Annotated in this window: 98 protein-coding genes (2 of these 98 cut by a window edge); 42 read left to right on the forward strand and 56 right to left on the reverse strand. The window is 59.7% G+C overall.

What is annotated here, in order from left to right; translation table 11 throughout:
• Positions 1 to 468, reverse strand: the 5' portion of a protein-coding gene (locus ACA060_RS28495; protein WP_497314512.1) for an SDR family oxidoreductase. It extends 390 nt beyond the left edge of the window; 468 of the gene's 858 nt are visible here — the first part of the coding sequence; it begins with the start codon at positions 466 to 468; its stop codon lies beyond the left edge, outside the window.
• A gap of 189 nt (positions 469 to 657) precedes the next feature.
• Between ACA060_RS28495 and exbB the strand changes: the two genes are divergently transcribed.
• From exbB to ACA060_RS28525, 6 genes are all read left to right on the forward strand, one after another.
• A complete protein-coding gene (exbB, locus tag ACA060_RS28500; protein WP_497314514.1) occupies positions 658 to 1635 on the forward strand; it encodes a tonB-system energizer ExbB in 978 nt (325 codons plus the stop codon).
• 6 nt (positions 1636 to 1641) lie between these two features.
• On the forward strand, positions 1642 to 2070 hold the full coding sequence (gene exbD / locus ACA060_RS28505; protein ID WP_497314516.1) for a TonB system transport protein ExbD: 429 nt from the start codon (positions 1642 to 1644) through the stop codon (positions 2068 to 2070).
• Entirely contained in the window at positions 2067 to 2822 is a 756-nt protein-coding gene (locus tag ACA060_RS28510; protein ID WP_497314518.1) for an energy transducer TonB family protein, read from the forward strand. Before exbD ends, ACA060_RS28510 begins: the two co-directional genes overlap by 4 nt.
• A gap of 269 nt (positions 2823 to 3091) precedes the next feature.
• A complete protein-coding gene (locus ACA060_RS28515) occupies positions 3092 to 4021 on the forward strand; it encodes a hydrogen peroxide-inducible genes activator (RefSeq protein WP_109626744.1) in 930 nt (309 codons plus the stop codon).
• A gap of 9 nt (positions 4022 to 4030) precedes the next feature.
• Positions 4031 to 6106, forward strand: coding sequence for an ATP-dependent DNA helicase RecG (gene recG / locus ACA060_RS28520; protein ID WP_403099836.1), 2076 nt, complete (start codon positions 4031 to 4033; stop codon positions 6104 to 6106).
• 78 nt (positions 6107 to 6184) lie between these two features.
• The gene (locus ACA060_RS28525) at positions 6185 to 7585 is read left to right on the forward strand and encodes an aminoacyl-tRNA deacylase and HDOD domain-containing protein (RefSeq protein WP_497314520.1); all 1401 of its coding nucleotides are present in this window, start codon (positions 6185 to 6187) and stop codon (positions 7583 to 7585) included.
• 142 nt (positions 7586 to 7727) lie between these two features.
• Here ACA060_RS28525 and ACA060_RS28530 read toward each other — a convergent pair whose 3' ends face one another.
• Positions 7728 to 8111 (reverse strand): hypothetical protein, encoded by a 384-nt coding sequence (locus tag ACA060_RS28530; RefSeq protein WP_038980709.1) that lies wholly within the window; start codon positions 8109 to 8111, stop codon positions 7728 to 7730.
• Between the two features lie 502 nt (positions 8112 to 8613).
• Between ACA060_RS28530 and ACA060_RS28535 the strand changes: the two genes are divergently transcribed.
• The gene (locus ACA060_RS28535; protein ID WP_497314522.1) at positions 8614 to 8997 is read left to right on the forward strand and encodes a DUF6124 family protein; all 384 of its coding nucleotides are present in this window, start codon (positions 8614 to 8616) and stop codon (positions 8995 to 8997) included.
• 68 nt (positions 8998 to 9065) lie between these two features.
• On the opposite strand, the gene ACA060_RS28540 is transcribed toward ACA060_RS28535, so the two are convergent.
• From ACA060_RS28540 to ACA060_RS28670, 27 genes are all read right to left on the reverse strand, one after another.
• The gene (locus ACA060_RS28540; RefSeq protein WP_497314524.1) at positions 9066 to 10175 is read right to left on the reverse strand and encodes a hypothetical protein; all 1110 of its coding nucleotides are present in this window, start codon (positions 10173 to 10175) and stop codon (positions 9066 to 9068) included.
• A gap of 151 nt (positions 10176 to 10326) precedes the next feature.
• On the reverse strand, positions 10327 to 10917 hold the full coding sequence (locus ACA060_RS28545) for a lysozyme inhibitor LprI family protein (RefSeq protein WP_497314525.1): 591 nt from the start codon (positions 10915 to 10917) through the stop codon (positions 10327 to 10329).
• Positions 10899 to 13550, reverse strand: a complete 2652-nt coding sequence (locus ACA060_RS28550) for a pesticin C-terminus-like muramidase (RefSeq protein WP_497314526.1) — start codon at positions 13548 to 13550, stop codon at positions 10899 to 10901. The genes ACA060_RS28545 and ACA060_RS28550 overlap by 19 nt, the downstream gene beginning before the upstream one ends.
• Before the next feature lie 53 nt (positions 13551 to 13603).
• Positions 13604 to 15646, reverse strand: a complete 2043-nt coding sequence (locus ACA060_RS28555; protein ID WP_497314528.1) for a type VI secretion system Vgr family protein — start codon at positions 15644 to 15646, stop codon at positions 13604 to 13606.
• A gap of 28 nt (positions 15647 to 15674) precedes the next feature.
• Positions 15675 to 16676, reverse strand: coding sequence for a serine/threonine-protein kinase (locus ACA060_RS28560; RefSeq protein ID WP_497314530.1), 1002 nt, complete (start codon positions 16674 to 16676; stop codon positions 15675 to 15677).
• Positions 16673 to 17401: a PP2C family protein-serine/threonine phosphatase gene (locus ACA060_RS28565; protein WP_497314532.1), complete on the reverse strand. Its 729-nt coding sequence runs from the start codon at positions 17399 to 17401 to the stop codon at positions 16673 to 16675. The genes ACA060_RS28560 and ACA060_RS28565 overlap by 4 nt, the downstream gene beginning before the upstream one ends.
• Positions 17401 to 20940 (reverse strand): type VI secretion system membrane subunit TssM, encoded by a 3540-nt coding sequence (tssM, locus tag ACA060_RS28570; protein ID WP_497314534.1) that lies wholly within the window; start codon positions 20938 to 20940, stop codon positions 17401 to 17403. Before tssM ends, ACA060_RS28565 begins: the two co-directional genes overlap by 1 nt.
• A 13-nt stretch (positions 20941 to 20953) precedes the next feature.
• Positions 20954 to 21829: a type IVB secretion system protein IcmH/DotU gene (icmH, locus tag ACA060_RS28575; RefSeq protein WP_010465262.1), complete on the reverse strand. Its 876-nt coding sequence runs from the start codon at positions 21827 to 21829 to the stop codon at positions 20954 to 20956.
• Between the two features lie 5 nt (positions 21830 to 21834).
• On the reverse strand, positions 21835 to 23166 hold the full coding sequence (tssK, locus tag ACA060_RS28580) for a type VI secretion system baseplate subunit TssK (protein WP_462029267.1): 1332 nt from the start codon (positions 23164 to 23166) through the stop codon (positions 21835 to 21837).
• A gap of 2 nt (positions 23167 to 23168) precedes the next feature.
• Complete coding sequence (tssJ, locus tag ACA060_RS28585) at positions 23169 to 23669, reverse strand: type VI secretion system lipoprotein TssJ (RefSeq protein ID WP_094469961.1); 501 nt, start codon at positions 23667 to 23669, stop codon at positions 23169 to 23171.
• A gap of 5 nt (positions 23670 to 23674) precedes the next feature.
• A complete protein-coding gene (gene tagH, locus ACA060_RS28590; protein WP_109626765.1) occupies positions 23675 to 24871 on the reverse strand; it encodes a type VI secretion system-associated FHA domain protein TagH in 1197 nt (398 codons plus the stop codon).
• A gap of 17 nt (positions 24872 to 24888) precedes the next feature.
• A complete protein-coding gene (locus tag ACA060_RS28595) occupies positions 24889 to 25029 on the reverse strand; it encodes a type VI secretion protein (RefSeq protein ID WP_092276060.1) in 141 nt (46 codons plus the stop codon).
• 324 nt (positions 25030 to 25353) lie between these two features.
• On the reverse strand, positions 25354 to 26871 hold the full coding sequence (locus tag ACA060_RS28600; RefSeq protein ID WP_109626768.1) for a sigma-54 interaction domain-containing protein: 1518 nt from the start codon (positions 26869 to 26871) through the stop codon (positions 25354 to 25356).
• 10 nt (positions 26872 to 26881) lie between these two features.
• Positions 26882 to 29530, reverse strand: coding sequence for a type VI secretion system ATPase TssH (gene tssH / locus ACA060_RS28605; RefSeq protein ID WP_497314538.1), 2649 nt, complete (start codon positions 29528 to 29530; stop codon positions 26882 to 26884).
• Between the two features lie 13 nt (positions 29531 to 29543).
• Positions 29544 to 30551, reverse strand: a complete 1008-nt coding sequence (gene tssG / locus ACA060_RS28610) for a type VI secretion system baseplate subunit TssG (protein WP_222589047.1) — start codon at positions 30549 to 30551, stop codon at positions 29544 to 29546.
• Positions 30515 to 32302, reverse strand: a complete 1788-nt coding sequence (gene tssF, locus ACA060_RS28615; protein WP_497314541.1) for a type VI secretion system baseplate subunit TssF — start codon at positions 32300 to 32302, stop codon at positions 30515 to 30517. Before tssF ends, tssG begins: the two co-directional genes overlap by 37 nt.
• Positions 32303 to 32326: 24 nt before the next feature.
• Complete coding sequence (locus ACA060_RS28620) at positions 32327 to 32785, reverse strand: hypothetical protein (RefSeq protein WP_497314543.1); 459 nt, start codon at positions 32783 to 32785, stop codon at positions 32327 to 32329.
• Positions 32782 to 33159 carry a hypothetical protein gene (locus ACA060_RS28625; protein ID WP_497318373.1) on the reverse strand — a complete coding sequence of 126 codons (378 nt, stop codon included), beginning with the start codon at positions 33157 to 33159 and terminating at the stop codon, positions 32782 to 32784. The genes ACA060_RS28620 and ACA060_RS28625 overlap by 4 nt, the downstream gene beginning before the upstream one ends.
• Positions 33156 to 34007 (reverse strand): hypothetical protein, encoded by an 852-nt coding sequence (locus ACA060_RS28630; protein WP_497314545.1) that lies wholly within the window; start codon positions 34005 to 34007, stop codon positions 33156 to 33158. The genes ACA060_RS28625 and ACA060_RS28630 overlap by 4 nt, the downstream gene beginning before the upstream one ends.
• A 4-nt stretch (positions 34008 to 34011) precedes the next feature.
• Positions 34012 to 34518 (reverse strand): PAAR domain-containing protein, encoded by a 507-nt coding sequence (locus tag ACA060_RS28635; RefSeq protein ID WP_497314547.1) that lies wholly within the window; start codon positions 34516 to 34518, stop codon positions 34012 to 34014.
• Between the two features lie 10 nt (positions 34519 to 34528).
• On the reverse strand, positions 34529 to 34936 hold the full coding sequence (gene tssE / locus ACA060_RS28640; protein ID WP_008150080.1) for a type VI secretion system baseplate subunit TssE: 408 nt from the start codon (positions 34934 to 34936) through the stop codon (positions 34529 to 34531).
• 13 nt (positions 34937 to 34949) lie between these two features.
• Positions 34950 to 36425, reverse strand: a complete 1476-nt coding sequence (gene tssC / locus ACA060_RS28645) for a type VI secretion system contractile sheath large subunit (RefSeq protein ID WP_109626782.1) — start codon at positions 36423 to 36425, stop codon at positions 34950 to 34952.
• Positions 36426 to 36453: 28 nt separating this feature from the next.
• Positions 36454 to 36957, reverse strand: coding sequence for a type VI secretion system contractile sheath small subunit (gene tssB / locus ACA060_RS28650; protein WP_010465292.1), 504 nt, complete (start codon positions 36955 to 36957; stop codon positions 36454 to 36456).
• A gap of 32 nt (positions 36958 to 36989) precedes the next feature.
• Positions 36990 to 38546: a type VI secretion system protein TssA gene (gene tssA / locus ACA060_RS28655; protein WP_497314549.1), complete on the reverse strand. Its 1557-nt coding sequence runs from the start codon at positions 38544 to 38546 to the stop codon at positions 36990 to 36992.
• Between the two features lie 650 nt (positions 38547 to 39196).
• Positions 39197 to 39472, reverse strand: a complete 276-nt coding sequence (locus ACA060_RS28660; protein ID WP_003213368.1) for an HU family DNA-binding protein — start codon at positions 39470 to 39472, stop codon at positions 39197 to 39199.
• Between the two features lie 194 nt (positions 39473 to 39666).
• Positions 39667 to 40815 carry an NAD(P)/FAD-dependent oxidoreductase gene (locus ACA060_RS28665; protein ID WP_497314551.1) on the reverse strand — a complete coding sequence of 383 codons (1149 nt, stop codon included), beginning with the start codon at positions 40813 to 40815 and terminating at the stop codon, positions 39667 to 39669.
• Positions 40816 to 40837: 22 nt separating this feature from the next.
• The gene (locus ACA060_RS28670; RefSeq protein ID WP_007954349.1) at positions 40838 to 41005 is read right to left on the reverse strand and encodes a rubredoxin; all 168 of its coding nucleotides are present in this window, start codon (positions 41003 to 41005) and stop codon (positions 40838 to 40840) included.
• 202 nt (positions 41006 to 41207) lie between these two features.
• On the opposite strand from ACA060_RS28670, the gene ACA060_RS28675 reads away from it, so the two are divergent.
• Complete coding sequence (locus tag ACA060_RS28675; RefSeq protein ID WP_497314553.1) at positions 41208 to 41771, forward strand: chorismate--pyruvate lyase family protein; 564 nt, start codon at positions 41208 to 41210, stop codon at positions 41769 to 41771.
• Positions 41771 to 42661 carry a 4-hydroxybenzoate octaprenyltransferase gene (gene ubiA, locus ACA060_RS28680; RefSeq protein WP_497314555.1) on the forward strand — a complete coding sequence of 297 codons (891 nt, stop codon included), beginning with the start codon at positions 41771 to 41773 and terminating at the stop codon, positions 42659 to 42661. Before ACA060_RS28675 ends, ubiA begins: the two co-directional genes overlap by 1 nt.
• 56 nt (positions 42662 to 42717) lie before the next feature.
• On the opposite strand, the gene ACA060_RS28685 is transcribed toward ubiA, so the two are convergent.
• Positions 42718 to 43104, reverse strand: coding sequence for a COG4315 family predicted lipoprotein (locus ACA060_RS28685; protein WP_109626791.1), 387 nt, complete (start codon positions 43102 to 43104; stop codon positions 42718 to 42720).
• Positions 43105 to 43256: 152 nt separating this feature from the next.
• On the opposite strand from ACA060_RS28685, the gene phoB reads away from it, so the two are divergent.
• The 3 genes from phoB (at position 43257) to ACA060_RS28700 (ending at position 46778) form a co-directional block, all read left to right on the forward strand.
• Positions 43257 to 43946, forward strand: a complete 690-nt coding sequence (phoB, locus tag ACA060_RS28690; protein WP_007896474.1) for a phosphate regulon transcriptional regulator PhoB — start codon at positions 43257 to 43259, stop codon at positions 43944 to 43946.
• Positions 43947 to 44027: 81 nt separating this feature from the next.
• Positions 44028 to 45314 (forward strand): phosphate regulon sensor histidine kinase PhoR, encoded by a 1287-nt coding sequence (gene phoR / locus ACA060_RS28695; RefSeq protein WP_256597535.1) that lies wholly within the window; start codon positions 44028 to 44030, stop codon positions 45312 to 45314.
• Positions 45315 to 45437: 123 nt separating this feature from the next.
• Positions 45438 to 46778: a hemolysin family protein gene (locus ACA060_RS28700; protein ID WP_109626795.1), complete on the forward strand. Its 1341-nt coding sequence runs from the start codon at positions 45438 to 45440 to the stop codon at positions 46776 to 46778.
• Between the two features lie 105 nt (positions 46779 to 46883).
• Here ACA060_RS28700 and ACA060_RS28705 read toward each other — a convergent pair whose 3' ends face one another.
• From ACA060_RS28705 to ACA060_RS28740, 8 genes are all read right to left on the reverse strand, one after another.
• The gene (locus ACA060_RS28705; RefSeq protein WP_109626799.1) at positions 46884 to 47780 is read right to left on the reverse strand and encodes a peptidoglycan DD-metalloendopeptidase family protein; all 897 of its coding nucleotides are present in this window, start codon (positions 47778 to 47780) and stop codon (positions 46884 to 46886) included.
• Between the two features lie 207 nt (positions 47781 to 47987).
• Positions 47988 to 48893, reverse strand: a complete 906-nt coding sequence (locus ACA060_RS28710) for a response regulator (RefSeq protein WP_109626801.1) — start codon at positions 48891 to 48893, stop codon at positions 47988 to 47990.
• Positions 48894 to 49060: 167 nt separating this feature from the next.
• Positions 49061 to 49822: a phosphate signaling complex protein PhoU gene (gene phoU / locus ACA060_RS28715; protein WP_008150055.1), complete on the reverse strand. Its 762-nt coding sequence runs from the start codon at positions 49820 to 49822 to the stop codon at positions 49061 to 49063.
• A gap of 71 nt (positions 49823 to 49893) precedes the next feature.
• Complete coding sequence (gene pstB / locus ACA060_RS28720) at positions 49894 to 50727, reverse strand: phosphate ABC transporter ATP-binding protein PstB (protein WP_010465315.1); 834 nt, start codon at positions 50725 to 50727, stop codon at positions 49894 to 49896.
• Positions 50728 to 50857: 130 nt separating this feature from the next.
• Positions 50858 to 52528, reverse strand: a complete 1671-nt coding sequence (gene pstA, locus ACA060_RS28725) for a phosphate ABC transporter permease PstA (protein ID WP_497314558.1) — start codon at positions 52526 to 52528, stop codon at positions 50858 to 50860.
• Positions 52529 to 52543: 15 nt separating this feature from the next.
• Positions 52544 to 54577, reverse strand: a complete 2034-nt coding sequence (locus ACA060_RS28730; protein WP_178082331.1) for an ABC transporter permease subunit — start codon at positions 54575 to 54577, stop codon at positions 52544 to 52546.
• 486 nt (positions 54578 to 55063) lie between these two features.
• Positions 55064 to 56062, reverse strand: coding sequence for a phosphate ABC transporter substrate-binding protein PstS family protein (locus ACA060_RS28735; RefSeq protein ID WP_497314560.1), 999 nt, complete (start codon positions 56060 to 56062; stop codon positions 55064 to 55066).
• A 232-nt stretch (positions 56063 to 56294) separates the two neighbouring features.
• Complete coding sequence (locus ACA060_RS28740) at positions 56295 to 57593, reverse strand: MFS transporter (RefSeq protein WP_497314562.1); 1299 nt, start codon at positions 57591 to 57593, stop codon at positions 56295 to 56297.
• Between the two features lie 382 nt (positions 57594 to 57975).
• Here ACA060_RS28740 and ACA060_RS28745 point away from each other — a divergent pair, with 382 nt between their 5' ends.
• Complete coding sequence (locus ACA060_RS28745) at positions 57976 to 58380, forward strand: acyl-CoA thioesterase (protein ID WP_007896491.1); 405 nt, start codon at positions 57976 to 57978, stop codon at positions 58378 to 58380.
• Between the two features lie 57 nt (positions 58381 to 58437).
• A complete protein-coding gene (locus tag ACA060_RS28750; RefSeq protein WP_497314564.1) occupies positions 58438 to 59337 on the forward strand; it encodes a D-hexose-6-phosphate mutarotase in 900 nt (299 codons plus the stop codon).
• Between the two features lie 125 nt (positions 59338 to 59462).
• Here ACA060_RS28750 and ACA060_RS28755 read toward each other — a convergent pair whose 3' ends face one another.
• The 5 genes from ACA060_RS28755 to ACA060_RS28775 all read right to left on the reverse strand — a co-directional run bounded on the left by ACA060_RS28755 (position 59463) and on the right by ACA060_RS28775 (position 63277).
• Complete coding sequence (locus ACA060_RS28755; protein ID WP_497314566.1) at positions 59463 to 59999, reverse strand: DUF3299 domain-containing protein; 537 nt, start codon at positions 59997 to 59999, stop codon at positions 59463 to 59465.
• A gap of 87 nt (positions 60000 to 60086) precedes the next feature.
• Entirely contained in the window at positions 60087 to 60332 is a 246-nt protein-coding gene (locus tag ACA060_RS28760) for a GlsB/YeaQ/YmgE family stress response membrane protein (RefSeq protein ID WP_010465333.1), read from the reverse strand.
• A 110-nt stretch (positions 60333 to 60442) separates the two neighbouring features.
• The gene (locus tag ACA060_RS28765; RefSeq protein WP_497314568.1) at positions 60443 to 61525 is read right to left on the reverse strand and encodes a 5-(carboxyamino)imidazole ribonucleotide synthase; all 1083 of its coding nucleotides are present in this window, start codon (positions 61523 to 61525) and stop codon (positions 60443 to 60445) included.
• Between the two features lie 11 nt (positions 61526 to 61536).
• Complete coding sequence (gene purE, locus ACA060_RS28770) at positions 61537 to 62028, reverse strand: 5-(carboxyamino)imidazole ribonucleotide mutase (protein ID WP_497314570.1); 492 nt, start codon at positions 62026 to 62028, stop codon at positions 61537 to 61539.
• A gap of 331 nt (positions 62029 to 62359) precedes the next feature.
• Entirely contained in the window at positions 62360 to 63277 is a 918-nt protein-coding gene (locus ACA060_RS28775; protein WP_109626815.1) for a LysR substrate-binding domain-containing protein, read from the reverse strand.
• Positions 63278 to 63457: 180 nt separating this feature from the next.
• Between ACA060_RS28775 and aspA the strand changes: the two genes are divergently transcribed.
• From aspA to ACA060_RS28810, 7 genes are all read left to right on the forward strand, one after another.
• Positions 63458 to 64882, forward strand: a complete 1425-nt coding sequence (aspA, locus tag ACA060_RS28780; protein WP_109626817.1) for an aspartate ammonia-lyase — start codon at positions 63458 to 63460, stop codon at positions 64880 to 64882.
• Positions 64883 to 65407: 525 nt separating this feature from the next.
• Positions 65408 to 66859 carry an alanine/glycine:cation symporter family protein gene (locus tag ACA060_RS28785; RefSeq protein ID WP_497314573.1) on the forward strand — a complete coding sequence of 484 codons (1452 nt, stop codon included), beginning with the start codon at positions 65408 to 65410 and terminating at the stop codon, positions 66857 to 66859.
• A 139-nt stretch (positions 66860 to 66998) separates the two neighbouring features.
• On the forward strand, positions 66999 to 68003 hold the full coding sequence (locus tag ACA060_RS28790) for an asparaginase (protein ID WP_497314574.1): 1005 nt from the start codon (positions 66999 to 67001) through the stop codon (positions 68001 to 68003).
• 222 nt (positions 68004 to 68225) lie between these two features.
• Complete coding sequence (locus ACA060_RS28795) at positions 68226 to 69224, forward strand: AraC family transcriptional regulator (protein ID WP_497314576.1); 999 nt, start codon at positions 68226 to 68228, stop codon at positions 69222 to 69224.
• Positions 69225 to 69522: 298 nt separating this feature from the next.
• On the forward strand, positions 69523 to 70554 hold the full coding sequence (locus ACA060_RS28800) for a histone deacetylase family protein (RefSeq protein WP_497314578.1): 1032 nt from the start codon (positions 69523 to 69525) through the stop codon (positions 70552 to 70554).
• A gap of 12 nt (positions 70555 to 70566) precedes the next feature.
• A complete protein-coding gene (locus ACA060_RS28805) occupies positions 70567 to 71667 on the forward strand; it encodes a polyamine ABC transporter substrate-binding protein (protein ID WP_109626828.1) in 1101 nt (366 codons plus the stop codon).
• Between the two features lie 145 nt (positions 71668 to 71812).
• Complete coding sequence (locus ACA060_RS28810) at positions 71813 to 76393, forward strand: hypothetical protein (RefSeq protein WP_497314580.1); 4581 nt, start codon at positions 71813 to 71815, stop codon at positions 76391 to 76393.
• A gap of 75 nt (positions 76394 to 76468) precedes the next feature.
• Here the strand turns inward: ACA060_RS28810 and pdxR are convergent, their stop codons facing one another.
• Complete coding sequence (gene pdxR, locus ACA060_RS28815; RefSeq protein ID WP_497314582.1) at positions 76469 to 78016, reverse strand: MocR-like pyridoxine biosynthesis transcription factor PdxR; 1548 nt, start codon at positions 78014 to 78016, stop codon at positions 76469 to 76471.
• A 90-nt stretch (positions 78017 to 78106) separates the two neighbouring features.
• Here pdxR and ACA060_RS28820 point away from each other — a divergent pair, with 90 nt between their 5' ends.
• From ACA060_RS28820 to ACA060_RS28830, 3 genes are read left to right on the forward strand one after another with little or no spacing between them, the layout of a single operon-like run.
• The gene (locus tag ACA060_RS28820) at positions 78107 to 78730 is read left to right on the forward strand and encodes an FMN-binding negative transcriptional regulator (protein WP_497314584.1); all 624 of its coding nucleotides are present in this window, start codon (positions 78107 to 78109) and stop codon (positions 78728 to 78730) included.
• Positions 78731 to 78739: 9 nt separating this feature from the next.
• Positions 78740 to 79186: a GNAT family N-acetyltransferase gene (locus tag ACA060_RS28825; RefSeq protein WP_497314586.1), complete on the forward strand. Its 447-nt coding sequence runs from the start codon at positions 78740 to 78742 to the stop codon at positions 79184 to 79186.
• Between the two features lie 17 nt (positions 79187 to 79203).
• Positions 79204 to 79875 (forward strand): GNAT family N-acetyltransferase, encoded by a 672-nt coding sequence (locus tag ACA060_RS28830; RefSeq protein WP_497314588.1) that lies wholly within the window; start codon positions 79204 to 79206, stop codon positions 79873 to 79875.
• A gap of 120 nt (positions 79876 to 79995) precedes the next feature.
• Here the strand turns inward: ACA060_RS28830 and ACA060_RS28835 are convergent, their stop codons facing one another.
• Positions 79996 to 80895 carry a homocysteine S-methyltransferase family protein gene (locus ACA060_RS28835; protein WP_497314590.1) on the reverse strand — a complete coding sequence of 300 codons (900 nt, stop codon included), beginning with the start codon at positions 80893 to 80895 and terminating at the stop codon, positions 79996 to 79998.
• A gap of 112 nt (positions 80896 to 81007) precedes the next feature.
• On the opposite strand from ACA060_RS28835, the gene ACA060_RS28840 reads away from it, so the two are divergent.
• The 4 genes from ACA060_RS28840 (at position 81008) to ACA060_RS28855 (ending at position 88212) form a co-directional block, all read left to right on the forward strand.
• Positions 81008 to 81829 carry an ABC transporter substrate-binding protein gene (locus ACA060_RS28840; protein WP_497314592.1) on the forward strand — a complete coding sequence of 274 codons (822 nt, stop codon included), beginning with the start codon at positions 81008 to 81010 and terminating at the stop codon, positions 81827 to 81829.
• Positions 81826 to 82662: an amino acid ABC transporter permease gene (locus tag ACA060_RS28845; RefSeq protein ID WP_438659665.1), complete on the forward strand. Its 837-nt coding sequence runs from the start codon at positions 81826 to 81828 to the stop codon at positions 82660 to 82662. Before ACA060_RS28840 ends, ACA060_RS28845 begins: the two co-directional genes overlap by 4 nt.
• Before the next feature lie 84 nt (positions 82663 to 82746).
• The gene (locus tag ACA060_RS28850; protein ID WP_497314594.1) at positions 82747 to 85710 is read left to right on the forward strand and encodes an autotransporter outer membrane beta-barrel domain-containing protein; all 2964 of its coding nucleotides are present in this window, start codon (positions 82747 to 82749) and stop codon (positions 85708 to 85710) included.
• A gap of 198 nt (positions 85711 to 85908) precedes the next feature.
• Positions 85909 to 88212: an autotransporter outer membrane beta-barrel domain-containing protein gene (locus ACA060_RS28855; RefSeq protein WP_497314596.1), complete on the forward strand. Its 2304-nt coding sequence runs from the start codon at positions 85909 to 85911 to the stop codon at positions 88210 to 88212.
• Positions 88213 to 88348: 136 nt separating this feature from the next.
• Here the strand turns inward: ACA060_RS28855 and oadA are convergent, their stop codons facing one another.
• Positions 88349 to 90157: a sodium-extruding oxaloacetate decarboxylase subunit alpha gene (gene oadA, locus ACA060_RS28860; protein WP_497314598.1), complete on the reverse strand. Its 1809-nt coding sequence runs from the start codon at positions 90155 to 90157 to the stop codon at positions 88349 to 88351.
• 11 nt (positions 90158 to 90168) lie between these two features.
• Positions 90169 to 91584, reverse strand: a complete 1416-nt coding sequence (locus ACA060_RS28865; protein WP_046030798.1) for an acetyl-CoA carboxylase biotin carboxylase subunit — start codon at positions 91582 to 91584, stop codon at positions 90169 to 90171.
• A gap of 190 nt (positions 91585 to 91774) precedes the next feature.
• Between ACA060_RS28865 and ACA060_RS28870 the strand changes: the two genes are divergently transcribed.
• Positions 91775 to 92737 (forward strand): LysR family transcriptional regulator, encoded by a 963-nt coding sequence (locus tag ACA060_RS28870; protein ID WP_109626852.1) that lies wholly within the window; start codon positions 91775 to 91777, stop codon positions 92735 to 92737.
• Here ACA060_RS28870 and ACA060_RS28875 read toward each other — a convergent pair.
• The 3 genes from ACA060_RS28875 to ACA060_RS28885 form a co-directional block, all read right to left on the reverse strand.
• Positions 92679 to 92888: a PA3496 family putative envelope integrity protein gene (locus ACA060_RS28875; RefSeq protein WP_401361616.1), complete on the reverse strand. Its 210-nt coding sequence runs from the start codon at positions 92886 to 92888 to the stop codon at positions 92679 to 92681. The two genes, ACA060_RS28870 and ACA060_RS28875, sit on opposite strands and share 59 nt — an antisense overlap.
• A 252-nt stretch (positions 92889 to 93140) precedes the next feature.
• Positions 93141 to 94007, reverse strand: coding sequence for a transcriptional regulator HexR (gene hexR, locus ACA060_RS28880; RefSeq protein ID WP_008027445.1), 867 nt, complete (start codon positions 94005 to 94007; stop codon positions 93141 to 93143).
• Between the two features lie 135 nt (positions 94008 to 94142).
• Positions 94143 to 97016 carry a putative bifunctional diguanylate cyclase/phosphodiesterase gene (locus tag ACA060_RS28885; protein ID WP_497314601.1) on the reverse strand — a complete coding sequence of 958 codons (2874 nt, stop codon included), beginning with the start codon at positions 97014 to 97016 and terminating at the stop codon, positions 94143 to 94145.
• 258 nt (positions 97017 to 97274) lie between these two features.
• Between ACA060_RS28885 and uvrD the strand changes: the two genes are divergently transcribed.
• From uvrD to ACA060_RS28900, 3 genes are all read left to right on the forward strand, one after another.
• On the forward strand, positions 97275 to 99458 hold the full coding sequence (gene uvrD / locus ACA060_RS28890; RefSeq protein ID WP_056738578.1) for a DNA helicase II: 2184 nt from the start codon (positions 97275 to 97277) through the stop codon (positions 99456 to 99458).
• 301 nt (positions 99459 to 99759) lie between these two features.
• Positions 99760 to 100632, forward strand: a complete 873-nt coding sequence (locus tag ACA060_RS28895; RefSeq protein WP_109626857.1) for a Tim44 domain-containing protein — start codon at positions 99760 to 99762, stop codon at positions 100630 to 100632.
• 134 nt (positions 100633 to 100766) lie between these two features.
• Positions 100767 to 101174 (forward strand): SMI1/KNR4 family protein, encoded by a 408-nt coding sequence (locus ACA060_RS28900; RefSeq protein WP_007943369.1) that lies wholly within the window; start codon positions 100767 to 100769, stop codon positions 101172 to 101174.
• 21 nt (positions 101175 to 101195) lie between these two features.
• Here the strand turns inward: ACA060_RS28900 and ACA060_RS28905 are convergent, their stop codons facing one another.
• Complete coding sequence (locus ACA060_RS28905; protein ID WP_497314603.1) at positions 101196 to 102959, reverse strand: cation:proton antiporter; 1764 nt, start codon at positions 102957 to 102959, stop codon at positions 101196 to 101198.
• Positions 102960 to 103163: 204 nt separating this feature from the next.
• Here ACA060_RS28905 and ACA060_RS28910 point away from each other — a divergent pair, with 204 nt between their 5' ends.
• Entirely contained in the window at positions 103164 to 103646 is a 483-nt protein-coding gene (locus tag ACA060_RS28910) for an acyl-CoA thioesterase (protein WP_219094686.1), read from the forward strand.
• A 117-nt stretch (positions 103647 to 103763) separates the two neighbouring features.
• Here the strand turns inward: ACA060_RS28910 and pdxY are convergent, their stop codons facing one another.
• Complete coding sequence (gene pdxY / locus ACA060_RS28915; protein ID WP_497314605.1) at positions 103764 to 104636, reverse strand: pyridoxal kinase PdxY; 873 nt, start codon at positions 104634 to 104636, stop codon at positions 103764 to 103766.
• 118 nt (positions 104637 to 104754) lie between these two features.
• On the opposite strand from pdxY, the gene ACA060_RS28920 reads away from it, so the two are divergent.
• Positions 104755 to 105168 carry a DUF3301 domain-containing protein gene (locus tag ACA060_RS28920; RefSeq protein WP_109626861.1) on the forward strand — a complete coding sequence of 138 codons (414 nt, stop codon included), beginning with the start codon at positions 104755 to 104757 and terminating at the stop codon, positions 105166 to 105168.
• On the opposite strand, the gene ACA060_RS28925 is transcribed toward ACA060_RS28920, so the two are convergent.
• Positions 105165 to 106130, reverse strand: a complete 966-nt coding sequence (locus tag ACA060_RS28925; protein ID WP_497314607.1) for a CobW family GTP-binding protein — start codon at positions 106128 to 106130, stop codon at positions 105165 to 105167. The two genes, ACA060_RS28920 and ACA060_RS28925, sit on opposite strands and share 4 nt — an antisense overlap.
• A 27-nt stretch (positions 106131 to 106157) precedes the next feature.
• Here ACA060_RS28925 and ACA060_RS28930 point away from each other — a divergent pair, with 27 nt between their 5' ends.
• Positions 106158 to 106514, forward strand: a complete 357-nt coding sequence (locus tag ACA060_RS28930) for an NADH:ubiquinone oxidoreductase (RefSeq protein ID WP_109626865.1) — start codon at positions 106158 to 106160, stop codon at positions 106512 to 106514.
• Here ACA060_RS28930 and ACA060_RS28935 read toward each other — a convergent pair.
• Together ACA060_RS28935 and zigA are read right to left on the reverse strand one after the other, a co-directional pair.
• Positions 106511 to 107161, reverse strand: a complete 651-nt coding sequence (locus tag ACA060_RS28935) for a DUF1826 domain-containing protein (RefSeq protein ID WP_497314609.1) — start codon at positions 107159 to 107161, stop codon at positions 106511 to 106513. The genes ACA060_RS28930 and ACA060_RS28935 overlap by 4 nt on opposite strands.
• The gene (gene zigA, locus ACA060_RS28940; RefSeq protein WP_497314611.1) at positions 107161 to 108369 is read right to left on the reverse strand and encodes a zinc metallochaperone GTPase ZigA; all 1209 of its coding nucleotides are present in this window, start codon (positions 108367 to 108369) and stop codon (positions 107161 to 107163) included. Before zigA ends, ACA060_RS28935 begins: the two co-directional genes overlap by 1 nt.
• Positions 108370 to 108512: 143 nt before the next feature.
• Here zigA and ACA060_RS28945 point away from each other — a divergent pair, with 143 nt between their 5' ends.
• The gene (locus ACA060_RS28945) at positions 108513 to 108890 is read left to right on the forward strand and encodes a glutamine synthetase (RefSeq protein WP_497314613.1); all 378 of its coding nucleotides are present in this window, start codon (positions 108513 to 108515) and stop codon (positions 108888 to 108890) included.
• Here the strand turns inward: ACA060_RS28945 and ACA060_RS28950 are convergent.
• Positions 108887 to 110083, reverse strand: coding sequence for an N-acetylmuramoyl-L-alanine amidase (locus tag ACA060_RS28950; RefSeq protein ID WP_497314615.1), 1197 nt, complete (start codon positions 110081 to 110083; stop codon positions 108887 to 108889). The genes ACA060_RS28945 and ACA060_RS28950 overlap by 4 nt on opposite strands.
• 85 nt (positions 110084 to 110168) lie before the next feature.
• Between ACA060_RS28950 and folE2 the strand changes: the two genes are divergently transcribed.
• The 6 genes in view from folE2 to ACA060_RS28980 are tightly spaced (at most 11 nt apart) and all read left to right on the forward strand, a layout consistent with a single transcriptional unit that may run on beyond the window.
• The gene (gene folE2 / locus ACA060_RS28955) at positions 110169 to 111065 is read left to right on the forward strand and encodes a GTP cyclohydrolase FolE2 (RefSeq protein WP_497314617.1); all 897 of its coding nucleotides are present in this window, start codon (positions 110169 to 110171) and stop codon (positions 111063 to 111065) included.
• The gene (locus ACA060_RS28960; protein WP_497314619.1) at positions 111062 to 111730 is read left to right on the forward strand and encodes a metal ABC transporter ATP-binding protein; all 669 of its coding nucleotides are present in this window, start codon (positions 111062 to 111064) and stop codon (positions 111728 to 111730) included. The genes folE2 and ACA060_RS28960 overlap by 4 nt, the downstream gene beginning before the upstream one ends.
• The gene (locus ACA060_RS28965; RefSeq protein ID WP_109626878.1) at positions 111730 to 112596 is read left to right on the forward strand and encodes a metal ABC transporter permease; all 867 of its coding nucleotides are present in this window, start codon (positions 111730 to 111732) and stop codon (positions 112594 to 112596) included. Before ACA060_RS28960 ends, ACA060_RS28965 begins: the two co-directional genes overlap by 1 nt.
• An 11-nt stretch (positions 112597 to 112607) precedes the next feature.
• Positions 112608 to 113483 (forward strand): metal ABC transporter substrate-binding protein, encoded by an 876-nt coding sequence (locus ACA060_RS28970; protein ID WP_497314621.1) that lies wholly within the window; start codon positions 112608 to 112610, stop codon positions 113481 to 113483.
• Complete coding sequence (locus ACA060_RS28975; protein WP_497314623.1) at positions 113480 to 114040, forward strand: gamma carbonic anhydrase family protein; 561 nt, start codon at positions 113480 to 113482, stop codon at positions 114038 to 114040. The genes ACA060_RS28970 and ACA060_RS28975 overlap by 4 nt, the downstream gene beginning before the upstream one ends.
• Positions 114041 to 114042: 2 nt before the next feature.
• On the forward strand, positions 114043 to 115343 hold the 5' portion of the coding sequence (locus ACA060_RS28980; protein WP_497314624.1) for a dihydroorotase. Its footprint extends 37 nt past the window's final position; the window shows 1301 of its 1338 coding nt (coding positions 1–1301); the start codon lies at positions 114043 to 114045; the stop codon falls past the right edge of the window.

Consider the following 115343-nt stretch of genomic DNA (forward strand, 5'->3'; position numbering starts at 1 on the left):
CACGATGCTTGCAGGGATGCCGCTCTGGAGTGCCACTTGCTCGGCCTCCAGCATCAATCGACCCGAGTAGCCTGATGCAATGGTCGGCGAAGTCTCATCGACCCACTCGCCATTCTGCTGGCCATACACACTGCTACTGGAAACGAACAGCAGGCGGTTGGGCACCTGGCCGTAGTCGTTCAGCCATTCCAGTACATGCTGCAAGCCTTCGACATAGGCAGCACGGTAACCGGCTTCATCGTGATCGGTAGCGGCCGCGCAATACACGAGGTAATCCACCGCACCGATGGGCCACGTCTCAGGACAGTCCTTATTGAACAAGTCGCCGGCAACGCCAATGACCCCGTCGGGCAGACGTGAAACGTCACGTCTCAGGCCATGAACTTCCCACCCGGCGGCCAGCAATTGCGTGGCCAGGCGACAGCCGACATCACCGCAGCCGGCGATCAAAACAGAAGGCGCGGACATCAAAAAACTCCTATTGGAAAGCCACAGACTAGCGCCGGCAATGGACGAGCGGCTAGCAATGCAGGAAAAAAAGATACTCTATTACTTTTGTTAACAAGAATTACTTGCAATAATGCACGCCACTTTTGTTCTCGGCCTTACGAGGCCTGGAAGAACATTCACCCTATTTTTCTCTCAGGTCCGGCCAGCATGACACGCAATCAATTCCCCGCTTCGCCAACCAAACGACCTCGCGCCTGGAGCGCAGTGGCTGCCCTGCTGCTCAGCCTGATGCTGGCACCGACCGCCGCTTTCGCTGACGCACAGGCGCCAGCCACTCCGGCGACTCCGGCCGCCGCCGCTGCTCCAGCCCCGGCTGATCATGCCGCCCCCGCCGTAGCGCCAGCCGCAACCGACCCGGCCCAGGCAGTAGACGCCGAAGACGCTCCTGAAGTCCTTGAAGCAGACAACACCCTGGGCATGGCTCACGACCTGTCGCCGTGGGGCATGTACCAGAACGCCGACATTATCGTGAAAATCGTGATGATCGGCCTGGCCATCGCCTCGATCATCACCTGGACCATCTGGATCGCCAAGGGCTTTGAGCTGATGGGCGCCAAGCGTCGTCTGCGCAGCGAAATCGTCCATCTGAAAAAAGCCACCACCCTTAAAGAAGCCAGCGCGTCAGCGACCAAGCAAGGCACCCTCGCCAATTTGCTGGTGCATGACGCCCTGGAAGAGATGCGCTTGTCGGTCAACAGCCGCGAGAAAGAAGGCATCAAGGAACGTGTTGCCTTCCGTCTCGAGCGCTTGGTTGCAGCTTGCGGTCGCAACATGAGCAGCGGCACCGGCGTCCTCGCCACCATCGGCTCCACCGCGCCGTTCGTAGGTTTGTTCGGCACCGTGTGGGGCATCATGAACAGCTTCATCGGCATCGCCAAAACCCAGACCACCAACCTCGCCGTCGTAGCGCCGGGCATCGCAGAAGCCCTGCTGGCCACCGCGCTGGGTCTGGTTGCGGCGATTCCGGCCGTGGTGATCTACAACGTCTTCGCTCGCTCCATCGCTGGCTACAAGGCGCAAGTGTCCGATGCCTCGGCTGAAGTCCTGCTGCTGGTCAGCCGTGACCTCGATCACCTGCCGACCACCGAGCGCTCCACGCAACCCCACGTGGTCAAAGTAGGGTAATCAGCCATGGGCTTGCATTTGAAAGAAGGCGCAGACGACGATCTGGCCGAGAACCACGAAATCAACGTCACGCCGTTCATCGACGTGATGCTGGTGCTGCTGATCATCTTCATGGTGGCGGCTCCGTTGGCCACCGTGGACATCAAGGTCGACCTGCCCGCCTCCAGCGCCAAGCCGGCCCCGCGGCCGGAGAAACCGGTGTTCCTCAGCGTCAAGACTGACCAGCGCCTGTACCTCGGCGAAGAAGAAGTGAAGGCCGAAGCACTCGGCGCCACCCTCGACGCCAGGACTCAAGGCAAGAAAGACACGACGATCTTCTTCCAGGCCGATAAAGGCGTGGATTACGGCGATCTGATGAGCGTGATGGACAACCTGCGCTCCGCCGGTTACCTGAAGGTAGGTCTGGTCGGGCTCGAGACGGCAGTCAAGAAATGATCACGACGCGCCATAAGCTGACGCGTTACAGCGCGAGCCTGGCCGTGGTGCTGGGTGTCCATGCGCTGGCCATTGCGCTGGCGATGAACTGGACTGCGCGCCCACCCATCGAGCTGCCACCGCAGGCGATGATGGTCGAGTTGGCGCCGGTTCCGGCCCCGCCACCGCCAGCACCGCCGAAGGTCATAACGCCGCCACAGCCACCGGCCCCGGTGGAAGAACTGCCGATCCCGAAACTGGCCGAAGTGCCGAAGGCCGAGATCGTTGCGCCGAAGCCGGTTAAACCCAAGCCCAAGCCGAAGCCGCAACCGCCCAAGCCTGTGGAGAAAAAGCCGGAGCCGCCGAAGGAGAAGCCGTCCGAGGAGAAGCCTAGCGACGCGCAACCGACCCAGGCGCCGACGGAGAAGTCCGCGCAACCGGCACCGGGACCATCGCCGGCGCAACAGGCTGCCAAGGCCAGCTGGGAAGGCACTTTGCTTGCGCACTTGGGCAAGTACAAAAAGTACCCGGCGAGCGCACAGAATCGGGGCAAGCAAGGCACCAACCGTCTGCGCTTCATCGTTGATGGCGAAGGTAATGTGTTGTCGTACGAACTGGTGGGCCGTTCAGGCGTTGCCGATCTGGACCGGGCCACCCTGGAAATGATCCGCCTCGCCCAACCGCTGCCCAAGCCGCCGGCCGACATGCTGACCAATGGCACCATCGAAATCACGGCGCCGTTCCTCTACTCCCTGGAAAAACGCCGCCGCTAAACGCAACACAAAACACCCTGTGGGAGCGGGCTTGCTCGCGAAAGCGGTGTGACAGTTGCTATCAACGTTGACTGACACACCCCATTCGCGAGCAAGCTCGCTCCCACAGGGTGATGTGCAACGGCATAAAGGCACCCGAAAGGTGCCTTTTGCATATCCGCCAGCGGCAAACCGGCATTACCCGGTGTCACTCAACGCATGCACTCTGATAACGTGCGTCTATCGATTGCAGCCGGTATGCTTGGCTCGCAACTTCATGGACGCTTGCTATGACTCTCACAGAATTACGCTACATCGTTACCCTCGCCCAAGAGCAGCATTTCGGCCACGCGGCCGAGCGTTGCCATGTCAGCCAACCGACCCTGTCGGTGGGCGTGAAAAAGCTTGAAGACGAACTCGGTGTGCTGATTTTCGAGCGCAGCAAGAGTGCCGTGCGCCTGACCCCGGTCGGTGAAGGCATCGTTGCCCAGGCACAGAAAGTCCTGGAACAGGCCCAAGGCATTCGCGAACTGGCCCAGGCCGGCAAAAACCAGCTGACCGCTCCGTTGAAAGTCGGCGCGATTTACACGGTCGGCCCGTACCTGTTTCCGCACCTGATTCCACAACTGCACCGGGTCGCCCCGCAGATGCCGTTGTACATCGAAGAAAACTTCACCCACGTGTTGCGCGACAAACTGCGCAACGGCGAGCTCGACGCGATCATCATCGCCTTGCCGTTCAACGAAGCCGACGTCCTGACCCTGCAGCTCTACGACGAGCCGTTCTACGTCCTGATGCCGGCCCAGCACCCGTGGACGCAAAAAGAATCCATCGACGCCGCCCTGCTCAACGACAAGAGCCTGCTGCTGCTCGGCGAAGGCCACTGCTTCCGCGATCAAGTGCTGGAAGCCTGCCCGACCCTCGCCAAAGGCAACGACGGCGCCAAGCACACCACGGTGGAATCCAGCTCCCTGGAAACCATCCGCCACATGGTCGCGTCCGGCCTCGGCATTTCGATCCTGCCGCTGTCGGCAGTCGACAGCCATCACTACGCCCCCGGCGTGATCGAAGTGCGTCCGCTGTCGCCGCCAGTGCCGTTCCGCACCGTGGCCATTGCGTGGCGTGCGAGCTTCCCGCGGCCGAAGGCAATTGAAATCCTCGCTGACTCCATTCGCCTGTGCTCGGTGGCCAAGCCGCCGGTGCCGGTGGTTGCGGCGTAAGTCGCTGTCATGACCGAGTTGTCGCAAGTGTCGGTAACGGCACTCAAGGGTGTCGGCGAGGCCATGGCCGAGAAACTGGCCAAGGTCGGCCTGGAGAATCTCCAGGACGTGCTGTTCCACCTGCCGCTGCGTTATCAGGACCGCACTCGCGTGGTCCCGATCGGCCATTTGCGGCCGGGTCAGGACGCCGTGATCGAAGGCACCGTCAGCGGCGCAGACGTGGTCATGGGTCGTCGGCGCAGTCTCGTCGTGCGTCTGCAGGACGGCACCGGCGGGCTCAGTCTGCGCTTCTACCATTTCAGCAACGCCCAGAAAGAAGGCCTCAAACGCGGCACGCGGATTCGCTGCTACGGCGAAGCGCGGCCCGGTGCCTCGGGACTGGAAATCTACCACCCGGAATACCGCGCCATCACCGGCGACGAGCCGCCGCCAGTGGATGAAACCCTGACCCCGGTCTACCCGCTCACCGAAGGCCTGACCCAGCAGCGTCTGCGCCAGTTGTGCATGCAAACCCTGACGATGCTCGGCCCGACCAGCCTGCCCGACTGGCTGCCGACCGAACTGGCCCGCGACTATCAACTCGCGCCGCTGGCCGATGCGATCCGCTACCTGCATCACCCGCCCGCCGATGCCGACGTCGACGAACTCGCCCTCGGTCATCACTGGGCGCAGCATCGTTTGGCCTTCGAAGAACTGCTGACCCATCAGCTGTCCCAGCAACGCCTGCGCGAGAGCATGCGTTCCCTGCGCGCGCCGGCCATGCCGAAAGCGACCAAACTGCCGGCCCAATACTTGGCCAATCTCGGATTTACGCCAACCGGCGCCCAGCAACGGGTCGGCAACGAAATCGCCTACGACCTCAGTCAGCACGAACCGATGCTGCGACTGATTCAGGGTGACGTCGGCGCGGGCAAAACCGTGGTCGCCGCCCTCGCCGCGCTTCAGGCATTGGAGGCGGGTTATCAGGTCGCACTGATGGCGCCCACCGAGATCCTCGCCGAACAGCACTTCATCACCTTCAAGCGCTGGCTCGAACCCCTGGGCATTGAAGTCGCGTGGCTAGCCGGCAAGCTCAAGGGCAAGAACCGCGTCGCCGCTCTGGAACAGATCGCCAACGGCGCACCGATGGTGGTCGGCACTCACGCACTATTCCAGGACGAAGTGCAGTTCAAGAACCTCGCGCTGGCGATCATCGACGAACAGCACCGCTTCGGTGTGCAGCAGCGCCTGGCCTTGCGCCAGAAAGGTGTTGGCGGACGGATGTGTCCGCATCAGCTGATCATGACCGCCACGCCGATTCCGCGAACGCTGGCCATGAGCGCCTACGCCGACCTCGACACCTCGATCCTCGACGAACTGCCGCCCGGCCGAACCCCGGTCAACACGGTATTGGTCACCGATACCCGGCGCGTCGAAGTCATCGAGCGCGTACGCGGCGCCTGTGCTGAAGGGCGTCAGGCCTATTGGGTGTGCACGCTGATTGAAGAATCGGAAGAGCTGACCTGTCAGGCCGCCGAAACCACTTACGAAGACCTCACCGCCGCGCTCGGCGAGCTGAAGGTCGGCTTGATCCACGGCCGCATGAAACCCGCCGAAAAGGCCGCCGTCATGGCCGAATTCAAGGCCGGCAACCTGCAACTGCTGGTTGCGACCACCGTGATCGAAGTCGGCGTCGACGTGCCGAACGCCAGCCTGATGATCATCGAAAACCCCGAGCGTCTCGGCCTCGCGCAACTGCACCAATTGCGCGGCCGTGTCGGTCGAGGCAGCGCCGCCAGTCATTGCGTGCTGCTCTACCATCCGCCGCTGTCGCAGATCGGCCGTCAGCGCCTGGGCATCATGCGTGAAACCAACGACGGTTTTGTCATCGCCGAAAAAGACCTCGAACTGCGCGGCCCCGGCGAAATGCTCGGCACGCGCCAGACCGGCCTGCTGCAATTCAAGGTCGCCGACCTGATGCGCGACGCCGATTTACTGCCCGCCGTGCGCGACGCCGCCCAGGCTTTGCTGGAGCGCTGGCCGGACCACGTCAGCCCATTGCTGGACCGCTGGCTGCGTCATGGGCAGCAATACGGCCAAGTGTGAGCACCGTCGCAGTTTGTGGACGATGCTTTTAAACAAGCTGGTTATACTCCTGCAATTGTTTGAATACGGATACAGACCATGACAGAAGCTGCCCTCGCCCCCGACACCCTGCACGCTCCGTCTGTTATTCGGTTGCTGCTGGGCAAAATGGGCATTGCCTACGAAGAAGTGCTCGACCACCACGGCCTCAACGCCTCGCGCAAAGTGCAGGCGGTGCTGGTGGACGACGCGGTCGGCGCCCTGATGGTGCTGTTCCCGCAAAGCCAGTTGCTGGACCTCAATCGCCTCGCCGAACTGACCGGCCGCCGCCTCACCGCCGTGCCCACCGAACGCCTGGTGAAAATGCTCGGCAAGCACAACCTGAGCCTACTGCCCGGCCTGCCGGCGCTGACCAGTTCGCCGTGCCTGTACGAAGAAAGCCTGCTGCGCGAACCGAAGTTGCTGATCAACTCGGGCGAGCCGGGCCTGCTGCTGGAAATCACCAGCGAAGATTTCAAGAGCATGCTGACCAAGGCCAGCGCCGCCAACTTCGGCGAGAACCTGACCAGCATCCGCCCGAACCTCGACCGCCCCGACGATGACCGCCAGGAAATCACCCAGGCCGTCCAGGCGTTCACCGCGCGACGCATCCAGCAACGTCTGGAAGAGACCATCGAGATTCCGCCGCTGGCCGAGACCGCGCAGAAAATCATCAAGTTGCGCGTCGACCCTAACGCCACCATCGACGACATCACCGGCGTGGTCGAAACCGACCCGGCGCTGGCCGCCCAAGTCGTCAGTTGGGCCGCGTCGCCGTACTACGCCTCGCCGGGCAAAATTCGTTCAGTGGAAGACGCGATCGTGCGCGTGCTGGGTTTCGACCTGGTGATCAACCTCGCACTGGGCCTGGCCCTGGGCAAAACCCTGAGCCTGCCCAAAGACCACCCGCAACACACCACGCCGTACTGGCAGCAATCGATCTACACCGCCGCCGTCATCGAAGGCCTGACCCGCGCCATGCCCCGCGCCCAGCGCCCGGAGGCCGGCCTGACCTACCTCGCCGGCCTGCTGCACAACTTCGGTTACCTGCTGCTGGCCCACGTCTTCCCGCCGCACTTCTCGCTGATCTGCCGCCACCTCGAAGTCAACCCGCACCTGTGCCACAGCTACGTCGAGCAACACCTGCTCGGCATCAGCCGCGAACAGATCGGCTCCTGGCTGATGCGCTACTGGGACATGCCGGACGAACTGGCCACTGCGTTGCGCTTCCAGCACGACCCAAGCTACGACGGTGCCTACGCTGAATACCCGAACCTCGTCTGCCTGTCCGTACGCCTGCTGCGCAGCCGTGGCATCGGCTCCGGCCCCGACGAAGACATCCCGGACGCCTTGCTTGAACGCGTAGGCCTGACCCGCGACAAGGCCAACGACGTCGTCAGCAAAGTGCTTGAAGCCGAAGTGCTGCTGCGCGAACTGGCTTCGCAATTCAGCCAGGCCTAAAAAACCCGCTCCCACACTCGGTCAAATGTGGGAGCAGGCTTGCTCGCGAAGAATCCCCCGCCGATCTACCTGATAGATCGCTCCCACGCTCTGCGTGGGAATGCATCCCCTGACGCTCCGCGTCACCGCATCCCCGCACAACTCAAGCTTTGGCCTTCGCCTTCCGCGGCTTCAAATACTTGGTCAACCCCTGAAACCAGATCACCAACGCCGGATTCCCCTTGATCTGAATCGACTTGTCCTGAATCCCCGTCATAAACGCCAACTGCTTGTTCTTCGCCTGCATCGTGGCAAAGCCATACGCCGCATCTTTAAACGCAATCGCAAACGCCGGCTCGGCATACACGCCCGACTTGCTGGTAATGCGCTGATCCTTCACAAAGAAATGCCGCGCCACTTTCCCGTCCAGGGTCTGTAGTTGGAACACCAACTCCTTGTCACCCAACTGCTGCTGAAACGCAGGATTAGTCCGACTGGCCTTACCCATCAACAAACCCAGCATCCACAGGAGAAAACGAAATTTCATGCGCACAGCCTCAAGAGAAAAGTGAACGGCCGGCGCAGTGTAGCGGCTTCAAGCGAGAACGCCACTGTTGTGCAGCGATAGAAGAAGATGCCGTGGTTTTTGACGCTGATGACTACCAAGTCATTGACGAAACGAGGGTGTTTAAAAGCGTGAAGATTTTGATCTTTCTACGCTCGACTCCATCGGATATTTCCTTCAACACGTGGTGCTGTTCGTGAACTAGGCAGCCTTTGGCTTCGCCGATAGTCTTTGTTCGTTACCGCAAAATCGGTGACACGGACGTGCAAGTCCGGTACATATCGCCGCACGGTCGCCAAACCGAACATCGAGCGTCTTCCTGCTCGATGTAAATGCTTCATGGCGGCTGTGCGTGGGAGGTCCCTTTGGGGTCTGCCGGGGTCCGATATGCCCGGTCTTGCACACCTGCGCACGGCTGCCACCCTTATTCGAATGCAAGCGAAGAGGAGACAGCTACATCTAAACCACATATCGGAAATTACTAATGATCAAGCCAACACCCAATCCACCAGAAAACGAAGCCACATCCCCCTACGAATCCCTCGATTCGAAGAAACTCCACGAAGCCGCCGAACGCGCGCTCAACCACCATTTCGCCCCACCACCCGGCGACAAACCCAAGCCTCGCAAAGGCAACCTCTTCGCCGTCTCCCCCGATATCGACACCGAAGCCCTCCTGGCCAACGCCTCGGAAGACCTGCTGTCCATCAGCGCCATCGCCGCCAACCTGGCCGACGATGTAGACGGAGCACGACGCTCCTTAGCCTTGGCGCTCAGCAGATTGGCGGATGGGGTTCGGTTGTTGGTGGAGCGAGCGCTGGACCACATTGATTCGCCGAATCCGGCGGAGCATCGGGCGAAGGTGTAGCGGAGCCGCGAATAGAAAAAGGGGACGTTAAGTCCCCTTTCTGCAACTATTTTTACAAGCCACCTAAACTAGCGAAAATCTTCCGCACTTTTAGGACGCGACTCCATCCCCTGCATTGCAGCCCGACTAACGAAGGCATGACCACCCGCGCCACAGGACTGCCGAAATATAACCTTGTCGCCCTTGAGCACCGTCAAAAAACTCACAAAGGCCTGATTAACGAGGTAGGTATAAGGCCCCTTTTTGAACTTGATAATGTTCAGGTTAACGCTGCCTTCCGATGCATTGACCACGAAGAATTTATCCTTGGGAGGTGCTCTGTTCTGCGGGTAGAGCATTTCTATTTTTCCCGGCATACCGTAACGGTATTGAACAGAGCCGGCAGCGGGTTTGTTATTTCCCCACGCACAAACGGAAACCGTCTTTCCTCCCGTCAACGGGCAGCTGAAATAAATGTCTTCGTCTGCAGAACATAACGTTTCATTCTGCTCGTCAGTCAATAGTGCAGGCTGTACTGCAACGCGCTCTTGCCATTGTGTGCCGGAGACACAATTCGATAGACAAGCCAACGTCGAGATATCCGGTTCCTCGCTTCCAGCAAACAGATAAGTCGCGGAACCAGAGCGGATGCGAGCATTGTAAACGGGGACACTGACAGTCAGTCCTTTGGCGGGCGCGGTCACGCTGGAGCTCTGCCCCGAGACAACCATACCCTCCACATCACCGCATAATGCACGCAAAGCGGCATCACTGAATGAATCGTCTGAAGGGCGGGCGAACAGCTTGGTATCGGTACGGCAGTCGTAACCGTGCCAGTACGGCCCCGTACTCGGGTTGATATCTATCGAGAAAACATAGGCACCCTCGAGCGCCACTCTTCCATTGTCATAGTCAAAAATCAGCCATCGACGAGACTTCGCTTGGGAGAAATTTTCGTTCTCCAAAATGTACCGATCACCATCGCGATACAGTTCGAAGGAATTCATGGCCCCGACCGACTCTGCTGTGTCTGATAGCTTGTCACCGGAATTGGCATCCACCAGATAGTTGTTAGCGTCCAACACCAATGCGCAATCGCTACCGGCCTGCCTACAGGACTTGAGTGACGGGAACACCGGCTCTGCGGCCGCAGGCAAAGAAACCAGCAACAACGCCGCCAACAAAAGTCTTTTCAACATACCTCCCTATTTATGAATACTGCCCTGACGGCATAAAAAAATGACCGCAAAAAAGTGGCAATTTTATTTACCGATAGCTAACCCTTCTTAAATAAATTTGCCCCATTTTTTCTTTAAACAAACCTGTCGAAACTAGATCTCTAATATTCAACTAGTAGATTGGCATCTGAAATCTCATTCTTGCAAAACATCTCTCATGGGGCTCTCCATACAATTTCTGGGTCATGGTGCAATTTTTTTCAGCATACTCTTTCCAAGACGCTCCAAAGTCTGCATCTCCGCCCACGAGTTCAATAGCCTTAGGATAATTCATCGCGGTAGCTTTCTCATTAACCACTGAGACCGCTTTATAAAAGCCATCTCCAATAACGCCAGTGCGGAGATACACGAGTTCACTCAACCGAAAACTCGTAAACTGCTTAATACAGGAAAGACTTTCGATAGGTGATTCCGCAGCACCACCACCATCTTCCTTGCAATAACCTTCTTTCAACTTAATCCAGCTTTTCTGCGCCGCTAGCAACTCTGGCTTTAACGATGTATCTAGTTCAGATGATAGCGCTTTATATTGCTCATTAAGTACCTTATCAACTTTGGTAAACGCTGCCTGGGAGCAGATAATAATATCCGGATTCGTTAAATTCGCAGAATTACACTTAGTATCCGCCAACGCACAACCCATTGAGACGGATAAAATGGAGACAGCGAGAAACGCTTTATTAATTACTTCCAGCAATTGCATTTTAATGCCTCCTCAAAGTAGACCGCTTCTTTTTCACGTCTTGTCGCCACCCCAACTGTTTGAGGATCATTTTCCCAAAGCCTTTTCATACTGCGAAGTCGTGAAGGTATCAACTCAGGCTTGTCGCTATCAAAATCTTCTTTTATCTGTTTCATCTCCAGACGCGACAGCGCTTTTGCTGGAGTACTCCCAGTTAACGCATTGCCTCTATTGACAACGAGAGAGAGCAATACGCCCTGACAATCCGGGTGTAAATTAATCGCTTTAGGGTACACATTAACAACCTGTTGAGCATACCTTTTCTTCATGATCACTGCTAACTTCAGCGCATTATCTTTACTTATCGATATGGAGCTCACATTGTGAACAAAGTCTCTGGCATCTTGGCCTTTTTTACCCAATGCACCCTTCAAGCTTACTATTTCGCTTTCTGTGTATAGATCTTTAAGCTCAGCATCTACCATTGCAGCAGTTTGCTGTCCAAGATCATAGCCATAACCGATAGTCACACCACTATTATTATCGGTCAGAGCGTACGGATGCTCCCTATATGCTTCAGTCGCCAAGAGAAATTCGAATAGCTTCTTGGACACCACATAGGGCCCGACCGTTGTCTCTAAGGTGTACACTTCCGACTTACATTTTTCAGGACATCCAGACTGGAAATTCCCTAATAATCCAATTGGGTTAATATGTTGTACGCTCGCGGCACTGGTGATTCCGCTCACTCCTACCAGTTTATCCCACCAACTCAAAAGCTCAATCCGCGCCTTTTCCTCAAGCCACCCCTTATGCGGGTCTGAGTCGCTGTGCCCCATCAGTTCATCGAGGGCATCCCACTTATCTTTTTTGAACTGCCACTCGCTCTCATAACGAGTAACCATCTGAGAGATGGGTTGAGAAAACCAAGGCTTACCTAATGCTTCTTTTATTTCAGAAAGATTAAGTTTTTTATCGCCATTTTTATCGAGTACTTTATACAACCGTTGTTTCGCAGGTCCGTCGTTAGCGGTCCCGACATTCGGTAGGTAAGTCGCGCGCTCTTCTTCACTTAAATTTTCCTGTGCGTGCAGGAATGCAGCCAGATGATCTTCATTACTGACGGTTTCCTCGATAAAACTGAAACCTTCCCACTCAAACGGCGAATGACGTGTCAACGTGATATCCGGCTCCGCAAACCAGCCGTTGATTTCGTTGCCCTCTGCATCTCCGAGTAGTCCATCCAGACGCCACCAAAGCGTGTAGGTCGTGGTCCCCCCCATAACAATAGGTACTTTGATTTTCTTGTCGGCAGGCAATGCTTCAAGGACTCCGACAGGAACCAAATAGTCAGAACCCACCTTTTTGTGTGCATCGGTCACTTTAGGTGGGTTCGTTGCGCTCATGCCTTGTACGTGAGTAATTAACGGGCTGTCTTTTGGAATCTTAAGCAGTGTCTTTTCCTTTGCCGGCAAGCTAGCAGCCTTGGACTTGCTCAACTCTGTAAATGCCTTGACGTCCTCGCAGCTGAAAACTTCCAAGTGCAACAGGTTCTTGGGAGCAGGATCAGAGTGGTTCTGATACTTCCCTACATGACCAATCAGGCTCCCAGCTTTTACAGGGAATGGGCGTTCCAGGACATGGACCGCATTTTTTTCTGCCGGCTCCCTTTTGGTCTCAAGAAACCCTTCCCAGATATAACCGAGCACGCCGTTGGCTGCGGTCAACGCAGGACGGGGATTTCCACTGACGATTTCCAGTAGCTTCTGATACTTGCCGCTTGTTCCGTCATTGCCGATCTTCACTTGAGTTCCAATCGGCAGAATGGATGTAGTAGAACTCGATTGGTTAGCAGCCTCATGCACGGCGAGGCCTTTTTGAGGCGGAGTCATCGCGTCTTTCGCAGCACTACCGATGACGTAGCTATTGGGTGTTGAACCCGCCGTCATTTCTTTTTTGAAGACCCAACCGGTTCCCGACGGAAGGCTGGCGTCGGCGGGAGTGACACTCACCACCTTGAGCCACCCATGATCTTCTTCGCCCGTTTCTACAACAGTGCCTCGGGGCAATACGGCCAAAACAGTGCCATAGCCAGGTTTTCCCTTCTGCTCCTGACGAACCCTCAATCCAAGAATTTCGTCTTTCGCTGTAGATTTAACCTGCCAAGTACCACCGCTCCAGAAGGCCGGTCGGCCCAAGGCAGGGGTTTCGTTGTATGTCTTCCAATCTAGCAAATGCATGTAAAGACTAAAAAAGGTGAGGCTGGGCTGCGGGGCTGCTGCCGCTGGTTGCGCGCCAGCAGCTGCTGGCGCAGGAGGAGCGGGAACCTCGAGACGATGCTTAACCAACACAAAGCCAGTTGAAAATACCGAGTGCGAGGAGCCGAAATCAGATTTTGGATAGGTCTCATCAATCCGATAAGCCACAACCTCACCATCAGCGATGCATCTGACTTCAGTCAGATCCCTCACCAATCCAGTGTCCTCATCAAAGTGAACACCGCCGTGCCAAAGGCCATTAGCGCCCAACGGGTAGTAACCATCCTTAGCCTTGGCCAATGCCTTATAAAACTGCTGAGGATCTGTTGCTTCTGCCGTTCCTACCTTCAGCGGATACGCCCATTTCTCTACTTTGCTTGTTGTTGTCTCAGTCATTACCAATTACCTGAATTCTGATCCCTGGTGGCTTGGATTGCCGTCGGTGTCTATTACCCGGAAAAATTAAGCATTCGTTTTGGTTTGCGTTTGATCTGTTCCTCAGGCGCATTCCCCAACGCCTGCTCCATCAAACTCCCCGCCTTATCCTTATCCGCCGCCCCCGGCAGCACCGGGGGTTTAATCCCAATCCCTGTCCCATTCCCCGCCGAACCACCCGCATTAATCTTCACCACCGGCCCAACAACTGTCACCCCACCGGCATCCAGCTTGATAAAGCTGCCACCGCCCAAAATGGTCAGCTCGGTGCCAGCCTCAATAACAATCTTCGCCCCAGCCTTCAGATGAATCTCTTTCCCCACACTGGTCAGCTGCGCAGTCCCCAGCTTCACATGCTGGTTCTGCCCAATCGTCAGGTGATCATCCAGCCGCGTTTCAACCTTGCGATCCGCAATCGTGGTCCGATGCTCTTCAGCCTTCAGCTCGGTGTAAGTGTTCTTCTCGACGGTGTCATGGCGTTCATTCCCAACCCGAATCTTCTGATCATGCTCAATGTTTTCATCCCAATCCCGCTGGGCATGAATAAAGATCTGCTCCGCCCCCTTTTTGTCTTCAATGCGCAGTTCATTAAACCCACCGCCCCCCGGAGAGCTGAGGGTTTTGAAGACGGTGCGGGTTTTATTGGCCGGCAGTTCGTAGGGGACCTGGTTTTCCTTGTGGTACAGGCACCCGGTCACCAACGGCTGATCGGGATCCCCTTCAAGGAACGTGACCAGCACTTCCATCCCAATACGCGGAATGACAATCGCGCCATACCGATCCCCGGCCCAACTTGAAGAAACGCGCATCCAGCAGCTGGTTTTGTCGTCGGCCTGTCCTTCGCGGTCCCAGTGGAATTGCACTTTGATGCGGCCGTACTGATCGCAGTGAATTTCTTCGCCTTTGGGCCCGGTGACCATGGCGGTCTGGCTGCCGAGGACGCGCGGCTTCGGATGTTCCAGCGCGGGGCGGTAGAACACGTCCCACGGGGTGGCGAGGAAGCGGTTGCGGTAGCCCTGGTGGAAGTCGTCTTTGTTGTCGGTGGTGTCGCTGGTCACGGACTCTTCGAGGACTTGCGGTTGTTTGCCTTCGTGGACGATTTCGGTGAGCAGCCAGAGGTCGTTCCACTCGGTGCGCGGGTGGTCGGACATTTCCAGGAAGTGGCCGCTGACCAGGGTGGTCTGATCGCTTTTGCCTTCGGCTTGCTGGTAGTCGGCGCGGTGGCGTTCGAGGGCGCGTTGGCTGAGGAATTTGCCGCGCGCGCGGTCGAGGAAGCGGCCGGGGTAGTCGTAGTCTTCCAGATCCGGTTCGGTGCTTTCGCCGTCGGGTTTGTACGCGGCTTCAAGTTGCAGGCGTGGTTTTTCGAAATCGTAGTCGCGGCGGGTGACGCGGCCGGTGCGGGTTTCGAGGCGCAGTTTGAAGCCTTTGATCACCGGTTCGTCGGCGACCATGCCGCTGCCTTGCACGTAGGCCGTTGGCTGGCCGAGTTTGGGGAATACGGTCTGGTCGTCGCCGAAGACCAGCAGATGACCTTTCTCGCTGTGCTGGAAGTGGTAGTGAATGCCTTCCTCTTCGCACAGGCGCTGGACGAAGTGCAGGTCGGTTTCGTCGTATTGCACGCAGTAGTCGCGGTCCGGGCAGGGCTGGCTGAGCTGGAAGCTGTAAGCGTTGCCCTTGATGCCGTGCTCGTCGAGGATCAGCGCGATGATTTTCGGCGCGGACATCTGCTGGTAGATGCGCTGGTTGGTGCGGTGATACAGGTATTGCAGTTGCGGCACCAGGGAGACTTTGTAGCGGGTCAGGCGTTTGCCGGCATCGCCTTGGGCGACGCGGTAGATCTGGCCGTGGATGCCGGAACCTTGCGGATCGAACGCCAGGAACGCCTGTTTGTGCAGGAGTTTTTCCAGGTCCAGATCGGGGTTTTCGCTGACCAGTTCGAGGTCGAAGCGATACGGCTGGCTGATGCCTTCGGTGCCGGTGAACGACAGCACTTGCAGGTCGCCCACGTAGTCTTCGACGGTCAGGCTGAAGTGGGTTTCGTTAGCGGAGTTGAACATTGCTTGCTCCCTGTTCGGTAGTCATCCGTTACGCCCGCAGTCGCAGGCGTTGCAGCAAAGACGAAGTGGCGCCCAGGGCGTCACGCAATTGGGCGGCGGTGATGGTGCGCTTGGCCGCATCGAAAGCCAGCGCCGTTCGCAGCGCTGGCCAGCAGTGTTTCGGTAGATTCCGTGGAGCGTGCAGCTCGCGTTCGAGGTGGCCGTCGCGGGCTTCGGTCGAGGGCAAGCGGCGGAACGGGTGTTTGCCGCCCGCCAATTCGTAGAGCACGCAGGCCGCGCCGTAGACATCTGCACTGGCCGACAGCGGTTGGCCTTCAAGCAGTTCGGGGGCGGCGTAGCCGGGGGTCCAGGCGTTGAAGCGATCGCGGCTCAGGTGTGGCAGGCCGGGCAGGATGCCTTCTTCGGCCTGGCCGAGGCCGAAGTCGAACAGGCGCACGCCTTCTTCGCTGAGCATCACGTTGCTCGGCTTCATGTCACCGTGCAGCACGCCGCGAGCGTGGGCATAGGCCAGCGCGTCGAGCAGCGGCAGCGCGATGTCGCGCAGTTCTTTCCACGGCAGGCCCAAGGGGCGCTCGCAGAGTAATTTATCCAGGGTCAGCCCACGCATGAGCTCCATGGTGATGAAGGCGCGCTGGCAGTCGGTGTCGACTTCAAAGGTGTGGAAGCGCAGCACGTTGTCGTGGCGCAATCGTCGGGTCAGGGCGAACTCGCTGTAGAGCAAGGCACTGGCGTCCGGCGATTCGGCAAATTCTTCGCTGAGGATTTTCAGCGCGATGTAAGGGTCGGGATCGCCGAACTGTTCGCTCAGCAAGTCCCGTGCGCGGTAAACCGCGCCCATGCCGCCGGCACCGAGCAGACGCTCGATGCGGTAACGGCCTGCGAGCACGTCGGGCATTTCGCCGACGCTGGCCTTGGTTGGCGCCAGCGCAGGTTCCGCCTGATGAGATTTGGCAAACGCAAAGTAAGTCAGGTTATTGGCTTCCTCGTCGGTCACCAGCAGGTCGTCGAGCGGCGGCATGAGTTGGGTCATTGTCGGATCACCACGGCAGTCAGGTTGTCCCGGGCCGAGCCACGCAGGGCGCCGTCGAACAGACGCTCCAGCGCAACGTGCGGCGCGGTCAGGCTCAGGGCATTGCCCAAGGCATCGCTGCTGAGTCCTTGGTACAAACCGTCGCTGCACAACAGAAACGTATCGCCGGGGTAAACCTCGAGTTCGAGCACGTCCAGCGTCAGCACATCAGCAGCGCCGACCGCACGGGTCAGGGCATGGGCCGATGGATGCGCACGGGCGTCTTCGACGCTCATGTTTTGCTCGTCGATCAGTTGCTGTTGCAGCGAATGGTCCTTGGACAGCTGATACAACCGCTGGCCACGCCACATATAGCAACGGCTGTCGCCGGCCCAGATGCAAGCCGCGCGATTGCCTTCCACCAGCAGCGCCACCACGGTGCTGCCCATGATGCTGTCGTGGCGCCCGGCGGTGACGGTCAACTCCTGACCCAAGCGGCGATTCAACCAGTGCAGGCACTGGCGAATGCCTTTGAGTCGTTCGTCGAAGTCGTCCTGCACCGGCAATTCCGCCAGGCTGGCGACGATCAACTGGCTGGCGATATCGCCCCCCTGATGACCGCCCATGCCGTCCGCGACCACCCACAGCCCCTGCTGTGGACAGTCGAGAAAAGCATCTTCGTTACGCGCCCGAACCTTGCCGGCGTCGGTACGCGCAGCGCTGCGCCAGGGACTGGCAACCAGCATCAGAGCTGCACCGGCATACGGAAGGTGCGCAGCACGCCCATGTCGAACGGATTCGGCGTGCGCTGGCTGCTGAGCAGGTAATTGGCGCGCAGGCCGCCCACGTCAGCCTTGAGCACCATCACGTCGCGACCGTTCAGGTACTCGGTCTGCATCAGGTCGAACAGACGGAACAGCGACCATGGGCCGGTGTTCTTTTCGATACCGATCGGGCGGCCGGCCATTTTGTCGAGGACCAGGCTGGTGCGACCGTCTTCAGCGTCGGTCGGCCATTTGAACGACACCGGCACGATCGGGCCGTGACGGTATTCGATGGTCTTGTCGCCAAACTTGAACTCGGAACGGCTGACGGCCGGGTCGAGGGTGTACGGCTCCAGTTTGAACTGCACTTGCGGCTCGGCCGGGTTGACCGAGAAGAAGCTCTGGCGGATCACTTGGGCCGCGGCCATCTGATCGAGGTAGACCTTGGAGATCGGCATGCTGTGACCGTCGATGGTGCGCAGGCGGTAGTTGCCTGGATCGCCACTGACGAACGGACGCATGTAGGTCTCGAAGAAGCGATCGTTGATGCCCTGCGCCTTGAAGAACTCGCGGAAATCGCTGATCGCGACGTCGCTGGTGCTGTGGGCGCTGAACGGATAACGCTTGTTGATCGCCTTGCCGTAGAAGCTGTACAGCTCGCTCTGATAACGCTGGTTCAGGTACTGGTAGGAATCGTTCAGCACCAGACGCCAGGTGTCTTCGGCCAGCACGTTGAACCACACGCTGACCGGACGCGGCAGACGGTTGGAGGCATTGCGCAGGGCGCTCAGCGCATCACGCTGGCCGCTCATGCGGGTCTTGGCCATTTCGAACGCGGCCTGATCCGGGGAACTGGCACGCGCCAGGCTCGCCAGTTGCAGTTGCAGGTCGTTGAGCGCCGCGAGTGCCGGGGTCAGATCAGCGGCCGGGCCGTTGTTGTCATCCAGCAAACGGTGCAGCGGTTCGAAGCGACGTTGCAGTGATTTCTTCGCGGTGTCCGGCAGGTTTTTCATCGCCGCCATTTCCGCAGCCTGATCCGCTGCGGCAGACGCCAGTTTGCCGATTTTGCCCAACTTGCCTTTCTGATCTGCCAGTGCGCCAGCGGCATCAGCCGCTTGATCAACCGGTTCGGCGTCTGCCGGGAAACGGGTGTTCTCGCGCACTTCCACCAGCAGTTGCAGTACCGGGGAGTTAGCAGAAGTCAAGCCCGCCAGTTGCTCGGCGCCCTCGCCCGCATCGTTGATCGGTGGCAGGGCAACCTGGCCGACCGCCTCACTCCAGAAGTTGGCGTAGTCGCGGAAGTACAGTTGCTCCAATTCGACCATCAGACGACGCAAGTCCATGCCGCTGATGCCCGTGCCTTCGCCCAGCACCCAGTTGTCACGCAGGATGTCGGTGACCAGCGCACTGCCCTGGACCGAGAAATACTGCTGATAACCCTGTTGGGTGTAGAAGCCCGGGATCACGTAATCGGTGCCGACAAACAGTGAAGCCTGCGGCCCCATGTGTTGGCTCAAACGGTATTCCGGCAGGTTGCGGGCCTGCTCGCGCAGCATCCGGTAAACCACGTTGGCCAGCGATTCGCTGCGCAGCACCTGACGCGCTTGCGCCACCAGTTGATCGTTCAGCGGGTAGATAAACGGCTGCTTGAGCAAACGCTCGAAGTGCGTGTTCAAACCGTTCTGCACCGCGGTGTTGCCGGCGTAGCGCTGGGACCACTCGGTGGCGACCCAATCCTTGAGCCACGGCCCGTCGCGACGATCCTTCATGTTCAACATCAGGTACGCGCGCAGGCTGTTGAGCAGGCGCTCGCGGTCCTTCATGTTGGCGCGGATCTGCCCTTCCAGCAGGGTCGCGACCTTCGGCAGCAGTTGCGCTTCAAGCTCACGCTCGTAGGCATCCTTGACCACCGGGTTGACCTCTTCACCTTGGAACAGGCCGCCACGTTCGTGGTACGACACATCACCTTTTTTCGGGAAGACCTGGGTCGCCGCGTAACTGCTATCGAGCGGTTTGAGCACCGCCATGGAATCATCACGCGCGGTCAGGGCCGAGCGCTCTTGAGTCCAGTTGGTGGCCAGGTTGCGCAGGTTTTCCAGACGCTCGTAGTTGGCGGAGAAACCGCCCGCCCAGAGCATGCCGAACAGCGCCAGTGCCGCCAGTGCGCCCACGTACAGCGCACGTTGGCCCCAATGGATGCGGCTGCGTTCGCGCTTGTCCAGACCGGCCAGGTCGGCCTCGGGGAAAATCACCCGGCTGAGCAAATGGTGAATGAACCGCGAACGGCCGCTGCGCAAGGTCGGCAGCACGCCGGCGCTCATGCCCAGGCTCGCGCCGATGCCGGCGGTGGTCTGGTCCATCTCTTGAGTCAGGTGCGGTGCGCTGGTCAGGTAGAAACCGCGCAACTGGCTGACACGCTGGTAGCGGTTGCCGGTGAACGCCATGTCGACGAACAGGCACAGGCGCTCGCCGATCTGCCCCAGTTGATGCGGGAAGTCGAGAATGCGGCCACGGCGCTGGGTGTCGCGCTCCTGGTGCATGCGCATGATCACCTGGCTGTTCAGGCGACGCAGCAGCTCTTCGAACTCGGCGCGCAGGACGGCGACGTCGGTGCCGCTCTGCTCCTTGCGGAAACTGGTGCCGAGCACCTGATCGCTTTCTTCGCGGGTCAGCTGATCGAAGAACTCGTCGAAACCGAGCAGCTTGTCCGCCTTGCTCAGCACCAGATACACCGGCACATCAACGTGCAGTTTCTGATGCACGTCTTGCAGACGCGCACGCACCTGGCGAGCCAGGGTGTCGAGGTCTTGCTCGGTGTTGCCCAGCAGCAGTTCAACCGGGATGGTCACCAGCACGCCGTTCAACGGGCGGTTGCGGCGACGCTTGCGTAGCAGGTCGAGCAAGGTGCTCCAGGCGCTGCCATCGACTTCGGCATCCGGCTGGGTCAGGTAGCGCCCGGCGGTGTCGATCAGCACACCGTGGTCGGCGAAATACCAGTCGCAATGACGGGTGCCGAGGGTGTCGCGGGTCAGCTTGCGGTCGATCTTGTTGATCGGAAACTCAAGGCCCGAGAAGTCCAGCAGGCTGGTTTTGCCGCTGCCCTGCGGGCCGATCAGCAAGTACCACGGCAAGTCACTGCGCCAGCGTTCGCTGCGACCGCGATACAGGCTCGAAGTCTTCAGTGTTTTCAGCGCATCCTTGAAGCGCACGCGAAGTTCTTTCTGCTCTTCGTCGATCAGCTCTTCACGGCGAATGCGGTCCTGGCCGTCTTCGGTGTCTTCGATAGCCTTTTTGCGTACGCCAGCGCGCCAGCTGACGAAGACCATGGTCAGGCCCCAGATCAGGAACAGCACACTGATGGTCAGCAAGCGGGAGGTCGAACCTTCCCAGAACTTGTAGTCATCCACCGCCAGCAGCGGCCCGACGAACCACACCAGCAGCGCCAAAAACAGCACCACCAGCAAGGTCCAGACCCAGGTCTTGCGCAAGAATGCGCCGACTTTCTTGAAAAACTTTTTCATCACACGTCCCTGTTTACGGCTGCGACTGCGGCTGGACCGCGGCCGGATCTAGCTGCTGAAAAGGTTGCAGAACGGTTTCGCGTTGCTCGCCCAAGACCCAGGCAAAACCCGAATACATCACCACCAGGCAGACCACGGTGAACAGCACCACCATCCACGCCGGCACGATGCGCACCAGGCTGCGGCGCTGATCGTTCAAGCCTTCCCAGTGCGGCGAAAGCTCACGTGGCACGTCGCCGCGCAACTGACGAATCTGGCGATACAACGCGTCGCGGATGCCTTCGAGTTCGAGCATGCCGCGCGCTTGCACGCGGTACTTGCCTTCGAAACCGAGGGACAGGCACAGGTACATCAGCTCCAGCATCGGCAGGTGCTTGACCGGGTTTTTCGACAAGCGATCCAGCAGCTGGAAGAACTTCTCGCCGCCGAAGGTTTCGTTGTGGAAGCTGCTGAGCAGGCTCATCTGCGACCATTCGCTTTCGTTGCCCCACGGTGTGGTCACAACGGCTTCGTCGACCACGGTGCAGAGCACGTAACGCGCGGCCATCACCTGGCTGCTTTCGGCGCCGTTGTGCAGCGCGCGCACTTCAAACAGTTTCAGCCCGGCGGTCAGTCGCTCGTTGAGCGCGTACATATCTTCGCGGGTGTCGCTGTGCTTGAGGCGCACCACTTCCGACAACAGGTCGGACGCGGCGGCCACCAGCGAATTGAGACTGATGTTGAAGGATTCCGCCGGGCGCAAACGCGCGGCGTAGATCATCCGTTCTTCGAGCTGTTCGAAACGCGGCGGTGCGGCGAAATCGGTTAGCGGGCTCGAAGCAGGGCCGTGGCCCTGGCGGTCGAGCAGGACGGTTTTATCGTCCTGGTTGTGTTCCATGTCCTTGATCATGTCGGTCAGTTCCTGATGGCCCAGAATTTCAGTTCAAGCTCGGCGAATTCGCCGGACACGTGGAACGCGAAGCCGCCGGAGCGCTCGAGTTGTGCCAGGTCTTCGGAACTGAGTTCGAGAATGAAATAGGTTTTGTTGGAGTGGAACGCGATCTGCCGTGGTGCCACCGGCAACGGTTTGACCTTGATGCCGGGCAGATGCAGGTTGACCAGTTGGCGGATGCGCTCCACCGGGCCGACCTTGAGGTGCGCCGGCAAGCGGTGGCGCAGTTCTTCGGAGTCGCAGTTGGCACTGGCGGCGAGCACGAACGAGGCCGAGCCCAGCAGTTTGTGGTCGTGCAACGGCGAGACGATGATCCCGTACTGACGCGCTTGCAGGACCAGTTCGATGGCGTGCTGCTCGAGCACCATCGACAGCACCTGACGAATCGCTTCCATCAGTTTGCGGAAGCTCGCGCCCTGGTCGCTGTGCTGGTAACGGCTGTCCAGGCGCGGGCGTTTGCTGTCGCTTGAAAACGTCGCCAAGTCGCCGAGCATGGTCAGCAGCGTGCGGTACAACTCTTCCGGGTGAACCTGCTCCAGGCCGAGGTAGTGACGCAGCAGCAGTTCGGTGCGGTTGATCAGTTGCAGCATCATGAAGTCGCCGACTTCCGCGCCACCGACCTTGCCGTTGGAACGGATTCGCTCGGCGATGGTGTCGCCACGGTGGCCGAGCATGCTGATGACTTCTTTCAGGCACGACAGCAGGTAGCTGGAGGCATGCGCCTGAATGTAGGTCGGCACGAAATCCGGATCGAGGCTGATCACGCCATCGGGCGTGGTGTCCAGCACGTCGCAGATCTTCAGCTTCACGTAAGCCTGGTCGCTCTGCTGCTCGCCGAGCAACAGTTTGAAGTCCGGGCGACCGCAGCTGACCTGGCTGGCGGAATCATCGCCGGCGTTGGAGTCCGCCACTTCCGCTTCATACGCGGTGTAGCGCGCCAGCACGTCGGATTGCTCCGGGCGACGGGCCTCGATGTGGTTGCCGGTGACCAGCGGCAGCGCCAGGTAGATCGGCGTGTTGCCGGTGTTCGGTGGCACGTCCAGCGCCAACGGTTCGGTGTTGCCACCGAGTTCGAACAGGCTGCCATCCGGCAAAATCCCCGAGGCCTGGCTGATCACCAGTTTGCCCATATTGAGGAACTGCAAGTCGATGTCCAGGTTCAGGAAGCCCCAGGTATAGCTGCCCAGCAACTGGGTGCGGGTCTTCATCTGGTGGTCGTAATAACGGTCGTTATGCTGGAAGTGCTGCGGACGCAGCAGCATGCCTTCCTGCCAAATGACTTTATGGGAATTCATGTTCAGTCATCCGCCTTGGCGAGCGTTTCGTTGCTGTTGCGAATACCGGCCTGATCAAGGGTCAAGTCTGCGTCGGTGACTTCCACCGGAGTGACTTGCACCGTGTAGCGCCATTTGGTTTCCGGCAGATCGCGGTAGGCGGCGAGGATGCCGACGTAGCGGCTGCCCTCCTCCACGCTGAGCTTGAGTTCGACGGTTTCACCCGGGCGCAGCTCGAGTTCTTCGCTGGCCACCAGGTCCGGGGCCAGGGATTCCTTGGCGCGCTCGTACAGGCTGAAGAAGTCGGCATTCTCGAAGGTCACCGGGTGCTTGAGCTCGAACAGGCGCACAACGATCGGCGACGGACGACCGTTGAGGTCCGGGTTCAACTGATCGCTGGCGGTGAGCTTCAGGTTGAGCTTGGTGACGTGGGAATACGGCGACAGCGACGAGCAGCCGGCCAGCAGCACCAGGGCCGCGAACGCCGTCAGCGTTTTGAAAAAAGCGGTCGAGCAGCGAGACATGCGCATCATCCTTGGTGGTCGGTGTGAAGGGTGGAAATCAGGCGGATCTGTTCTTCGTAAGCCTGGGCAAAGTCGCGGGCCAGCAGGCGTTCGCTCCAGTCATCGTCCTGGCGCAGGGCCTGGTGATAACGGCCGTACGCTCTCCAGCGGCTGCCGGACGTGGCCATGATCGGCTTGTTGTCGCGCTCGAAACGCAGGGTCAATTGCTCAGGCGAGAAGTGTTCCAGCGTGCCGCGAACGGCGGCGCGGCTGGCGGTCAGCAAGGCCACCTGGTGCGCCTGCAAATCACGGAACGAGCGAGAGATCGCCTGCTCGGCCGGCAACTGGCCCGGCTTGTTCGGCTGCAACAAAATACCCAGCGCTTCACCGGCATCGACGGCGAATTTCAGCGGGTTTTTATTCGTGCCTTGAACGATGGTCTGAGCCAGGCGCAGTTCGTTTTTCAGTTCGCTGCGAGTGCGCAGGCTCTGCTGCAAACCGCCGACGCTCTGCTTGAGCAGGCGTGCGGCGTTCAGCGCCAGCGCTTCGCGCGCGTCGTGGTCGAGGCCTTTGAGGTCCACGCCCAGCGCCGCGCCGAAGTGCTCCCAGAAACCTTCGCTTTGACGCTCGACCGCTTTCGGCGCCGGGGCTGGCTCGGGTTCTGCCGGGGCGTTGATCAGCTCCGGGACCATCAGGCTTTCCATGTCGATGCGGGCATAGTCGGCGCGCTGACGGGTGTCCTGTGGAGCGTTGTTTGGCGAGATCAGTTCGTCGATTTCCGAATACACGCGCTCTTGCTGATCAAGGGCATTCAGCGGATCGAGGTCGAGGAACGCATCGTCCGGAATGATGCTGCCGGCCGCTTGCGGGCGGCCGACTTCTACGTCGAAGGTCGCCGGGTCGCGCACCAACCGCGCACGGATCTCGAAATCACCCAGCACGTACACGCTGCCGTGCTCGATGCGCATCGCTTCGCCCTTGCGCAGGCGCGCGCCGCTTTCGCTGTCCTGGATACCGTTGCTGCTGGTATCGGTCAGGAAAAACGTGCCTTCGCGGTAGCTGATCACTGCGTGGTGGTTGGACAGGTGACGCTTGCGATCAGGAATGATCCAGTCGCAGTCCTCGCCACGCCCGATCACGCCACCGGCCTGCTTGAAGGTCTTCTGGCACAAATCCGTGGGCACGAACTGCTTGGTGTTCAGCATTTCGAAAACCAGTTCCATGGTGATACTCCTTGCGGTCACTTGCCGCGATTGACCGCCTGCGGATCACCCAATGGGCGATAGGTGTTGTCGTTGAATTTGTAATTGCCGCTACAGCCGCCGAGGCCGCATAGAACGACGAGGGTCAGCAGGACGGCTTGCCAGTGACGAACAGGCATCAGAGGGTCTCCATGGGTAGACAAAGCACAAAGCGCCGACCCGGTTGGGCGGCGCTGTTAGAAGCGGATGAGGTAGGTTTCAAGGCTCTAGTCAGGGACTTTGAGCCGAACACCTGTGGTGAGGCTTGCCTTTGTGGCGAGGGGACTTGTCCCCGCTGGGTCGCGAAGCGCCCCCAAAACCGGCTACCCCGTTTATTCAGGCAAACCGAGTTGGCCGGATTGCGACTGCTGCGCAGCCGAACGGGGATAAATCCCCTCGCCACGGGGAATGCGCTGGACACAGGGGGCATTCCAATCAGGGTGGTTGGGTTGCGGAAATCGAGATCAACCATCGAAATCACCCAGGTTGATATTCAGGCGCCCAAGGCGATAAAGCAGCGTGCGGCGTGGCAGGCCGAGTTCGCGGGCGGCGAGGGTCTGGTTGCCGTCGTTTTTGCGCAGGCAATCGAGCAGCAGGCTGCGTTCGACCTGCTCCAGGCGTTCGCGCAGGTTCAGGCTGTTGTCTTCCGGCATGGCCTCCATGCGCAGGGAGAAGTGCTCGGCCAGCAACTCGCCGCCCTCGCACAGCAAAACGGCACGTTCGACCAGGCCTTTGAGTTCGCGCACGTTGCCGGGAAAGGCATAACCGGACAGGTGATCCAGCGCCGCATCGGACCAACGCACCGCATCGCGCTGCAAGAACGAGCACGCCTTGTCGGCGAAGTGCCGGGCCAGGTCGAGGATGTCGCCTTCGCGCTGACGCAAGGCCGGCAACTCGATCGGGAATTGCGCGAGGCGGTAGTACAAGTCCTCGCGGAATTTGCCTTCGCTCACCAGCACCGACAAATCCCGGTGCGTCGCGGCGATGATGCGCACGTCGATCTTGTGGGTGTCGTTGGAGCCCAGCGGACGGATCTCGCCTTCCTGCAAAACCCGCAACAGCTTGGCTTGCAGGGACAACGGCATGTCGCCGATCTCATCCAGCAACAAGGTGCCGCCATTGGCCGCATCGAACAGCCCGGCACGGTCGCGATCGGCACCGGTGAACGCGCCTTTGCGGTAGCCGAACAGCTCGCTTTCCAGCAGATTCTCGGGGAACGCCGCGCAGTTCTGCACGATGAACGCCTGGGAGCGGCGCGGGCCACAGTCGTGAATCGCCCGTGCGACCACTTCCTTGCCGGTGCCGGTTTCGCCGCGCAGCAGCACGGTGTAAGGGCTGTGCAGGACTTTGCTGATCAGCGAGTAGGTCTGGCGCATGGCCTTGCTCTTGCCGATCAGGCCGTAACCGCTGGCACTCGGGACGCTGACCTTCATCGGTCGTACGTCACCGCTCGGCTGGCGCAAACGCTGGAGCAAATGCAGTTGGCCGAGCACGAACGAACCCAGTTGCCCGAGGGAATCGGCGAAGCCTTGCAGGTCGATGTGCCGGCGACTGGCGCACAGCAGCAAGCCTTCGACGGCCTTCTGCTGATTGACCAGCGGCACGCACAACAGCGACTGCCAAGGCGTGGCCTGTGGCGGCAGGAAGCTGGTTTCGTGCAGGCTGCCGCTCAGTTCGCTGAGGCTCACCACGCGGTTCTGGCACAGGGCGAATTGCAGCAGTTGTTCACCGTTGTAATCCGCCGGCAGGCTCTCCGCTTCACGGGGTTGCAGGATGCCGTTGAGGCACTCGGCGTTCATCCCCAGGCACGTGTGAGTGGCGTCCAGCAGGTACAACTGAGTCAGCTCGCAACCGCTGAGCTCGGCCAACCCGCGTACGAAGTCACCCAGCAGCGCAGCACCGTCCGCCGCGCGCGACAGGCTGGCGAACTGCGCCAGCAAGGCTTCGGCATAGACCAGCGGTTGCGGCACTTGAGTGAACATCACACCCACCTCAGGCGAACTCGCACGTCACGCTGGCGCCGCCATCGAGCGTCGCGTGGACTCGCTTGAGGCTTTCACCGGTGGCCATCGCGTCGAGCAAGCGGTCGGCCACCAGCGGCAGCACGTGCAGGTCGAGCAAGTGGTCGATCAGGCGCGCGCCGCTGTCGCTTTGGGTGCAGCGTTCGGCCAAGTGATCGACGAGGTCTTGCGAGTAGGTGAAATCCAGCTGACGACGATTCAAGCGTTCGCCCAAGCGACCGAGTTTGATCTCGATCAGCTCGCGCAGCACCGGGCCGCCCACCGGGTAGTAAGGCACCACACGCATCCGCGCCAGCAGCGCTGGTTTGAAGTGCTTGCTGAGCACCGGGCGGATGGTTTCTTCGAGGACTTCGGCCGATGGGCGTGCGCCGTTTTCGCAGAGTTCGCTGATGCGGTCGCTGCCCAGGTTCGAGGTCATCAGGATCAACGTGTTGCGGAAGTCGATCTCGCGTCCTTCGCCATCGTTGGCCACGCCTTTGTCGAAGATTTGGTAGAACAGGTTCAGCACGTCCGGGTCGGCTTTCTCGACTTCATCGAGCAGGACAACCGAGTACGGCTTCTGGCGCACGGCTTCGGTGAGCATGCCGCCTTCGCCGTAACCGACGTAACCCGGTGGCGCACCGATCAAGCGCGAGACGGTGTGCTTCTCCTGGAACTCGGACATGTTGATGGTGGTGATGAAACGATCACCGCCGTACAGCAAATCCGCGAGAGCCAGCGCGGTTTCGGTCTTGCCGACGCCGCTCGGGCCGACCAGCAGGAACACGCCAACCGGCGCGTCAGGTTTGTTCAGGCCGGCAGCGGTGGCGCGCATCGAGCGGTCCAGGGCGTGAACGGCTTGCTCCTGACCACGAATGCGCGTGCGCAGGTCGGTGGCAAAGCTGGCGACCTTGGCATTGTGCTCACGGGCCAGTTGCGCCAATGGCACGCCGGTCCAGGCGCTGATCACTTCGGCGACCAGACGCGGGCACACTTCGAAGCTCACCAGACGCTCTTTGACCTGAAGCTCAGTCAGGGCTTTGTGCGTTTCGTTGAGTGCGGCTTCCAGGGTTTCGACGCTGTGCGCTTCGTCCACCGGCAGCGTTTCGATCACGGTGCCTTCGGCGTCTTCTTCAACCGTGACGATGGGCTCGACGGCAGCGGCTTCGCGCGCCTTGGCCAGTTGCTGACGCAGATCCAGCAGGCGTTCGGCCAGTTCTTTTTGTTCGGTCCACAGGGTTTCCAGCGCGACCATTTCCTCTTCGGCGGTCGCCAGGCGATCTTCCAACGCGTCCAGCGCTTCGTGATCGATCAGCAAGCCTGCTTCAGCATCACGGCGCAGCGCTTGACGCTGACGGCCGCCTTCAGCCAGTTCGCCACGCAGGCGCTCAAGGCTTTCCGGAGCGGCGGCGAGGCTGATGCGAACGCGAGCGCACGCGGTGTCGAGCACGTCGACGGCTTTGTCCGGCAGCTGACGGCCCGCGAGGTAGCGAGCGGACAACTCGGCCGCCGCAACCACCGCGTCATCGCGCAGGTAGATGCCGTGGCTCTTCTCGTAGACCTGAGCCAGGCCACGGAGGATGGTCACCGCTTCGCTGACGGTCGGTTCGTGCAGTTGCACCGGCTGGAAACGACGGGCCAGGGCCGGGTCTTTTTCGAAGTATTTTTTGTACTCCGCCCACGTGGTGGCGGCGATGGTGCGCAATTCACCTCGAGCCAGGGCTGGCTTGAGCAGGTTGGCCGCATCGGAACCGCCGGCATTGCCGCCCGCGCCGATCAGCGTGTGCGCTTCGTCGATGAACAGGATGATCGGTTTCGGCGAGGCTTTGACTTCGTCGATCACGCCTTTGAGGCGACGTTCGAATTCACCTTTGACGCTGGCGCCGGCTTGCAGCAAGCCCATGTCCAGCGACAGCAGCTCCACGCCTTTGAGCACTTGCGGCACTTCACCGGCGGCGATGCGCGAGGCCAGGCCTTCGACGATCGCAGTCTTACCAACGCCGGCTTCACCGACCACGATCGGGTTGTTCTTGCGGCGACGGGCGAGGATGTCAACCATCTGGCGGATCGCGCCATCGCGGCACAGCACCGGGTCGAGTTTGCCGTCGCGGGCTTGTTGAGTGAGGTTATGCGTGAAGCGCTCCAGCAGCGATTCACCCGGTACAGCCGGTTTGCCGGTAGCCGGTTGCTCTTTCTGCGACAGGGCGAATTCTTTCAGGCGCTCGATGTTCAGCTTGGCCAGCAACGACTGGTAGCGACTACCGGCGTAGCGCATCGGGTTGCGCAGCAGCGCGAGGATCAACGCGGCTTGCTCGACCTGACTCTGGCCCAGTTCAAGGTTGGCCACCAGCAACGCATCTTGCAGCCACTGCACCAGTTCCGGGGCGAACACCGGGTTGCGCGAGGCGCTGTGCTCGACCCGCGATTGCAACGCGGCGCTCAGTTCGCCGGCATCCACTTCGGCGTCTTGCAGCGCGCGTGCGAGCAAGCCTTGAGGGCGCTCCAGCAGGCCGAGCAGCAAGTCTTCGACGAGGATTTTGCTGCCGCCACGGGCGACGCAACGCTCGGCAGAACTTTCCAGATCACGACGGGTTTCGGCGTCCAGCGCCTGGATAAGTTGTTGCAGGTCTACGTTGATCATTGGTCATCTGTCCTTAATGAATTTTGCTGCCCAGGGTCACCACGCCGTCCGCTTTTTCGCGGCCCAGCCAACTGGTCCATCCCAGGCGACAGGCGTTTTGCTCACCGATGCGCAGTTCGCGGATTTCTTCCTGGCGCAACACCAGGCGAATGTCGTAATCGAGCGGGTCACGCAGGGTGAACCGCACCAGCGCGCACAGCGGCTGGTAGCCGAAACCGATCGGCAGGAATTCGTGGAAGCGTTGCCAGTCGAGTTCGCGGATGTGAATGCGGAATTTTCCGCTGCGGTCGCGCACGTGTTCGCCCAGCACCAGGTCTTCGCCGAGCAGGCTGTTGGCGCGGCCCAGACGATTGCGTTGCTCGTCGAGAATTTCCACGCGGCGCTCGATGCACTGCTCGATGGTCAGTTCGGCGTGTTTGAAGTAGTACCGCAGCACCGCTTCGATCAACGCGGCCGAGTGCGCCCGCAAGCTGAGCAGACCGAGGTATGGAAGCAGGCGTTTCCAGTTCAGTTCCTGGGCCTTGCGGATCTCTTCGCCGCCGAGGCCAATCAAGGCAAACAGCTGCGCCGAGAACGGGTCGAGGGCGCCGCTCTCGAAACTGGCGCGGTAGCGGTACTTGCGCCAGATCGGCAACATCAACCGTTGCAGGCGATGGTGGAACAGGTCGAGGAAGTTGCGGGTCGGGTTGCCGTCTTCGCTGTCGCCCAGGGCTTGTTCACCGTAGAACGCCGGCAGCGGCGAACCGGAGCCGACCAGGCCGATCAGGTTGAAACGCAGGCGCGCGCGCATCTGCCCGTGCTCGTGGAAAAACTCCACGCGATCGACGTCACTGCCCGGGAAACCCAGGCTCGGGTTGGCCTGGAATTCGAGCTGGTCGTACAGATCGTCCTGGCTCAGGTGCGGGTGGGCCTCGCGCAGCCGGTCAACCACCAGCAGCACGGCCTGAAACAGCGAGTACTCGCGTATTCCTCGGGTCAGTCCGCTTAAAGAAGCGGCTGAAGGCCCATACGTGGTGTCCATTGGTACACCTCTCCCTGTGTGCTTTTTACCCGCAGCTCGTGGTACGAATTGAGACTGGCGTAAAGCGCGAAAAACTCGTTAAGAACCGAGGCGAAAACGAACAGGTCGCCTTCGCCGATATACCCTTCCGGGTCGATGGTCAGCTCGGTGCGCAACCCGCGAACCGGCAACCCTCGGTGCAACCGGTCGACGTGTTGGTGTTTGATCGACTTGAGCCCGCCCAGCAGGCGTTTGCTGACTTTCTCAGCGTGTTGGTCGTAGTAGCGCGGCAGGTCGTAGGTTTCCAGAATCACCTTCAACGCATTGACGTCGGCCAGCGACAGGTAGTTGAGCGACATATTGCTGATCAGCTTCCAGAGGAAGTCGCGGTTCAGCGGCGGCGCATAACTGGGCGTGGCCGGGGTGATGTTGCGGAAACTCAGGAACTCCGGCGTGTCTTCGCAGGCTTGGCTGATGTCGCCGAGCTTGAGCTTTTTGGGCAGGTTCTGGTTGGTGCACATCAGCTCGATCGACAGGGTTTCATGGGCTTCGGTGTGGCGGATGCCGAAGCTCAGGTACGTGTCGAGGCCGTCGTGCAACAGCGACGAACGCTGGCGGATGCTGTAATGCGGACGGCTGTTGGGCACGTCGAAACTCGGGTCGTGCTCGAAGGACTCGAACGGCACGTATTCCTGATAACCGAGGCCGCCGGGCTTCCATCCCGTCACGGTTTCCACCGAAAACACGCCGCAGTTTTGCAGATCGAATTCGGCGGGCAGCAGCAGGTATTCGTCTTGCTTGCCATCTAGGCGGATCGGCAAGGCGTCGTGCTTGAACAGATTCACAATCGGCGTGCAGTAGAGCTTCACATTGTCCAGCGTCGGACGCATGCGCATGATGCCGCTCTTGCGAATGTCGAAGCGCAATTCGAGGCCGCGCATTTGCTTGAGCGTGTCTTCCGGCAATGCCTTGAGCATGTCCAGACCGTTGACGTCGACGAACAGGAACTTGTCCTGGAAGGCGAAATATTCCTGCAAGTAGCGATAGCCACGGAAGGTGTTCAGCGGATAGGGGATCAACGCTTCTTCTTCGGCAAAACCTACCGGTTGCACACGGTCGCCGGGCATCTTGAACGCCATCGGCGTGCCGTTGACGCCGTTGATGGGTTTGCCGGCGCCATCCAGCGGGATCAGTTCGATGCCTTCCAGATTGCGCAACAGGCTCAGGTAGAGCATCTGGCTGATGTAGCGCTCACCGGCGAAGTGCAGACGCAAACGGCTCAGTTCCAGTTCGCCAAGATGACCGTCAGCGCTCATCTCCAGGCGCAGGCTCAACAACGAACCGTCGCCCTTCACCGAGTAATTCAGCGCAGCCAGATCCAGCGGCAAGACTTCGGTCGGGTAGCACGTGCGGAAACGGCAACGCACGTCGTCGATTGGCACACTCTCGACTGGCGTGTCGCGCTCGACCATCAACGCAGGACCGGAACGCTTCAACGGATCGAACTGCAAAATGCTGAACGCCGGCAACGGCCGCATGTAGTTCGGCCACAGCAAGTGCATCAGCGAATGGCTCAGCTCCGGCAACTCGTCATCGAGCTTCTGACGCAGGCGACCGGTCAGGAATGCAAAACCTTCCAGCAACCGCTCCACGTCCGGATCCCGCCCGGCTTGCCCGAGGAAAGGCGCCAACGCCGGGCTACGCTCGGCGAATCGACGACCTAACTGGCGAAGTGCGGTGAGTTCGCTTTGGTAGTAGTGGTTAAAGGACACGGGTTACCTGCCTGGTAGTGGAACTCATGAAAAAAACGTCCTGTAGAGCGCGACTGTCAGACCGGCAACTACGTAACCGGCGATGAGCAGGTACGGCAGAAAAGCCAGCCAGCCAAACATCATCGGGAACCCGGCGACGTTCCCCAGAAGTACAAAGGCCAACCCACAAATCATCCAAGGAGCGGCGTAAAAAGGGATATACGTCAGCGGTGCGCGCCACACACTTTTCAAAATTTGCTGCTCGGTTTTTCCTTTCAGTACTCGCGTTGCCCACAGGGCAAAGGCGATATAGGCCGGGATTCCGAATGAGAGAACGTAGATCAAAATCATTTGCTGCCAGTCCAGAACCGCCGCGTATCCGTTGCCCTGCTCGACCAGTGTCAAAGCCAACATCACCAAGAGCGGAGACCAGAGTGCTGCCCTGAAAAAATTTGGATTGGGGATAGTCGGGTCTGCCCCCTTTTCGCACTTTTCAGTTCTCATCTTCCGCGCCGCTGTAATATTAATTTTTCCGCCTTTCCAGAAACAAATATTGCCAAAGCGGTCAAACCCCCAGTCAATATGCTGTACGCAACAGCACGCACCGGATAAAGAGGCAGCAGATAGATCAATATTGCCGCCACCATAAAACAAACAACAATCGACTTAACTGAAATTTTCGGAACCAACGCCACAATCAAGTTCACAATAACGAACAGATAAAAGACCAAATACATGGCTATCCCGATGGATACACCACGGGAGGTCAACCCACCAAACAAATACTTATATAGCGAAACACCATAATAATTAAGCACTACATATGCCACGCAAGCCGCAAAATGGACAAGTAACGCTACCATCACCCTCGTCATCATTTTTTCCACACCCCATACTTACTCACTGAATCCTGAGTAATGGAGCTTTTAAGTTTTTGATCTGATGCACCACGATATAGCGTCTTTGTTACAATTTTTTCGCGATAACCCATGCGACCTGCAAACACTCTTATCTTTTCAACATGAACATCGAAGTTCTCCGAAGCCCAAAGCGCGCCACGCAGCACCATATAATTATCATATTCATTAGTAAGATCTTCTTTGGGAAATATAGGAATGCCATCACCATATTTGATGCCGGTATCAACTGTCTTCAGGATAGAAGCTTCAGGCTGACTGGTTTCTTCCAGATAAAGACGATAGGTGTCGGTAGCAAACGGGATTTGTCCTACTCCATCGGCCCAATAAGGCTCACCTTCAATCATTACCAATATGAAGCCGGCCCCACCTTCAGCGCTGTGCTTCCAGTCACCGGGCATAGTCGGCGCGAAGCTAACCGACATCCGATCTACTATCGCGAACTTAATAAGTTCAGCCCAAGTAAAATGCTTATACGCGCTATAAGGTTCTGAGCCAACCGAAAGAGATTCCGGGTTAATCCATATCTTTTTTCTATAATTATCCGCCAAAGGCTCAAACCATTGGCGCTTTGCTTCATACAACTTATCAGCCGTCAGAATCTTGAACTGAATATCTGTCGGTGCTGGTTCAAGAGCAAAGAGCGGCACTCCATTACCCCTGGTTACCAGCCAGACATTAGGTATTGGGAGTACTTTTGGCTTTTTGTCCTCGCTAGGCGTCGTTTCCGCCTTGATTTTCAGCTCCGTCTTCCCGTCGGAAGTTTCGAAAACATGAGCAACGCCGCCGATGACAATAGTGGTTTCCACGCTATTACTCCGACGCTACGTAGATGGTGACTATTTCGCTTTGCTTGCCGGTTGAAAAACATCCAGTTGCGCCATCTGTTGATGAACACCCAGCTTTCTCTAATACGCTTTCAGAAAGCATCCTGTAATTCAAGTTAGAGACCGACTGTCCATCTGCAGTCTGGAACGAAAAAACACGATTAAAAATTCCAGGAATAATCACAGGCTCTGGCGCCACAAACGGCACCGGCGAATGCGAATTCCCGATAATCACCGTCCCGGACCCGGCCGTAACCTTGTTGCCATGGGTCCCGACGGAATCCACCGTCGCAGCCGGTTTGCCATTAATCAAAACCGTCGTCGCCAACCCGCCCGACATCGCACCACCACACGCCGAGGCATCGCCTTGGCGGGCGGCTGCGAGGCCGTCGAAGAAGACGTCGCCGGAACCGGCGGCGATCGGGTTGGTGCCGTGGCCGGGGAGCGGGCAAGCGGTGGGGTCGGATACGCGTGCTGCTGGTTTGCCGGACATACGAATCTCCTTAGTTGACCTTGACTTGACCGCTGCCATCCAGGCGCGCGGCGAAACTGACCTGGCGCTTGAAACCATCAACTTCCAGCAAGCCTTCGATGCTGAAGGACAGGCGAAGCTGATCGTGATCACGCGGCAGGGAGATGACACGCACATTGCTCAGGCGTGGCTCGTAGGCTTCGATGAAATTTTCGATGGCCAGACGGGCCTGACTCAGGGAGTCGTGCAGGCTCAGACGCATGTCATTGAGATCGGGTAGCCCGTAATCGGACAGCGTTTGCACGCTGCCCGCACGGGTGCTGAGCATCTTGGCCAGATGGGCAGCCACGGACGCCATGGCGGAGACCTCGCGGCTCCAGCCGACGCGTTTGTCCGCGTCGCCACCCAGGCGTTCGAAAAGGCTGCCGTATCCAGTCATGAGTTAGCTCCGCTTACTCTTTGTCCAGCTTGCCAACCAGCGACAGGGTGAAATCGGCACCCATGTACTTGAAGTGCGGGCGCACGTTCAGGCTGACGCGGTACCAGCCAGGCTCGCCTTCGACATCGCTGACGATGATCTGGGCTGCACGCAGTGGACGACGGCCACGCACTTCGGCGCTCGGGTTTTCCTGGTCGGCCACGTACTGGCGGATCCACTTGTTCAGTTCCAGCTCGAGGTCGGTACGTTCTTTCCACGAACCGAGTTGCTCGCGCTGCAGCACTTTCAAGTAGTGAGCCAGGCGGTTGACGATCATCATGTACGGCAGTTGAGTGCCGAGCTTGTAGTTCAGCTCTGCGGCCTTGCCTTCTGCGCTGATGCCGAAGAACTTCGGCTTCTGCACCGAGCTCGCGGAGAAGAACGCCGCGTTGTCGGAGCCTTTGCGCATGGTCAGGGAGATGAAACCTTCTTCGGCCAGTTCGTATTCACGACGGTCGCTAACCAGAACTTCCGTAGGAATCTTGGTTTCGATTTCGCCCATGCTTTCGAAGTGGTGCAACGGCAGGTCTTCAACCGCGCCACCGCTCTGCGGGCCGATGATGTTCGGGCACCAGCGGAACTTGGCGAAGCTGTCGGTCAGCTTGGTGCCGAACGCGTAGGCGGTGTTGCCCCACAGGTAGTGCTCGTGGCTGTTGGCGACGGTTTCTTTGTACACGAACGATTTGACCGGGTTTTCTTCCGGGTCGTACGGGTTACGCAGCAGGAAACGCGGCACGGTCAGGCCAACGTAACGGGAGTCTTCCGACTGGCGGAAGCTCTGCCATTTGGCGAATTGCGGGCCTTCGAAGTGATCTTTCAAATCCTTCAGGTCCGGCAGACCGGTGAAGCTTTCCAGACCGAAGAATTTCGGGCCGGCGGCAGCAATGAACGGTGCGTGCGACATGCAGGCAACGCTGGACACGTACTGCATCAGTTTCACGTCCGGCGAGCTTGGGGACATGAAGTAGTTGGCGATGATCGCGCCCACAGGCTGACCACCGAACTGACCGTATTCAGCGGTGTAGATGTGCTTGTACAGACCCGATTGCATCACTTCCGGCGAATCGTCGAAATCGTCCAGCAGGTCTTCTTTGGAGACGTTGAGGATTTCAATCTTGATGTTTTCGCGGAAGTTGGTGCGATCGACCAGCAACTGCAGGCCACGCCACGACGATTCCAGGGACTGGAAGTCAGGGTGGTGCAGGATTTCGTCCATCTGGCGGCTGAGCTTGGCATCGATCTCGGCGATCATGCGGTCAACCATGGCTTTCTTGACCGGCTCACCGTTGTTCTGCGGCTTGAGCAGCTCTTCGATGAAGGCCGACACACCGCGCTTGGCGATGTCGTAGGCTTCGTCGTCCGGCGTCAGGCGGGTTTCGGCGATGATGCTGTCGAGAATGCTGTATTCGCCGTTCTCTTTGCTCTTTTGCTGTGCTGCGCTTGTGCTCATGGTGTTGGCTTCCTTGGCTGATAGAGACTCAGGCGTCCTGGGCTGCGGCGTTCAGGCCCAGCTCACCCAGTACGCGACCGCGGGATTCGTCGTCGGCGAGAACGCCTTCGATGGCTTTGCGGAACGCAGGCGCGTTACCCAGTGGGCCTTTGAGGGCCACCAGCGCGTCGCGCAGTTCCATCAGTTTTTTCAGCTCAGGTACTTGCTCGACCAGCGAGGCCGGGTTGAAGTCCTTCATCGAGTTGACGCGCAGTTTCACGGCCAGTTCTTCAGTGTCACCTTCTTCCTGAAGACGGTTCGGCACGCTCAGTGTCAGGCTCAGCTCTTGCTTGGCCAGCACTTCGTCAAACGTCATCTTGTCGATGCTGATCGGCTTGCGATCTTCGACTTTGCGTTCGTCCTTGCGGTGGGTGTAGTCACCGATTGCCAGTAGTTTCAACGGCAGTTCGATCTCTTCCTGTGCACCACCGGTGGCAGGTTTGAAGGTGACGTTGATGCGTTCCTTGGGGGCTACCGAGCCTTCTTTGGCCATGGCTTTTCTCCTTGCGGTTGTGGCCCTGGGGCCTATTCGAGTACCACTTCGAGATCGAGGTGGCACAGCCTGCGATAAATCTCTTCCTTGCGTTCACGTACGGCATGGTTCTGCGGCAACAACTCGCAGCAGCTATGCAGTAAATGCAGCACTTCCAGCGCAAGATCGGGCTCCCAGGCGTTCAGGCCTGAGTCCTGTAATGTTTGGTCGAGTGTTTCGAGTTGGGTCCTGGCCAGTTCGTACTTCTTGGCCATGAAGCACAGCCGCGCCAAGGCGAACTGCCAGAAAAATCGCGCCCGCCCGCCTTGGGCGCCCTGCAGGCCCTGCTTGAGGATCTGCACGGCGGCCTTGAGGCCGTCCTTGCGCAGGATCGGCAAGACTTCTTCGAGGGCCACTTCCCAGGCCGGCTGGGTGTCGGCGACTTCGACCTTGCGCGGCGCACTGGCGCTTTGCAGGTGCGGCATGACGTTGGCGCTGATCCAGGCGCGGGTGGCCGGATCGGCGAACGGCGCGCCGTCGTGAAAACGCAATTCGATGATGCCGGGCAGGCGCTGAATCAAAAGCGCGAAGTGGATTTCCACTTCGCGCATTGCCATCTCGGCGTTCAGGCCCTGGAGGCATTCCCAGACCATTCGCTGGCCATCGAACCAGAACGGCGCCTTCGCCAGGCTCGCCTCCAGTTCCACCAGCAGGTCGGCGTATTTGGCTTGATCGTAGCGGTCCTGATAAGCCTTGAGCTTATCGGCGGGCAAGCCGCGCAGCACGGTGATTTGCTCGGCGTTGCGCTCAGGCACCGCGTCGATGGGCAGCCACAGCAGCGTGCGATTGAGGCGCAGGGCGCGCAGGTCGGTGGCTTTCTGCTTGAGCCACCAGGCACACAACGGACGAGCACTTTCCTGCTGGGCGCGCAGAGCCTTGTGAGCTTCTTTCTCGTTGTCGATCGGCGCGCCGGGGGTGAACAGCTGCGTGGCGGCCTGTTTAACCTGCGCCACCGCGGCGCCCACCACGCCGGGTTCCGGCTGGTTGTCGGCGGCGCGTTGCACCATGTTTTTCAGGCGGCGGGAGATCGGCAGCAGCAGCGGCGCATCGTCGCCCAAGTGCTCGGTGCAAGCGGCGTCGAGACCTTCAAGGTGTTCGACCAGCCGCCGGAACATCGGCAACTGCTCTTTTATCGCGACGTTTTCGGTCAGCACCTGCTCGAGACGCGGCACCAGCCAGCTGATCGCAGCGGAGCGGGTACGGGCCTTGCTCGGGTGAACGTCGGCCCAGTGGTTTTCGCACAAGTGGTGCAGCAATCCGAGGCCGGCCAGCAGGCCCTGGAACGACTCGCGCTGGTACAAGGCCCACGTCAGCCAGGCGCCGACCCGCAAATCCTTGGACTGGGTACGCAGCAGGTTTTCGCTGTTTTCACGGATTTTCAGCCAGTCGATCTGACCGCTTTCGTGCATGGACGAGGCTTTCGCTAGCTCGCTTTCCAGTGCCTCATATTCGCTCGAGAAGCGAACGTCCTCGCCCGCGAAATTCTCTTTGGAAACAGAGGCTTTTGCGAGTTCGAGGTAATGAGCGGAAAGTTTGCTTGAGTAGGACATCCATGGCCTTTAATTAGGATTACGGTCGAACGCCAATTGCAGTTGCAGCGACGCGGGACAGTATCAAAGAGCTGCGATGAGTCTCATCCAATTGAGTTCGTGCTCTTTCAAGTGGGCGCATCGTAATCACAATGATGGCCACTAGCAAGCATCTGATTAAACAACAAGACGAAGTGTTGTTTATTACGTGTAGGAGATTTCCCTATATGTGTAAGGGGATTCCCTGATGTCGATTTAATATTCCCCCCTCCAGCCAACAGCCCTGAAACCGTTGAGGCAGAGCGGCGGGTGAAACCATCATCAAGTCGTGGCCGGCACCTCCCCAATGGAGGACGTGAAGCATGCCAACAATAAAGCAGGATGAATGTAGGAACGATCCGAAAGATTAGTGTCATCTGTGAACAAAACGAATCTGGACAACGGAGGATTAAGAAAGTGCCACCAAAATGATGGCACTTTATATTAAGCGGTATTTTTGTAAGGTCATCGCAAACAATGGGATCTGTGGACGGTTATTTTCCAATCTGTATTAATCAGTCCACGAAACATATACAGAACTAAACGTTGCCCATAAAAAATGGGCACCCGACTCAATCGGTGTGCCCATTTTTCAATACGGTTCTCCCCGTTATTCAGGGAGTTCGCCGCAATTACGGATTAACGCTGTCTTTCAACGATTTGCCTGGCTTGAATGCAACGGTGTTGCTGGCCTTGATTTTGACAGGCTCACCGGTTTGCGGGTTTTTGCCGGTGCGGGCACCGCGGTGGCGTTGCAGGAAGGTACCGAAGCCCACCAGCGTGACGCTGTCTTTGCGGTGCAGAGCGCCGGTGATTTCTTCGAGAACGGCGTTGAGAACGCGGTTGGCCTGCTCTTTGGTGAGGTCTGCTTTTTCAGCAATTGCAGCGGCGAGTTCTGGTTTACGCATATTAGTGAAGCCCCTTTGACGGTTTTTTGTTGTTATGTCCGTGCTGCTCTCTGTGGAACAGCGCCCAAAGCGCCGCAGGTGCTCTACTCTGCGGCAGACGGGAGTGAGAATGGCACGCACGGAAGAGCCGCGCCAGTCTCGGCGCGACCTTTGTAGGGACAAAAGCGGGGTGATTCCGACAGAACGACCGGTATTTACGCCAGCAGCGCCGGAAGCTCTTTGTTGAGGGCCAGTTTTTCCATCACCGCCGCGCCTGTCAGGGCATAACCGAGCAGTTTTCCGCTGGCATCGCGACACAATGCTTTGATGTCCGCGCCCTGCCCTTCGACGGTCCAGACACCCTCGGCGCCGCGGGGTGGCGGCGAAACCACCAACGGGCAGACCGGGGTTTTCACGGTAATCGGCATTGGGCCGTAACTCACGGCAGTTGGGTTGCCGGCGAGGGTTTGCGCCAGCGCTCTCGCACAGCTCATGAGGGGCATGACGTACAACAGATTCAGCCCATCGACCTCGGCGCAGTCGCCCAGCGCGTAGATATTGGCGTGAGAGGTTTTCAGGTGACGGTCGACCACCACGCCGCGATTGACCTGCACACCGGCCGCAGCCGCCAGATCTATGCGTGGACGCAGGCCAATGGCCGAGACCACCACGTCACAAGGAATCACCTGGCCGTCGGACAGATGCGCTTCCAGACCGTGCGCAACTCGCTGCAAGCGGTTGAGCACCGGCCCGAGGTGGAAACGCGCGCCAAGGCTTTCCAACCCGGCCTGAACCGCAGCGGCTGCCGCCGGGTGCAGCAGGGTCGGCATGACTTGCTCGCACGGTGCAACCAGTTGCACTTCGTAGCCGCCAACGATCAAGTCATTGGCGAACTCGCAGCCGATCAGGCCGGCACCGAGCAGTAACACCCGGCGCTTGCCCGCCGCGGCGGCACGAAAGCGTGCGTAATCTTCCAGGTCGTTGATCGGGAAAACGGAGTCGGCGGCGTCACCTTCGATCGGCACTCGCACGGTTTCTGCGCCCCAAGCCAGAATCAGGTCGCGATAGATCACCGATTCCTCGCCGATCCACAGGCGTTTGTGGCCCGCATCGATGCCGCTGATGCGTGTGTGCGTACGCACTTCGGCCTTCAATTGCTCGGCCATGGCACCCGGTTCGGCCATGCTCAGGCCGTCGGCGTCTTTGTTCTTGCCGAAACCGGTGGAGAGCATCGGCTTGGAGTAGGAGCGTCCATCATCGGCAGTAATCAACAGCAGCGGGGTTTCGCCATCGAGCTTGCGAAACTCCCGGGCCAGGTTGTAGCCAGCCAGGCCGGTGCCGACGATCACGACAGGTGCGTTCATTCCTTACTCCTCTGGTGTTCTGTTAGTTGATTTCGATCATTTCGAAATCCATCTTGCCTACGCCGCAGTCCGGGCACAGCCAGTCTTCCGGTACGTCTTGCCACAGCGTGCCGGGCGCAATGCCGTCGTCCGGCCAGCCGTCGGCTTCGTTATAGATCAGGCCGCAGACCACACATTGCCACTTTTTCATTCAGGTACTTCCTCAGGATTCAGGCTTATTGCCGGCGCGAACGGTCGATGGTTGGAGCGCTGCCGTCGGGCTCAGGGGCGTTTTGTACTGATCGGGCCCGGCAGATGCAAGCGTGTTCGGCGCAACGGCGGTCCTGATCAATCAAAATCGCTGGCTGACATGGTAAGCTCGCCGCCTCATTTGCTGCCAATAATGACTCACTGTGCCGCACTCAAAATCCCCCTCCGCAACCCCGCTGTGGCTCCCTCAAAGCCAACTGACGCCCCTCCCCGACACGTCTACCCTCGACTGGCTGTTCGACGAAGGCTCGCTGACCCGACGCCTGATCCGTTTGTCGAATGACAGCTTTAGCGTCACGCCACTGTTTGAAGGCTGGCAACCGCTGCGCGCCGACGAATGTGCCGCGCTGGAACTGGAGGAAGGCAGTGAAGGCTGGGTGCGCGAGGTGTATCTGCGCGGTCACGGTGAAGCGTGGGTGTTTGCCCGCAGCGTGGCAGCACGCAGTGCCTTGCAGGGCGACGGCTTGCACATGGACGAACTGGGCAGCCGCTCCTTGGGCGAATTGCTGTTTTGCGATCATGCGTTCCAGCGTCGCGCCATCGAGGTTTGTCACTATCCTCAGGAATGGCTGCCGCTGGAGTCCCGGGCCCCTGAACTGTGGGGCCGGCGCTCGCGGTTCGACCGTGGCGCCTTGAGCGTGCTGGTGGCCGAGATCTTCCTGCCGACCTTGTGGCGCGCCACCCGCGCCCACCCGGAGAACTGCTGATGTACCAGAGCCTGCTCAAGTCCCTGAACCGCGTGAACCCTCGGGCCTGGGATTTCATTCAACTGACCCGCATGGACAAGCCGATCGGCATTTATTTGCTGCTGTGGCCAACGTTGTGGGCACTCTGGATTGCCGGTGAAGGTTCGCCTTCGTTGGCCAATATCGTGGTTTTCGTGCTCGGCGTGGTACTGACCCGCGCCGGTGGTTGTGTGATCAACGATTGGGCCGATCGCAAGGTCGATGGCCACGTGAAACGCACCGAGCAGCGGCCGCTGGTGAGCGGCAAGATCAGCTCGAAAGAAGCCCTGGTGTTCTTCGCGGTGCTGATGGGCGTGAGCTTTTTGCTGGTGCTATGCACCAATGCGAAGACGGTCTGGTTATCGCTGGGTGGTTTGGCGCTGGCCTTCAGCTACCCGTTCATGAAGCGCTACACCTATTACCCGCAAGTGGTGCTGGGCGCAGCGTTCTCCTGGGGCATGCCGATGGCGTTCACCGCCGAAACCGGTGAACTGCCGGCCGCCGCGTGGCTGCTGTGGATTGCCAACCTGCTGTGGACCGTGGGCTACGACACTTATTACGCGATGACCGATCGCGACGACGACTTGAAGATCGGCGTGAAATCCACCGCGATTCTGTTTGGTGATGCGGACCGGGCGATCATCCTGACCTTGCAGGGTTTGGCGCTGGGCTGCCTGTTGCTGGCCGGGTCGAAATTCGAGCTGGGAGGCTGGTTCCACTTGGGACTGCTGGCGGCGGCGGGCTGTTTTGCGTGGGAGTTCTGGTACACCCGTGGCAAGGACCGGATGCGCTGCTTCAAGGCGTTTTTGCACAACCACTGGGCCGGGTTGGCGATATTTGTCGGGATTGTGCTGGATTACGCTACTCGCTGATCGCCCAAGCCGTTGCCGAAGCCCTGTTTCGGCAACGGCTTGGGGCGTTGAGTCGCTTACTTTTGCGACTCGTGAACAACGTGCCAGACGTCCTTCATCTTGTCGCCCTTCATTTCTCCGGGCTTTTCATCCTTCACAAAGGTGTACAGCGGTTTACCGTCGTAAGCATACTGACTCGTGCCGTCATCGCGCTTGATGACACTCCACTTGCCAGCGGCCGTGGCACCCGCCGGCGCCATCATCGGTGGCCAGTTTTTGGCGCAATCGTCATTACACATCGACTTGCCGCCGCTGTCCTTGTCAAACGTGTACAAGGTCATGCCCTTGTGGTCGACCATCATCCCGTCCTTCATCATCGCCGGGTCGGCGGCGAAGGCCATGGTCGGCAGCGTTAGCGCTGCAGTCATTAACAATGCCTTCCAGGATTGAGCAATGTGATTCATGGAAACCTTCCTTTTGTGGTTGTCAGGATTCGGACTTAGAGCTTAGTTCAGGATCACGACAATCGCAGGGCGGCTAAAATACTGTCACACGACTGCAATAATTCCGTTATCTAATGCGGCGCAAGACAGTTAAATGACAAGAGGATTAACGCATGGTTGGCAGGAGCATTCTGATCGTCGACGACGAAGCGCCCATTCGCGAAATGATCGCCGTTGCGTTGGAAATGGCCGGCTATGACTGCCTGGAGGCGGAAAACTCCCAGCAGGCCCATGCCATCATCGTCGACCGCAAGCCGGACCTGATCCTGCTCGACTGGATGCTGCCCGGCACGTCCGGCATCGAGCTGGCCCGTCGCCTTAAGCGCGATGAGCTGACCGGGGACATCCCGATCATCATGCTCACCGCCAAGGGCGAAGAGGACAACAAGATCCAGGGCCTGGAAGTCGGCGCTGACGATTACATAACCAAGCCGTTTTCCCCCCGTGAGCTGGTGGCGCGCCTCAAAGCCGTACTGCGCCGTGCCGGCCCTACCGATGGCGAGGCACCGATCGAAGTCGGCGGTCTGCTGCTGGACCCGATCAGCCACCGCGTGACTATCGATGGCAAACCCGCCGAAATGGGCCCGACCGAATACCGTCTGCTGCAGTTTTTCATGACTCACCAGGAACGCGCCTACACCCGTGGCCAGTTGCTGGATCAGGTCTGGGGCGGCAACGTGTATGTCGAAGAGCGCACCGTCGATGTGCACATCCGTCGTCTGCGCAAAGCCCTCGGTGACGCCTACGAAAATCTGGTACAAACCGTGCGCGGCACCGGCTACCGCTTTTCGACCAAAGCCTGACCAAGACCTTTCCCGCCCGACAAGCTGACAAGGACGCGTGTTCAATTGAACCAGAACTGGCATGGCACCCTGATTCGCCACATGTTGTTGCTGGTGACCGGCTGTTTGGTGATCGGCTTGATTACCGGCTACTACGGCTGGAGCCTCGCCGCGGGCCTGGGCCTTTACCTGGCCTGGACCCTCAAGCAATTGCTGCGGCTGCACGAATGGCTGCGCCTGCACAAACCCGATGAAGCACCCCCTGACGGCTATGGCCTGTGGGGTGAAGTGTTCGACAGCATCTACCACCTGCAACGTCGCGACCAACGCGTGCGCGGACGCCTGCAAGCAGTGATCGATCGGGTCCAGGAATCCACCGCCGCACTGAAAGACGCCGTCATCATGCTCGACAGCGAGGGCAATCTGGAATGGTGGAACCGCGCCGCCGAAACCCTGCTCGGCCTCAAGACGCCGCAAGACAGCGGTCAGCCGGTCACCAACCTGGTACGCCATCCGCGCTTCAAGGAATATTTCGAGCAGGACAGCTACGCCGAACCGCTGGAAATCCCGTCACCGATCAACGATCGCCTGCGCATTCAGCTGTACATCACTCGCTACGGCAATAACGAACACCTGATGCTGGTGCGCGACGTGACGCGCATCCATCAGTTGGAACAGATGCGCAAAGACTTCATTGCCAACGTGTCCCACGAATTGCGCACACCGCTGACGGTGATCTGCGGCTACCTGGAAACCCTGCTCGACAATGTCGAGGAAGTGAACCCGCGTTGGACCCGTGCCCTGCAGCAAATGCAGCAGCAAGGCGGGCGCATGCAGACCTTGCTCAATGACTTGCTGTTGCTGGCCAAACTGGAAGCCACCGATTACCCGTCGGACAACCAGCCCGTGGCCATCGACGGCCTGCTGCAATCGATCACCAGCGATGCCCAGCAGCTGTCCGGCCAGAAAAACCAGCGCATTACCCTGGAAGCCGACCCGACGATTCTGCTCAAGGGCAGCGAAGCCGAGTTGCGCAGCGCGTTTTCCAACCTGGTGTTCAACGCGGTGAAATACACCCCGGCCGAAGGCAATATCCGCATTCGCTGGTGGGGTGATGAGCAAGGTGCACACCTGAGCGTGCAAGACTCCGGAATCGGCATCGACAGCAAACACCTGCCGCGCCTGACCGAACGTTTCTACCGCGTCGACTCCAGCCGCAACTCCAACACCGGCGGCACCGGGCTGGGCCTGGCGATCGTCAAACACGTACTGTTACGCCATCGTGCACGGATGGAAATCAGCAGTGTGCCGGGGCATGGCAGCACGTTTACCTGCCATTTCGCGCCTGCCCAAGTCACCAAATCGCGGGTCATCAGCACCGCCGACTGATACCGGCCAGCACTCGCCACTAGGCAATCGCCCGGTCAGCCGCTACATTGGCTGACTTGTGCCTGCCCTTCAGGCACCGCATTTCCCCCTTTTTTGAATACACGGAACCCGCAAAACTCCATCATGGACCCATCCCCTGGCTTGACCCTCGCGACACTCTTCGCCGATTTCGGCATGATTCTTTTTGCTCTGATCCTGGTTTTGCTCAACGGCTTTTTCGTTGCGGCGGAATTCGCCATGGTCAAATTGCGCTCGACCCGGGTCGAGGCCATCGCTGAAAAAAACGGCTGGCGCGGACACATCCTGCGCACCGTTCACAGTCAGCTCGATGCGTACCTCTCGGCGTGCCAATTGGGTATCACCCTTGCCTCCCTGGGCCTTGGCTGGGTCGGTGAACCGGCGTTCGCGCACATCCTCGAACCGGTGCTGAGCGCCGTTGGCGTCGAGTCCGCCGAAGTGGTCAAAGGCGTGTCGTTCTTCACCGCGTTCTTTATCATTTCGTACCTGCACATCGTCGTCGGTGAGCTGGCCCCGAAATCCTGGGCCATTCGCAAACCCGAGTTGCTGTCGCTGTGGACCGCGGTGCCGCTGTACCTGTTCTACTGGGCCATGTACCCGGCGATCTACCTGCTCAACGCCAGCGCCAACACGATCCTGCGGATCGCCGGCCAGGGTGAGCCCGGCCCCCATCACGAGCACCATTACAGCCGTGAAGAACTTAAACTGATCCTGCACTCCAGCCGTGGCCAGGACCCGAGCGACCAAGGCATGCGTGTGTTGGCTTCCGCCGTGGAAATGGGCGAGCTGGAAGTGGTCGACTGGGCCAACTCCCGGGAAGACCTGGTGACGCTGGAGTTCAACGCGCCGCTCAAGGAAATCCTGGCGATGTTCCGTCGCCACAAATTCAGCCGTTATCCGGTGTACGACAGCGATACTCAGGAATTCGTCGGCCTGCTGCACATCAAAGACCTGCTGCTCGAATTGGCCGCACTGGACCACATCCCCGAGTCGTTCAACCTCGCCGAACTGACCCGGCCGCTGGAACGCGTGTCGCGGCACATGCCGCTGTCGCAGTTGCTGGAGCAGTTCCGCAAGGGCGGCTCGCACTTCGCTCTGGTTGAAGAAGCCGATGGCAACATCATCGGCTACCTGACCATGGAAGACGTGCTTGAGGTGCTGGTCGGCGACATTCAGGACGAACACCGCAAGGCCGAGCGCGGCATCCTCGCCTACCAGCCGGGCAAGCTGCTGGTACGGGGCGATACACCGCTGTTCAAGGTCGAACGCCTGCTGGGCATCGACCTGGACCACATCGAAGCCGAAACCCTCGCCGGGCTGATCTACGAAACCCTGAAACGGGTACCGGAAGAGGAAGAAGTGCTGGAAGTCGAAGGCTTGCGGATCATCATCAAGAAGATGAAAGGGCCGAAGATTATTCTGGCCAAGGTGTTGATGCTGGATTGATTCAGGCCGGTGTCGCCCCTTTCGCGGGCAAGCCTCGCTCCTACAGGAATGACTCATCCCGTAGGAGCGAGGCTTGCCCGCGAAGGCGTCAGACCAGACAACACATCACTGCTTGCCGAGCGCAAAGTTCGGCAGGCTGCCCACCGGTTGATTGAACTGGTACGGAATCGACACCAGCCCCAATCCCGTATTGCGCTGCACCACGAAGTGCAAATGCGGCCCGCTGCTGTTGCCGGTATTGCCCGACAGTGCCAGCGCACTCCCCACCGCGACCCGTTGCCCTTCGCGAACGCCCACCGAACCTTGCTTGAGGTGAAGGTACACGCCCATGGTGCCGTCATCGTGCAGCACCCGCACGAAATTGCCCGACGGATCAGTGCCGCGCCCGGTCTGGGCATTCTCGGTTTTCACCACCACCCCGCCACGCGCGGCAATGATCGGCGTGCCTTCGGGCATGGCGATGTCCATGGCGTAGCGGTTCTTCGCGCCGAAATGGCTGTACTGGCCGTTGTTGCCCTGACTCAAGCGAAACGGCCCTCCACGCCAGGGCAACGGATACCGATAGGCCATGGCGGCCCCTGAAGGGTCGCCCAGGGAATATTCGAACCTTGGGGTATACGCCAGCGGCCTTCCGGCCTTCGTCGCCGTGAGCAGCGCCAGACGGATGTTGCTGCGCGCCGGCATCACCCGGCGGATCGGCCGGCTCGGCGCGCCGCTGACATTCTGCAGCCCGGTAAAACTCAGCTCGATCTCGACCGGTGCGTACAGGTCGTTGCGCACGAACACCCTGTCCACGCCCTTCTGCTTTTTGATATCGAGGTACACCTGGCGCTCAAGGTGCTCGACCATGCGATCTCGAAAAACGAACACCTGGGAGCCTTTGCTGGGGCGGTCGCTGTAGGAGACCACGCCATTAGCGTCTTTGGACTTGTAGATCGTCATGGCCACCGCCGAGGTGGCGGCCATGAAGAGACCACAGAAAAACAGCAAGCGCGCGAGCATGGGCAAGAGTCTGTCGAGTAAGGCCTGGGGAGGAGCCTAGCAGCTGCAATGGACCCGGGTAGTCGGCAGATGTTTCAAAATGGGCAGCGAAGGGGATGTGCGGTGAATTTGAGGGCCCCATCGCTAGCAGGGCTAGCTCCCACAGGGGAACGCATTCCAATGTGGGAGCTAGCCTGCTAGCGATGACGGACTGTCAGGCGACGAAGATTACGCGCCTGGAACGAAGTGCTTCTGCGCCGTACCACGAGCAATCAGGCGGGAGATGTAGTCGAGCTTCTGCGCATCCTGATCCACAAAGCGGAAGGTCAGTTGCAGCCAGTCGCTGTCGGGTTTCGGTTCAAACGCGACGATGGCGTGCAAGTAGCCATTGAGGCGGGCGACTTCAGCGTTCTCACCCTGCTCCAGGTCAAGCACCGCGCTGTCGAGGACTTGCGGCAGTGTGTCGGTGCGCTTCACCACCAGCAGCGCTTCCTTGATGCTCAAGGCTTTGATCACGCATTGCTGAATGCCGCTAGGCAAACGCAGCTGGCCTTGACCCCGACCGCTGGACGGTGCGGAAGCAGGGACCGGCGCCTTGACCGGCGGGCTGTTGAGCAAACCGCGCGACGGTGCCGCCGCCGGTGTCGGAGCCGCTACCACGGCAGCCTTGCCGCCGGTCAATGCGCTCAGGGAGTCGTTGCCGAAAGCCGAGTTCATTTTGGTCGGCGCACCGCTCATCAAGGCGTCGAGCTTGCCGACCTTGTTCAGCGCCTGCTTGACCTTGGTCAGCAGTTGTTCGTTGGTGAAGGGCTTGCTGACGTAGCCGGAAACGCCGGCCTGAATCGCCTGGACCACGTTCTCCTTGTCGCCACGGCTGGTCACCATCACGAAAGGCATAGTCTTGAGGTTGTCCTGCTCGCGGCACCAGGTCAGCAGTTCCAGGCCGGACATTTCCGGCATCTCCCAGTCGCACAGCACCAGGTCGAACGCTTCCTTGGCCAGCATGGCCTGGGCCTTTTTGCCGTTAATGGCATCTTCGGTCCGGATACCCGGGAAGTAGTTACGCAGGCACTTCTTTACCAGGTCACGAATGAACGCCGCATCGTCCACCACCAACACACTGATCTTGCTCATCCATCACCCCTCGAAAAAATCCCGGCAAGCATACCGTTTTGCTGATGGCACATTGCCAAAAACCTTCAGTCACGCCGGGACTTTTCGTTCGCGGGTGCTGCTGTTGAAGTCGAAAGCCACACATAAAAACGCCCGGCCAAAGGACCGGGCGTTTTTCTTGGGCAGTCTTACTTATCGTCAGCTTTGCCCGGAACATTAGCGGTTTCGCCACTTGTGCCTTCAACTTCTTCTTTCATGCGCTTGAGGCCCAGGTGACGCACGTCCGTGCCGCGCACCAGGTAAATCACCAGTTCCGAAATATTACGTGCGTGGTCGCCGATGCGCTCCAGCGAACGCAGCACCCAAATAATGCTCAAGACCCGCGAGATAGAGCGCGGATCTTCCATCATGTAGGTTGCCAGCTCACGCAGCGCGGTCTTGTATTCGCGGTCGATGATCTTGTCGTACTGAGCCACCGACAACGCCAGGTCGGCGTCGAAACGGGCAAAGGCGTCCAGCGCATCGCGGACCATGTTGCGCACCTGGTCACCGATGTGGCGAACCTCGACGTAACCGCGCGGCGCCTCGCCTTCTTCGCACAGCTGAATGGCGCGGCGGGCGATCTTGGTTGCTTCGTCTCCGATGCGCTCCAGGTCGATCACCGACTTGGAAATGCTGATGATCAGACGCAAGTCGGATGCGGCCGGCTGACGGCGGGCCAGAATGCGCAGGCATTCTTCGTCGATGTTGCGTTCCATCTGGTTGATCTGGTCGTCGATCTCGCGAACCTGCTGGGCCAGGCCGGAGTCGGCCTCGATCAGCGCGGTCACCGCGTCATTGACCTGCTTTTCCACCAGACCGCCCATGGCCAGGAGGTGGCTGCGAACTTCCTCCAGCTCAGCGTTGAACTGCGCGGAGATGTGATGGGTAAGGCCTTCTTTACTAATCATGTTGGCGTCCTTGGAGCGTCCGGTAAGGTGCGGTGGACCGCAGCGTCAGTTCAGTGAGCAACTACAGCGTCCTAGCCGTATCGACCGGTGATGTAGTCCTCGGTCTGCTTCTTGGCCGGATTGGTGAACAGGGTATCGGTGTCACCGAATTCCACCAGTTTGCCCATGTACATGAACGCCGTGTAATCGGAAACCCGCGCGGCCTGTTGCATGTTGTGGGTCACGATGACGATGGTGAATTTCGATTTCAATTCGTAGATCAGTTCTTCTACTTTCAACGTCGAGATCGGGTCGAGTGCCGAGCACGGTTCGTCGAGCAGCAGCACTTCCGGCTCTACGGCGATGGTGCGGGCGATCACCAGACGTTGCTGCTGACCACCGGACAGGCCGAGTGCCGACTCGTGCAGACGGTCTTTGACTTCGTCCCACAGCGCCGCGCCTTTCAACGCCCACTCGACCGCTTCGTCGAGGACGCGCTTCTTGTTGATGCCCTGGATGCGCAGGCCGTAAACCACGTTCTCGTAAATGGTTTTCGGGAACGGGTTCGGCTTCTGGAACACCATGCCGACGCGACGACGCAGCTCGGCCACGTCTTCGCCCTTGCGGTAGATGTTGTGGCCGTACAGGTTGATTTCACCTTCTACGCGGCAGCCGTCGACCAGGTCGTTCATGCGGTTGAAGGTACGCAGTAGCGTGGACTTGCCGCAGCCGGACGGACCGATGAAGGCGGTCACGCGCTGTTTCGGGATGTTCAGGCTGACGTCGTACAGCGCTTGTTTGTCGCCGTAGAACAGGTTCAGGCCCGGCACTTCGATGGCCACGGTTTCCTGTTCAAGGCTCAGGCTCTGTTTGTCGCGGCCCAGGGCAGACATGTTGATGCCGTGGGTATGTGCTTCGTGCTGCATGGGAGGCTCCCTGTGCTAACAAATTCGGTTCGGTTTTTGTGGGAGCCAGCCTGCTGGCGATTCAGGCAACGCGGTCAGTCTGTAAACCGCGGTGATGCCATCGCCAGCAGGCTGGCTCCCACATAAGAAATCAGCTATCCAGCGCTTTGTATTTCTCGCGCAGGTGGTTCCGGATGTAGACCGCCGACAAGTTCAACGTGGCGATCACCAGCACCAGCAGCAGCGCCGTGGCGTACACCAGCGGTCGTGCGGCTTCGACGTTCGGGCTCTGGAAGCCGACGTCATAGATGTGGAAACCCAAGTGCATGATCTTCTGGTCCAGGTGAAGGTACGGGTAGTTGCCATCCAGTGGCAGCGACGGCGCCAGTTTCACCACACCCACCAGCATCAGCGGCGCCACTTCACCGGCGGCGCGCGCCACGGCGAGGATCATCCCGGTCATCATCGCCGGGCTGGCCATCGGCAGCACGATCTTCCACAAGGTTTCAGCCTTGGTCGCGCCGAGGGCCAACGAGCCTTCACGCACGGTGCGAGGAATCCGCGCCAGGCCTTCTTCGGTGGCCACGATCACCACCGGCACTGCCAGCAGCGCCAGGGTCAGGGACGCCCAGAGCAGGCCCGGCGTACCGAAGGTCGGTGCCGGCAATGCTTCAGGGAAGAACAAGCGGTCAACCGAGCCACCGAGTACATAAACGAAGAAGCCCAGACCGAACACGCCGTAAACGATGGCCGGAACGCCCGCCAGGTTGTTCACCGCGATACGGATAATCCGGGTCAGTGCGTTCTGCTTGGCGTATTCACGCAGGTAAACTGCCGCCAGTACGCCGAATGGCGTCACGATCATCGCCATGATCAGGGTCATCATCACGGTGCCGAAAATCGCCGGGAAGATCCCGCCTTCGGTGTTCGCCTCACGCGGATCATCGCTGAGGAATTCCCAGACCTTGCTGAAGTAGAAGCCGATCTTGGTAAAGGTGCCCATAGCGTTCGGCTGATAGGCGCGAACCACTTTGCCGATGTCGATCACGATCTCTTTGCCGTTCGCATCGCGGGCCGTCAGGCTGTCGCGGTTGAACTGGGCGTGCAGGTCGTTCAGGCGCGCCTCAATGTCCTGATACCGCGCGTTCAGCTCGGCGCGCTCGGATTCCATGTCCGCTTGCGCGGTGGCATCGAGCTTGCCCGCCAGTTCCAGTTTGCGACCGTGCAGACGCACGCGTTCGAGACCGGCGTTGATCGCGCCGATGTCGACCTTTTCCAGGGTCTTGAGCTGCGCCGCGAGCTGGTTCACGCGCGCGACACGCTCCTGCAATTCCGGCCATGCGGCTTCGCCTTCCGCGATGACCTTGCCTTCCTGTTTGACGTTGACCAGGTAGCCGTAGAAGTTGCCCCACTCGCGACGCTCGATGGCCATGAGTTCTGGCGGGGTCTTCTGGTTAGTCAGCCACTCGCCGACGATCCAGGTGAAGTCGTTACCGTTCAAGTCACGGTTGCCGACCTTGATCAGCTCGCGGGTCATGAACTCCGGACCCTGATCGGGCACCGGCAGGCCAGCGCTTTTCAGGCGCTCGCGCGGCACTTCTTCTTTCTGCACCACTTCGCCGATGACGAGGTGGTTGGCCTGGCCCGGCACGTCGTAACTGGAGTGCACCAGGTCTGCCGGCCAGAAGTGGCCCAGACCGCGCACGGCAATCACCGCCAGCAAGCCAATGGTCATGATGACCGCGATGGACACCGCGCCACCGCTGATCCAGACGCCTGGGGCGCCGCTCTTGAACCATCCATTCAGGGAGTTCTGTTTCACAGACTTCTACCTTTCTTAAAGCGACGAGTATTTCTTGCGCAGACGCTGACGAATCAGTTCTGCGAGGGTGTTCATGACGAAGGTGAACAGCAACAGCACCAGCGCCGAGAGGAACAGCACGCGGTAGTGGCTGCCGCCGACTTCCGATTCGGGCATTTCCACCGCGACGTTGGCGGCCAGCGTTCGCAGACCTTCAAACAGGTTCATTTCCATGACCGGGGTGTTACCGGTGGCCATCAGCACGATCATCGTTTCACCGACCGCACGGCCCATGCCGATCATCAGTGCCGAGAAGATGCCCGGGCTGGCGGTGAGGATCACCACGCGGGTCATGGTCTGCCACGGCGTAGCGCCGAGGGCCAGGGAACCGAGGGTCAGGCCGCGAGGCACACTGAACACGGCGTCTTCGGCGATGGAGTAGATGTTCGGGATCACCGCGAAGCCCATGGCCAGACCGACCACCAGAGCGTTGCGCTGGTCGTAGGTGATGCCCAGGTCGTGGGAGATCCACATGCGCATGTCGCCGCCGAAGAACCAGGTTTCCATGTACGGGCTCATGTACAGCGAGAGCCAGCCCACAAACAGGATCACCGGAATCAGGATCGCGCTTTCCCAGCCGTCCGGCACTTTCAGACGGATAGACTCAGGCAGGCGACTGAAGACGAAACCCGCCACCAGAATGCCGATCGGCAGCAGCATCAGCAGGCTGAAAATGCCCGGCAAATGCCCTTCGACATAAGGTGCGAGGAACAGGCCGGCGAAGAAACCGAGGATCACCGTCGGCATCGCTTCCATCAACTCGATCACCGGCTTGACCTTGCGGCGCATGCCCGGAGCCATGAAATACGCGGTGTAGATCGCCGCAGCGACGGCCAGAGGCGCGGCCAGCAGCATGGCGTAGAACGCGGCTTTCAAGGTGCCGAAGGTCAGTGGCGACAGACTCAGCTTGGGTTCGAAGTCAGTGTTGGCGGCGGTCGATTGCCAGACGTATTTAGGCTCGTCGTAGTTCTCGTACCAGACCTTGCTCCACAGCGCGCTCCACGACACTTCCGGGTGCGGGTTGTCGAGCAGCAACGGTTGAATCTTGCCGCCCGCTTCGACGATCACGCGGTTGGCCCGTGGCGACAGGCCGAAGATGCCTTGGCCTTCGACCACCTGATCCACCAGCAAGGTGCGGTGGGCAGTGCTGTGGAACACGCCGAGCTTGCCGGAGGCGTCGAGGGCGATGAAGCCTTTGCGACGTTCTTCGGCGGAGATTTCAACGATCGGCGTGGTGCCCATCTGGAAGGTGCGGATTTGCTTCAGGCGCAACTCGCCATCCGGGTCACGGGCCATGAACCACTGGGCCAGGCCACCTTTGGAGTCGCCAAGGATCAGCGAGATGCCGCCCACCAATTGAGTACTGGCAGTGATTTCGGCATCGCCGTTTTCAAGCAGTTTGTAGCGACCGTTGAGGCTCTTGTCGCGCAGGCTGAACACGTCGGCCTGGGCGCGCCCGTTGATCACGTACAGCCATTGCTGACGCGGGTCGACGAAGATGTTCTTCACCGGTTCGGTCATCTGCGGCAGATCGATACGCTTCTGCTCGTTGGTCACTTCGCCGGTCATCATGTTTTCTTCGCTGGTCAGCGAGAGCACATTGAGTTGCGAACCGGTGGAGCCGACCAGCATCAGAGTGGTGTCGGTGGCGTTGAGGCTGACGTGTTCCAGCGCACCGCCCGCTTCGTTCAGCGCAATCGGGGTTTCGCCGTACGGGTATTCGACCGCTGGCGAGATGGTTTTCTTGCCATCCGGGTAGCTGACTTTATACGTATGACGGAACACCAGCGCCTGACCGTTGGACAAGCCGACCGCCACCAATGGGTGACCGGGCTGGTCTTCACCGATGGAGGTGACGGTAGTGCCGGCCGGAATCGGCAGATCGACGCGCTTGAGTTCGGCGCCACTGTCGATGTCGAAGAACAACGCCTGGCCCTTGTCGGAAACCCGCATGGCGACCTGGTTCTGTTCTTCCAGGGAGATCATCAACGGCTTGCCGGCGTCTTGCATCCAGGCAGGCGTGATGGCGTCCTTGGCGGTCAAGTCGGCACCCTGGAACAGCGGCGCGACGACGTAGGCGAGGAAGAAAAAGATCAGCGTGATCGCGCCGAGAACGGCGAGGCCGCCCACGAGAACGTACCAGCGGGTCAGGCGATCCTTGAGCGCGCGGATGCGGCGCTTGCGTTGCAGCTCAGGCGTATTGAAATCAATTCGCTTGGGGGGATTAGTAGTCATGGTGGAATTGGCCAGATCATTCATGCGCACACCCTAGCGATCCTGTATGACAGAAAGATGACAATGCAGTGACGCAACAAATCCGCCGCCAGCGTTAACTGGCAGTGGACCGGAAATTTGGGGGCCGGCGTACCGGCATTTGTAGGAGCGAAGCTTGCTCGTGAAGGCGTCATTACATTCAACATCAATGCTGACTGAACCACCGCTTTCGCGGGCAAGCCTCGCTCCTACAGAGTCCGGGTATATCCCGGACTCAGGGTTTTACTTTTTTGCTACGTTGCTACCTTCTTGCAGACCCAGGTCAGCCAGTGCTTTTGCAGCAACCTTGGCTGGCAGTGGGATGTAGCCGTCTTTCACCACAACTTCCTGACCCTGTTTGGACAGAATCAGTTTCACGAACTCGGCTTCCAGCGGGGCCAGAGGCTTGTTCGGGGCTTTGTTGACGTAAACGTAGAGGAAACGCGACAGCGGGTACTTGCCGTTCAGGGCGTTTTCTTCGGTGTCTTCGATGAACTCGGTGCTGCCTTTCTTGGCCAAGGCCACCGTCTTCACGCTAGCGGTTTTGTAGCCGATACCCGAGTAACCAACACCGTTCAGCGACGAGCTGATCGACTGCACGACCGATGCCGAACCTGGTTGTTCGTTGACGTTTGGCTTGTAGTCACCTTTGCACAGGGCTTCTTCTTTGAAGTAGCCGTAGGTGCCGGATACCGAGTTACGACCGAACAGTTGCACCGGCTTGTTGGCCAGGTCGCCGGTCACGCCCAGATCACCCCAGGTTTTCACGTCGGTTTTAGCACCGCACAGACGAGTGGACGAGAAGATCGCGTCGACCTGTTCCATGGTCATATGCTGAATCGGGTTGTCTTTGTGCACGAACACAGCCAGGGCGTCCACGGCAACCGGGATAGCGGTTGGCTTGTAGCCGTATTTGGTTTCGAAGGCTTGCAGTTCGTTGTCCTTCATCTTGCGGCTCATCGGGCCCAGGTTAGCGGTGCCTTCAGTCAGCGCAGGTGGCGCGGTAGAAGAACCAGCGGCCTGAATCTGGATGTTTACGTTCGGGTATTCTTTTTTGTAGTTCTCAGCCCACAGGGTCATGAGGTTGGCCAGGGTATCGGAGCCGACGCTGGACAGGTTGCCCGACACACCAGTGGTCTTGGTGTAGCTCGGGATAGCAGGGTCAACAGCGGCAACCGCGTTGGCAGTCGCAACGCCAGCAGCGACAAAAGTCATTGCCGCCATCAAACGCTTCAGTTTCATGCCTTACTCCTAGCAGATAGGGTGTGTTAAGTCGGGGCCAAGTATCAGCAGGCCGTGTGAACACTCTATGGCTGAAATATGACAATTGGATGAAAGGCCAGCACTCGGGTTTTTACAGGATGACTCATGCGCCCCAATCGCCAGCAGGCTAGCTCCCACATTGGAATGCATTTCAATGTGGGAGCTAGCCTGCTGGCGATTGGGGCCGGTACAGCTACAGACAATTTCGGGATCAGCGCCCTTTCTTCCAGAGATAAGCCCCCACCAGAATCCCGACACCGCAAAGAACCGCCACGTAATACGACGGCCCCATCGGGCTTTCCTTGAGCAACAGGCTGACGATCATCGGCGTCAGGCCGCCAAAGATGGCGTAGGCGACGTTGTAGGAAAACGACAGGCCGCTGAAGCGCACCACGGGCGGGAAAGCTTTGACCATCACGTACGGCACGGCGCCGATGGTGCCAACCAGCAGCCCGGTCAGGGCATACAGCGGGAACAGCCAGTCGGGATGCGCGGCCAGGCTGTGATAGAAGGTCCAGGAGCTGAGCAACAGCGCCGCACACCCGAACACGAAGACCCGCCCTGCGCCGAACCGGTCTGACAGCGCACCGGCAATGATGCAGCCAAAACTCAGAAACACGATCGCCAGGCTATTGGCTTGCAGCGCCGTGGTTGCCGAGAAGTGGTACACCGTCTGCAGCACGGTCGGCGTCATCAGGATCAACACCACGATGGCGGCGGACAGCAGCCAGGTCAGCAGCATGGAAATCAGAATCGCACCGCGATGGTCACGCAGCACCGCGCGCAGCGGCACTTCCTCGGCCAGAGCCTTGCGCAATTGCAGCTCGGCGAACACCGGGGTCTCGTGCAACCAGCGGCGCAAGTAGACCGAGAACAAACCGAACACGCCGCCCAACAGGAACGGGATCCGCCAGGCGTAATCGGACACTTCAGCCGGGGTGTAAACGCTGTTGATCGCGGTGGCGACCAATGAACCCAGGAGGATGCCAGCCGTCAGACCGCTCGTCAGGGTGCCGCAGGCATAACCGATATGACGCGCTGGCACGTGTTCGGAAACGAATACCCACGCGCCCGGCACTTCACCGCCAATCGCCGCGCCTTGAATCACCCGCATCAGCAGCAACAGGATCGGCGCCCACATGCCGATCTGCGCATAGGTCGGCAGCAGGCCCATGATCAGGGTCGGTACCGCCATCATGAAAATACTCAGGGTGAACATCTTCTTGCGACCCAACAGATCGCCGAAGTGCGCCATGACAATGCCGCCCAACGGACGAGCGAGGTAGCCGGCGGCGAAGATGCCGAACGTCTGCATCAGGCGCAGCCACTCGGGCATGTCCGCCGGGAAGAACAGTTTGCCCACCACCGTGGCGAAGAACACGAAAATGATGAAGTCGTAGAACTCCAGCGCACCGCCCAAGGCAGACAGCGATAACGTCTTGTAGTCGCTACGGGTCAACGGGCGTGCGGGCTGGGTCGGCTGCGCGATGCTAGAGGGCGCTGTGGTCATGGCAAGGGCTTCTCTTATAGTCGGATCTGCAACCCCAACAACGCTGGCTGAGGCTTGGGCAGGTCCGGCACGATAGCAAATTGTTCGAAAAAGCACATAGAGGTGCGTATTTGACGGTCAAAATGAGAACCGGACGGTCGTCTCGGAGTCTACCGATCGATATACTCGCTGCATTGCGGCATTTGTAAGGGGTTGCTGTGCGAAAACGCGCTGGCTGTCAGGCAAGGTCATTGCGTGGTTCAGTCGCTTTCGCAGAGTTTCCCTTTAGGCGCCTTACGAAAAACGTGACGAACGTAGTATGTTCGGGCTGAATCGTTTTTCCTTGAGACGGCTATTCACCCGCTACACCTACGATGAGTCACGGGTCAGAGGCACCCCCGGCATGATAGAGCTCGAACAAGAAGATCCAATCCCGCAAGGCGACCTGGCCCTGCAAATCACCGCGCTTCCACGTGAAACCAACGGCTTCGGCGATATTTTCGGCGGCTGGCTGGTGGCACAGATGGATTTGGCCGGCACCGCAATGGCCAGCAAAGTCGCTGGCGGACGCGTGGCCACCGTTGCGATCGATCGCATGGCGTTTCTGGTTCCGGTAGCGGTGGGCGCTCAGCTCTCCTTCTATACCCAGGCACTGGAAATCGGCCGCAGCTCGATTCAGATGATGGTCGAAGTCTGGAGTGACGATCCGCTGTCCAGCGAGTGGCGTAAAGTGACTGAAGCCGTGTTTGTGTTTGTCGCGATCGATGGCAGCGGCCGTACCCGCTCGGTTCCGCCACGCGCGCGTTAAACACTGCGGCCTTTCTGCGGTCCATTGCAGTCATTGTTCCTGATCGAGAGTTGCCCCATGAGCACGCCCAACGTTGAAGCCGTGAAACTGGATGAACTGAACTGCTGGCGCATCCGCCACGGTCAGGCCGAATTGCTGGTCGCCCAGCAAGGCGCGCACATCCTCAGTTATCAAGTGGCCGGCCAACCGCCGGTGATCTGGCTGAACGACGAGGCCGTGTTCAAGACCGGCAAAAGCATCCGCGCCGGCGTGCCGGTGTGCTGGCCGTGGTTCGGCAATTTCCCGCGCAACCCGCAGAGCGTCCAGGCGATGCGCGTCAGCAACGAATCGCCGACCGCCCACGGTTTTGTCCGGGCGATGGATTGGGAACTGGGTGGTATCGAAGCCGAGGGTGAAAGCCTTAAGGTTGAGTTTCTCCTGCCCTACCCCGAAGGCGGCTTTCCGGGCTGGCCGCATCAGGTGGATCTCAAACTGAGCATTCGTCTGGGTGATCAACTGCACATCAGTCTGACCAGCCACAACCAGGGCACGGATAAAGTCACCATCAGCCAGGCGCTGCACAGTTACTTCGCGGTCAGTGATGTGCGCAATGTGCACGTTGAGGGGCTGGATGGCTTGAGCTACATCGAGACGCTGGAGGACTGGAAAACCGTCACTCAGAGCGGCGATTTGCGTTTCACTGGCGAAACCGACCGCATCTACCTCAATACCCCGGCGAAGCTGAGCATTATCGACCCGACTTGGGAACGGCGTATCGAGCTGACCAGCTGTGGCTCGCGCTCGGCAGTGATCTGGAATCCGTGGATAGAACGCGCGGCCGCGTTCAGCGACATGGCCGACGATGGCTGGCAGAAGATGCTGTGCATCGAGACGGCGAATGTGATGGATGATGTGGTGACATTGGCGCCGGGTGCGAGCCATACCTTGGGTGTCAGCGTCGGCGCAAAACCGCTCTAAGCCCTACCGCAATACGAAATGTGGGAGCCAGCCTGCTGGCGATGGCGTCGTGTCAGTCAACTTGAAAGTATCTGACACACCGCTATCGCCAGCAGGCTGGCTCCCACAGTTATTTCGAGTGGCTGTTAGAGATCGGACTCCTGCACCACCCGCACCTTCGCCGCATCCAGCGCATACGCAGCATCAGCCAGATCATTGTTGACCTTCTCGATCTTCAACGTGCCCGTCACCCACAGCGGCGTGTAGATATCATCCAGCTTCAAACCTTTCGGGTAACGCACCAGCACCAACTGGTTAGGCGGCGGTGGCGGCACGTGGATGCAGGCGCCCGGATACGGCACGAGGAAGAACAGCGTACTGCGCCCCTTGGTGTCGGACTCCAGCGGCACCGGATAACCCCCGATGCGGATGTTCTTGTCGTTCATCGACGGCACGGTTTTGGTCGAATACATCACCGCCGGCAAGCCTTTGCTCTGCTTCATGCCACCTTTTTCGGTAAAGGTACCATCGCTTTCGGGGGAGCTATGGTCGATTTCGGGCATGGCCTCGAGGGCTTTCTGATCAGACTTGGGCATCAGCTCGAGCCAGTCGGTTTCCGGCAGTTCGCCGGCATGGGCCATACCGCTGCCCAAAAGGAGGAGAGTCAAAAAAAGACGGCGCATGGAGGTGCTCGGTAAGGAAAGGACGGTGTAACGCCGAGCATTCTAGCCCTCCCCGCCTGCGGCGCGGAGAGGACTTCGTCGCTTGAGTCAGTTCTTTCTGATCAAACCGTAGATCACCAGCAACACCACCGCGCCGACCAGCGCACCGATGAAGCCTGCACCTTCGCCCGCGTGATAGATGCCCAGAGCCTGGCCGCCATAAGTGGCCGCCAGCGAACCGCCGATACCGAGCAGAATAGTCATGATCCAGCCCATGCTGTCATCGCCCGGTTTCAGGAACCGGGCCAGCAGGCCGACGATCAAGCCGATAAAGATGGTTCCGATAATTCCCATGACATTTCCCTCTGAGTAAGTGGCTATGCGAAAGCCTAGTCAGACTTTCGCATCCTGCCATGAGAGAACGGCGGACCTTGAATGGTTCCGCCGCTGCCACATGAAACTGTTTATTCGGCGATGAGCGCTTCGACCTTGAGGATCTGCGCGGCCAGTGTTTCGCGGTTTGCACAACGCAGGTTGGCGTGACCGACCTTGCGGCCGACCTTGAACGCCTTGCCATAGTGGTGCAGATGGCAATCGGCGATGGCCAGGACTTTCTCGGTGTCCGGCACTTTACCGATGAAGTTGAGCATTGCGCTCTCGCCGACCTTGGCCGTCGAACCCAGCGGCAGACCGGCAACGGCCCGCAGGTGGTTTTCGAACTGGCTGCACTCGGCGCCTTCGGTGGTCCAGTGCCCGGAGTTGTGCACGCGCGGGGCGATTTCGTTGGCCTTGAGGCCACCGTCGACTTCGAAGAACTCGAACGCCATCACGCCGACGTAATTCAACTGCTTGAGCACGCGGCTGGAGTAGTCTTCGGCCAAAGCCTGCAGCGGGTGGTTGGTGCTGGCCACGGACAGCTTGAGGATGCCGCTGTCGTGGGTGTTGTGAACCAGTGGGTAGAACCTGGTTTCACCATCGCGAGCACGCACGGCGATCAGCGAGACTTCACCGGTAAACGGCACGAAGCCTTCCAGCAGGCAGGCCACGCTGCCCAGTTCGGCGAAGGTGCCGACCACATCTTCCGGTTTGCGCAGGACTTTCTGGCCCTTGCCGTCGTAACCCAGGGTGCGGGTTTTCAACACGGCCGGCAGACCGATGGAAGCGACAGCGGCGTCCAGATCGGCTTGCGATTGAATATCGGCGAACGCCGGGGTGGGAATTCCCAGGTCCTTGAACATGCTCTTCTCGAACCAGCGATCACGGGCAATGCGCAGGGCTTCGGCGCTCGGGTAGACCGGGACGAATTGCGACAGGAACGCCACGGTTTCGGCCGGGACGCTTTCGAACTCGAAAGTCACCAGATCGACTTCATCGGCCAGCTGGCGCAGGTGGTCCTGATCGCCGTAATCGGCCCGCAGGTGTTCGCCCAACGCAGCTGCGCAAGCATCCGGCGCCGGGTCCAGGAAAGCGAAGTTCATGCCCAGCGGGGTGCCCGCCAACGCCAACATGCGACCCAACTGGCCGCCACCGATTACACCGATCTTCATCGTCAACAACCTCAGGCGATGCGTGGGTCTGGATTATCCAGGACGCTGTCTGTCTGCTCAGCACGGAATTTTTTCAGCACCGCGTGGAATTGCGGGTGCTTGGCGCCGAGGATACTCGCCGACAGCAGGGCAGCGTTGATCGCGCCGGCCTTGCCGATGGCCAGGGTGGCAACCGGGATGCCCGCAGGCATCTGCACGATCGAGAGCAGCGAATCGACGCCCGAAAGCATCGACGACTGCACCGGAACGCCCAGCACCGGCAGGTGGGTCTTGGCCGCACACATGCCAGGCAAGTGGGCCGCGCCACCGGCACCGGCGATGATCACCTCGATGCCACGCGCCTCGGCCTCTTCGGCGTACTGGAACAGCAGGTCCGGGGTGCGGTGGGCGGAGACCACTTTCACCTCGTAAGGGATGCCGAGCTTTTCCAGCATATCGGCGGTGTGGCTAAGGGTGGACCAATCGGACTTGGAGCCCATGATCACGCCAACCAGTGCACTCATCGTCGTGCCTCTTCTCTCTGGGCGCCCGCAGGCGCGTCAAAAAACAACAAGCCACGCAAAATGCGTGGCTTGATTGTACGAATTATGGCCGGGCGAACCGGCCGAAGGCCGCGCAGTATACCTTAATGAAGCAGATAAACAGCCCCTGAAACGACCATCCGTCATACGGCGCAAAGTGCCGGTTTTATTGACTTGAAGGTCAGTCAATTACACCCCCAATCCCTCGTGGGAGCGGGCTTGCTGGCGAAAGCGGTGGGTCAGTCGATATCAATGTTGTCTGACCCACCGCATTCGCGAGCAAGCCCGCTCCCACATTTGATCGTCAGGGGTCTCAGGAACCGGTTGTGCCTTGGGCCGCGCCGCCTTCCAGCTTGCGCCACAACAACCGCACATTCGCCTTGCGCACCAGCGCGCAGCGATACAGACGAATCTCCAGCGGCACATGCCATTGCGGGCCGCCGCACACCACCAGCTCACCGCGCGCCAGCTCGGCGCGCACACTCAATTGCGGCACCCACGCAATCCCCAACCCCTCCAGCGCCATGCTTTTCAAGCTGTCGGCCATGGCGGTCTCATAGATGGTGGTGAAGCGCAGCGCACGCTGACGCAGCAGCATGTTCACCGAACGCCCGAGAAACGCACCCGCGCTATAGGCCAGCAGCGGCACACTGCCCTCGCCCTCCAGATCAAACAACGGCTTGCCATCGGCATCCGCTGCGCAGACAGGGAGCATTTCGGTGTCGCCGAGGTGCAGAGACGGGAAGATTTCCGGGTCCATCTGCAAGGCTGCGTCCGGGTCATAGAACGCGAGCATCAAGTCGCAACCGCCTTCTCGCAGCGCATGCACTGCATCGCCGACGTTAGTCGCCACCAACCGCGTGGCGATGTTCAAACCTTCATTACGCAATTGCGCGATCCAGCGCGGAAAAAAGCCCAATGCCAGGGAGTGAGCGGCCGCCACTTGCATCACTTCACCCTGCCCGCCTTCCAGATGATGAAGGTGGCGCAGTACTTCGCCGAGCTGTTCGACCACGGTCCGCGCGGTCACCAGAAACAACTGCCCCGCCGCCGTCAGTTCGACAGGCGTGCGTGAGCGATTGACCAGCGTCAGCCCCAGCGCGGCTTCAAGGCTGCGGATCCGGCGGCTGAAAGCCGGCTGAGTCACGAAGCGTCGTTCCGCAGCCTGGGAGAAGCTACGTGTCGCGGCCAGGGCGCTGAAGTCCTCGAGCCATTTACTTTCCAGATTCATCACGTCCTCCCAGACACGCACCAAATTAGGTCACACGCTCGCCGCACACGCGGCGTCACATTGGCATTATGCCGAATGTGCATAGGCTAGTGTTTAACAGCATTGGCCGAAAATTCTCCACAAGCCTAGCATTTGCAGCGTTCCGGCACAGACCGGGTCCTTATCGAGATGATTTCTATCATGTCCTCCGCTGCATCTTTCCGCACAGAAAAAGACCTGCTTGGCGTACTCGAAGTACCTGCTCAAGCGTATTACGGCATCCAGACCCTGCGAGCGGTGAACAACTTCCGTCTCTCCGGCGTTCCGATTTCGCATTACCCGAAGCTGGTTGTCGGTCTGGCGATGGTCAAACAGGCCGCCGCTGACGCCAACCGCGAGTTGGGTCACCTGAGCGAAGCCAAGCACGCTGCCATCAGCGAAGCCTGTGCACGTCTGATCCGCGGCGATTTCCACGAAGAGTTCGTGGTGGACATGATTCAAGGCGGCGCTGGCACTTCGACCAACATGAATGCCAACGAAGTCATCGCCAACATCGCGCTGGAGGCCATGGGTCACCAGAAGGGCGAATACCAATACCTGCACCCGAACAACGACGTGAACATGGCGCAGTCGACCAACGACGCCTACCCGACCGCGATCCGTCTGGGTCTGCTGCTGGGTCACGACGCGCTGCTGGCCAGCCTCGACAGCCTGATCCAGTCGTTTGCTGCCAAGGGTGTTGAATTCAGCCACGTCCTGAAGATGGGTCGTACCCAGCTGCAAGACGCCGTGCCGATGACCCTGGGCCAGGAATTCCGCGCTTTCGCCACCACCCTTAGCGAAGACCTGGCGCGTCTGAAGACCCTGGCGCCTGAGCTGCTGACCGAAGTGAACCTGGGCGGCACCGCGATCGGCACCGGCATCAACGCCGACCCGCGCTACCAGCACCTGGCCGTTGAGCGTCTGGCCCTGATCAGCGGTCAACCGCTGGTTCCGGCGGCCGACCTGATCGAAGCCACCTCCGACATGGGCGCCTTCGTGCTGTTCTCCGGCATGCTCAAGCGCACCGCGGTGAAGCTGTCGAAGATCTGCAACGACCTGCGCCTGCTGTCCAGCGGCCCACGCACCGGCATCAACGAAATCAACCTGCCGGCGCGTCAGCCAGGCAGCTCGATCATGCCAGGCAAGGTCAACCCGGTAATCCCGGAAGCGGTTAACCAGGTGGCGTTCCAGATCATCGGCAACGACCTGGCCCTGACCATCGCGGCCGAAGGCGGTCAGTTGCAACTGAACGTGATGGAGCCGCTGATCGCGTTCAAGATCTTCGACTCGATCCGCCTGCTGCAACGCGCCATGGACATGCTGCGCGAGCACTGCATCGTCGGCATCACCGCCAACGAAGAGCGCTGCCGTGAACTGGTCGAGCACTCGATCGGCCTGGTCACCGCGCTGAACCCGTATATCGGCTATGAAAACGCCACCCGCATCGCCCGTATCGCGCTGGAAAGCGGCCGCGGCGTGCTGGAACTGGTGCGCGAAGAAGGCTTGCTCGACGATGAAATGCTCGCCGACATCCTGCGCCCGGAAAACATGATTGCTCCGCGTCTGGTGCCTTTGAAGGCATAACCAGACACAACATCGGCTCTTGCTCCTTTAACGAAGAGCACGAAGGGCCACGCTCACCAGGTCGAGGGACTAGACACCTCTCACCTTTTGAGGGCTTGGGGATTTATTCCCCAGGCCCTTTTTTTTAACTCTTTGAGCAACACGCAGAACCTGTGGGAGCGGGCTTGCCCGCGATGAACGATAACGCGGCGTACCTGAAAAACCGCGGTGACTGCATCGCGGGCAAGCCCGCTCCCACAAGAACCGGACCTCCAAAGGGTCAGGTGTTTCAAGGCTTCGTTTCGTCGCTTGCACCACAACCGTGCAGACGGACGGCACTCTCCTAGGTATAGTGCCGCCCCTCTTCGCGTGAGCGGTCGTCGGTAACGAGGCCCAAACCCATGCGAAACCCGAACTAATAACAAACCTGCGATATGGGCCCGGGACGAACACACGCCTCACTGTTGTGCCATGTGCGCTCCGGTGTAACGCGATGTTTCTACCTGCCCAGCATTTGCCTAAACAAAAAACAGCGAGGAATAATCCATGCTCGAAGTCATTAACGACTTCCTCTCAGGGAAAGTACTGATCGTGCTCATTGTCGGGCTCGGTAGCTACTTCACGATCCGCTCGCGTTTCGTTCAATTGCGCCACTTCTTCCACATGTTCGCGGTGTTCCGCGACAGCCTGAAAAGCAGCGCCGGGCAACTCAGTTCGTTCCAGGCCCTGATGCTCAGCCTTGCCGGCCGTGTCGGCGCGGGTAACATCGCCGGTGTCGGTATCGCCGTGACCCTGGGTGGCCCGGGTGCAGTGTTCTGGATGTGGGTGACCGCACTGGTCGGCATGTCCAGCAGCTTCTTCGAATGTTCCCTTGGTCAGCTCTACAAACGTACGGATGCCGACGGCACCTACCGTGGCGGCCCGTCCTACTACATCCAGCACGGCCTGCAGAAGCGCTGGCTGGGTATGGTCATGGCGTTCCTGCTGCTGGTGACCTTCGGCTTCGCCTTCAACGGCCTGCAAGCCCACGCCGTGACTCACTCGCTGAACAACGCCTTCGGCCTTGACACCACCTACACGGGCCTGGCACTGGCGGTGTTGCTGGGCCTGGTGTTCATCGGCGGGATCAAGCGCATCGCCAAGGTCGCTGACCTGCTGGTGCCAGTGAAAACCCTGGTGTACATCGGCGTGACCATCTACGTGATCGTGCTGCAATTCGACCACGTTCCAGCGATGCTGATGACCATCGTCAAAAGCGCCTTCGGTCTGGATCAAGCCTTCGGCGGCCTGATCGGCAGCGCCATCGTCATGGGCGTGAAGCGTGGCGTGTTCGCCAACGAAGCGGGCCTGGGCAGTGCGCCGAACGTGGCCGCAGTCGCCTCGGTCGAGCACCCGGTGGCACAAGGCGTGGTCCAGGCGTTCAGCGTGTTCCTCGACACCTTCGTGATCTGCACCTGCACCGCGTTGCTGATCCTGCTGTCGGGCTTCTACACCCCGGGCTTCGAAGGCGACGGCATTGCTCTGACCCAGAACTCGCTGGCCGCCGTGGTTGGTGACTGGGGCCGCAGTTTCATTTCCGTAGCCCTGTCGTTGTTCGTGTTCACCTCGATCCTCTACAACTACTACCTGGGCGAGAGCAACCTGCGCTTCATGATCGGTGAAAACCGCAAGGCGCTGATCGGCTATCGCGCGCTGGTACTGGCGTTGATCTTCTGGGGTGCGATCGAAAACCTCGGCACGGTGTTCGCCTTCGCCGACATCACCATGACCTTGCTCGCGTTCGTGAACCTGATCGCACTGTTCCTGCTGTTCAAAGTCGGCATGCGCATCCTGCGTGACTACGATGACCAGCGTGCTGCCGGGATCAAGACGCCAGTGTTCGACTCGAGCAAGTTCCCGGATCTGGATCTGGACCTGAAAGCCTGGCCAGCCAATCCGCCAGCGGCTGCTCCAAAGGCTGAAGCCGAGCCGCAAGGCGTACCCGCAGCGCAACGCTGATCGTTAAACGAAGGGTGCACAAACCTGTGGGAGCCAGCCTGCTGGCGATGACGGACTGTCAGTTGACACATTAGTGTCTAACATACCGCCATCGCGAGCAGGCTCGCTCCCACATGTCATCTCTTGCGGAGGCTTCCCCATGGTTCCCAATTCCTTTCCTGCCGCCCAGCACGTCATGGTGCTCTACACCGGTGGCACCATCGGTATGCAGGCCAGCGCCAATGGCCTGGCTCCGGCGTCCGGTTTCGAAGCGCGGATGCGCGAATACCTGCACAGCCAGCCTGAACTCGTGGTGCCGCAGTGGCGCTTTCGCGAAATGTCGCCGCTGATCGACAGCGCCAACATGAGCCCGGCGTACTGGCAGCAACTGCGTGAAGCGGTGGTCGACGCCGTTGATGTCCAGGGCTGCGACAGCGTATTGATCCTGCATGGCACCGATACCCTCGCCTACAGCGCCGCCGCGATGAGTTTTCAATTGCTCGGGCTGAATGCCCGCGTGGTGTTCACCGGCTCGATGCTGCCGGCCGGCGTAACCGACAGCGATGCCTGGGAAAACCTCAGTGGTGCACTGGTTGCTCTGGGCCATGGCCAGGCTCCGGGCGTTCATCTGTACTTCCACGGCGAACGGCTCGACCCGACCCGTTGCGCGAAAGTCCGCAGCTTCGGTCGTCATCCATTCAAGCGGCTGGAGCGTCAGGGTGGCGGTGTGAAAGCCGCTTCGCTGCCGGCTCAATTGCATTACAACCAGAGCAAGCAGCTGGCGAAAGTCGCGGTGTTGCCGTTATTTCCCGGCATCGGCGCCGAGCAACTGGATGGCGTGCTGAACAGCGGCATCCAAGGCCTGGTGCTGGAGTGCTACGGCAGCGGCACCGGGCCGAGTGACAACCCTGAGTTTCTGGCCGCTCTGGAGCGGGCGCGGGACAAAGGTGTGGTTGTTGTCGCCGTCACCCAATGCCATGAAGGTGGCGTTGAGCTGGATGTCTACGAGGCCGGTAGCCGGTTGCGCGGCGTTGGCGTGCTTTCGGGCGGCGGCATGACCCGTGAAGCGGCGTTCGGCAAGTTGCATGGGTTGCTGGGTGCCGGGCTGGACACCGCCGAAGTGCGGCGCCTGGTCGAGCTCGACCTTTGCGGTGAACTCAGCTGACCTTGAGGCCGGACACAAACCCTGTGGCGAGGGAGCTTGCTCCCGCTGGAGTGCGAAGCACTCCTGAAATCGACGACGGAATATGTTCAGGAATGTTGCGTCAGCCGGATTGCGGCCGCTGCGCGCCCGAGCGGGAGCAAGCTCCCTCGCCACAGGTAATGGTCGTCACTCACTGGGCACATAACTTGCTGCCGTTCCAGCATCCCAAGGCTGGAACATCCCATGCTCCACTCCCACCTCACCACCCTCAACGCCGTCTCCCTGGTGCTCAACACCTTCAAGGCCGAAGGCTTGTCCAGCGAAGCGCTGCTGGCGGGAAGCGGCATCAGTGCGGCGGATCTGAGCCGGGCGGACACGCGCATCACCACCAACCAGGAGATGCAGGTCTGCGCCAACGCCGTCGCACTCAAGCGTGATATCGGCCTGGAGCTTGGGCGGCGGATGCACGTTTCGTCCTACGGCATGCTCGGTTATGCGCTGCTCACCAGTGCCACCTTCGGTGACGCTTTGCGCCTGGCGATGCGTTATCCGGCGCTGTTGGGAACACTTTTCGAGTTGAGCCTGGAAGACGATGGCGAGCGTGTGTGGTTCGTGGCTGCCGATTATCGAGAGAACCCGGCGCTGGCGGTGTTCAACGCCGAGTTCTGTCTGGTGTCGTTGAAAGTCATTTGCGATGACCTGCTCGGGCATCCGCTGCCCTTACTTGCAGCTCGCCTGGAACATGCGGCACCGGACTATCAGGCGACCTACGCCGAACACTTCAATTGCCCGCTGCACTTTGAGGCGCGGGACAACGCCTTCGCCTTTGACAAGCGTTGGCTCGACCAACCCTTGCCGCTCGCCGATGTGATAACTCATCAGGCGATGGTCGAACGCTGCCGCAAGCAGAACACCGAATTCACCGGACGTCAGGCGTGGCTGGGGCGGATTCGGCAGTTGCTCCGCGCGCAACTGAATGCGGCGCCGGGGCTGGAAGGTTTGGCGTTACAGATGAATTGTTCGGCGCGCACCTTACGTCGCCACCTCAAGGATCTGGGGTGCAGCTATCAAGAATTGCTCGACGAACTGCGCTTCGATCAGGCCAAGCAGATGCTTTGTGAGGATCAGCTGCCGATCTACCGGATCGCCGAGGCGCTGGGCTTCAGCGAAACCGCGAGTTTTCGCCATGCGTTCGTGCGCTGGAGCGGCGTGGCGCCAAGCCAGTTCCGACCACACCGATAACCCTTGTGAGAGAGAGCCCTGTGGCGAGGGGATTTATCCCCGTTCGGCTGCGAAGCAGTCGTAGACACGGTTTAACCTTGGAATGCCGGGGCCGCTACGCAGCCCGACGGGGATAAATCCCCTCGCCACAAGATCTGCATTCCATGCTCTGACCCGGGGCGCGCCCGCGCCAATAAGGGGCGAATTTCGGTCAAATCTTTTGGCCACATAAATCCCCTTTTGGCCTTTCCTGCCGTTCTCTCAAACGCCGCGTCCCGCAAGACTGTGTTCAACCGAATCAGCCTGCGGAGAACAAGAAATGCTGACGATCTACTCGGACGATCACCACCTGCACCACGGCCGTTGTGAATTGATGGATGGGCAATTGATGCCCTGCTTCGAAATGCCCTCACGTGCCGACCATGTGCTGCAACGGGTGCAAACGCAGAACCTCGGCCCGGTCGAAGCGCCGCAGGATTTTGGCCTGGAGCCGATCGCGCGCATCCACAGCCGCGCCTACCTCGACTTCTTCAAAGGCGCCTGGGCACGCTGGACCGAATTCAACACCGACGGCGACTTGCTGCCCTACACCTGGCCGGCCCGCACCCTGCGTCGGATTATCCCCACCAGCCTGCACGGCCAGCTCGGCTATTACAGCTTCGACGGCGGCGCACCGATCACCGCCGGCACCTGGCAAGCGGCGTACAGCGCAGCGCAAGTGGCCCTCACCGCACAAGCTGCGATCCAGCGCGGCGCCCGCAGTGCTTTCGCGCTGTGCCGTCCACCGGGACACCATGCCGCCAGCGACTTGATGGGCGGTTATTGCTACCTCAACAACGCCGCCATTGCCGCTCAGGCCTTCCTCGATCAGGGCCACAAAAAGGTCGCGATCCTCGACGTCGACTACCACCACGGCAACGGCACCCAATCGATTTTCTACGAACGCAGCGACGTGCTGTTCACCTCGATTCACGGCCATCCGGAAGCCGAGTTTCCGTTCTTCCTCGGCTATGAAGACGAACTCGGCGAAGGGGCCGGCGAAGGCTTCAACTTCAACTACCCTTTGCCGGCCGGCAGCGGCTGGGACAGCTGGAGTGCAGCGCTGGAACAAGCCTGCAAAGAGATCGAAAAATACGGTGCGGACATCGTTGTTGTGTCCCTGGGCGTCGACACGTTCAAGGACGACCCGATCTCCCAATTCAAGCTCGACAGCCCAAATTACCTGGCCATGGGCGAGCGCATCGCGAAGCTCGGCAAACCGACGCTGTTCGTGATGGAAGGTGGATACGCGGTCGAAGAAATCGGCATCAATGCCGTGAACGTTCTCGAAGGTTTTGAAAGCGCCCAATGAGGAATTAGAACAATGAACAGACTCAAGCGTTTTATTGCACCGGTGCTGTGCGCCACGGTGCTCGGTGGCGCCGCCCATGCTGAAGAGCGAACGTTGCGCGTCTACAACTGGTTCGACTACATCACCCCCAAGGCGCTGGAAGACTTCAAGGCACAGAACACCCAGACCAAACTGGTCTACGACATCTTCGACACCAATGAAGCACTCGAAGCCAAGCTGCTGACCGGCAACTCCGGCTACGACGTGGTGGTGCCGTCCAACGTGTTCCTCGCCAAGCAGATCGAAGCCGGCGTGTTCCAGCCGCTGGACCGCAGCAAACTGCCGAACTGGAACCACCTCGATCCGAAGCTGATGAAGCTGCTGGAAGGCAACGATCCGGGTAACAAATTCGCCGTGCCGTACATGTACGGGACCATCCTGATCGGCTTCAACCCGGACAAGGTCAAAGCCGCCCTGGGCGACAACGCGCCGGTGGACAGCTGGGACCTGATCTTCAAGGAAGAGAACATCAGCAAGCTCAAGCAGTGCGGCGTCGCCCTGCTCGACTCGCCGTCGGAGATCCTGCCGCTGGCCCTGCAACACCTCGGCCTGGACCCCAACAGCAAGAAGCCGGCGGACTACGAAAAGGCTGAAGCGCTGTTGATGAAAATCCGGCCGTACATCACCTACTTCCACTCCTCCAAATACATGGCTGACATCGCCAACGGTGACATCTGCGTCGCGGTCGGTTATTCCGGCAGCTTCTCCCAGGCCGCCAACCGCGCCAAGGAAGCCAAGAACGGTGTGATCGTCGACATGCGCCTGCCGAAAGAAGGCGCGCCGATCTGGTTCGACATGCTCGCCATTCCCAAAGGTGCGAAGAACCCGGAAGACGCCTACACCTTCATCAACTACCTGCTGCAACCGCAAGTGATCGCGCCGGTCAGCGACTTCGTTGGCTATCCGAACCCGAACAAGGACGCCACGGAAATGGTCGACCCGGCGATCCGCAACAACCCGAACCTGTACCCGACCGAAGCGGCGATGGGCACGCTGTACACCCTGCAACCGTTGCCGCGCGATGCTGAACGTGCGCGCACGCGAGCCTGGACCAAGATCAAGTCAGGGACCTGATCACCCGCCAAATCAAAGACCCGCGCGATGGCGGGTCTTTTTTTGCCTGCGATACATATCTACCACCTTCAGCCCTCGACGGCCCTCTACCTTGACCGAACACAGCGCTGCCCCATCGGCGCTTCACCGGCAACAGGAAACGGCCATGCCCGAGACTCCCTCCAACATCTCTGAAGACATACTGACCCAACTGGTGACCGGCCCTTCGATCAGGGAAGTCGCTTCAGCCTCATTGCGCTCCGCCCTCGACACCGCGTATCCACACCTGCACATCGACCCGAACCTGGCTGTGGTGGTGACGCCCGTCTGGACACTCGCCGGCGAACAGGCCAGGCCGGGCAGCAACCGGATCGAGTCCCTCACTGACGTGCTGGTGCGGCTCGGTTTATCCGGAACGACGGTGACCTACATCGACGGGGAACATTTTCTGACCCTGCCATCGGCTGTCGACTCGGCCATTCATCTGCCGGTAAAGATCGATACCCTTGGGTGCCAGCTCAACAAACTGGCCAGGCTGCTGTTCGTGGCCTATCAGGAACAGCAACTCGATTACTGGAACCAGCCCACAGCGGCCTCGACACCGCGCTGGCATCAACTCTCCGGTGCGCTGCGCAACATCTGGAACGTCGACGAAAAGGCCGGCTGGGACGAAGACCAGCGGGCCATTGCCCTCGCCGTCTACGGTTACCCACAACAGACCGAACGGCAACCTCATGACAAATACGCAATCAAGGCCTGCCTGATTGACGTCGACTGTCTCGACAATCAGACCACCCATCATTTGAGACTGCTGGACACCGCGGTGGTGGTGGGCACCCACGGTGAACGCACAATTGTCGTGACCCATTCGATCGCAGAAGGCTTCAGGCACTACAACTCACTGGCGTCATTGGGCGAAACGCTGGCCAGGCGCATTGCTGCCTCGAAGGGTGATAGCACGTTGAAATGGCGCCTGTACGAACCCACCGGAGATTTTTTTGATCATCAGGCCTGTGCACTGATTGCGCTCGAGGTCGATGCCATCGGTTTACTCGGTGGCGCTGTTGCCGCACTGACGCCATCCCTTGCGCCGCAGGTGAGCGCCGCAGCGAAACATTTCACGGACTATCACGAGCAGCCCTCTTCACGTTTCAGCCAGATCCAGGGTCTGTTGCCAGACTGGCTGACCAATGCGTCACCCACAGACCTGACCCGCTACAGCCGACACTTGATGGACCTCGCGCTGCTACGGGAACAGGACGCCGGCAAATCCTTCGATGAGGGCATCCCCTCTCTTCCTGACTTTGCCTTGCAAGCGCTGACCGATCAGATGATCAAGGACAACAAGATCGAGAATCAGACGGCCGCGACAAAGCTGAAATTGAAGGACATCGAAGTCACTATCACCAGTCTCGTCGTCCTCGGCGCGATCATCGTACCCGGCAAAACCCGGACCCTCACGCTGACGCTGGTGGAGTTGGCACTGCAAAACCTGATTGACTCGCCACCAGGCAACAAGACGGTGCAATACAAAAACGGTGACGCGGCGCCCGCGTGGATGACACCGTCCTACCTGGAAGACCTGGTCACCACAGTGAATATCGGGCAAACCTACCCCAGCCTGATCAAAAGCAAACTCCTCGCCGCCCCCACGGAAAGCCTGCGCCGACAGAACCTCTACACCCGCCACCTGCGCATACAACTGCCGCTTCAGGCACTCCAACTCAAGGTTCGTGGCGAGGCTGGCATCGACGAACAGGGCTACCGTTATGCAGTCGCGGCCATGCAGGAAAAGGCGGTAGATCGATACGTCGACGGGCTGGAAATCGTCATTCGTCCGCTGGCATTCATTCCCGGGGGACGTACCGACAGCAAGGTCGACGTTGTGACCAACATGTTTGTGATCGGACCGCGACTGACTGATAAAGGACCCTGCCTCCTGTATCGGCCGCTGCTGGATCTTCCGCTGGTTCAATATGGCGGCGAGGCGAACCTGTTATATGCGATCAAGCACAACAAGGCGCTGCGCCAGTCAGTGCTGGCCTGGCTGCCGGAAGACGTGCACTTCAACTACTCGCAATATGTGTTTCCTGGTCAATTGCCTTCTGCCTGGACGCTGTCGCAATGGTTGACCGACCCCACCTCGGCACTGGGCATGATGGGCGCGCTTAGCTTGAGTGCGACGCCTGTCGTCGAACCGTCTGCGCAGACACTGTTCACCGACAACGCCAATGCGCTGGTCACCCTGGCCGACCGCCAAGCGGTCTCCAATGCTGAACGTCGCTGGGCCACGCTCAAACAGGGCGCATGGATGCTGTTCAATGTGGCACTTCCCTTTTTCGGGCGCACGGGCGCAACGGCTGCCTGGATATGGCAAATCATGGACGACTTGCACCAGGCCAATGAAGCCGGGCAAGCGGATGACAACGATCAGGCATGGGCCGCACTGACGGATCTGTTTCTGTCCCTGGGCATGGTGCTTGCCCATCGCGCGGCCACTCGCAACAAACCCGCGGTGCGCGCTGTGGAAAAGAGCCCGACACCCGCTGTAACGCCGCTGCCGGCGCCAAAGATTACCGTGACGCAACTACCCGATCTCGCCGCCGATTATTTACCCGCCAACCATGAAACATCCGTGCATATCCACGGCGTGCTGATGCCGGATTCATTGGCCACCCTGCTGGACGGGCTGGCGATTGAAAAACCTGCGGCGTTGAAAGAGTCCTCGACCGAAACCGGCCGTCACCGATTCCTGAGCCCATTGAATCAGAAATGGTATGCCAAGGTCGGTCAGCGCTGGTTCGAAGTCATGCTGGACGACAACGATGATGTGCAGATCATCGACTCACGGCAAACGCCCGCCACAACAGGCCCTCTCTTGATCCATTCGGCGAAGGGTGAATGGTTCATCGACACGCGCCTGAGACTGCGCGGCGGCGGCAGGAATCGAAGGGAAATCGAACGCAAAAACCAACAGCACAAGGACGACTTGAAACGGCAACTGACCGCATTCGATGTCCGTAAGCCGGGCTTGAAAAAAGAGCTCGATGCCGTGGAAAAAACGGCCGACGCCAATCGCCAGCCCTTGATCGACGTATTGAATTCACAGCTGACGGAATATGGCGCCTACATCGAGCAGCTCAAGACTTACAACGCCCTCGAGACCATCTCCAACTACCGCCCGGTAATGGTCAGTTGCCTGGATTATCAACTGTCACTGACGCAGAAATGGTTCGAGCGGCAAAACCGTGAGTTCGGTGAGCGTATGCGCCAATCCCTCGCCCTTCTGGGCAACGAGACAACCGCGGGCGCCCAGTCGCCCCGCCAGACACATCAACTCACCAGCGACATGACCCAGGGGGTTATCGACAAGATCGAGTTCGCCCATGCGCGCATCGAAGAACTGCTGCGACTGGGCAAAGAAGGGGCAGAAGCGGCGCGGGAATACAGGGCCCTGCTACCGTCGTTCAGTCTGCACGACTTGAAACTGTTCCAGATCAGCCTGGCTCAGGAGCTATGCCTCAGCGACAGCGGTACTGTCGCCACACCGCTGGCTCGCCAGGCCATGCAACAGATAGTCGAAGATGCCGGCCTCACCATCCAGTCGTCGCTGGACCTTGCTGCCGAAGACAGTGCGCTACCACTGCTCGAACGGATCGACGGTTTCAATGATCTGGTGGAACAGTTCGCAACCCTGGACCTACGGATTCTCGATCTGCCCGAAGAATATCCGCAACAGCTGCTGCAGCCGCCACTCAATCTTATGCGCCAGCGAATCGAAACGTTCAAGGAACAGAGCATGAATCATCTGGTGGGCCTGTTGCATGAGCGCAGATTGCTGGAGCCGACTCCGGGGCCTTCCCGCCCTGCTCCGTCCACCAGACGCCTGATCAAAACTCGCTTCAAGGGCACGGTGGTCGGCAAGCTCCGCGACCGCGCAGCCGCGGATGACACCGACCTGATCGACGTCACTTCGCCACTCACCCACAAAGTCATCGCGACCTTTCACGAAAAAACCCCCGGTGTGTGGCTCGAACATGTGCCGCTCGCGACAAAAGTGCCGACAACCCCACGCCCGGATTTGGCTGCCAGCATTCAAGCGGGTCAGTCACTGCTGGATCGATCAGGGGCATTTACCCGCCGCACCGAGGCAATTGCACAACGGGCAGGGCGTATCCCGGTGGAAATCGAAGACATGTTTCATCAACAGGCCCGCCAGTTGGAAGCCGCCGCCGATGCCATCGAAAGGGCCCTGACCGATAAAAACCTCACCGACAGCGGGCCGGGTTCTGGTGCCAACATTGCCAAGAGCCTCAACGAAGAGGCGACCCGCTTTTACGAAAAGGGCCGCGCGACCCGGATCGACATGATCAAGCGACAACTCCCCACTGCGCCTCGCGTTGATTGGCTGCACGAAAGAGGCTTGGTGAATATCGTCAAGAACGCCGGTCGAAAACAGACAAAGCGCAGGAAGGACTTTTTCGACGAGTATGAAATTCGTGACTCTGCCACCGGGAATGTGCTTTGGTACGCCCACTTTCATTACCCCAAGCCCGACGCAGCAGTCGGAGGGTATACCGCTGCCCATCTGAAAACTGTCGCGCAACGAACACTGGGTGGTGCATTTGATTGGCAAACAGCCCGTACCAACAACGAATTGATCGCGATCAATCGCAGCGAAATCAGCTCTCAACTGGCCAAAGCGCTGTTTTTGCCAAAGGTAAAACCCATGGTCTCCAGAACGTGAGCTTTCGAAAACGATGACCTGCGCAAACTGTTTCTGGAGCTGGAACCTCAGGCCAGGAACTGAGGTGCAATGCGCTTAACGCCAGACCTTTTCCAGACGCCCGAGTGCAGCACGGATCGCAGCCTCGGGCACCGCCGCGAAACCCAGAACCAGCCCGGCGCGCTGGTCCGCTGGTAGTGTCGAATCCGGCAACCAGTAGCTGCTCAGCGCATTGATCTCGACATCGACGCCGGCCGCTTGCTCCACCAACTCGCGCTCACGGGCCTGCGAGCCGACCGCCACCGTCAGATGCAGCCCTGCCGCGACACTCGGCAAGCTACCGATGCCGGGGATGTTCTGCGGCCAACCGGCCAATAAGGTATTGCGTCGGCTCAGGGCCGCACGGCGCATGCGGCGGATATGCCGCTGGAAATGCCCGGCGGCCATGAACTCGGCCATGACCGCTTGAGTGCTCACCTCAGAATGCCGTACGTCCACCGCTCGCCGTTGCGAGAAGGCCTGAACCAAACCGGGCGGCAGCACCAGATAACCCAGCCTTAGCGCCGGAAAGGCGACTTTGCCAAACGTCCCGACATACAAGACCCGCCCCTGCCGATCAAGGGCCGCCAACGGAGCCAGCGGCGCGCCGCTGTAGCGGTATTCGCCGTCGTAGTCGTCCTCGACGATCCAACCTTGGGTGCGCTCGGCCCACGCCAGCAATTCGAGGCGACGCGCCAGGCTCATTACCACCCCGGTCGGGTATTGATGAGAAGGCGTGACATACGCCAACCGACAATCGCTGAGGCCATTCAATTCGTTGCAGTTAATGCCCTCGCTGTCCACTGCCACGCCATGCAGTTTCGCACCGGCCACGGCGAACGCATGACCTGCCGCCCGATACCCCGGATTCTCAATCGCCACCCCATCGCCCGGCTCCACCAGCAGCTGTGCACAAAGGCTAATCCCCTGCTGTGCGCCACTGGTGATCACTATTTGCTCAGCCGAGCACTGCATCCCTCGCGAACTGCGCAAATACGCGGCGATCATGCCGCGCAAACGCTCATCACCCGCCGGATCGCCATAACACAGTTGCTGTAAATCCGGTTTGCGCCAGAAAGCCGCATTCAGCTTGGCCCACACCTCGAAAGGAAACAGATCGAATGCCGGCACGCCGACCCGAAAGGCCTTGGGCGGACCACTCGGTGGGGTCGGCAAATGGTTGCTCTCGACTCGTCCCAACGCACCGCTGTGGATAACTTTACTGGATGAAACCACAGGCAAATCAAGCCAATTTGTGGATAAGGCTGTGGGTAACCCTGTTGACAACCCTGTGGATACTTTTGTGGATAATTTTTTTGCCGCTGCCACGGTTTGAGGCAGTTGCGCAACGTAAGTCCCGTCACCGACTCGCCCCTCGATAAACCCCTCGGCATAGAGTTGATCGTAGGCTCGCACCACGCTGTTTCTGGAAATCGCCAGCGCCGCCGCCAGATCCCGGCTGGCCGGTAATCGCGTGCCACTGGCCAGGCGTCCGTCGAGCACCCGCAGGCGCAATGCCTGATAGAGCTGGCGACTCAAGCCCTGACGACGATCAAGTTCGATACCGGCGGGGTTGAATGACAGGGAAAGTGGCGCGTCGCTCATGGCAATGGACCTATGAAATTGGTCATTAATGGCTCTTACAACAGACCAATAGCCTGCCTAGGATGGACGCATTCGCCAAGGAATATTTCCATGTACAACCCCAGCGGCTTTGCCATCAAAGATTTGTCTGAATTGCAGCAGCAGATACTCGACACCCGTCTCGCCTTGGTGGTCACTCACGGCGAGCAAGGCTTGCAAGCCAGTCATCTGCCGCTGTTATTCAATCCTGAACAGGGCGCGAATGGCACCCTCTACGGCCACTTCGCCCGGGGTAATCCTCAGTGGAAGGAACTGCAGGATGGCGCCGAAGCGCTGGTGATTTTTGCCGGCGCCGATGCCTACGTCAGCCCGGGGTTTTACCCGAGCAAAGCCGAGCATGGCAAAGTCGTACCGACCTGGAACTACGTCGCCGTACATGCATACGGCACGGCCGAAGTGTTCACCGACGCTGATCGTCTGCTTAACCTGGTCAGCGCGCTGACCGATCGCCATGAAGCCGGCCGCGCTCAGCCATGGAAAGTGGCAGACGCACCCGCTGATTACATCGACGGCATGCTCAAGGCCATCGTCGGATTCGCCCTGCCGATCCACCGTCTGGAAGGCAAGCGCAAGCTCAGCCAGAACCGCAGCACCGCAGACATCGCCGGTGTGCGCGAGGGGCTCGCCGCCAGCCCTGATGTGCACGACCAGGCCCTCGCCCACTTGATGCGTTAAGGAATGAACATGAGTCAGATTGAAATTCGCCAGGTCAGCGCCGACGATCACGCCGCCTGGTTGCCGCTGTGGCAAGCCTACCTGCGCTTCTACAACACCGAATTGCCAGATGCAGTCACTGACAGCACCTGGCAGCGCATGCTCGACCGCAATGAACCGACTCATTCGGCGCTGGCGTGGGTCGATGGCAACGCGGTGGGCATGGTGAGCTTCATCTACCATCGCTCGAACTGGAGCATCGAAAACTCCTGCTACCTTCAAGACTTGCTGGTAACGCCGGAAACCCGCGGCAACGGCATCGGCCGCAAGCTCATCGAATTCGTCTACGCCACCGCCCAGGCGGACGGTTGCTGCAAAGTCCACTGGCTGACCCACGAAACCAACGCCACCGCGATCCAGCTTTACGAGCGCATCGCCGAACGCCCCGGTTTCATCCAGTTTCGCAAAGCCCTTTAAGGTTCAAGGAGAACAGCATGTCGACTTCACTCGCAGACTGGAAAGGCGTCCCGGCGCCGTCGGTTAAAATCATTGAAGGGCGTTTCATCCGCCTGGAAAAACTCGACCCGGCACGTCACGCCGAGGGTTTGTGGAAAGCCCTGCAAGGCCCGGGAGCGGACCCGAAACTCTGGGACTATTTGCCTTACGGTCCTTTTCCGGAACGCAGCGCTTTCAACGATTGGTTGAACAATCATGCGGCCAACAGCGACCCGTATTTCTTCAGCGTGATCGACCGTGCCAGCGGTGAGGTGCAGGGCATCCTGAGTCTGATGTCGATCGTACCCGCGCAAGGCCGCATCGAAATCGGTCACGTCACCTTCGGTGCGCCAATGCAGCGTTCGCCGAAAAGTACCGAGGCGGTTTACTTGCTGGCCAAGGAATCCTTTGCGTTGGGCTACCGGCGACTGGAGTGGAAGTGCAACAACGGCAACGCCCGTTCCAAGTACGCGGCGGAGCGGTTGGGGTTCAGTTTTGAGGGCGTGTTCCGTCAGCACATGGTGGTGAAGGGGCAAAACCGGGATACCGCGTGGTATTCGATTCTGGATTCGGAATGGCCAGCGATTGGCGCGGGGTTTGAGCGGTGGCTATCCGATGAAAACCAGACGGATTGCGGGCAGGTGAAAACACTGGCTGAGTGCCGCGGGTAAATCATCGCTGCCTGGGTGGACGCCATCGCGAGCAGGCTCGCTCCCACAGGTTTTCGGTTGACCACACTGTTTGTGATCAACATATAAACCGTGTGGGAGCGAGCCTGCTCGCGATGGGCATCACGCTAACTTTTGGGCAAGCACCGCAATATGCTCCGGCCCAATCCCGCAGCATCCGCCCAAATGACTGGCGCCGCGCGCTTTCCAGTCAGCCGCCCATTGGAGATACCCCGGCGGATCGAGGTCTTCACGCAACGGGTCCAGACCATCGTTGGCCGTGGCCTCTTTCGGTTGTGGCGGGAAGGCATTGGCGTACGCACCGATGTGGATCTTCACCCCCAAACGCTGGAAGGTTTCCCGCGCCGCATCAATCGCAGCGCCGATCACTTCTGGCTGACTGCAGTTGAACAGCAACGCCTCGACACCCAGCTCGGCAGCCACCGCTGCGGCCTCAGCGACAGGCTCACCCGAACGCAAACGCGGCACTTCGTCCGTGTCTTCATCCTTCAAGGTAAATGACAGCCAGAACGGTTTTCCGTCCTTGGGCAGGCCGGCGTGGATTGCTCGCGCCTCGACGATGGAGCTTTGTGTTTCGGCTAGCCACAGGTCGACATGAGGCGCCAGCCCGTTGACCAACGGCGTCAGCAATTCAGTCACCCGAGCAGCATCAAACAGGTCAGGACGATAGGAGCCGAACAACGGTGGCAACGAACCGGCCACACGCACAGCCTTGCCCGAAGCTTCTACTGCCCGGCGCGCCAGCTCACCGGCCAGCGCCGCGAGGGCCTGCCCTTCTGCTGCAAAACGCTCTTCGCCGATGTGAAACGGCACCACCGCATAACTGTTGCTGGTGATCACGTTGGCGCCACTGTCGATATAAGCCGCGTGCACCGCCTCTACCGCTTGCGGGGCTTCGCTCAAAGCCAGCGCCGACCATTCGGGCTGTCTGAACGGCGCTCCTGCGCGCTGCAGCTCACGACCCATGCCGCCATCCAGAATTACCGTGCTTCCTGCGCCCATATGCTTTTCACTCATATGCTTATGAAAATAACTCACTACCAAGGTAGTTCTTATAACTATTTAATACGCACCATCCGGTTAATAACAACCACTTTTTTTTCAGGGATCGACTGTGAAATTTCAACCACTCCTGGCCCTGGGCCTGACGATTCTGGCTGTCTCCGGCCAAGCCTTTGGCGGAGCGACACTGGACCGCATCGAGCAGAAGAAAGAACTGGTGGGCGTGTTGATGGAAAGCTATCCACCGTTCTCGTTCCTCAACGACCAGAACCAGCTCGACGGATTTGACGTTGATGTAGCCAAAGCCGTGGCGGACAAACTGGGCGTCAAACTGCGCCTGGAAACGCCGTCCTGGGACGTCATCGCCGCCGGACGCTGGAGTGGCCGCTACGACATCTGCGTCTGCTCGATGACGCCGAGCAAGGCACGGGCTGAAGTCTTCGATTTCCCGGTCGAGTATTACGCCTCACCAGCGGTGATCGTGGTCAATGCCAAGGATGATCGCATTCACAGCGCCAAGGACCTGAGCGGCAAGAAAGTCGGCCTCACCAGTGCGTCCAGCTACGAAAGTTACCTGAACAAAAACCTGGTTATCGAAGGTGCTGAAGACACCCAGTTGCAGTACCCGTTCGAGGATGTGCAGATCGCGCCGTATGACACCGATAACGTGGCGTTCCAGGACCTGGGCCTCGGCGCTGGCGTGCGGCTGGATGCAATCCTCACCAACCTCGTCACCGCGCAACCGCGCCTGACCGAAGACAAACGCTTCAAGCTGGCTGGCGAGCCGCTGTACTCGGAGCCGAACTCGGTGGCCATCGAGAAAGGCGACGCACAGTGGGACGCCAAGGTGCGTGAGGTCTTTGCGCAACTGAAACAGGACGGCACCCTGGGCAAGCTCTCGCAAAAATGGATCGGCGCCGACATCAGCCAATGACTTCTTTCCCGACACCTCCTCAGCCGCCGCAACCGGTGGCTGAGTCGCGGCTGCAACGCCTCTTCGGTTTCCGCACGCGCTTGTACCTGACGTGGGCGGCGATGTTTGGATTGTTCGCCAGTTTCTTCCTGAGCTTCGACCTGAAGTTCTCGATCATCCTCGACAAACTGCCCAACCTGATCGGCCTGCACCTGGCGCCGAACGGCTTCCTGCAAGGCGCGGCGCTGACGCTGTTTCTGTGCCTGGCCTCAATCGTGACGTCGTCGCTGCTGGGTTTCATCACCGCCCTGGCGCGCCTGTCGAAAAGCGCTGTGGCCTTCGGCATCGCCAGTTTCTACGCCTCGTTTTTCCGCGGTACACCACTGCTGATCCAGATCCTGCTGATCTACCTCGGCCTGCCGCAACTGGGCGTCGTTCCGGGCGCAGTCACCGCCGGCATCATCGCCCTGTCACTGAACTACGGCGCGTACCTCAGCGAAATCTTCCGCGCCGGCATCCTCGGCGTCGCCCATGGACAACGCGAAGCCTCCCTGGCACTGGGCATGCGCGAAACAGTGATCTTCTGGCGCGTCACCCTGCCCCAGGCCATGCGCACCATCATCCCGCCGACCACCAACCAATTCATCTCGATGCTCAAAGACTCGTCACTGATCTCGGTGATGGGGGTTTGGGAAGTGATGTTCCTGGCGCAATCGTATGGGCGGTCGAGCTATCGGTATATCGAGATGCTGACGACGGCGGCGATTATTTACTGGGTGATGTCGATTGGTCTGGAGCTGATTCAGGCAAGGATGGAGCGGCATTATGGGAAGGCGTATTTGAGTCGGAGTTAGTCTGAAGGCTGACGCACGGACATCATTCTGTAAAAACCCTCCGCTATACAAGACGGCCCGCTTATAACAAAAAGGCCGACCCACATGCCCTTCTCGCCCCAGCGCCTGGCTCTCAGCATCGCGTTATTGATCAGCACCGGCGCCCACGCCGCCCCGTTCAAAAATGTGCAAATCGACACGTCGACCACTACCGCGCAAACCCTTGGCGGTGCCGACACCCTGACGATTTCTGCGCCGGGCAGCATCACCAACGCGGGCAAGACTGTCAGCCTGAAAGACAGCACCAGCGGCACCGGTGTGGTGATCGATAACGCGGGCAAGATCATCTCGACCGGCGGCCGGGCGATCGACAGCAGCGGCGACCTGACCCAAGCGCGCAACTACAGCATTTACAACCGCGCTGGCGGGCAGATCCTTGGTTTCAACGACGCGTTGCGCATCGACAGCAACTTCGCCAGCGGGAGTCTGCTGATCGATAACAGCGGCATCATCCGCTCCACCACCGGGCAAGGGCTGGATCTGGATGCTCTGCGCAGTGCAGGGGTCAAAACGACGATCATCAACCGCGCGGGCGGATTGATTCGCGGGGATGCCAGCGATGGCATGAAGACCGGCGCCAATGCGACGATCACCAACTATGGCGAGATCGCTACCGGCGACTCTCGAACCGCTGACAACAAATTCGACGGTATCGACATCGACACCGCGACCGGCGTGACGGTGACCAACTACGGCAGCATTTCCGGTGGCCGCCACGGCATCACCACCGACCTCGGCGCAACACTGCTCAACTACGGACAAATCACCGGCCGCAATGGTTCGGGCTTCGGCTCCGATGGCGACGGCACCGTGATCAACCACGGCACGATTACCGGCGCTTATTCGGGCCTGCAACCCAATGGTGACGGCGATGGCGTGGACATCGACAAGCTCGCCCACATCGAAAACTACGGCACCATTCAAGGCGTCGGCGCCGGCGGTGTCGACAAGGGTGGTTTCGCCAACGGCAGTGAAGGCATCGCGCTGGGCGGCGGCTATGTGTTGAACGCCAACGGCGCGCTGATCAGCGGCGCCAACAGTGCAATTCTGGTGGACGACGGCAGCGGCGGTTCGGGCGTTGCCGCGACCGCACTGGAAAACTTCGGCACCATTCAGGGCCTCGACGGTTTCGGCGTGAAGTTCGTCGGTGAGTTCGCCGACAGAGTGATCAACGGCGGCACGATCAGCGGCAGCAACGGCCTGGCGCTGGATCTGGGGGGCGGCGACGATAGCCTGACCTTGCGCAATGGCAGTCGCTTCGTCGGTGTGGTCGACGGCGGCAGCGGTGACGACCGCGTGGTGATGGACGACGCGGCGGGCGGCAGCTTCGGCGCGAGTCGCAACTTCGAATGGCTGGAGGTCAAGCAAGGTGCCTGGACGCTGACCGGCAGCGGTGATTTCAGCGATGGCGGCGCGGTGCGCAACGGCGCGATGCTGATCAACCAGGGTGGCATCACCGGCAACCTGACCGTCGACGCGGGCGGTGTCTATGCCGGCGGTGGTTCGGTGGGCAACTTGCTGGTCAACGGCACTTTACGCACCAACACTCAACTCGGCACGGCGACCATCACCCATGACTTGACCATGGGCAGCGGTTCCACTCTGGCCTACGGCGTCAACGCCGATGGCAGCAGCGCGCCGATCAAGGTCGGCGGCGTGGCCAACCTGAACGGCGCAACCTTGGCGGTAAACCCCGGCAGCGGCACCTATCCGTGGCAAAGCCAATACACCGTGCTGCAAGCCGCGAGCATCAACGGCACCTTCGGCAAAGTCACCAGCGACTACGCGTTCCTCACGCCGACCCTCGCGTACACCCCGACCCAGGTCGACCTGACCTACACGCGCAACGATGTCGCGTTCAACGAATTCGCGGTCACGGGTAACGGCAGCAACGCCGCCAACAGCCTGGCCTCGATGAGTAAAAACAACGCGCTCTACAACGCATTGCTCAACACCACCAGCACCACGGCCGGCAATGCGATCGAGCAACTCGCCGGCGCCAGCAACGCCAACCTGACCAGCGCCACCCTCGGTGCCAGCAGCCAGATTGGCGGCAGCATGCTGTCGGCGATGCAACAAATGAGCGGCGGTTCAGGATTGCTGGTTGCCCTGGATCAGCGCGACACCCCGGTGCTCGCCGCCACCGGCGTCCCGTCCGAAGCCCGCAACCTCAACGACCCGAACGCCCAAGGCCGACTCTGGCTGCAAGCCATCGGCGGCTATGGCAAGCTCGATGGCGAACGCGGCAACAGCGGTCTGGAACAACGCACCAAGGGCACCGTGCTCGGGACTGATTGGGCGCTCGATCCGCAATGGCGCCTGGGTGTTCTCGGCGGCTATTCGAAAACGGATCTGGACGCCACGGGAGTCGATGGCAACGTCGAGAGCTGGCACGCCGGCGTTTACGCTTTGCGCCAAAGCGGACCCTTCGCTTTGCGTCTCGGCGCCGCGTATAGCGGCCATCAGGGCGAAAGCAACCGCACCGTCGCCTTCAACGGTTTCAGCGACCGACCAAAAGGCGATTACGACGCCGACAGCCAACAGGCCTTCGCCGAACTGGGCTACGCAATGGGCAGCGGTCGCCTCAGCGCCGAACCGTTTGCCAGCCTCGGCTACCAGCGTTATCACCGCGACAGCTACCAGGAAAAAGGTGGAGCCGCAGCGTTGCAGGTGGACGAAGAAACACAGGACAACTTCAGCAGCACCTTCGGCCTGCGTCTGGCACACCTGAGTTCGCTGGAGAACGGCATGAGCCTGACGCCACGCATGACCGCTGGCTGGAAACACACCTATGGCGATGTCAGCAACTCGACGCGCCAGGCATTTGTAGTCGGAGGAACGGCGTTCAGTGTCGATGGCAGTTCGCTGGATCGTGACAGTCTGGTGCTGGAAGCCGGGCTGGATCTGGGTATTTCAGCGCGGCATTCGGTGGGGGTGGGTTATAGCGGGGAGATGGGGAGCAACAGCCGCAATCATGGGGTGATTGGGCAGTGGCAGATGAGTTTTTGAGTAGCACTAGTCGGCGGCGTCTTGAATAGTTGTAAGAAAGGTCTTTCGCTCGGGCGGCCAAAAGTCCTCTCAATCAAGCGAACAGCTATTTTCTACACAACGATCTGACACCGCCCGCAAACGAGCCGGAACCGACTGACATCGGCATAGAATCGCGCTCTTTAGAGTTTGACCTCCAGTTAATTGAGGTCAAACCAGATGCCCGTTCAACACACGTTTCGCCCACAATATCTGGCGCTAGCCATTGCGCTTGCGTTGGGTTGTACCGAAATCTCACTTGCCCAACAGATCTCTGCCGAGACCATTGATCCTGCGGCCGAAACTCCGGATCAGCTCCTGGCGGCTCTTGAAGCATTCATTATTGATCCCGACACCATCAAGATCCCGATCAACAAGACAGCGGATGGTGTTAATCCGAAATTCGGTGACAAAAATGAGCTGGTCATTGTATCGGGTCGCGGAAGTCTCACCGGAATGGTTGACGGTGGTGGCGGTATCAACTTCCTGCAACTCGACACCGCGAGCGGCGGCACGCTAGGCAAGACTAATCGCTTCGAAGGTTTGGAGCTTAAACGAAGTACCTGGACCTTGAATGGTTCCGGTGACTTCAACACTGGTGTCCTGGTTCGTCCCAAAGCAACACTGATAAACGATGGGCATATCGAAGGAGGAGCGTTGGCTCAGGGAGCGCTTATCAACACTGGCAAGATTGGCGGCGGCGTGACAGTGCAATCAGGAGGCATCCTGAAAAATTCGGGGGATATTCGAGGTGACGTTGTTATTGATGAAAATGGCGTATTGGCCGGCAATGGCTTGGTCGGTGCTCTAGAGGTAAACGGGAAATTCTCCGCAGACAAAATGCACGGTGCCCCGAAAGTATCAGGTGACTTAACGCTTTCGAAAACGGCCGAACTGACCTACGAGGTCGATGCCGGTCGCAAAAGTGAAGCGATATGGGTCGGTGGCACCGCCAGCCTTGGTGGCGCCACGCTGAACATCGTTGCAACACCCGGTGACTACCCGTTGATCAGCGAAAACACCATCCTTATTGCCAAAAAAGTCGAAGGTGAATTTGGAAAGGTACTCAATAACCTTGCCTTTTTAACGCCCAAGCTCGAATACGCAGAAAACAAAGTCGATCTGATCTTCACACGTAACGATGTGCCCCTCGAGAGTGCTGCGATCAGCGATAACGGAAAGGAGTTCGCTCAAAGCATCGAAGAACCGAAGGATATACCGCAAGAGCAGACCTCATCTGAAAATCCATTGGCTGTCGCTGAAACCCTGACTCCACCGGCAAGCACCAACTCTTCCGCCACCGCCTCCACGCAGACCGCTCCCGCCGAAACTCCCTCGACAGCCTCTGCTCCATCCCCCACCGATGCGCCTGGTACCGCCTCATCAGCGCCATCAACAACGACCAATCCCGTCGCCACAACACCAAAACCAACTACCCCCGCAAACGCCGCTGTCAACGCCCTGCTCGGCAGTAACAAAGTGATCGCCGCCCATGCAATTGAACAGCTTGCTGGCGGAAACACCGCCAACCTCGCCAAAGCCACCCTGAACAGTGACAGCCCGGTCAGCGCCACCCTGCTCTCAGCCATGCGCCAATTGGACAGCGCCAGCGGCAACAAACCCGTCAACCGATCCAACGCACCAAGCCTGGCCGTCGGCAACGAAGAAAACGGCAGGGTCTGGCTGCAAGCCTTGGGTCATGGCGGAACGCTGGATCGCGACCACGATGCGCTGCAAACGTCGACCAAAGGGCTCGTGCTGGGGGCGGATTGGCGCGTTGATGAGGAATGGCGTATCGGTGTGATGGGCGGCCAGTCTGATACTCGACTGGACAGCCGCGAACTCGACGGTGCTCTCGATAGCTGGCATCTCGGCGCCTATGCGCTGCGCCAGAGCGGCCCCCTGTCGCTGCGCCTCGGCGCGACCTACAGCAATCACGACGGCAGCACAAAACGGCGGGTTGCCTTCAACGGTTTCAGCGATCGTCCCGAAGGCCGTTACGACGCCAGCACCCAGCAGGCCTTCGCGGAAGTGGGGTACAACCTGGGCCGCGCCAATGTCAGCATCGAACCATTTGCCAGCCTTGGCTACCAACGCTATCAGCGTGACGGCTACAACGAAAAAGGTGGCGCGGCAGCGTTGAAAGTCCACGGTCAAACGCAGAACAATATGAACAGCACACTCGGTCTGCGTCTGGCGAAGGTCAACACGCTGGATAACGGCATGCAACTGACGCCGCGGTTCAGTGCCGGCTGGAAACACACGTATGGAGACGTCTACAGCGATACCCGCCAACGACTGGTCACGGGCGGGAAAAACTTCACCGTGTCCGGTGCGCCGCTGGACCGTGACAGTTTGCTGGTCGATGCAGGGCTGGACTTGGGCTTGTCAGCGAAACATACGCTGGGTGTCGGCCTTGTCGGCGAGATCGGCACTGACAGCCGCAATCATGGCGTAACAGGTCAGTGGCGGATGGCGTTCTGATCAACAACTGATTCACCGCATTCCCTGAGGGAGCGAGCCAGCTCGCTCCCACATTTGCCAATGCGATACTCCGGGCGAAAAAAAAGGGGAGCACATGCCCCCCCGAGGTTTAAAGCGTTGTATCGAGGCAGTTAACTCAGCCTTCGATCTCGATCAGGATTTCGCCCGGGTTCACCCGGTCGCCCTTGGCCACATGGATGGCGGTGACTTTGCCGGCGATGGCTGCCTGGACTTCGGTTTCCATCTTCATCGCTTCGGTGATCAGCACGGCTTGCCCCGCTTTCACGGTGTCGCCTTCCTTGACCAGCACGTCGACGATGTTGCCCGGCATGGTGGTGCTGACGTGACCCGGAGCCGAAGCTTGCTTGCGCTTGCTGCTGCCGCCGCTGACGAATTCGTTGAGCGGTTCGAACACCACTTCTTCCGGCATGCCGTCGATGGACAGGTAGAAGTGACGCTTGCCTTCCGCCTTGACGCCGACACCGGTGATGTCGACGCGGTAGGTTTCGCCGTGGACGTCGATGACGAACTCAGTCGGCACGCCTTCGCCACCGGCTGAGGTCACACCGCCGGCCTCAGGGATCGGCAGCAGCACTTCTGGAGTCAGGGTACCGGCAGCACGTTCTTCGAGGAACTTGCGGCCGATGTCCGGGAACATGGCGTAGGTCAGCACGTCCTCTTCAGACTTGGCCACAGCACCGATCTCGGCACGCAGTTTGGTCATTTCCGGCTTGAGCAGATCAGCCGGACGCACGTCGATCACTTCTTCGCTGCCGATCGCCTGGCGACGCAGTTTTTCGTTCACGGTGCCCGGCGCCTTGCCGTAACCGCCTTGCAGGTAGAGCTTCACTTCGTTGGTGATGGTCTTGTAGCGCTCGCCGGCCAGCACGTTAAAGAACGCCTGGGTGCCGACGATTTGCGAGGTCGGGGTCACCAGCGGCGGGAAGCCGAGGTCTTCACGAACGCGCGGGATTTCAGCCAGTACTTCCGCCATGCGGTTCAGGGCGCCCTGCTCTTTCAACTGGTTGGCCAGGTTGGAAATCATCCCGCCCGGCACCTGGTTGACTTGCACACGGGTGTCAACAGCGGTGAATTCGCTTTCGAACTGGTGATATTTTTTGCGCACGGCGTAGAAATACAGGCCGATCTCTTGCAGCAGTTCCAGGTTCAGGCCGGTGTCGAACTCGCTGCCTTTAAGGGCGGCAACCATCGACTCGGTGCCTGGGTGGCTGGTGCCCGAGGCGAAACTGGAGATCGCAGTGTCGATGTGATCGGCACCGTTTTCAATGGCCTTGAGTTGGCACATCGTGGCCAGGCCGGCAGTGTCGTGGGAGTGGATGAAGACCGGCAGCGACTGCTCGGATTTCAACGCCTTGACCAATTCGCCGGTGGCGTACGGGGTCAGCAGGCCGGCCATGTCCTTGATCGCCACCGAGTCGCAACCCATGGCTTCCATTTGTTTGGCCTGGGCCACGAACGCGTCGATGGTGTGCACCGGGCTGGTGGTGTAGGCGATGGTGCCCTGGGCGTGTTTGCCAGCAGCTTTCACCGCTTCAATGGCCACTCGCAGGTTACGCACGTCGTTCATGGCATCGAAGATGCGGAACACGTCGATGCCGTTGACCGCTGCCTTGGCAACGAACGCTCTGACCACGTCGTCGCTGTAGTGGCGGTAACCCAGCAGGTTCTGGCCACGCAGGAGCATTTGCAGGCGTGTGTTAGGCAGCGCGGCACGCAGTTGGCGCAGACGCTCCCACGGGTCTTCTTTCAGAAAACGCACGCAGGCGTCGAAGGTTGCGCCGCCCCAGCATTCCAGCGACCAGTAGCCGACTTTGTCGAGCTTGTCGCAGATCGGCAGCATGTCCTCGGTGCGCATGCGGGTCGCGAGCAGCGATTGGTGGGCGTCGCGCAGGATGGTGTCGGTAACGTGGATTTTCTTGCTCATTGTTCTATTCCTCACAGGCCTGCGTGGGCGGCGATGGCGGCGGCGATGGCCAGGGCCAGCTCTTCGGGTTTGCGCTTGATCGAGTAGTTGGTCAGTTCAGGGTGGCTTTCAACGAAGCTGGTGTTGAACTGGCCGCTACGGAATTCCGGGTTACGCAGGATTTCCTGGTAGTACGCGGCGGTGGTCTTGACCCCTTGCAGACGCATGTCGTCGAGGGCGCGCAAGCCACGGTCCATCGCTTCTTCCCAGGTCAGTGCCCAGACCACCAGTTTCAGGCACATGGAGTCGTAGAACGGCGGAATGGTGTAGCCGGTATAGATCGCCGTGTCGGTGCGCACGCCGGGGCCTCCGGGCGCGTAGTAACGAGTGATCTTGCCGAAGCTAGGCAGGAAGTTGTTTTTCGGGTCTTCGGCGTTGATGCGGAATTGCAACGCGAAACCACGGTGCTGGATGTCTTCCTGTTTCACCGAAAGCGGCAGGCCGGACGCGATGCGGATCTGCTCACGCACAATGTCGATGCCGGTGATTTCTTCGGTGATGGTGTGTTCCACCTGCACCCGGGTGTTCATCTCCATGAAGTACACCTCGCCCTCGGCGAGCAGGAACTCCACGGTGCCGGCGTTCTCGTAACCCACAGCCTTGGCCGCACGCACCGACAGGTCGCCGATGTAGGCGCGCTGTTCCGGGGTCAGTTGCGGGCTCGGAGCGATTTCGATCAGCTTCTGGTTGCGGCGCTGGATCGAACAGTCACGCTCGAACAGGTGCACCACATTGCCAAAACTGTCACCGAGGATCTGCGCTTCGATGTGTTTTGGATTGACGATGCATTTTTCCAGGAACACTTCCGCCGAACCGAACGCCTTGGTGGCTTCGGAAATGACTCGCGGGAAGGCTTGTTCGAGTTCTTCGCGGCTGTCGCAGCGACGGATACCACGACCACCACCACCGGAAGTCGCCTTGAGCATCACCGGGTAACCGATACGGTCGCCTTCGACCAAGGCTTCCGCGATGTCCGCGACGTTGCCTTCGGTGCCTGGAGTGACCGGGACGCCCGCCTTGATCATGCTGCGGCGCGCTTCGGTCTTGTCGCCCATGCGGCGAATGACTTCAGCCGATGGACCAATGAATTTGATGCCGCGTTCAGCGCAGATATCTGCCAGCTCGGCGTTTTCCGAGAGGAAACCGTAGCCGGGATGCAACGCATCACAACCGGTTTCCACGGCCAGATTCACCAGCTTGCGCGCATTCAGGTAACCGGCCAGTGGCTCGGCACCGATGCTGTGGGCCTCGTCCGCACGCTTCACATGCAAGGCATGGCGGTCGGCGTCGGAATAGATCGCGACCGAGCGAATGCCCATCTCGGCGCAGGCACGCACGATTCGTACGGCAATCTCACCACGGTTGGCGATCAGGATCTTTTTTATCACTTGGAGGTTCCCTTGAGCCGGTGGTACCCACGACCTGCTAGACCAGGTCGACGCGTGACCAAATGTTTCGATTTAGTCGCAGCCCCACACTAGCCCCCACAAGGGATTAACAAAAATGATTAATAATTGGGTTAGCCATAAGTAAAGACTTATAGTTGATTCATCAGCCTCGGGCGGGAGCTTCTAGATAATGCGTAAGTCATTGATGCGTATGACATTGCGTCAATTGCAGATTTTCAATGAGGTCTGTGATTTGCGATCCTACAGCCGCGCAGCCGACGAAATGTCGCTCACACAACCTGCCGTGAGCCTGCAGATTCGTCAACTTGAGGAGCTGATTGGTCAGCCTTTGTTCGATTACGTCGGCAAAAAACTCTACATGACGGAAGCCGCCGAAGCTCTACAGCGTGCCAGTCGGGATATTTTCGGGCGCCTGGAAAACCTCGACATGCAGCTTTCGGACATGCAGGGATCGTTGCAGGGCCAGCTGAAACTGGCGGTCGAATCCAGCGCCAAGTATTTCGTGCCGCACCTGTTTGCCGCGTTCAAGCGCCAGCACCCGGAAGTGAATCTGCAACTGACGGTGGTCAACCGGGGGCAGGTGATCCGTCGACTGTCTGATAACCGCGACGACCTGGTGATCATGTCCATGGTGCCGCAGGACATGGGGCTGGAGTTTCTGCCGTTCCTCAACAATCCGATCGTGGCCGTGGCGCCGCCGGATCATCCGCTGTGCCACATGGGGCCGCTGCGCCTGCAAGACCTCGAGCCTTACACCCTGTTGCTGCGCGAACCCGGTTCCGGAACGCGATTGGCGTGCGAAGAGTATTTCAAAGAGAAGCGCGTGCACTTCAACCAGACCCAAGAGGTCTCATCGGCCGAAGCCCAGCGTGAATGTGTCCTGGCGGGCCTGGGCGTCGCGCTGTTGACGCGCCACGCCCTGAACCTTGAGTTGGCGACCGGCGGATTGATCGAGTTACCGGTCGAGGAACTGCCGCTGTTTCGCAGCTGGTGCCTGGTGCAGGCCAAAGCCAAACGGCTGTCGCCGGTGGCCCACGCATTCCTTGCGTTTATCCGCAGCGAACGGGTGCAGATCAGCGCGCTGGTTGAGCGTTTCGACGGGAAGTTGCGGGAGCTGCCTGCCAGTAGTTGAGCTCAAGCTCAGGAAAATCACCGATCTCGGCCAGCAGCTGACGGCGTTCGCAGCGATCTTCGATGGCGCGGCGAAATTCCATGCGGCGCTGATCTTCTTGCTGACGGCGGGTTTTGACGGCGCTGTTGCGTTCTTCGTAGGGCTGGGCCATTTCGAGTCTCCCAAGGCGATTACGGGAGTTTCAAGATAGGCGCGGGGGATGACGGTTTGGCGGCGGGTGGGTTACAGAACGATGAAACTCGCATACTGACCGCGAATCTGTGGCGAGGGAGCTTGCTCCCGCTCGGCTGCGCAGCAGTCGTAAATGAGCTTGATGCGGTTGGTCAAAAATTGCTGTGAATGGTTTGGGGGCCGCTGCGCAGCCCAGCGGGAGCACGCTCCCTCGCCACAATTCCAGCCACTATCAATCGTCCAGCGCTTTCACTGATTTTGGCGACAACCGCAAGCTGCGCAGGCTGCGCTTGACGCTCTTGAGGTGGTTGACCAGGCTCGGCCCGCGCGCCATGGCCACGCCCATCGCCAACACGTCGATCACCACCAGGTGAGCGATACGCGAGGTCAGCGGGGTGTAGATTTCAGTGTCTTCGTGCACATCGATCGCCAGGTTGACGGTCGAGAGTTCGGCCAACGGCGTCTGGCTTGGGCACAGAGTGATCAACGAGGCGCCGCTTTCACGCACCAGGTTCGCCGTGATCAACAAATCCTTGGAACGCCCGGACTGGGAAATACAGATCGCCACATCGGTCGGTTTCAAAGTAACTGCCGACATCGCCTGCATGTGCGGGTCGGAATAGGCCGCCGCAGTCAGCAGCAAACGGAAGAACTTGTGCTGGGCATCCGCCGCCACCGCGCCCGATGCACCAAAGCCGTAGAACTCGACGCGCTGGGCCTGGGACATCAGCGACACGGCCCGCTGCAACTCCACCGGATCGAGCTTCTCGCGAACCTCCATCAAGGTGTGCAGGGTGGTGTCGAAGATTTTCAGGCTGTAGTCGGCGACCGAATCGTCTTCATGGATCGCAAACTGGCCAAAGCTCGCGCCTGCCGCCAGGCTCTGCGCCAGTTTCAGCTTCAAGTCCTGGAAACCGGAACAACCAATGGCGCGGCAGAAGCGCACAATGGTCGGCTCACTGATGCCCACGCTATGGGCCAGGTCGGCCATGGAGCTGTGCATCACCGCCGCCGGATCAAGCAGCACGTGGTCGGCGACCTTGAGCTCCGACTTGCGTAAGAGGTGGCGTGACTGGGCGATGTGTTGCAGCAGATTCAAAGGGCTGGACTCTTTGTTATTGGCAGGTGCCGGATATGTAGCAAGCTTGTAGTTATACTACATGAATTGGCTTTTTGCCTGCTCAATGCGTAACTCGATGTCCCCATTCCACGCCACATGCGCTCCATGTAGCACTTACAAGGGTTTTGCGTCCTCACGTAAAAGCGCAGCCAGGTCATCGGCTTCGACCGGGCGACTGACCAGATAACCTTGCACTTCATCGCAGCGCTCGGCTTTCAAGAATTCCAGTTGTTCTTCCCGCTCAACACCTTCAGCCACCACTTTCAGCGACAATCCATGCGCCATGGCGATGATCGCCCGGGTGATCGCCGCGTCCTCGCTGCCCTGCCCCAGGCCGCGGATAAACGCCTGATCGATCTTCACGTAATCCACGGGAATGCGCTTGAGATAGCTCAGGGACGAATAGCCTGTGCCGAAATCATCGATCGCCAGTTTTACGCCAATATCCCGCAACTGCTGAAACGTCGCGATGATGTGCTCGACGCTGTCCAGCAACTGGCTTTCAGTGAGTTCGAGCTCCAGGTAGTGCGGCGCCAGGCCGGTTTCTTCCAGCACCTGCCGCACCAGGCTGACCAACTTGCCCTGACGCAATTGATGCACCGACAAATTGACCGACACGCGAATCGGCTCAAGCCCTTGCCGCTGCCATTCGCAGGCCTGCCAACAGGCTTGGCGCAACACGAACTCGCCGATAGGACCGATCAGCCCGGTTTCCTCGGCCAGACCGATAAAGTCCCCCGGCGGCACGCGACCCATGGTCGGATGATCCCACCGCACCAAGGCTTCGGCAGCGTTCAGCCGCCCCGTCGCGAGGCAGAGTTTGGGTTGGTAATAGACTTGCAGCTGCTTCTCATCGATGGCTTTGCGCAGCTGATTTTCAAGCTGCAAGCGCTCCAGAGTGCTGGCCTGCAAGCTCTCGGTGTAGAACTGGAAGTTGTTGCCGCCCAAATGCTTGGCGTGTTGCATGGCAATGTTCGACTGGCTGACCAGCGCGGAAATTTCCCGGGCAGTGTCCGGCAGCATGCTGATGCCCATTGAGGCGCTGACCACCAGTTCATGGCCATCGACGGTGATAGGCAGCCGTAGTTTGGTCGACAATCGGGTCGCCACGCGGGCCAGGCTCGACAGGTTGCCGTAGGCATCAAAGATCACCGCGAATTCGTCACCGGAAAGCCGCGCAATGGTGTCGGCCTCGGGCAGTGCGTTGACCAGCCGCCGGGCCATCTTCTGCAGCAACTGATCGGCGACTTCATGGCCAAGGCTGTCGTTGAGCAGCTTGAAACGATCCAGGTTGATATGCAGCAGCGCCAGGCTGCGGCGCCCGCCCTGACGCACCCGCTGATGCGCTTCGCGCAGCCGTTCGCGGAACAGCGATCGGTTGGCCAGACCGGTGAGTTCGTCGTAATGGGTCAGGTAGCGCATGCGCTCTTCGGATTCCCGTCGAGCGGACAAATCGGCGAAGAAGCCGACAATATGGCTTACATTCCCCCGAGCATCCCGAACAGCGTTCAGTTGCAGCCACTGCGGATAGAGCTCGCCGTTCTTGCGGGTTTCCACCAGTTCGCCCTGCCAGGTGCCGTGCTGTTCCAGCGCATGATGAATCGCACCATAGTGCCGGCGCGCATCGCGACTGCACGGCAACTCGACAACGTTGCGCCCGAGCATGTCTTCGATGTCGTAGCCGGTGACGCGGCTGAACGCCTGATTGACCGCGATCAGCGCGTAATTCGGGTCGAAAATCACGATGCCTTCGCTCGCCGCTTCAAACACCGTCGCCGCCAACTGGCGCTGTTCTTCCTGTCCCTTGCTCGCGCTGATGTCGCGGCGGGTGCCGACCATGCGGATCACCCGGCCATTTTCGCTGCGCTCGACCGCCCGCCCACGGTCCTCGATCCAGACCCAATGGCCGTCACCATGCCGCACGCGGTATTCGATCTGGTAATCCTCGCTGCGACCCTTCAAATGCTCGACCAGGGCACGGCGCAGCGACGGCAAGTCTTCGGGGTGAAGGCGCGGCTTGAGGTGGCTGAGCATCGCGGTCACGAACTCCGGCTCCAGGCCGAACAACTCCTGAAGCTGGGTGTGATGGACTTCGTCGGTTTGCAGGTTCCAGTCCCACAGCCCGAGCTCACTGGCCTTCAACGCCAGCGCCAGCCGCGCTTCGCTCTTGCTCAGGGCCTGGTTGGCCGCGTCCAACTCCAGGCTGCGTTGGGCAACACGGTTTTCAAGCTCGACCTGGGCTTCACGCAATTTTTCTTCGGCGCAGCGGCGGTGATCGATCTCTTTGGCCAATTCGTGATTGAGTTGGTCGCTGCAAGTCTGCGCCTGCTGCAAGTGTTCGATCAGGGCCTGGTTCTGAAAGCGCCGCAGCAAACCGCTGTCGATCAGCCGATTGACTTGCCAGGCCACCACGCTCAGCGCCCCCAACAGAATCAGCCCGAACCAGCCCCAACCCTGGCCTTGTTGATCGCCGCCCCAGAATAGATAGGCGATGGCCGGCAACAGACAGGGCAAGGTAAAGGAGAGGAATGCCGGAAGACTGACCGCATACGCGACGCTGGCCGACAAGGCGGCGGCACCGATCAGGCCGAACACCCAGGCTTGTTGCATGAAATTGTCAGCGGGGACCAAGGCAATACCGGCACCGGCCAGGGTCAGGCCCGTCATGGCAGACCCCAACAGGAACATGCGACGCCAGACCGGATGGGCCTGGCGGTTGGGGATGGCCGAATCGAAGGCTGCGACTTGAATCACCCGCAAGGCCACCAGCGATAAAAGCCAGATCAGCCAGATGCTGACGATGAAGTAGCGCTGCGGGCTCCAGAGCAATGCGGCGCAGACCAGTCCGTTGATCAGCATGAACAGCGTAGGCAGCAGCGAGCCCTGGTAAAGCAGGCGCGTGCGCTCGACCGCCATTTCCATGGCGTACTGTTTACGGATAACCCGAGGCTCCACAGAAGGGCCCGACAGGTCGGAGCTGAGGGTCATAGGCAATGTTCTTGTTCTTATAATGATGAGCATGAGCCCGAAACGTGAAAGGAGCATACACAAGCCAATGCCCTTACCACACTGCCCCGGATCATAAAATCGACAAAATTTCAGGCCCCCGCCGTCCGCTGAAAACCCTTCGAGCGAGCCCCGCCAACGCTTGCAGCCAGTGACTGACCGGTCGTCATTCGTGCTTCTTTCATCGGCTAATGCAAAGCTCGGTTTGCCCGGTGTGACGGCGCACCCTAGAATGCCCCGATGCGCGATGATCTCTCCCTTCTGCTGAACTCCCTCAACGATGCCCAACGCCAGGCCGTAGCTGCCCGCGTGGGTCGTCAGTTGGTCCTGGCCGGTGCTGGTTCCGGTAAAACCCGAGTGCTGGTGCACCGTATCGCCTGGTTGATCCAGGTCGAGAACGCCTCGCCCCACTCGATTCTGTCGGTGACCTTTACCAATAAGGCCGCTGCCGAGATGCGTCATCGCATCGAGCAGCTGATGGGTATCAACCCGGCCGGTATGTGGGTCGGCACCTTCCACGGCCTGGCGCACCGCTTGCTGCGGGCGCATTGGCAGGAAGCCGGCCTGAGCCAGACCTTCCAGATTCTCGACAGCGACGATCAGCAACGGCTGGTCAAGCGGGTGATCCGCGAGCTGGGGCTGGACGAGCAACGCTGGCCGGCCCGTCAGGCCCAGTGGTTCATCAACGGGCAGAAAGACGAAGGCCTGCGCCCGCAACACATTCAAGCCAGCGGCGACCTGTTCCTGGCGACCATGCGCAGCATTTATGAGGCCTACGAGGCCGCTTGCCTGCGCGCCGGCGTTATCGACTTCTCCGAGTTACTGCTGCGTGCCCTCGACCTGTGGCGCGATCATCCGGGCCTGCTGGCCCATTACCAGAAGCGCTTCCGGCACATTCTGGTGGACGAGTTCCAGGACACCAACGCCGTGCAGTACGCCTGGTTGCGCCTGCTGGCCAAGGGCGGCGACAGCCTGATGGTGGTCGGCGACGACGACCAGTCGATCTACGGCTGGCGCGGCGCGAAAATCGAGAACATTTATCAGTATTCCGACGACTTCCCGGATGCCGAGACCATTCGTCTTGAGCAGAACTACCGCTCCACCGCCGGCATCCTCAAGGCTGCCAATGCCCTGATCGCCAACAACACCGGGCGCATGGGTAAAGAGCTGTGGACCGATGGCGGCGAAGGCGAAGCGATCAATCTGTACGCAGCGTTCAACGAACACGACGAAGCACGCTACGTGGTGGAAACCATCGAAAGTGCGCTGAAAACCGGCTTGGCCCGCAGCGATATCGCGATTTTGTACCGCTCCAACGCCCAATCCCGAGTTTTGGAAGAAGCCTTGCTGCGCGAGCGCATTCCGTATCGTATCTATGGCGGTCAGCGCTTCTTCGAACGCGCAGAAATCAAGAACGCCATGGCCTACCTGCGTTTGCTGGAAGGCCGTGGCAACGATGCGGCGCTGGAGCGGGTGATCAACGTTCCGGCCCGTGGCATCGGCGAGAAAACCGTTGAAGCGATTCGCGACCATGCGCGCCACAGCGATGTGTCGATGTGGGAAGCGATGCGCTTGCTGGTTGCCAATAAAGGTCTGACCGGCCGCGCGGCCGGCGCGCTCGGGGCGTTTATCGAGCTGATCGAGAACCTCGCCGCCAAGTGCATGGAAATGCCGCTGCACCTGATGACCCAGACGGTTATCGAGCAGTCGGGGCTGATTGCCTACCACGAAGCGGAAAAAGGCGAGAAAGGCCAGGCCCGTGTAGAAAACCTTGAGGAACTGGTCAGCGCCGCGCGCAACTTTGAAAACGCTGAAGAAGACGAAGACCTGACGCCATTGGCGGCATTTCTTGGTCATGCGTCACTGGAGGCCGGTGACACTCAGGCCGACGAGCATGAAGACAGCATTCAGCTGATGACCTTGCACAGTGCCAAAGGCCTGGAATTCCCTTACGTGTTCCTCGTGGGCATGGAAGAAGGCTTGTTCCCGCACAAGATGAGCCTGGAAGAGCCGGGGCGTCTCGAAGAGGAGCGCCGTCTGGCGTACGTCGGCATCACCCGGGCGATGCAGAACCTGGTGATGACCTACGCGGAAACCCGACGCCTGTACGGCAGCGAGACCTACAACAAGGTGTCGCGTTTCGTACGGGAAGTGCCGAAAGGCCTGATCCAGGAAGTGCGCCTGTCCAACAGCGTCAGCCGCCCGTTCGGTGGTGGTCAGCAACAGAGCTCCAGCAGCCTGTTTGGCGGCAGCGAGATTCCGGACACCGGGTTCAGCCTCGGTCAGGCCGTGCGGCATTCGGTGTTTGGCGACGGCGTGATCCTCAACTTCGAAGGCGCCGGTGCCCAGGCCCGAGTGCAAGTGAACTTCAGCGAAGGTAGCAAGTGGCTGATGCTTGGCTACGCCAAGCTCGAAGCAATCTAAAGCCCGCCAGTGATTCACTGTGGGAGCGGGCTTGCTCGCGAAGGGAGCAACGTGGTTTGTCAGAAACACCGCGCTATCGTTCTTCGCGAGCAGGCTCACTCCCACAAGGTTCATCCGACCGGATAACCTTCCTACAGAACTTATCTCCTCGTCCTACAGACCAAAGTTAACAGGCCCTATTGCGCTGACTGAAGCTGAACGCAACCTGTCAGGCAAAAGCCCGAAACACTCTGCCGCTAGCCAGTATCACTTCAGCTGTGCAACATGGCGCGCGTGCCATCCACAAATGGGAATTCCCTTTATGAAACGTTTTCTTAGCATCGCCATGGCGTTGTGCATCGGCCTGACGATGAGCCTCGACGCCAACGCCAAGCGCTTTGGTGGCGGCAAGAGCTCCGGCGCTGCGCCGACTCACCAGACCAGCCAAATGGCTCCTTCTTCTGCCGCTGGCGGTGCTGCCGCCACTGCGGGCGCGGCCGGTGCCGCTGGCGCTGCCGCCAAGGCCGGCGGTGCTTCGCGCTGGCTCGGCCCTCTGGCCGGTATCGCTGCCGGTGGCCTGCTGGCCTCCATGTTCATGGGCGGCGGCTTCCAGGGCATGCAGATCTTCGACATCCTGATCATGGCTGTCATTGCCTTCCTGGTCTTCCGCTTCATCGCCGCTCGTCGTCGCAAGCAGCAGGAGCATTTGGCTCCAGCCGGTGCGCCGATGCAGCGTGAAGTATTCGAGCAGAAGCCAGCCGGCATGGGTTCGATCTTCGGCGGCTCGGCCGCACCTGCTGCCGCTCGTCCGGTAATCAACGCGCCAGCCTGGTTCAATGAACAGAACTTCATTGAAGCGGCCCGCAACCACTTCCAGTCCCTGCAGCAACACTGGGACGCCAACGAAATGGACAAGATCTCCGAGTTCGTGACCCCGCAACTGCTGGAGTTCCTCAAGCGCGAACGTGCTGACCTCGGCGAAGGTTTCCAGTCCACCTACATTGATAACCTCAATGTTCAACTGGACGGCGTGGATGATCGCGCGGACAAGACCATCGCCACCCTGACCTTCACCGGCGTGTCGAAGACTTCGCGTTTCGACCAGGGCGAAGTGTTCAGCGAAAGCTGGAACATGGAACGTCCGCAGGGCGAAAACCAGCCTTGGCTGGTGGCCGGTATCCGCCAGAACGGCTGATCCCTCCGCGTTACGCATGCTGAAATGAAAACCCCGGCCTCGCCGGGGTTTTTCTATTTCACGGTTGCATCTATAGCGAGCTACTGTATAAACCGCCCCAACTAAACCGCGCCATCAGCAAGAGGATCCCGGACGTGGAAGAAATCATCGAACAACTGCGTGAAGCCAACGAACCGGTACCGGTCCCCTTGGAGTTGCCTGACGAAGACCAGATCGTGGAAATCGAAGAACAACTGTTCATCGACATTCCCTTTGTCTTCAGAGAGTTTTTGCTGACCGTCAGCGACGTCGTCTACGGAAGCCTGGAGCCGGTGACCGTCACCGACCCGCAATCCCACACTTACCTGCCAGACGTTGCGGCCAACGCCTGGGACGCTGGCGTCGACCGCAGCATGATCCCGATCTGCCAGGACGGTGACGATTACTACCTCGTCGAAGAAGACGGCACCGTGGTGCTGTGGCAGGCCGAAGAAGAGCTGATTGCCGAAGAAACCTGGGAATCGGTGTGGCACTGGGCGCGGGACGTCTGGCTGGAAAGCTGAGCCGCCTGACGCGCCGCGTGGTCAATGCCCGGACGGCTCCTTGTGGTTGTCCAGCGTTTCGAGCAAGGCCACCTGCATCCGCGTGTGCACGCGGATGAACCAGCGCCAGAGCACGGCCGCTACCGCGGCGGCGACCACGACGATCAGTACCAGCAACTTGTTGGTCGGCAAGATACTGGCCGACAAGGCTGCCAGCAGCAGGAAAATCACCAGCAGCGAGAGGATCGGGATCACTTCGGCGATCACCCGGCGCACTCGCTGCGTGTGGCGCCCCGCCATCTCCGGCTTCACGCCCATCTCCGCCAACAGCATCGACAGCGCCTTGAGCTTGCGATAGGCGGCGATCAGGAACGGCAGCGACAACAGCAACGCCCCACCCCAGATCAACGCTTTCTGCCAGCTCGGGTCACTGATCCAGTCTTGCAGGTAAGCGGACATGCGTTCGGCGAAGTACGCGCCGGAAAAGAAGATCGCAATCACCAGCGCCAGATTGACCCCCACCTGCAACAGAATCCGCCGGATCATCGACGCCAGCAACGCGCCCTCGCCCTGAGGCTGGATGCTGCGCAGCCATTCGCCGTACATCCCCAGCACTCGAGCCAGCCGCTGCGGCATCACGGCGGCCAGCTTGATCGACAGCGGATCAGCCGCGCGGATCAGATACGGCGTCAGCAACGTGGTAATCACCGAGACCGCCACGGCGACCGGGTAGAGGAAGTTGCTGGTGACCTGCAGCGTCATGCCCAGCGCGGCGATGATGAAGGAAAATTCGCCAATCTGCGAAAGCCCCATCCCCACGCGCAGTGAGGTACGTCCGTCATTGCCGGCGATAAAGGCCCCGAGACCGCACGAAAGCATTTTGCCGAGCACGACGGCCACGGTAATCACCGCGATCGGCCAGGCGTATTGCAGCAGGATCATCGGATCGAGCATCAAGCCGATGGCCACGAAGAAGATTGCACTGAACAGGTCGCGAACCGGCTCGATCAAGCGCTCGATCTTCAGCAATTGCCGCGACTCGGCCATGATCGCCCCAATCAGGAATGCGCCCAGGACCATGCTGTATTCGAGCTTGACCACCAGCAGGCAGAAGCCGAAACAGAGGCCCAGCACGGTGATCAGCAGCATTTCGTTGCTCTCGAACTTCGCCACGTAGGCCAGTAATCGCGGCACAAGCAAGATGCCGATGACCAGCGCAACGATCATGAACAGCGAGAGTTTGCCCACCGTTGAAAACACTTCGCCGGAACTGACCGTGCCGCTCACCGCGATGCTCGACAGCAAGGCAATGATGCCGATGCCGAGAATGTCCTCGACGATCAACACGCCGAAGATCAACTGGGCGAAGCGCTCGTTCTTCATCTTCAGGTCGTTGAGCGCCTTGACGATGATGGTGGTCGAGGAAATCGCCAGGATCGCGCCGAGGAACAAGGAATCCATGGTGTTCCAGTCAAACCATTGGCCGATTTCGTAGCCGATCCAGATCATCAGCACGATTTCCAGAAACGCCGCGATGAACGCCGTGGCACCGACCTTGAACAGTTTGCGCAGACTGAACTCGAGGCCCAGGCAGAACATCAGGAAAATCACCCCGAGTTCAGCGAGGGTCTTGATGGTTTCTTCGTCGTGGATCAGGCCGAACGGCGGCGTGTGCGGGCCGATGATGAAGCCGGCGACGATATAACCCAGCACCACCGGCTGTTTGAAGCGATGGAACAGCACGGTCACCACACCTGCGACCAACATGATCACTGCCAGATCCTGAATAAAACTGATGGCATGCATGGTGTGGGGCTCCTTGAGGTGGACGTTCGGAGGTTAACACCGCGACTTCCGCCAGAAAGACGGTGCAATATATGGAAACAGATCGATCCGGCGTGACGGCGACCACCCGCCCGGCGTCCCGATAACTGTGGTTTGAAAAAAACCGACCAGGCACCCGCAGAGGTGCCGCCCTTCCGCCATTCTGCCTTGACCCGTGAGAACGCTATGGAACCCGGAAACGCCCAGCTGTCGATGACGGTATTGATGACCCCCGACATGGCCAACTTCTCTGGCAATGTTCACGGCGGCACCCTGCTCAAATACCTCGATGAAGTGGCCTACGCCTGCGCCAGCCGTTACGCCGGCCGCTATGTGGTGACTTTGTCGGTGGACCAGGTGATTTTCCGCGAGCCGATCCACGTCGGCGAGTTGGTGACTTTCCTGGCGTCGGTCAACTACACCGGGAACACTTCCATGGAGGTGGGCATCAAGGTGGTGACCGAGAACATCCGCGAGCGCTCGGTGCGCCACACCAACAGCTGCTTCTTCACCATGGTGGCGGTGGATGACGACCGCAAACCGGCTGCCGTCCCACCGCTGCAACCGCAGAACAGCGAAGACAAGCGCCGGTTTATCCAGGCTCAACAACGTCGGCAGATTCGGCAGGAACTGGAAAAGCGGTATCAGGAAATCAAGGGCGATGCCTGAGCCGTTCCGGATGTTTGATGGTGTGCCTTAGATAGCCTTCGCGAGCAAGCCCGCTCCCACATTGGAACGTATTTCAACGGTGGGAGCGGGCTTGCTCGCGAACGGTCTCAACGCGGATCAAAGACTGATCGCAGTCGCTTCGAACTTCACTCGCGGATGCGCAATCCGGTCCTGAGCCCGCACCAGTTCCAGTTCATAGCTGGCACACGCCTGGGTTTCCAGCAGCACTTCATGCACCGCCGCCGCCGTGAACTCAAAGGCTGCCACCAGGCTGTCACCCAACAGCACGCGCGCCAGAAACAGCCCCGACGTCAGGTCGCCTACGCCCACCGGCTGACGCGGAAACGCCAGCAGCGGACGACGCAGGTGCCAACTGCCTTCAGCCGTCACCAGCAGCATCTCGAAGCCATCCGCCGGCTTGCCGGGATAGTCCAGATGCTTGACCAACACCGCCTTCGGCCCGCGCGCCAACAGTGCGCGCGCCATCGCCAGGCAATCGAACAGCGACTGCGGCTTGCGCCCCGAAAAGCTGTCCAGCTCCAACTGGTTCGGGCACATGAAGTCCGCCACCGAAGCCGCCTCTTCCAGCAGGAAATCGCTGACTTCGGCCGGCACGCTGCAGCCCTTCTCCGGATGGCCCATCACCGGGTCGCACAAATACAACGCCTTGGGGTTCATCGACTTGATACGCGCCACGCCGGTCAGGATCGCCCGGCCCTGGGCCGCACTGCCGAGGTAACCGGACAGCACCGCATCGCAATTGCCCAGCTCGCCAATCGCCGCGATCCCTTCGACCAGATCGGGGATCTGGTGCGGTGCCAGCACTTCACCGGTCCACTGGCCGTATTGCGTGTGGTTGGAGAACTGCACGGTGTTGAGCGGCCAGACATTCACCCCGACCCGCTGCATCGGAAAAACCGCGGCGCTGTTGCCAGCGTGGCCGAACACCACGTGGGACTGGATGGCGAGCAGATGGGGCGTACGTTTCATGCGGTGAGTTCCGTAAAACGATTGAAATTCGAGCCGCGCAGTATGCGACGAAACACAGCCTGTACGACAGACCAGCGACGCAGTTAAGCTGGCACTATCTTGTTGGAGCAACCTGCTGATGCTGACCCTCGGAAATATCTTCGTGCTGATGCTGCTCGCCACTGGCGGCGCATGGCTGTGGCACAACCACGGCTTGCGCGAGCGCGCGCTGGAACGGGTCAAGTTGCATTGCACAAAGCTCGGGATCGAGTTGCTGGACGGTAACGTGGCGCTGAAAAAGATCGCGTTCATCAAAGACGCCAACGACCGGCGGCGCCTGGCTCGTGTGTATAACTTCGAGTTCACCGTGACCGGCGAAACCCGCCACAACGGCACCATCACCCAGTTCGGCGCCCATAGCGCGCAGATCGAGCTGGCGCCCTACCCTATGCCGTTCGACGACACCCCTGCGGTGGTCGACGTGGTGAAGCCTCGCGCTGAAGTGATCGAGCTGAGCCAGTGGCGGCAGGAACACACCAAGTGGCGTCCTTAACCCGACCGACAGTCGGCCAACGCTCTTTGCAGTGAATCAACATCCTGCGCCTCACCGAAAATCAGCTCGATCCGCGAATCCTGGCGCCATTCGCTGGGCTGCCATTCCAATGGCGAGTTATCCAGCGCATTCGCCGACACCCAGCCATCCAGGCTGTGGATAACCAGCTTCGCCCGCCGCCAGGCAATGCTTTCAAGCCACTGGCCAACGCGCGCCGCATCGAAGGTCTGCGTCGGATGCCAACGCCAGCCGACGCTCCAGCCGCCCTCCTGCGCCTGGCTCAAGCAAATCGGCAGCGCAGGATCGGTCCAGATGGCCGGCATTTGCGCCAAACCCTTGGGCACGACGAAGTTATCCACACCCACCATCGCCTGAGCGCCAAGCCCCGGTAGCTTGCTCAACGGCAAGAGCGCTTGCTGCGTCCAGTACAAAGGACGAGAAGGCAGTTGCGCGGCGATTCGCTGACGATCATTGAAATCGAGACCCTCCGCTTTGTTCAGCACCAACAAACCGGCACTGCTCAACGCCTCCAGTTGCGCCTCGGGCAATGGTTTGCCAGCGGCGAGCGCTTGGGCATCCAGAACCAGTACACAAGGCTGTACCGCCAGTACGCCTCGCCACGGCGCCTCACTCAATTGCCTGAGCAACTGCGCCGGGTGGCCCAATCCGGAAGGTTCGATGAACAGTCGATCCGGCCGCGCCTTGCGCAGCAACCGCCCGAGGCCAATCTGAAACGGTGCACCGTTCACGCAACACAAACAGCCCCCGGCCACTTCACCCAGTGCGATACCATCGGCGTCCTGGGTCAGCAGCGCGGCATCGAGGCCGATCTGCCCGAACTCGTTGATCAGCACCGCCCAGCGCTCACCGATCGGTCGCTGTATCAGCAGGTGCTTGATCAGGCTGGTCTTGCCGGCACCCAACGGGCCGGCAATGACGTGAGTGGGAATGTTCTGCAACATGGTCGATGTTTTCTGAGGAGGTAATGAATGCGGTTGATGGGATTGTCGTTGTTCTTGGCGCTGTTTTCCGGCGAGGCGCTGGCTCAGGCTTGCGTGGTACATAGCACGGCTGAGCGACTTGACGTGAAAGTCTGCCAGCAGAACCGCAACATCCCGCAAAAGCTCTTCGCCGACGGTTTCTGCCAACCGAATCTTCCCGGGCAGAAAGTCGAGGTGCAATACGTCGACCAATGCCCCACCGGTGCGTTCGGCGTGTGCAGCAACGCCCAAGTCGCCAATATGCCTTACCGGCAGGATATTCACTATTACGGCGTGGCCACCGATGCAGCGTATCTGAAGCCGTTTTGCGAAGGCCAGAGCCAGGGCAACTGGCTCAAGCCTTAAGCCAGCCAATCCAGGGTCAGAATCAAACGGCGTTCGCCCGGCGCGGGTTGCGGCGAACGGTGAATCAGGCCGAAACCTTCGTTGCCGTGCCATTTCTCGCCTTTGAGCAGTGCCACTTCGCCGCTGGTGATTTGCTCGATCAGCGAATCCTCTGTGGGTTCGGCCGCAGGATTGCCCAAGTGCCGGCGATCCATCACCCCTTCTTTCAGCCACTGACTGCCGATACCGGAATACGTGGTGATCAACCGCACCGGCACATGATCGACGTGAAAGCGCGGGCACATGGCCTTGTCCAGGACTCGCGCGCGCAAGCCTATGCGCTTGGCGCCCAGCAGACAGGCGAACGCGCTGACCAGCCATGATACGTCGGCAATGAAACCGGCATACCCTTCCAGATCGTTGAATCCTGAGGCCAATCCCTGCAGATCGGGTTCGGCGTCATCGCTGGACAATTCCAGGACCCGCGACTCAGCCAGCGGTTCGTTCAGGGACAGCAGCAAGCGCCCGAAATCACTGATGTGCGCCGGGAGCTGGCGCTGCCAAACGGCGAGGTTTACGCCGTCATCAAGAATTCGCGTCAGTGTCTGCGGCGTTTCACCTTGAACCTGATGAACGATCGTCTGCGGTTTCAGATTCGGCGCCAACATCAGGCGGCCACCTCTTCGTGCCACGGGCCGAACGGATCGGCCAGCAATCGCCAGCCTTCCACACCCAAGGCCATTTCATCATCGTTCAGCAGGCATGCGTCGAGTTCGGCGGTGAGCTGCGCGAAGTCGATGTTCTGGCCGATGAACACCAGTTCCTGGCGGCAATCGCCGGTGGCGGCGGTCCAGTTTTCCATGATCCCGGCCGTGCTTTCTTCGTCCTGCGGCCACTGGGTTTTCGGCACGAAACGCCACCAGCGTCCGGCGAAACCATGGCGCATCAAGCCACCCGCCTGGGACCAGCTACCGGCGTCCATGTGCTTGCTGGCGAGCCAGAAAAAACCTTTGGAACGCAGCAGTTTGCCGTTTACCCACGGCCGATCGATGAAGCTGAAAAAGCGCTGCGGATGAAACGGTCGGCGGGCTCGGTAGGCCGTCGAGGCGATGCCGTATTCCTCGGTTTCCGGCACGTGTTCGCCACGCAACTCCTGCAACCAGCCCGGCGCTTGAGCAGCTTTTTCAAAGTCGAAACGACCGGTGTTGAGGATTTTTTTCAGAGGAATCTCACCCATGACCATCGGGATGATTTCTGCCTGAGCGTTGAGGCGCTCAAGGATCGCGATCAGCTCCAGGCGCTCGCGGCTGCTGATCAAATCGATCTTGCTGATGAGGATCACGTCGGCGAATTCGATCTGCTCGATCAACAAATCGGTGATCGAGCGCTCGTCCTCTTCGCCCAATGTTTCACCGCGCGAAGCGAGGCTTTCGGCGGCCTGATAGTCGAGCAGGAAGTTCATGCCGTCGACCACCGTGACCATGGTGTCGAGTCGTGCGATGTCGGCCAGGCTCTGCCCTTGCTCATCACGGAAGGTGAAGGTTTCGGCCACGGGCAATGGCTCGGAGATGCCGGTGGATTCGATCAACAGGTAATCGAATCGCCCATCCCTCGCGAGTTTGCTGACTTCTTCGAGCAGATCTTCGCGCAGGGTGCAGCAAATGCAGCCGTTGCTCATCTCCACGAGTTTTTCTTCGGCACGGTTCAGGCTGACATCGCGCTGGACTTCGCTGCCATCGATGTTGATCTCGCTCATATCGTTGACGATTACGGCGACTCGCAGGTTCTCTCGATTACGCAACACGTAGTTGAGCAGCGTACTTTTACCGGCGCCGAGAAAGCCCGACAGAACGGTCACGGGGAGACGATTGGGCATCAGGAATTCCTCACAGAGATACCCGATCGCAGTGTCGGGTTGATTTCAATGTTATAGTATAACAATGCAATCAAGCCAGCCCGCTTTTGCCCATAACAGCAAAGGGCACGATGCTGAAACCCGTCCAACCCGTGAGAATTCCCATGCGTATTGCCTTGAAATCTGCGCTGATAAGCCTCCCGCTGTTGTTCGCCGGAAACGCCTGGGCGCAAGTGCCGAGCCTGGCCACATGCACTCGAAGCGCCAATCTGCTCGCTTGCGTGGATGCCGATGGCAATGCTTACAGCGTCAACACCGTCGGCAGCACGCTCTATTTGCGCGGCTTCGAAAGGGTGGGCAACCGCTATTGGGCGCAGACCAACAGCCGTTTCGGACAGCTCACGTTCTTCACCGGTATCGCCTCCGATGGCGAGGCTTGGGTCGGCTACAACCGGCGGGTTGGCTGGACCACGATCAATCGCTTTTCCAGCTCCGGCGGCAGCAGCGCCAAGTTCACCTGCAGCCGGATAGCAGGCTGCTAGGCCTGCGCTTTTCTCTGGTGCTGTTGCCAGGCGATGTAACTGTTGAGCGGCGGATTCTTCTGAAAATAATGCTGCAACCCTTCAAACAATCCGTCAGCTACAGCCTGCTGATGGCGTGGAGTCACCAGTCGCTGGCTGTCGCGGGCGTTGGAAATGAAGCCGGTTTCCACCAGGATCGATGGCACGTCCGGGGACTTCAGCACCGCAAATCCCGCTTGTTCCACGCGCTTCTGATGCAGCGTGGTGATGCCCGCCAGACTGCCGAGAACCGTGCTGCCCAACTGCAAGCTCGCGGCGAGGGTGGCGTTCATCGACATGTCGAGAATCACCCCGGCGAGCATCGGGTCCTTGTCCTTGAGATTGAGCAGACTCGTAGCGCCCAGCAAGTCCGCGCCGTTCTCCCGCTGCGCCATGAAACGCGCCGTGGCCGAGGTGGCGCCTCCTTCCGACAAGCAATACACCGAGGCGCCTGAAGCGGTGAGACGCGGCGCTGCATCCGCATGCACCGAGATGAACATATCGGCGTTGTGCTTGCGGGCGATCTCGACCCGCTTGCGCAGCGGAACGAAGAAGTCGTCGTTGCGCACCAGCTTCACGTCGAAGCCCTTCTCGCGCTTCAACCGCTTGGCCAACAGCTGGGCGATCGACAGAACGACGTCTTTCTCGCGCTCCCCTTTGGCACCCACCGCACCGGGGTCTTTGCCGCCGTGGCCCGGGTCGACCACCACGATGATGTCGCGTTTGGGGTGAGCCTTGTCGACGCTCGCCTCAGGCGCTATGGCAATGGGTAACGACGTTGCCGACTTCAGATCGAGCACCAGCCGATCACCTTGGCCATCCTGCGGCGGCAGGAGAAAGCTGTTGAGCTGCACCGGGGCGCTGAGGTCGAGGACGATCCGCGTATCGCCCTGACCAAAATGCCCGGAGCGGATCGAACGGATGACCGTATTGCCAAGCGCCAACTGGCTGAAATCACCACTGAGGCTGGCACCCCGCAGATCGATGATCAGCCGCTCGGGCGCGCTGAGTGAAAAGGTTTTGTACTGCACCGGCCCGCTCAGATCGAATACCAAACGCAGCGTGTCATCGGAACGCCAAAGCCGCGCATTGCGAATCTGCGCGGCCGAAACACCAAAGGGTAAAGCGAAGGCCGCGCTGGCCAGTATCCAGTTGAGCAAGTGACGTCTGTGCATTTTGAGAGCCGCTCGTGAAAAAGGCGTAGTCGATTTTGATGTAATAACATAACATTAGAAACCGACTCCTACGATGGACCTGTTCATGAATGCGCTGACTCTGCCGGATATCGCCGCGCAGGCTTCACGCCAAGCCCTGCCACTCGACTGGGTGGGCATGTGCGGCATCGCCCTTCCTGTTTTGTTCGATGGCCAACGGCTAAGCGCAAAGGCGGACGCCGGCGTGAGCCTTGATGATGGAGAAGCACGCGGCATTCATATGTCCCGGCTGTATTTGGCGCTGGAAATGCTTGAACGTGAAAACCTGACACCCGCGCTTTTGCGGCGAGTCTTGCAACGTTTCCTCGACAGTCATGAAGGACTATCCAACACCGCCTACTTAAAAATTGATGCGGATTTACTGCTCAAAAGACCGGCGCTGATCAGCCCGTTGGCCGGCTGGAAAACGTATCCGGTGAGCATCGAAGCGCGTTTGAAAAACGCGATGTTCCACGTGGAACTAAAAATCGATGTTCCATATTCCTCAACGTGTCCGTGTTCAGCTGCACTTTCCCGACAATTGATTCAGCAACAGTTCGTCGACGACTTCGCCAACCAATCATTGCAACACGCCGATGTATTGGCTTGGCTAGGTTCCACAAAAGGCATCGTGGCGACGCCTCACAGCCAACGCAGCAATGCACATTTACGGCTGCGCTTGGACGATTATCTGGATGACCTGCCGCTGATCGCACTCATCAACGATGCAGAAGCAGCTCTCGGGACCGCCGTGCAAACCGCGGTGAAGCGCGCCGATGAACAAGCTTTCGCTCTGGCCAATAGTCAGAACCTGATGTTCTGTGAAGATGCTGCGCGCCGCTTGAATCTGGCCCTGAAACGCTCCCCCGGCATCAACGCCTTCCACATACGCGTCATCCACGCCGAAAGCCTTCACGCCCACGATGCCGTCGCCGAAAGCCGATGGAACTGGGAAGCGCCATGATCCGCTGCCAAGCATTGCGCTGGGGAGCACCTGGTCAACCGCTGACGCCACCTGTGGATTTTGCCTTGCCCAGAGGAAGTCTGACGGCCGTGATCGGTGCCAATGGCTCCGGTAAAAGCAGCCTGCTAAAAGTCATCGCCGGACTGCAAAAGCCACTGGCTGGAAAAATCATCCTCGATGTCCCGCGTAAGGGTTCGCTTTCTTTCCTGTCCCAGCAGCAACACTTGGACCGGCAATTCCCCATCAGCCTCCAAGAGTTGGTGGCAGCCGGTTTTTGGGGCAGCAAACAATCACCAGCGCTACGCCGCCAACGCCTCAAAGCCGTGCTGGAAAACTGGTGCCTGAGCGGTTTGGAACAGCGACCGTTGATGGCCCTTTCCGGTGGCGAATTACAGCGCGCCCTGCTCGCCCGTTTGAGCCTCGCCGACACGCCGCTGCTGTTGCTCGACGAACCCCACGCCGCACTCGATGAGTTGGGCCAGTCGCTACTCTGGAAGCACATCCACGCCTGGCACGCCGAAGGTCGAACCCTGCTGGTTGTGTGCCATGACCTGGCCGCGGTTCGCCAACACATGCCTCAATGCTTGCTGATCAAAAGCAGCGGCTGCGTCCTCGGACCCAGTACCGAACTGATCCGTCAACAACCGCAAACACAGGTGGCTTGATGCTCGCTGCCGCTCAGCTTTGGCAACCGTTCCACGAGTTTGTATTCATGCGCCGGGCACTCTTGGGTGGATTGGTCCTGGCCTGCAGCACGGCTCCGCTGGGCGTGTTTCTGATCCTGAGACGCATGAGTCTGATCGGCGACGCAGTGGCTCACGGCATCCTGCCGGGTGCCGCGCTCGGCTTCTGGTTCGCCGGATTGAGTTTGCCGGCATTGACCTTCGGTGGCCTCGGCGCAGGCTTGAGCATGGCCGGACTCGCCGCCTGGATCACCCGCCGGACGGGGTTGCGCGAAGATGCGAGCCTCGCCGCGATCTACCCGATTTCCCTCGCCAGCGGCGTGCTGATCCTCGGCATCGCCGGCAAACGCCTGGACCTGCTTCACCTGTTATTCGGCTCGGCACTGGCGGTCGATGGGCCGACATTGACAGGCATGTTGTGGGTCTCCGGTGTCAGCCTGATCGCCATGGCGCTGATCTACAAACCGTTACTGCTGGACACCCTCGACCCGCTTTTCCTGCAAACCGTCAGCCGCCTCGGTCCCTTGGCACACGGCGTATTTCTGACCCTGGTGGTGCTGAACCTGGTGATCGGTTTCCAGGCCATCGGCGCGTTGATGGTGGTTGGGTTGATGATGTTGCCCGCCGCCGCATCGCGCTTCTGGAGTCGCCGTTTGCCAGTGTTGATCGCAATCGCCGCCCTGCTCGGCTGCCTCTCTGTGTGGCTCGGTTTGTTGCTGTCGTTCTACTACTCGCTGCCCAGCGGCCCGGCGATCGTGCTGGTGGCTGGCGGTTTGTATGTGCTGTCTGTGGTGTTCGGGCCGGTGCACGGTTTGCTGCGCCGCCCGCCTTTGTTCACATCCCAATGAGGTGCTTTCCGATGCGCGCTTTACTCGTGCTGTTCAGTCTGATGCTGTCGATGTCGCTGTCCGCTGCGGAGAAACTTCAGGTGGTCACCAGCTTCAGTATCCTCGCCGACATGACTCATCAGGTCGGCGGCGAACATATCCACATCACTAACATGGTCGGTCCCGACGCCGATGCCCACACCTACGAGCCGACTCCGGACGATGCCAAAGCCTTGCTCAAGGCCCGACTCATCATCAAAAACGGTCTGGGATTCGAACCCTGGCTGGACCGTCTGGTGACCAGCACCGAGACCAAAGCCCCGGTCATCAGCGCGAGCCACGGCGTCATCCCACGCTCCCTGGATGAAGACGGCGAGACCGTTCCCGACCCTCACGCCTGGCACAACCTGGCCAACACCGAGTTGTACATCAGCAACATCACCAAAGCGCTGATCGCCGCCGATCCGGCGAATAAAGCCGACTACGAACGCAACAGCCAGGCCTACCTGAAACAGATCTACGCGCTGCTCGCCAAAGCCAAGGCCAAGCTTGGTTCGTTGCCACCAGGCAACCGCAAGATCGTCACTTCGCATGACGCCTTCGGTTATCTGGGCCAGGCCTACGGCATCGACTTCATGGCGCCGCAAGGCCTGTCCACGGAACGCGAACCTTCGGCCGCAGAAGTCGCAGCGCTGATCACTCAGATTCGCCAGGCCAAGGTTAAAGCGGTGTTCATGGAAAACATCAAGGATGCTCGCCTGCTCAAACAGATTGCCGACGAAAGCGGCGCGCACATCGGTGGCACGTTGTACTCCGACGCGCTCGCCGCAAGCGGTCCGGCGAGTACCTTTGCCGGCCTGTTTGAATACAACCTCAACACCCTCTACGACGCCTTGAGCAAGCCATGATTCGCAAGAACCCCTCAGGCGATTTGCCACAGATTGCGGAGTCCGCGTATGTGGATAAAACTGCAATCATCTGCGGCAAAGTGGTGATCGGCGAAAACGTGTTCGTCGGTCCATACGCCGTCATTCGGGCCGACGAAGTGGATGCGTCAGGCGAAATGGAACCGATCACCATCGGTGCCAATTCGAACATCCAGGATGGCGTGGTGATTCACTCCAAGTCCGGCGCGGCGGTGACCATTGGCGAGTTCAGTTCGATCGCTCATCGCTCCATCGTTCATGGCCCGTGCACCGTTGGCGACCGGGTGTTCATCGGGTTCAACAGCGTGTTGTTCAACTGCGCGGTCGGCGATGGCAGCGTGGTGCGGCACAATTCCGTGGTCGACGGTCGTGACTTGCCTGAGGATTTCTACGTGCCCTCCACCACTCGCATCGGGCCCCACACCGACCTCTCGCAGTTCCCGCCGGTGAGCGTCAGTGCCTCGGAGTTTTCCGAAGACGTGGCGCGCACTAACGTCGATCTGGTGCGCGGCTACAAAGCCCTGCAGAACGAGTTTTGACCATGAGCAGCGTGCTGATTCGCAATGCCAGATTAGTGAATGAAGGTCGGGAGTTCGAGGGTGACCTTCTGGTGAGCAACGGCCGGATCGTTAAGATCGCCAGCAGCATCGACGGGGAAAATGCCCACGTCGAAATCGATGCGCAAGGGCAGTGGCTAGTGCCTGGCATGATCGACGATCAGGTGCATTTTCGCGATCCCGGATCGCCGGATAAGGGCAGCGTTTACACGGAATCGCGGGCGGCCGTGGCGGGCGGTATCACCAGTTTCATGGACATGCCCAACACCAACCCGGCCACCCTGACCCTCGCGGCACTCGCTGACAAAAAACGTCGAGCGGCGATCAATTCTGTCGCCAACTATGGCTTTCACTTCGGCGTGAGCAACAACAATCTCGACACCGTCGCGGCGCTCAATCCCTGCGAAGTGGCTGGCGTAAAAGTATTCATGGGCGCCTCGACCGGCAACATGCTGGTGGACGATCCGCAGACGCTCGAACGTTTATTCGCCGAGGTGCCGACCCTTCTGCTGGCGCATTGTGAACACACGCCCAGCATCGAGGCCAATGCCGCGACGGTGCTTGAGCGTTTTGGAGAATACATTCCCGCCGCCGTCCATCCACTGATTCGCGACACCGAAGCCTGTTTTCGCTCCTCCTCAATGGCCGTGGACCTCGCTAAACGTCATGGCACGAGACTGCACGTTTTGCACCTGACCACAGCCCGCGAACTCGCGCTGTTCGAAGACAAGCCGCTGGCACAGAAACGCATTACCGCCGAAGTTTGCCTGCATCATTTGTTGTTCGATGATCGCGACTACCCGACCCTCGGCAACCTGATCAAGTGCAATCCGGCGATCAAAAGCCAGGCTGATCGTGATGCCTTGCGTCATGCCCTGTTAAGCAATCGACTGGACGTCATCGGTAGCGACCACGCGCCGCATACGTGGGCGGAAAAACAACGGCCCTATACCCAGGCACCCTCCGGTCTGCCGTTGGTGCAACATGCCCTGCCGGCGTTAATGGAACTGGTGTTGGACGAAGTTCTGCCGATAACTACCCTCGTGGCCAAGACCAGTCACCGCGTGGCTGATCTGTTTGCCATTCCCGACCGCGGTTATCTGCGCGAAGGCTATTGGGCCGACCTTGTTCTGATCAAACCAGAGCCGGAAGGCGTAGCCGTTTCCAGGCAGCCAATCTTGTCGCAATGCGGCTGGACACCTTTCGCCCGCCAGCGGTTTCGCCACAGCGTCAGCACCACGATCGTCTCGGGGCAAATCGCCTGGCACGACCAACGTCTTAATGA

This window comes from Pseudomonas sp. LBUM1671 (genome assembly GCF_059695685.1).

Coding starts and splice junctions, on each gene's coding strand:
- ACA060_RS28670 (WP_007954349.1), bottom strand. CDS start 41,005: ATGAAAAAGTGGCAATGTGTGGTCTGCGGCCTGATCTATAACGAAGCC.
- ACA060_RS28805 (WP_109626828.1), top strand. CDS start 70,567: ATGAACAGACTCAAGCGTTTTATTGCACCGGTGCTGTGCGCCACGGTG.
- ACA060_RS28620 (WP_497314543.1), bottom strand. CDS start 32,785: ATGAGAACTGAAAAGTGCGAAAAGGGGGCAGACCCGACTATCCCCAAT.
- ACA060_RS28525 (WP_497314520.1), top strand. CDS start 6,185: ATGACAGAAGCTGCCCTCGCCCCCGACACCCTGCACGCTCCGTCTGTT.
- ACA060_RS28665 (WP_497314551.1), bottom strand. CDS start 40,815: ATGAACGCACCTGTCGTGATCGTCGGCACCGGCCTGGCTGGCTACAAC.
- ACA060_RS28785 (WP_497314573.1), top strand. CDS start 65,408: ATGCTCGAAGTCATTAACGACTTCCTCTCAGGGAAAGTACTGATCGTG.
- tssA (WP_497314549.1), bottom strand. CDS start 38,546: ATGTCCTACTCAAGCAAACTTTCCGCTCATTACCTCGAACTCGCAAAA.
- ACA060_RS28870 (WP_109626852.1), top strand. CDS start 91,775: ATGCGTAAGTCATTGATGCGTATGACATTGCGTCAATTGCAGATTTTC.
- phoU (WP_008150055.1), bottom strand. CDS start 49,822: ATGATTAGTAAAGAAGGCCTTACCCATCACATCTCCGCGCAGTTCAAC.
- ACA060_RS28530 (WP_038980709.1), bottom strand. CDS start 8,111: ATGAAATTTCGTTTTCTCCTGTGGATGCTGGGTTTGTTGATGGGTAAG.
- ACA060_RS28950 (WP_497314615.1), bottom strand. CDS start 110,083: ATGCACAGACGTCACTTGCTCAACTGGATACTGGCCAGCGCGGCCTTC.
- ACA060_RS28545 (WP_497314525.1), bottom strand. CDS start 10,917: ATGCAATTGCTGGAAGTAATTAATAAAGCGTTTCTCGCTGTCTCCATT.
- ACA060_RS28790 (WP_497314574.1), top strand. CDS start 66,999: ATGGTTCCCAATTCCTTTCCTGCCGCCCAGCACGTCATGGTGCTCTAC.
- ACA060_RS28535 (WP_497314522.1), top strand. CDS start 8,614: ATGATCAAGCCAACACCCAATCCACCAGAAAACGAAGCCACATCCCCC.
- ACA060_RS28835 (WP_497314590.1), bottom strand. CDS start 80,895: ATGGGCGCAGGAAGCACGGTAATTCTGGATGGCGGCATGGGTCGTGAG.
- phoR (WP_256597535.1), top strand. CDS start 44,028: ATGTTGTTGCTGGTGACCGGCTGTTTGGTGATCGGCTTGATTACCGGC.
- ACA060_RS28945 (WP_497314613.1), top strand. CDS start 108,513: ATGCGTATTGCCTTGAAATCTGCGCTGATAAGCCTCCCGCTGTTGTTC.
- purE (WP_497314570.1), bottom strand. CDS start 62,028: ATGAGTGCACTGGTTGGCGTGATCATGGGCTCCAAGTCCGATTGGTCC.
- ACA060_RS28885 (WP_497314601.1), bottom strand. CDS start 97,016: ATGACCCTCAGCTCCGACCTGTCGGGCCCTTCTGTGGAGCCTCGGGTT.
- ACA060_RS28895 (WP_109626857.1), top strand. CDS start 99,760: ATGAAACGTTTTCTTAGCATCGCCATGGCGTTGTGCATCGGCCTGACG.
- ACA060_RS28515 (WP_109626744.1), top strand. CDS start 3,092: ATGACTCTCACAGAATTACGCTACATCGTTACCCTCGCCCAAGAGCAG.
- tssM (WP_497314534.1), bottom strand. CDS start 20,940: ATGAAAAAGTTTTTCAAGAAAGTCGGCGCATTCTTGCGCAAGACCTGG.
- phoB (WP_007896474.1), top strand. CDS start 43,257: ATGGTTGGCAGGAGCATTCTGATCGTCGACGACGAAGCGCCCATTCGC.
- icmH (WP_010465262.1), bottom strand. CDS start 21,829: ATGATCAAGGACATGGAACACAACCAGGACGATAAAACCGTCCTGCTC.
- tssC (WP_109626782.1), bottom strand. CDS start 36,425: ATGAGCACAAGCGCAGCACAGCAAAAGAGCAAAGAGAACGGCGAATAC.
- exbD (WP_497314516.1), top strand. CDS start 1,642: ATGGGCTTGCATTTGAAAGAAGGCGCAGACGACGATCTGGCCGAGAAC.
- tssH (WP_497314538.1), bottom strand. CDS start 29,530: ATGATCAACGTAGACCTGCAACAACTTATCCAGGCGCTGGACGCCGAA.
- recG (WP_403099836.1), top strand. CDS start 4,031: ATGACCGAGTTGTCGCAAGTGTCGGTAACGGCACTCAAGGGTGTCGGC.
- ACA060_RS28930 (WP_109626865.1), top strand. CDS start 106,158: ATGCGGTTGATGGGATTGTCGTTGTTCTTGGCGCTGTTTTCCGGCGAG.
- ACA060_RS28730 (WP_178082331.1), bottom strand. CDS start 54,577: ATGCAAGACGCCGGCAAGCCGTTGATGATCTCCCTGGAAGAACAGAAC.
- zigA (WP_497314611.1), bottom strand. CDS start 108,369: ATGCCCAATCGTCTCCCCGTGACCGTTCTGTCGGGCTTTCTCGGCGCC.
- ACA060_RS28755 (WP_497314566.1), bottom strand. CDS start 59,999: ATGCGCCGTCTTTTTTTGACTCTCCTCCTTTTGGGCAGCGGTATGGCC.
- ACA060_RS28600 (WP_109626768.1), bottom strand. CDS start 26,871: ATGTTCACTCAAGTGCCGCAACCGCTGGTCTATGCCGAAGCCTTGCTG.
- ACA060_RS28910 (WP_219094686.1), top strand. CDS start 103,164: ATGGAACCCGGAAACGCCCAGCTGTCGATGACGGTATTGATGACCCCC.
- ACA060_RS28565 (WP_497314532.1), bottom strand. CDS start 17,401: ATGCTGGTTGCCAGTCCCTGGCGCAGCGCTGCGCGTACCGACGCCGGC.
- ACA060_RS28795 (WP_497314576.1), top strand. CDS start 68,226: ATGCTCCACTCCCACCTCACCACCCTCAACGCCGTCTCCCTGGTGCTC.
- pstB (WP_010465315.1), bottom strand. CDS start 50,727: ATGCAGCACGAAGCACATACCCACGGCATCAACATGTCTGCCCTGGGC.
- ACA060_RS28625 (WP_497318373.1), bottom strand. CDS start 33,159: ATGATGACGAGGGTGATGGTAGCGTTACTTGTCCATTTTGCGGCTTGC.
- ACA060_RS28710 (WP_109626801.1), bottom strand. CDS start 48,893: ATGAGCAAGATCAGTGTGTTGGTGGTGGACGATGCGGCGTTCATTCGT.
- ACA060_RS28685 (WP_109626791.1), bottom strand. CDS start 43,104: ATGAATCACATTGCTCAATCCTGGAAGGCATTGTTAATGACTGCAGCG.
- ACA060_RS28850 (WP_497314594.1), top strand. CDS start 82,747: ATGCCCTTCTCGCCCCAGCGCCTGGCTCTCAGCATCGCGTTATTGATC.
- ACA060_RS28750 (WP_497314564.1), top strand. CDS start 58,438: ATGAGCACGCCCAACGTTGAAGCCGTGAAACTGGATGAACTGAACTGC.
- ACA060_RS28560 (WP_497314530.1), bottom strand. CDS start 16,676: ATGACCCAACTCATGCCGCCGCTCGACGACCTGCTGGTGACCGACGAG.
- ACA060_RS28825 (WP_497314586.1), top strand. CDS start 78,740: ATGAGTCAGATTGAAATTCGCCAGGTCAGCGCCGACGATCACGCCGCC.
- pdxY (WP_497314605.1), bottom strand. CDS start 104,636: ATGAAACGTACGCCCCATCTGCTCGCCATCCAGTCCCACGTGGTGTTC.
- ACA060_RS28760 (WP_010465333.1), bottom strand. CDS start 60,332: ATGGGAATTATCGGAACCATCTTTATCGGCTTGATCGTCGGCCTGCTG.
- tssB (WP_010465292.1), bottom strand. CDS start 36,957: ATGGCCAAAGAAGGCTCGGTAGCCCCCAAGGAACGCATCAACGTCACC.
- ACA060_RS28925 (WP_497314607.1), bottom strand. CDS start 106,130: ATGTTGCAGAACATTCCCACTCACGTCATTGCCGGCCCGTTGGGTGCC.
- ACA060_RS28855 (WP_497314596.1), top strand. CDS start 85,909: ATGCCCGTTCAACACACGTTTCGCCCACAATATCTGGCGCTAGCCATT.
- ACA060_RS28660 (WP_003213368.1), bottom strand. CDS start 39,472: ATGCGTAAACCAGAACTCGCCGCTGCAATTGCTGAAAAAGCAGACCTC.
- ACA060_RS28775 (WP_109626815.1), bottom strand. CDS start 63,277: ATGAATCTGGAAAGTAAATGGCTCGAGGACTTCAGCGCCCTGGCCGCG.
- ACA060_RS28920 (WP_109626861.1), top strand. CDS start 104,755: ATGCTGACCCTCGGAAATATCTTCGTGCTGATGCTGCTCGCCACTGGC.
- ACA060_RS28965 (WP_109626878.1), top strand. CDS start 111,730: ATGCTCGCTGCCGCTCAGCTTTGGCAACCGTTCCACGAGTTTGTATTC.
- ACA060_RS28800 (WP_497314578.1), top strand. CDS start 69,523: ATGCTGACGATCTACTCGGACGATCACCACCTGCACCACGGCCGTTGT.
- pdxR (WP_497314582.1), bottom strand. CDS start 78,016: ATGAGCGACGCGCCACTTTCCCTGTCATTCAACCCCGCCGGTATCGAA.
- tssG (WP_222589047.1), bottom strand. CDS start 30,551: ATGGACACCACGTATGGGCCTTCAGCCGCTTCTTTAAGCGGACTGACC.
- tssK (WP_462029267.1), bottom strand. CDS start 23,166: ATGAATTCCCATAAAGTCATTTGGCAGGAAGGCATGCTGCTGCGTCCG.
- ACA060_RS28745 (WP_007896491.1), top strand. CDS start 57,976: ATGATAGAGCTCGAACAAGAAGATCCAATCCCGCAAGGCGACCTGGCC.
- ACA060_RS28810 (WP_497314580.1), top strand. CDS start 71,813: ATGCCCGAGACTCCCTCCAACATCTCTGAAGACATACTGACCCAACTG.
- oadA (WP_497314598.1), bottom strand. CDS start 90,157: ATGAGCAAGAAAATCCACGTTACCGACACCATCCTGCGCGACGCCCAC.
- ubiA (WP_497314555.1), top strand. CDS start 41,771: ATGTACCAGAGCCTGCTCAAGTCCCTGAACCGCGTGAACCCTCGGGCC.
- ACA060_RS28970 (WP_497314621.1), top strand. CDS start 112,608: ATGCGCGCTTTACTCGTGCTGTTCAGTCTGATGCTGTCGATGTCGCTG.
- ACA060_RS28510 (WP_497314518.1), top strand. CDS start 2,067: ATGATCACGACGCGCCATAAGCTGACGCGTTACAGCGCGAGCCTGGCC.
- tagH (WP_109626765.1), bottom strand. CDS start 24,871: ATGGAACTGGTTTTCGAAATGCTGAACACCAAGCAGTTCGTGCCCACG.
- tssJ (WP_094469961.1), bottom strand. CDS start 23,669: ATGTCTCGCTGCTCGACCGCTTTTTTCAAAACGCTGACGGCGTTCGCG.
- ACA060_RS28905 (WP_497314603.1), bottom strand. CDS start 102,959: ATGCATGCCATCAGTTTTATTCAGGATCTGGCAGTGATCATGTTGGTC.
- ACA060_RS28765 (WP_497314568.1), bottom strand. CDS start 61,525: ATGAAGATCGGTGTAATCGGTGGCGGCCAGTTGGGTCGCATGTTGGCG.
- ACA060_RS28830 (WP_497314588.1), top strand. CDS start 79,204: ATGTCGACTTCACTCGCAGACTGGAAAGGCGTCCCGGCGCCGTCGGTT.
- ACA060_RS28595 (WP_092276060.1), bottom strand. CDS start 25,029: ATGCCTGTTCGTCACTGGCAAGCCGTCCTGCTGACCCTCGTCGTTCTA.
- ACA060_RS28935 (WP_497314609.1), bottom strand. CDS start 107,161: ATGTTGGCGCCGAATCTGAAACCGCAGACGATCGTTCATCAGGTTCAA.
- ACA060_RS28820 (WP_497314584.1), top strand. CDS start 78,107: ATGTACAACCCCAGCGGCTTTGCCATCAAAGATTTGTCTGAATTGCAG.
- ACA060_RS28740 (WP_497314562.1), bottom strand. CDS start 57,593: ATGACCACAGCGCCCTCTAGCATCGCGCAGCCGACCCAGCCCGCACGC.
- ACA060_RS28540 (WP_497314524.1), bottom strand. CDS start 10,175: ATGTTGAAAAGACTTTTGTTGGCGGCGTTGTTGCTGGTTTCTTTGCCT.
- ACA060_RS28875 (WP_401361616.1), bottom strand. CDS start 92,888: ATGGCCCAGCCCTACGAAGAACGCAACAGCGCCGTCAAAACCCGCCGT.
- tssE (WP_008150080.1), bottom strand. CDS start 34,936: ATGACTGGATACGGCAGCCTTTTCGAACGCCTGGGTGGCGACGCGGAC.
- ACA060_RS28845 (WP_438659665.1), top strand. CDS start 81,826: ATGACTTCTTTCCCGACACCTCCTCAGCCGCCGCAACCGGTGGCTGAG.
- ACA060_RS28700 (WP_109626795.1), top strand. CDS start 45,438: ATGGACCCATCCCCTGGCTTGACCCTCGCGACACTCTTCGCCGATTTC.
- ACA060_RS28735 (WP_497314560.1), bottom strand. CDS start 56,062: ATGAAACTGAAGCGTTTGATGGCGGCAATGACTTTTGTCGCTGCTGGC.
- ACA060_RS28550 (WP_497314526.1), bottom strand. CDS start 13,550: ATGACTGAGACAACAACAAGCAAAGTAGAGAAATGGGCGTATCCGCTG.
- folE2 (WP_497314617.1), top strand. CDS start 110,169: ATGAATGCGCTGACTCTGCCGGATATCGCCGCGCAGGCTTCACGCCAA.
- ACA060_RS28635 (WP_497314547.1), bottom strand. CDS start 34,518: ATGTCCGGCAAACCAGCAGCACGCGTATCCGACCCCACCGCTTGCCCG.
- ACA060_RS28705 (WP_109626799.1), bottom strand. CDS start 47,780: ATGCTCGCGCGCTTGCTGTTTTTCTGTGGTCTCTTCATGGCCGCCACC.
- ACA060_RS28555 (WP_497314528.1), bottom strand. CDS start 15,646: ATGTTCAACTCCGCTAACGAAACCCACTTCAGCCTGACCGTCGAAGAC.
- exbB (WP_497314514.1), top strand. CDS start 658: ATGACACGCAATCAATTCCCCGCTTCGCCAACCAAACGACCTCGCGCC.
- uvrD (WP_056738578.1), top strand. CDS start 97,275: ATGCGCGATGATCTCTCCCTTCTGCTGAACTCCCTCAACGATGCCCAA.
- aspA (WP_109626817.1), top strand. CDS start 63,458: ATGTCCTCCGCTGCATCTTTCCGCACAGAAAAAGACCTGCTTGGCGTA.
- ACA060_RS28960 (WP_497314619.1), top strand. CDS start 111,062: ATGATCCGCTGCCAAGCATTGCGCTGGGGAGCACCTGGTCAACCGCTG.
- ACA060_RS28975 (WP_497314623.1), top strand. CDS start 113,480: ATGATTCGCAAGAACCCCTCAGGCGATTTGCCACAGATTGCGGAGTCC.